Annotated in this window: 101 protein-coding genes (1 of these 101 running past the window's edge); 20 read left to right on the forward strand and 81 right to left on the reverse strand. The window is 55.6% G+C overall.

All coding sequences use genetic code 11. The features are described 5' to 3' along the window. The 4 genes from tssI to C7H08_RS09875 all read right to left on the reverse strand — a co-directional run. A partial coding sequence (gene tssI / locus C7H08_RS09860) for a type VI secretion system tip protein TssI/VgrG (RefSeq protein ID WP_133169828.1) occupies positions 1-800 on the reverse strand: 800 nt, incomplete at its 3' end. Between the two features lie 160 nt (positions 801-960). Beyond that, complete coding sequence (locus C7H08_RS09865; RefSeq protein WP_106671585.1) at positions 961-2,685, reverse strand: sugar phosphorylase; 1,725 nt, start codon at positions 2,683-2,685, stop codon at positions 961-963. After that, positions 2,682-3,905, reverse strand: a complete 1,224-nt coding sequence (locus C7H08_RS09870; RefSeq protein ID WP_106671586.1) for a glycosyltransferase family protein — start codon at positions 3,903-3,905, stop codon at positions 2,682-2,684. Before C7H08_RS09870 ends, C7H08_RS09865 begins: the two co-directional genes overlap by 4 nt. A gap of 13 nt (positions 3,906-3,918) precedes the next feature. Further along, positions 3,919-4,722, reverse strand: a complete 804-nt coding sequence (locus C7H08_RS09875) for an HAD-IIB family hydrolase (RefSeq protein ID WP_106671587.1) — start codon at positions 4,720-4,722, stop codon at positions 3,919-3,921. Positions 4,723-4,830: 108 nt separating this feature from the next. Between C7H08_RS09875 and C7H08_RS09880 the strand changes: the two genes are divergently transcribed. Further along, positions 4,831-6,285 (forward strand): protein adenylyltransferase SelO, encoded by a 1,455-nt coding sequence (locus tag C7H08_RS09880; RefSeq protein ID WP_106671588.1) that lies wholly within the window; start codon positions 4,831-4,833, stop codon positions 6,283-6,285. 130 nt (positions 6,286-6,415) lie between these two features. On the opposite strand, the gene C7H08_RS09885 is transcribed toward C7H08_RS09880, so the two are convergent. Both C7H08_RS09885 and C7H08_RS09890 read right to left on the reverse strand, forming a co-directional pair. After that, positions 6,416-7,744, reverse strand: coding sequence for an AmpG family muropeptide MFS transporter (locus C7H08_RS09885; RefSeq protein ID WP_207768314.1), 1,329 nt, complete (start codon positions 7,742-7,744; stop codon positions 6,416-6,418). Positions 7,745-7,858: 114 nt separating this feature from the next. Beyond that, complete coding sequence (locus C7H08_RS09890) at positions 7,859-8,341, reverse strand: YajQ family cyclic di-GMP-binding protein (protein WP_106671589.1); 483 nt, start codon at positions 8,339-8,341, stop codon at positions 7,859-7,861. 135 nt (positions 8,342-8,476) lie between these two features. On the opposite strand from C7H08_RS09890, the gene C7H08_RS09895 reads away from it, so the two are divergent. Further along, positions 8,477-9,448: a GGDEF domain-containing response regulator gene (locus tag C7H08_RS09895; protein ID WP_106671590.1), complete on the forward strand. Its 972-nt coding sequence runs from the start codon at positions 8,477-8,479 to the stop codon at positions 9,446-9,448. Positions 9,449-9,686: 238 nt separating this feature from the next. On the opposite strand, the gene C7H08_RS09900 is transcribed toward C7H08_RS09895, so the two are convergent. From C7H08_RS09900 to C7H08_RS09925, 6 genes are all read right to left on the reverse strand, one after another. Then, entirely contained in the window at positions 9,687-10,718 is a 1,032-nt protein-coding gene (locus C7H08_RS09900; RefSeq protein ID WP_106671591.1) for an AraC family transcriptional regulator, read from the reverse strand. Positions 10,719-10,868: 150 nt separating this feature from the next. Next, positions 10,869-12,080, reverse strand: a complete 1,212-nt coding sequence (locus C7H08_RS09905) for an argininosuccinate synthase (RefSeq protein WP_106671592.1) — start codon at positions 12,078-12,080, stop codon at positions 10,869-10,871. A 174-nt stretch (positions 12,081-12,254) separates the two neighbouring features. Continuing rightward, on the reverse strand, positions 12,255-12,662 hold the full coding sequence (fliS, locus tag C7H08_RS09910; protein ID WP_106671593.1) for a flagellar export chaperone FliS: 408 nt from the start codon (positions 12,660-12,662) through the stop codon (positions 12,255-12,257). Positions 12,663-12,728: 66 nt separating this feature from the next. Then, positions 12,729-14,699 carry a flagellar filament capping protein FliD gene (fliD, locus tag C7H08_RS09915; RefSeq protein ID WP_106671594.1) on the reverse strand — a complete coding sequence of 657 codons (1,971 nt, stop codon included), beginning with the start codon at positions 14,697-14,699 and terminating at the stop codon, positions 12,729-12,731. 194 nt (positions 14,700-14,893) lie between these two features. Continuing rightward, positions 14,894-15,328: a flagellar protein FlaG gene (locus tag C7H08_RS09920; protein ID WP_106671595.1), complete on the reverse strand. Its 435-nt coding sequence runs from the start codon at positions 15,326-15,328 to the stop codon at positions 14,894-14,896. Between the two features lie 70 nt (positions 15,329-15,398). Continuing rightward, on the reverse strand, positions 15,399-16,922 hold the full coding sequence (locus tag C7H08_RS09925; RefSeq protein WP_106671596.1) for a flagellin N-terminal helical domain-containing protein: 1,524 nt from the start codon (positions 16,920-16,922) through the stop codon (positions 15,399-15,401). A gap of 532 nt (positions 16,923-17,454) precedes the next feature. Here C7H08_RS09925 and C7H08_RS09930 point away from each other — a divergent pair. Continuing rightward, positions 17,455-19,305: a flagellin N-terminal helical domain-containing protein gene (locus tag C7H08_RS09930; protein ID WP_106671597.1), complete on the forward strand. Its 1,851-nt coding sequence runs from the start codon at positions 17,455-17,457 to the stop codon at positions 19,303-19,305. 153 nt (positions 19,306-19,458) lie between these two features. On the opposite strand, the gene C7H08_RS18555 is transcribed toward C7H08_RS09930, so the two are convergent. After that, entirely contained in the window at positions 19,459-19,572 is a 114-nt protein-coding gene (locus tag C7H08_RS18555) for a toxin-antitoxin system HicB family antitoxin (RefSeq protein ID WP_106671598.1), read from the reverse strand. Positions 19,573-19,729: 157 nt separating this feature from the next. Between C7H08_RS18555 and C7H08_RS09940 the strand changes: the two genes are divergently transcribed. Together C7H08_RS09940 and C7H08_RS09945 are read left to right on the forward strand one after the other, a co-directional pair. Then, positions 19,730-20,308 (forward strand): ATPase, encoded by a 579-nt coding sequence (locus tag C7H08_RS09940; protein ID WP_106671599.1) that lies wholly within the window; start codon positions 19,730-19,732, stop codon positions 20,306-20,308. Then, positions 20,305-20,499: a hypothetical protein gene (locus C7H08_RS09945; protein ID WP_207768308.1), complete on the forward strand. Its 195-nt coding sequence runs from the start codon at positions 20,305-20,307 to the stop codon at positions 20,497-20,499. Before C7H08_RS09940 ends, C7H08_RS09945 begins: the two co-directional genes overlap by 4 nt. A gap of 79 nt (positions 20,500-20,578) precedes the next feature. Here C7H08_RS09945 and C7H08_RS09950 read toward each other — a convergent pair whose 3' ends face one another. Both C7H08_RS09950 and C7H08_RS18380 read right to left on the reverse strand, forming a co-directional pair. Then, positions 20,579-21,403, reverse strand: a complete 825-nt coding sequence (locus C7H08_RS09950; protein WP_227663095.1) for a hypothetical protein — start codon at positions 21,401-21,403, stop codon at positions 20,579-20,581. Next, positions 21,393-21,575: a plasmid pRiA4b ORF-3 family protein gene (locus C7H08_RS18380; RefSeq protein ID WP_227663096.1), complete on the reverse strand. Its 183-nt coding sequence runs from the start codon at positions 21,573-21,575 to the stop codon at positions 21,393-21,395. Before C7H08_RS18380 ends, C7H08_RS09950 begins: the two co-directional genes overlap by 11 nt. Positions 21,576-21,713: 138 nt before the next feature. On the opposite strand from C7H08_RS18380, the gene C7H08_RS09955 reads away from it, so the two are divergent. From C7H08_RS09955 to C7H08_RS09965, 3 genes are all read left to right on the forward strand, one after another. Continuing rightward, positions 21,714-21,995: a type II toxin-antitoxin system ParD family antitoxin gene (locus C7H08_RS09955; protein ID WP_106671600.1), complete on the forward strand. Its 282-nt coding sequence runs from the start codon at positions 21,714-21,716 to the stop codon at positions 21,993-21,995. A 5-nt stretch (positions 21,996-22,000) separates the two neighbouring features. Then, the gene (locus C7H08_RS09960; protein ID WP_106671601.1) at positions 22,001-22,339 is read left to right on the forward strand and encodes a type II toxin-antitoxin system RelE/ParE family toxin; all 339 of its coding nucleotides are present in this window, start codon (positions 22,001-22,003) and stop codon (positions 22,337-22,339) included. A 159-nt stretch (positions 22,340-22,498) separates the two neighbouring features. Next, positions 22,499-24,502: a tetratricopeptide repeat protein gene (locus C7H08_RS09965; protein WP_106671602.1), complete on the forward strand. Its 2,004-nt coding sequence runs from the start codon at positions 22,499-22,501 to the stop codon at positions 24,500-24,502. A 60-nt stretch (positions 24,503-24,562) separates the two neighbouring features. Here the strand turns inward: C7H08_RS09965 and sbcB are convergent, their stop codons facing one another. Both sbcB and C7H08_RS09975 read right to left on the reverse strand, forming a co-directional pair. Continuing rightward, entirely contained in the window at positions 24,563-26,011 is a 1,449-nt protein-coding gene (gene sbcB / locus C7H08_RS09970) for an exodeoxyribonuclease I (protein ID WP_106671603.1), read from the reverse strand. Positions 26,012-26,057: 46 nt separating this feature from the next. After that, entirely contained in the window at positions 26,058-26,951 is an 894-nt protein-coding gene (locus C7H08_RS09975; RefSeq protein WP_106671604.1) for a hypothetical protein, read from the reverse strand. Between the two features lie 372 nt (positions 26,952-27,323). On the opposite strand from C7H08_RS09975, the gene C7H08_RS09980 reads away from it, so the two are divergent. Both C7H08_RS09980 and C7H08_RS09985 read left to right on the forward strand, forming a co-directional pair. Beyond that, a complete protein-coding gene (locus C7H08_RS09980; protein ID WP_106671605.1) occupies positions 27,324-28,352 on the forward strand; it encodes a response regulator in 1,029 nt (342 codons plus the stop codon). 2 nt (positions 28,353-28,354) lie between these two features. After that, positions 28,355-29,314 carry a GGDEF domain-containing protein gene (locus C7H08_RS09985; protein ID WP_106671606.1) on the forward strand — a complete coding sequence of 320 codons (960 nt, stop codon included), beginning with the start codon at positions 28,355-28,357 and terminating at the stop codon, positions 29,312-29,314. A 60-nt stretch (positions 29,315-29,374) separates the two neighbouring features. Here C7H08_RS09985 and C7H08_RS09990 read toward each other — a convergent pair whose 3' ends face one another. The 39 genes from C7H08_RS09990 to C7H08_RS10180 form a co-directional block, all read right to left on the reverse strand. After that, positions 29,375-31,453: a metallophosphoesterase gene (locus tag C7H08_RS09990; RefSeq protein ID WP_106671607.1), complete on the reverse strand. Its 2,079-nt coding sequence runs from the start codon at positions 31,451-31,453 to the stop codon at positions 29,375-29,377. Continuing rightward, positions 31,450-33,237, reverse strand: coding sequence for an alkaline phosphatase D family protein (locus tag C7H08_RS09995; protein ID WP_106671608.1), 1,788 nt, complete (start codon positions 33,235-33,237; stop codon positions 31,450-31,452). The genes C7H08_RS09990 and C7H08_RS09995 overlap by 4 nt, the downstream gene beginning before the upstream one ends. Before the next feature lie 161 nt (positions 33,238-33,398). Then, complete coding sequence (locus tag C7H08_RS10000; RefSeq protein WP_165793952.1) at positions 33,399-34,514, reverse strand: Fic family protein; 1,116 nt, start codon at positions 34,512-34,514, stop codon at positions 33,399-33,401. Between the two features lie 115 nt (positions 34,515-34,629). Beyond that, positions 34,630-35,853, reverse strand: coding sequence for a type II toxin-antitoxin system HipA family toxin (locus C7H08_RS10005; RefSeq protein WP_106671610.1), 1,224 nt, complete (start codon positions 35,851-35,853; stop codon positions 34,630-34,632). Further along, positions 35,850-36,107 (reverse strand): helix-turn-helix domain-containing protein, encoded by a 258-nt coding sequence (locus C7H08_RS10010; protein ID WP_106671611.1) that lies wholly within the window; start codon positions 36,105-36,107, stop codon positions 35,850-35,852. The genes C7H08_RS10005 and C7H08_RS10010 overlap by 4 nt, the downstream gene beginning before the upstream one ends. Positions 36,108-36,401: 294 nt before the next feature. Beyond that, positions 36,402-36,770, reverse strand: coding sequence for a histone-like nucleoid-structuring protein, MvaT/MvaU family (locus C7H08_RS10015; protein WP_106671612.1), 369 nt, complete (start codon positions 36,768-36,770; stop codon positions 36,402-36,404). Between the two features lie 216 nt (positions 36,771-36,986). Next, entirely contained in the window at positions 36,987-37,238 is a 252-nt protein-coding gene (locus C7H08_RS10020) for a DUF2442 domain-containing protein (RefSeq protein ID WP_106671613.1), read from the reverse strand. Further along, positions 37,222-37,464: a DUF4160 domain-containing protein gene (locus C7H08_RS10025; protein WP_106671614.1), complete on the reverse strand. Its 243-nt coding sequence runs from the start codon at positions 37,462-37,464 to the stop codon at positions 37,222-37,224. The genes C7H08_RS10020 and C7H08_RS10025 overlap by 17 nt, the downstream gene beginning before the upstream one ends. A gap of 119 nt (positions 37,465-37,583) precedes the next feature. Further along, positions 37,584-38,846 (reverse strand): Vi polysaccharide biosynthesis UDP-N-acetylglucosamine C-6 dehydrogenase TviB, encoded by a 1,263-nt coding sequence (gene tviB, locus C7H08_RS10030; RefSeq protein WP_106671615.1) that lies wholly within the window; start codon positions 38,844-38,846, stop codon positions 37,584-37,586. A gap of 69 nt (positions 38,847-38,915) precedes the next feature. After that, the gene (locus C7H08_RS10035; RefSeq protein ID WP_106671616.1) at positions 38,916-39,620 is read right to left on the reverse strand and encodes a type II toxin-antitoxin system HipA family toxin; all 705 of its coding nucleotides are present in this window, start codon (positions 39,618-39,620) and stop codon (positions 38,916-38,918) included. Positions 39,621-39,623: 3 nt separating this feature from the next. Next, on the reverse strand, positions 39,624-39,896 hold the full coding sequence (locus tag C7H08_RS10040) for a transcriptional regulator (RefSeq protein WP_106671617.1): 273 nt from the start codon (positions 39,894-39,896) through the stop codon (positions 39,624-39,626). An 89-nt stretch (positions 39,897-39,985) separates the two neighbouring features. After that, positions 39,986-41,635: an MBL fold metallo-hydrolase gene (locus C7H08_RS10045; RefSeq protein ID WP_227663097.1), complete on the reverse strand. Its 1,650-nt coding sequence runs from the start codon at positions 41,633-41,635 to the stop codon at positions 39,986-39,988. A 28-nt stretch (positions 41,636-41,663) separates the two neighbouring features. Next, positions 41,664-43,598, reverse strand: coding sequence for a polysaccharide biosynthesis protein (locus C7H08_RS10050; RefSeq protein WP_165793962.1), 1,935 nt, complete (start codon positions 43,596-43,598; stop codon positions 41,664-41,666). 66 nt (positions 43,599-43,664) lie between these two features. Then, a complete protein-coding gene (locus tag C7H08_RS10055) occupies positions 43,665-44,216 on the reverse strand; it encodes a sugar transferase (protein ID WP_106671619.1) in 552 nt (183 codons plus the stop codon). A gap of 30 nt (positions 44,217-44,246) precedes the next feature. Next, positions 44,247-45,215, reverse strand: a complete 969-nt coding sequence (locus C7H08_RS10060; RefSeq protein ID WP_106671620.1) for an NAD-dependent epimerase/dehydratase family protein — start codon at positions 45,213-45,215, stop codon at positions 44,247-44,249. Then, complete coding sequence (locus C7H08_RS10065; RefSeq protein ID WP_207768309.1) at positions 45,212-46,321, reverse strand: glycosyltransferase family 4 protein; 1,110 nt, start codon at positions 46,319-46,321, stop codon at positions 45,212-45,214. Before C7H08_RS10065 ends, C7H08_RS10060 begins: the two co-directional genes overlap by 4 nt. Beyond that, complete coding sequence (locus C7H08_RS10070) at positions 46,318-47,613, reverse strand: O-antigen ligase family protein (RefSeq protein WP_106671621.1); 1,296 nt, start codon at positions 47,611-47,613, stop codon at positions 46,318-46,320. The genes C7H08_RS10065 and C7H08_RS10070 overlap by 4 nt, the downstream gene beginning before the upstream one ends. A 3-nt stretch (positions 47,614-47,616) precedes the next feature. Continuing rightward, positions 47,617-48,774, reverse strand: coding sequence for a glycosyltransferase family 4 protein (locus C7H08_RS10075; RefSeq protein WP_308419928.1), 1,158 nt, complete (start codon positions 48,772-48,774; stop codon positions 47,617-47,619). After that, positions 48,771-50,114 (reverse strand): asparagine synthase-related protein, encoded by a 1,344-nt coding sequence (locus tag C7H08_RS10080; RefSeq protein ID WP_188445139.1) that lies wholly within the window; start codon positions 50,112-50,114, stop codon positions 48,771-48,773. The genes C7H08_RS10075 and C7H08_RS10080 overlap by 4 nt, the downstream gene beginning before the upstream one ends. 187 nt (positions 50,115-50,301) lie before the next feature. Continuing rightward, positions 50,302-51,444 (reverse strand): glycosyltransferase, encoded by a 1,143-nt coding sequence (locus tag C7H08_RS10085; protein ID WP_106671623.1) that lies wholly within the window; start codon positions 51,442-51,444, stop codon positions 50,302-50,304. After that, on the reverse strand, positions 51,441-52,820 hold the full coding sequence (locus tag C7H08_RS10090) for a phenylacetate--CoA ligase family protein (RefSeq protein WP_106671624.1): 1,380 nt from the start codon (positions 52,818-52,820) through the stop codon (positions 51,441-51,443). Before C7H08_RS10090 ends, C7H08_RS10085 begins: the two co-directional genes overlap by 4 nt. Positions 52,821-52,845: 25 nt before the next feature. Beyond that, entirely contained in the window at positions 52,846-54,270 is a 1,425-nt protein-coding gene (locus tag C7H08_RS10095; RefSeq protein ID WP_106671625.1) for an oligosaccharide flippase family protein, read from the reverse strand. Between the two features lie 109 nt (positions 54,271-54,379). Next, complete coding sequence (gene wecA / locus C7H08_RS10100) at positions 54,380-55,441, reverse strand: UDP-N-acetylglucosamine--undecaprenyl-phosphate N-acetylglucosaminephosphotransferase (protein ID WP_227663099.1); 1,062 nt, start codon at positions 55,439-55,441, stop codon at positions 54,380-54,382. Between the two features lie 269 nt (positions 55,442-55,710). Then, a protein-coding gene (locus tag C7H08_RS10105) for an IS3 family transposase (RefSeq protein ID WP_373284837.1) occupies positions 55,711-57,263 on the reverse strand; the annotation gives its coding sequence in 2 pieces (ribosomal slippage) (positions 55,711-56,795 and positions 56,795-57,263; 1,554 coding nt in all). Positions 57,264-57,379: 116 nt separating this feature from the next. Further along, entirely contained in the window at positions 57,380-58,507 is a 1,128-nt protein-coding gene (locus tag C7H08_RS10110) for a glycosyltransferase family 4 protein (RefSeq protein ID WP_308419943.1), read from the reverse strand. 73 nt (positions 58,508-58,580) lie between these two features. After that, positions 58,581-59,777, reverse strand: a complete 1,197-nt coding sequence (locus C7H08_RS10115; protein ID WP_106671629.1) for a hypothetical protein — start codon at positions 59,775-59,777, stop codon at positions 58,581-58,583. Then, a complete protein-coding gene (locus C7H08_RS10120) occupies positions 59,761-60,798 on the reverse strand; it encodes a glycosyltransferase (protein ID WP_106671630.1) in 1,038 nt (345 codons plus the stop codon). The genes C7H08_RS10115 and C7H08_RS10120 overlap by 17 nt, the downstream gene beginning before the upstream one ends. Beyond that, positions 60,791-61,891, reverse strand: a complete 1,101-nt coding sequence (locus C7H08_RS10125) for a polysaccharide pyruvyl transferase family protein (RefSeq protein WP_106671631.1) — start codon at positions 61,889-61,891, stop codon at positions 60,791-60,793. The genes C7H08_RS10120 and C7H08_RS10125 overlap by 8 nt, the downstream gene beginning before the upstream one ends. A gap of 32 nt (positions 61,892-61,923) precedes the next feature. Beyond that, a complete protein-coding gene (locus C7H08_RS10130; protein ID WP_106671632.1) occupies positions 61,924-62,778 on the reverse strand; it encodes a glycosyltransferase family A protein in 855 nt (284 codons plus the stop codon). Further along, on the reverse strand, positions 62,738-63,970 hold the full coding sequence (locus C7H08_RS10135) for an MATE family efflux transporter (RefSeq protein WP_106671633.1): 1,233 nt from the start codon (positions 63,968-63,970) through the stop codon (positions 62,738-62,740). The genes C7H08_RS10130 and C7H08_RS10135 overlap by 41 nt, the downstream gene beginning before the upstream one ends. After that, the gene (locus C7H08_RS10140) at positions 63,967-64,518 is read right to left on the reverse strand and encodes an acyltransferase (protein ID WP_106671634.1); all 552 of its coding nucleotides are present in this window, start codon (positions 64,516-64,518) and stop codon (positions 63,967-63,969) included. The genes C7H08_RS10135 and C7H08_RS10140 overlap by 4 nt, the downstream gene beginning before the upstream one ends. A 406-nt stretch (positions 64,519-64,924) precedes the next feature. Beyond that, positions 64,925-66,040 carry a DegT/DnrJ/EryC1/StrS family aminotransferase gene (locus tag C7H08_RS10145; protein ID WP_106671635.1) on the reverse strand — a complete coding sequence of 372 codons (1,116 nt, stop codon included), beginning with the start codon at positions 66,038-66,040 and terminating at the stop codon, positions 64,925-64,927. Beyond that, positions 66,040-66,501 carry an acyltransferase gene (locus tag C7H08_RS10150; protein ID WP_106671636.1) on the reverse strand — a complete coding sequence of 154 codons (462 nt, stop codon included), beginning with the start codon at positions 66,499-66,501 and terminating at the stop codon, positions 66,040-66,042. The genes C7H08_RS10145 and C7H08_RS10150 overlap by 1 nt, the downstream gene beginning before the upstream one ends. Beyond that, positions 66,498-66,899 carry a sugar 3,4-ketoisomerase gene (locus C7H08_RS10155; protein WP_106671637.1) on the reverse strand — a complete coding sequence of 134 codons (402 nt, stop codon included), beginning with the start codon at positions 66,897-66,899 and terminating at the stop codon, positions 66,498-66,500. The genes C7H08_RS10150 and C7H08_RS10155 overlap by 4 nt, the downstream gene beginning before the upstream one ends. After that, positions 66,896-67,780, reverse strand: coding sequence for a glucose-1-phosphate thymidylyltransferase RfbA (gene rfbA, locus C7H08_RS10160; protein WP_106671638.1), 885 nt, complete (start codon positions 67,778-67,780; stop codon positions 66,896-66,898). Before rfbA ends, C7H08_RS10155 begins: the two co-directional genes overlap by 4 nt. An 80-nt stretch (positions 67,781-67,860) precedes the next feature. Then, positions 67,861-68,934: a dTDP-glucose 4,6-dehydratase gene (gene rfbB, locus C7H08_RS10165; protein WP_106671639.1), complete on the reverse strand. Its 1,074-nt coding sequence runs from the start codon at positions 68,932-68,934 to the stop codon at positions 67,861-67,863. Between the two features lie 146 nt (positions 68,935-69,080). Continuing rightward, on the reverse strand, positions 69,081-70,034 hold the full coding sequence (locus tag C7H08_RS10170) for a Wzz/FepE/Etk N-terminal domain-containing protein (RefSeq protein WP_106671640.1): 954 nt from the start codon (positions 70,032-70,034) through the stop codon (positions 69,081-69,083). Between the two features lie 182 nt (positions 70,035-70,216). After that, positions 70,217-72,709 (reverse strand): SLBB domain-containing protein, encoded by a 2,493-nt coding sequence (locus C7H08_RS10175; RefSeq protein ID WP_106671641.1) that lies wholly within the window; start codon positions 72,707-72,709, stop codon positions 70,217-70,219. A 104-nt stretch (positions 72,710-72,813) separates the two neighbouring features. After that, positions 72,814-74,298 carry a capsule assembly Wzi family protein gene (locus C7H08_RS10180; protein WP_106671642.1) on the reverse strand — a complete coding sequence of 495 codons (1,485 nt, stop codon included), beginning with the start codon at positions 74,296-74,298 and terminating at the stop codon, positions 72,814-72,816. A 720-nt stretch (positions 74,299-75,018) separates the two neighbouring features. Here C7H08_RS10180 and C7H08_RS10185 point away from each other — a divergent pair. From C7H08_RS10185 to C7H08_RS10195, 3 genes are all read left to right on the forward strand, one after another. Next, positions 75,019-75,852 (forward strand): EAL domain-containing protein, encoded by an 834-nt coding sequence (locus C7H08_RS10185; protein ID WP_106671643.1) that lies wholly within the window; start codon positions 75,019-75,021, stop codon positions 75,850-75,852. Positions 75,853-75,963: 111 nt separating this feature from the next. Next, positions 75,964-77,046, forward strand: a complete 1,083-nt coding sequence (locus C7H08_RS10190; protein WP_227663100.1) for a hypothetical protein — start codon at positions 75,964-75,966, stop codon at positions 77,044-77,046. A gap of 51 nt (positions 77,047-77,097) precedes the next feature. After that, entirely contained in the window at positions 77,098-78,105 is a 1,008-nt protein-coding gene (locus C7H08_RS10195) for a putative solute-binding protein (RefSeq protein ID WP_106671644.1), read from the forward strand. Between the two features lie 40 nt (positions 78,106-78,145). On the opposite strand, the gene C7H08_RS10200 is transcribed toward C7H08_RS10195, so the two are convergent. The 16 genes from C7H08_RS10200 to C7H08_RS10275 all read right to left on the reverse strand — a co-directional run bounded on the left by C7H08_RS10200 (position 78,146) and on the right by C7H08_RS10275 (position 93,420). Beyond that, positions 78,146-78,439, reverse strand: a complete 294-nt coding sequence (locus C7H08_RS10200) for a hypothetical protein (RefSeq protein ID WP_106671645.1) — start codon at positions 78,437-78,439, stop codon at positions 78,146-78,148. A gap of 58 nt (positions 78,440-78,497) precedes the next feature. After that, positions 78,498-78,896: a hypothetical protein gene (locus C7H08_RS10205; RefSeq protein WP_106671646.1), complete on the reverse strand. Its 399-nt coding sequence runs from the start codon at positions 78,894-78,896 to the stop codon at positions 78,498-78,500. 14 nt (positions 78,897-78,910) lie between these two features. Continuing rightward, the gene (locus C7H08_RS10210; protein WP_106671647.1) at positions 78,911-79,279 is read right to left on the reverse strand and encodes an STAS domain-containing protein; all 369 of its coding nucleotides are present in this window, start codon (positions 79,277-79,279) and stop codon (positions 78,911-78,913) included. After that, complete coding sequence (locus C7H08_RS10215) at positions 79,270-79,695, reverse strand: ATP-binding protein (RefSeq protein WP_106671648.1); 426 nt, start codon at positions 79,693-79,695, stop codon at positions 79,270-79,272. The genes C7H08_RS10210 and C7H08_RS10215 overlap by 10 nt, the downstream gene beginning before the upstream one ends. Further along, positions 79,637-82,048, reverse strand: coding sequence for a GAF domain-containing SpoIIE family protein phosphatase (locus tag C7H08_RS10220; protein WP_106671649.1), 2,412 nt, complete (start codon positions 82,046-82,048; stop codon positions 79,637-79,639). Before C7H08_RS10220 ends, C7H08_RS10215 begins: the two co-directional genes overlap by 59 nt. 29 nt (positions 82,049-82,077) lie before the next feature. After that, positions 82,078-83,895 (reverse strand): Tad domain-containing protein, encoded by a 1,818-nt coding sequence (locus C7H08_RS10225; protein ID WP_106671650.1) that lies wholly within the window; start codon positions 83,893-83,895, stop codon positions 82,078-82,080. After that, on the reverse strand, positions 83,885-84,763 hold the full coding sequence (locus tag C7H08_RS10230) for a tetratricopeptide repeat protein (RefSeq protein WP_106671651.1): 879 nt from the start codon (positions 84,761-84,763) through the stop codon (positions 83,885-83,887). Before C7H08_RS10230 ends, C7H08_RS10225 begins: the two co-directional genes overlap by 11 nt. A 35-nt stretch (positions 84,764-84,798) precedes the next feature. Further along, positions 84,799-85,671 (reverse strand): type II secretion system F family protein, encoded by an 873-nt coding sequence (locus C7H08_RS10235; protein WP_227663101.1) that lies wholly within the window; start codon positions 85,669-85,671, stop codon positions 84,799-84,801. Continuing rightward, positions 85,664-86,578 (reverse strand): type II secretion system F family protein, encoded by a 915-nt coding sequence (locus C7H08_RS10240; protein WP_106671652.1) that lies wholly within the window; start codon positions 86,576-86,578, stop codon positions 85,664-85,666. Before C7H08_RS10240 ends, C7H08_RS10235 begins: the two co-directional genes overlap by 8 nt. After that, positions 86,575-87,774: a TadA family conjugal transfer-associated ATPase gene (locus tag C7H08_RS10245; protein WP_106671653.1), complete on the reverse strand. Its 1,200-nt coding sequence runs from the start codon at positions 87,772-87,774 to the stop codon at positions 86,575-86,577. The genes C7H08_RS10240 and C7H08_RS10245 overlap by 4 nt, the downstream gene beginning before the upstream one ends. A gap of 11 nt (positions 87,775-87,785) precedes the next feature. Further along, on the reverse strand, positions 87,786-88,958 hold the full coding sequence (locus C7H08_RS10250) for a CpaE/TadZ family protein (protein WP_106671654.1): 1,173 nt from the start codon (positions 88,956-88,958) through the stop codon (positions 87,786-87,788). Between the two features lie 14 nt (positions 88,959-88,972). Further along, on the reverse strand, positions 88,973-90,169 hold the full coding sequence (locus C7H08_RS10255) for a type II and III secretion system protein family protein (protein ID WP_227663102.1): 1,197 nt from the start codon (positions 90,167-90,169) through the stop codon (positions 88,973-88,975). Next, entirely contained in the window at positions 90,159-91,058 is a 900-nt protein-coding gene (cpaB, locus tag C7H08_RS10260) for a Flp pilus assembly protein CpaB (protein ID WP_106671655.1), read from the reverse strand. The genes C7H08_RS10255 and cpaB overlap by 11 nt, the downstream gene beginning before the upstream one ends. A gap of 58 nt (positions 91,059-91,116) precedes the next feature. Continuing rightward, positions 91,117-91,563 carry a TadE/TadG family type IV pilus assembly protein gene (locus tag C7H08_RS10265; protein ID WP_107524645.1) on the reverse strand — a complete coding sequence of 149 codons (447 nt, stop codon included), beginning with the start codon at positions 91,561-91,563 and terminating at the stop codon, positions 91,117-91,119. A 50-nt stretch (positions 91,564-91,613) separates the two neighbouring features. After that, positions 91,614-91,832, reverse strand: a complete 219-nt coding sequence (locus C7H08_RS10270) for a hypothetical protein (RefSeq protein ID WP_106671656.1) — start codon at positions 91,830-91,832, stop codon at positions 91,614-91,616. A 205-nt stretch (positions 91,833-92,037) separates the two neighbouring features. After that, the gene (locus tag C7H08_RS10275; RefSeq protein WP_106671657.1) at positions 92,038-93,420 is read right to left on the reverse strand and encodes a hypothetical protein; all 1,383 of its coding nucleotides are present in this window, start codon (positions 93,418-93,420) and stop codon (positions 92,038-92,040) included. A 173-nt stretch (positions 93,421-93,593) separates the two neighbouring features. Between C7H08_RS10275 and C7H08_RS10280 the strand changes: the two genes are divergently transcribed. The 4 genes from C7H08_RS10280 to C7H08_RS10295 all read left to right on the forward strand — a co-directional run bounded on the left by C7H08_RS10280 (position 93,594) and on the right by C7H08_RS10295 (position 99,334). Further along, complete coding sequence (locus C7H08_RS10280; protein WP_106671658.1) at positions 93,594-94,190, forward strand: hypothetical protein; 597 nt, start codon at positions 93,594-93,596, stop codon at positions 94,188-94,190. Positions 94,191-94,366: 176 nt separating this feature from the next. Then, positions 94,367-95,458: an OmpA family protein gene (locus C7H08_RS10285; RefSeq protein WP_106671659.1), complete on the forward strand. Its 1,092-nt coding sequence runs from the start codon at positions 94,367-94,369 to the stop codon at positions 95,456-95,458. Positions 95,459-95,474: 16 nt separating this feature from the next. After that, positions 95,475-97,556 carry an Ig-like domain-containing domain gene (locus C7H08_RS10290; protein WP_106671660.1) on the forward strand — a complete coding sequence of 694 codons (2,082 nt, stop codon included), beginning with the start codon at positions 95,475-95,477 and terminating at the stop codon, positions 97,554-97,556. Positions 97,557-97,777: 221 nt separating this feature from the next. Further along, the gene (locus C7H08_RS10295) at positions 97,778-99,334 is read left to right on the forward strand and encodes a methyl-accepting chemotaxis protein (protein ID WP_106671661.1); all 1,557 of its coding nucleotides are present in this window, start codon (positions 97,778-97,780) and stop codon (positions 99,332-99,334) included. Between the two features lie 62 nt (positions 99,335-99,396). Here C7H08_RS10295 and C7H08_RS10300 read toward each other — a convergent pair whose 3' ends face one another. The 7 genes from C7H08_RS10300 to cysQ form a co-directional block, all read right to left on the reverse strand. Further along, on the reverse strand, positions 99,397-101,874 hold the full coding sequence (locus C7H08_RS10300; protein WP_106671662.1) for an amidohydrolase family protein: 2,478 nt from the start codon (positions 101,872-101,874) through the stop codon (positions 99,397-99,399). Positions 101,875-101,945: 71 nt separating this feature from the next. Beyond that, positions 101,946-103,310 (reverse strand): DUF1329 domain-containing protein, encoded by a 1,365-nt coding sequence (locus tag C7H08_RS10305; protein ID WP_106671663.1) that lies wholly within the window; start codon positions 103,308-103,310, stop codon positions 101,946-101,948. A 32-nt stretch (positions 103,311-103,342) separates the two neighbouring features. After that, on the reverse strand, positions 103,343-105,247 hold the full coding sequence (locus C7H08_RS10310; RefSeq protein WP_106671664.1) for a DUF1302 domain-containing protein: 1,905 nt from the start codon (positions 105,245-105,247) through the stop codon (positions 103,343-103,345). Positions 105,248-105,350: 103 nt separating this feature from the next. Continuing rightward, entirely contained in the window at positions 105,351-108,464 is a 3,114-nt protein-coding gene (locus C7H08_RS10315) for a hypothetical protein (RefSeq protein ID WP_106671665.1), read from the reverse strand. A gap of 242 nt (positions 108,465-108,706) precedes the next feature. Next, complete coding sequence (locus tag C7H08_RS10320; RefSeq protein ID WP_106671666.1) at positions 108,707-109,984, reverse strand: GGDEF domain-containing protein; 1,278 nt, start codon at positions 109,982-109,984, stop codon at positions 108,707-108,709. Positions 109,985-110,163: 179 nt separating this feature from the next. After that, a complete protein-coding gene (gene rfaH / locus C7H08_RS10325) occupies positions 110,164-110,649 on the reverse strand; it encodes a transcription/translation regulatory transformer protein RfaH (protein ID WP_106671667.1) in 486 nt (161 codons plus the stop codon). Positions 110,650-110,808: 159 nt separating this feature from the next. Further along, entirely contained in the window at positions 110,809-111,576 is a 768-nt protein-coding gene (gene cysQ / locus C7H08_RS10330) for a 3'(2'),5'-bisphosphate nucleotidase CysQ (RefSeq protein WP_106671668.1), read from the reverse strand. Between the two features lie 166 nt (positions 111,577-111,742). Between cysQ and C7H08_RS10335 the strand changes: the two genes are divergently transcribed. After that, positions 111,743-112,393, forward strand: coding sequence for a transposase (locus tag C7H08_RS10335; RefSeq protein WP_227663103.1), 651 nt, complete (start codon positions 111,743-111,745; stop codon positions 112,391-112,393). Positions 112,394-112,454: 61 nt separating this feature from the next. On the opposite strand, the gene C7H08_RS10340 is transcribed toward C7H08_RS10335, so the two are convergent. After that, positions 112,455-113,816, reverse strand: coding sequence for an MBL fold metallo-hydrolase RNA specificity domain-containing protein (locus C7H08_RS10340; RefSeq protein ID WP_106671670.1), 1,362 nt, complete (start codon positions 113,814-113,816; stop codon positions 112,455-112,457). Positions 113,817-113,967: 151 nt separating this feature from the next. Between C7H08_RS10340 and C7H08_RS10345 the strand changes: the two genes are divergently transcribed. Continuing rightward, positions 113,968-114,309 carry a hypothetical protein gene (locus C7H08_RS10345; protein ID WP_106671671.1) on the forward strand — a complete coding sequence of 114 codons (342 nt, stop codon included), beginning with the start codon at positions 113,968-113,970 and terminating at the stop codon, positions 114,307-114,309. Between the two features lie 508 nt (positions 114,310-114,817). Then, a complete protein-coding gene (locus tag C7H08_RS10350; RefSeq protein ID WP_106671672.1) occupies positions 114,818-115,204 on the forward strand; it encodes a glutaredoxin family protein in 387 nt (128 codons plus the stop codon). A 28-nt stretch (positions 115,205-115,232) separates the two neighbouring features. On the opposite strand, the gene C7H08_RS10355 is transcribed toward C7H08_RS10350, so the two are convergent. After that, positions 115,233-115,343 carry the end of a pilin gene (locus C7H08_RS10355; protein ID WP_106671673.1) on the reverse strand. The gene runs 333 nt beyond the window's last position, so only the last 111 of its 444 coding nucleotides appear in the window; its start codon lies off the right edge, out of view — the gene reads right to left on this strand; the stop codon is at positions 115,233-115,235.

Genomic DNA, 115,343 nt, shown 5'->3' on the forward strand with positions numbered 1-115,343 from the left:
TTGTAGCGGCCGGGGTAGTCGTAGTGTTGATAGTCTTCGCGGTGGTTCGGGCTGCCGGCGCTTTGTTCGTGCATCAGGGCGTAGGCGGGGTTTTTGAAGGTGTAGTCCTTCATGGCGACCGAAGCGGCTTTGATGCGTTCTTCGTAGGCGAAGCTGAACACGCAGGCCTGTTTGGTGCTGCCGCCGGCCTGGGTGTTGCAGGGCACCGGGTCCAGTTTCGGGGCGTCGCCGTGGTGGTCGGCGATGATCAGCGCCGGTTGTTCTTCGCCGTCCACGCTGCCGTGCTGGTAGCGGTAGTGCCAGCCTTCTTCGGCGACCAGGCGTTCGATAAATTTCAGGTCGCTTTCCCGGTGCTGGACGCAGTATTCCCGTTCTTCCGGCGGGCGTTTGAAGTCAAACACGGTGTCGATGATGCCGCGCTCTTCCAGCAGGGTGCGCACGATGGCGTCGGTGCTCTGGGTCTGGAAGATGCGGCTGTTGTGCATCAGGCCCAGGCGCCAGGCCGGGGGCTGGATGACCACTTCATAGGCGGTGCGGCGGTGGCCGGTGTTGCCGCGGACGAACTCGTTGACCACGCCGGTGAAGCGGCGCAGGGGCTGGCCGTCCTGCCACACCACCAGATCGACTGGCTGCTCCAGAATGTCGGTGGCCACCACGTCCGGGTCGGTGCTGGCCAGGTGCAAGCGGCCGTGAAACAGGCGGGAAAGGCTTTCGGTCAGCGCGAAGCCGACAACAACGAAATGATCTGAGGGGAATTCGCCTACATGGGCGGTGAACTGCAATCCGCTTGCCTGGGGCATGACTTCGGTCCCTGAAGATTGGTGGTTTGTAACTGACTCATCCTGAGCGGAGCCGATTATAACCACCCCACTTCAGATTACAAACCAACTACTCCGCATTTTTGGGGTCAGACCCCAAGACATTTCGCCCCACCAAATGTCCGGGGGTCTGACCCCAAATTCAGTTGGAGAGCCAGACGCTTTGGTAGGGTTTGAGGGTGAGCACGCCGGCCAGGTCGTCGATGGCCATGCCGGAGATCAGGTCGGTCCACTGGTCGGTGCCGATCAGGTTGATGTCGCTGAGGGCCACTAGCTGCACTTCGTCGCTGATGTTGTGGATGCAGAAGATGGATTGTTCCCGGCGCATGCTCTGGCGCCAGAAGCCGAACAGCTGCAATCCCAGGTGCAGGGTGAACTGGGTGGCGTTGGGGTGGAAGGCGGGTTGGGCGCGGCGCAGGGCGATCAGGCGCTTGAGCTCGTTGAAGGCTTTGCTGTGGTGGCTAAGCGGGTCCGCCAGGGTAGCCTCCAGCGTATCCAGCTGCCACTGGCCGCGGTTGATGGAGCGGAAGCGGCCGGTGTGCTCTACCCGGGCATGGTCGTTTTCGGTGGCCAGCAGGCTGTGAATGTAGAACGCGGGGATGCCTTCCAGCGCCAGCATGATGGTGTGGGCGCACAGGAACCGCTGCAGCTGCCAGTGGTCTGCGCCACCCTCGGCGATGCCTTTGAGGGCATCCCACAAAGCGATGTTCATTTCATAGGGCTGGTCCCGGCCGTCGGCGGTGCGCCGGTAGGAAACCTTGCCGCCGAAGGATTCCAGGGTGTTGATTAAACGCTGCTTCTCGTCCTCATCCAGCAGCCCGTCGGTGGGGCGCAACCCGACGCCGTCATGGGAGGCGATAAAGTTCAGGTAGGTGGTGCCCATCTGTGCCGGCGGCATGCTCATCAGCCAGGTTTTCAGGTGGCGGCAGTTGCCGGTGACCAGGGTGTTGATCAGCAGCGGCGGCAGCGAAAAATTGTAGATGGCATGGGCTTCGTTGGCGTTGCCGAAGTAGGTCAGGTTCTCCCGGTTGGGCACGTTGGTTTCGGTGATCACCACGGCATCCGGCGTGTGATGCTCGATCAGCAAGCGCAGGATCTTGATCAGTTCGTGAGTCTGCTGCAGGTGAATGCAGGGCGTACCCGGTTCTTTCCACAGAAACGCCACCGCATCCAGCCGGAAGATCTTTACCCCGCGCTCCAGGTAATAGTGAATGATGCGGGCAAATTCGATCAGCACTTCCGGGTTGGCGAAGTTCAGGTCTACCTGGTCTTCACTGAACGTGCACCACACGTAGCGCTCGCCGTCATCGGTCTGTACCGGTGTCAGCAATGGTGAGGTTCGGGGTCGAACTACCATGCTTAAATCATCTTTCGGGTTGCCTTCAAAGAAGTAGTCCTTGCCTGGCCCCACCCGCTTGCGAAAATTCTCAAACCAGCGGCTGCGGGCCGACATGTGGTTGATCACCAGGTCCGCCATCAACTTGTAGTCGCGGCCGATGGCTTCGACATCCCCCCAGTCGCCGTGGGACTCGTTCACGGCAAGATAGTCCATCACCGAAAAGCCGTCGTCCGAGCTATAGGGAAAGAACGGCAGTATATGAACGCCGGTGATCGTATCCCGCAGGCAGTCATCCAGAAACCGCTTGAGCGTCACCAGGGGTTTTTCATCCGCCTGCTGCACGGTGTCGGCGTAGGTGATCAGCACAATATCCGATTGGTCCCAATGGTTCTGGTGCGCCGGCGGAGCCCCGGCATCCGGCGCTAGCGCCATGGCGTCCATTAACTTTTCGGCCACAAACGCACAGTCCAGCGCCGGGTACACCATCTCCAGCATGGTCACCAGCTTGCTTTCCAGCGACTGGGTCATGGCTTGAATTCCTCGTTGTCCAGCTCCACCGCCTCCAGCAACTGCTCCCGAATGTCCGGAATGGCGCTGGTCACGCGGTTCCAGCTCGGAATAAACGGCGTATCCATGGGGTTGTCCAGGAAGTGCGCACCGGCGCTCATCACATTCTGGGCAAACAACTCCACGGCTTTCTCCTCTTTATGACGGTCGAAACTCAGCCCATTGATGATCGCATCGTTCTGATAGGTCTCCACAAAATCCAGCGCAATGCGGAAGTAACTCGCCTTGATGGTGCGAAACTTCTCATTGGAGAAGATCTCGCCATTGGTGGCCAGTTTGCGGAACAAGGCCTTGGAGATGTCCACACTCATCTTGGACAAGCCGCGACTGGCATCCTCCGGCGACAGCTCCTGGTGCTTGTGGTCGTACACATCGGCCACATCCACCTGGCACAGCCGGTTGGTGGCGTAGTTGCGCTTCATCTCCGACAGTACGCCGACCTCCAGCCCCCAGTCGCTGGGAATGCGCAAGTCGTTAATCACGTCGGTGCGGAAGGAGAATTCACCCGCCAGCGGGTAACGGTAGCTGTCCAGGTAATCCAGAAAGTCATTGGGGCCACACACTTTTTTCAGGGCCCGGATCAGCGGCGTTACCAACAACCGGCTGACCCGGCCATTCATGTTGCCGTCCGCCACCCGGGCGTAATAGCCTTTGCAGAACATGTAGTTGAAGCCCGGGTTGGCGACCGGGTAGATCAGCCGGGCCAGAAGATCCCGGGAATAGGTCAGAATATCGCAATCGTGCAGCGCCACCGATTTGCTGACGCCGGAGGCCAGCACATAGCCAAAGCAGTACCAGACGTTGCGACCCTTGCCCATTTCCGTCGGTGCCAGGCTCTGCTCTCGCAGCTTCCGATCCAGCGCCTGCAGGCGAGGGCCATCGTTCCACAGTACTTTGAAGGGCTGGGGAAGTTCAGAGAAGTACTCGAGGGCATGGCGATACTGGCCCTCATCGGCGCGGTCCAAGCCGATCACGATTTCATCCAGGTAGGGCACCTTGGTCAGCTCATGGACGATGTTCTTGAGCGCAGGCCCTTCCAGCTCTGAATACAGTGACGGCAACACCAGCGACATCGGCCGGGCTTTGCGAAACCGCATCAGGTCCGCTTCGATGTCTTCCACGGGGCGGCGCACAAGGTTGTGCAGGGTGGTGATAATGCCATTCTGGTAAAAGTCGCCCATGGCGGCTCCTCCTTTACGGGTAGCCGTACTCAAACAACAGATTGAGTACGCATTCATTCCAACCCTCGGGGCCGGGCTTGAGGGAGCGCATGGCGTGCCGCGACGACGGCAACTGAACCTGATCACTGTTCACCCCACGAATCACCACCGGTATGTCTGCGGCTTCCAGCAAACGCTGATCGTTGGGGCTGTCCCCCAGGGCGATGGTCAATAACGGCTCATCGCCATAGAGCTCCTGGTAACGCTTCAGCAAGAACCGGGCCCCCTCGGCTTTATCAAATTCTCCCAGGGCGTGCCAGAAGCGCCCGCCCTGCACCAGACGCAAGCCCTCAAGCTCAAGCGCAGCGCGGAATTGCGCCATTTCCTCATCAGTGCCGTCCCACAACAAAGGGACCGTGGCCAGGCGCTGTTTGGCGCGGGCGGCTTCCGCTACCGTCAACCGGGTCAGCGCCGCCACCTCCGCCGCAGACAGGTCATCAAAGCTCCGAAACCGTGCACCGGATTCTCTTTGCACCAAAAGTGTGCGAACAACCTCATCATAAGAAATGCCAACATGGACCACCTCTTCCTCGGCATTGCCTAAACAGCCGGAAGGAATCACCACCGCCGCACCGTTCTCCGCAATAAACGGCGCCCGCAGGCCCATCATGCTTTGCAGCTCACCGATCTCGGCTGCGGTTTTGCTGGAATTGAAAATCAGCGGAATGCCATTGGCCCCCAACCGCGCCATCGCCGGCTTCGCCGCCCGCCAGCTGTAGCTGTGGTGATCCAGCAAAGTGCCGTCCAGATCCGTAAAAACAATCAAGTGTGGTTGCATTTGCCCATCCCGCTCTGCAATGTAACTGGGGTCAGACCCCAGAACATTTGATGCGGTGAAATGTCTTGGGGTCTGACCCCAAATTAGATTCAAGAACCAGGCCAGACTATGAGCACGAATGCCTTTAAGGTGGAACACCGTTATCTCGAGTTGCCGGATAGCTTTTATTCGCGGGTGACGCCGACGCCTTTATCCCAGCCGACCATGGTGTGTTTTAACCACACACTGGCGGCGCAGCTGGGTTTTCATGTCCAGAACGAGGCGGACTGGGCAAAAGTTGGCGCGGGCCTGGAGTTGCTGGACGGGATGGACCCGGTCGCCATGAAGTACACCGGGCATCAGTTTGGCGTGTACAACCCGGAACTCGGCGATGGCCGGGGGCTGTTACTATGGGAAACGGTGGCGCCGGATGGCACTCGCTGGGATTGGCATCTGAAAGGTGCAGGCACCACGCCCTACTCCCGCTTTGGTGACGGTCGGGCCGTGTTGCGCTCTACCATTCGCGAGTACCTGTGCTCCGAAGCCATGCACGGGCTGGGCATTCCAACCACCCGCGCCCTGTTTATGATCAGCGCAAAAGAGCCGATCCGCCGCGAATCCATCGAAACCGCTGCCGCGCTGATGCGGGTAGCACAAAGCCACATCCGCTTTGGCCACTTTGAGTTTGCTGCCCATCACGAAGGCCCGGAGGCGCTGAAAACCCTGCTGGAGCACGTGATCGCCCTGCACTTCCCGCATCTGATCAGCCTGCCGGAACAGCAACGACACCAGAGATGGTTTGAAGAAGTGGTTGAACGCACCGCCCGGCTGATCGCCGACTGGCAAGCGGTGGGTTTCTGCCACGGGGTGATGAACAGTGACAACATGTCGATCATCGGCGACACCTTCGATTATGGCCCCTTCGCTTTCCTGGACGACTTCGACGCCGGCCACATCTGCAACCACACCGACCAGGGCGGCCGCTACGCCTACAACCGCCAGCCGCAGATCGGTTTCACCAACTGCCAGTACCTGGCTAACGCGCTGGCGCCGATCATGAATGAAGACGACCTGCGCCGAGGCCTGCGCCGGTACGAAGTGGCCTACAACAACCACTTCAAAAACACACTATGCGCCAAACTGGGCCTGGAAGAAAACGAGGAATCCGATCTCAGCCTGATCATGGAAACCTTCAGCCTGCTGCACGAACACCGGGTCGATTACACCCGCTTCTTCCGCGGCATCTCCAACCTGCACCGCCACGGCAACGCGCCCGTGCGCGACCTGTTCACCGACCGCAGCGTGGCCGACGAGTGGCTCGAACGCTATGCCGCCCGCCTGCAAAAAGAAACCCGCGCCCACGACGAGCGCGAATACGCCATGCGCCAGGCCAACCCCAAATACATCCTGCGCAACTACCTGGCCCAGCAAGTCATAATGGAAGCCCAGAACGGCGACTACGCCCCACTGAAAGAACTGTTAACGGTGCTGGAAAACCCCTTCGACGAACAACCCGAGTTCGAACACTACGCCGCCCTGCCCCCAGACTGGGGCAAACACCTCAACATCAGCTGCTCATCCTGAAAGGGGTCAGACCCGCGTGCGTCTTTGGGCCTTAGGGCCGCGCGGGGGTCTGACCCCGTTTCTGAAGTGAACTTGGGGTCAGACCCCAAGACATTTGGTGAGGTGAAATGTCCGGGGGTCAGACCCCAATTTATTTGACCAGGGCGTCTTCGGTGTCTTTGAGCGGGGCGAGGGCGTCCAGTCTGGCGCCGTGTTTCATCATGTAGAGCACCAGCAGCACCGCGGGGATGCCCATCACGGAAGCGATGGCGAAGAACTCTGCGTAGCCAAAGTTGGCGACCACAATGCCGGAGAAGCCGCCCAGAAATTTGCCGGGCAAGGTCATCAGCGAGCTGAACAAGGCGTATTGGGTGGCAGTGAAGGAGGCGCTGGTCATGCTGGATAGCCAGGCAATTAGCGCCACGTTGGCGATACCGCCACTGAGGTTATCCGCACTCACCACCACTGCCAGGGTGGCCACATCGGGCGGGTACTGGGCCAGGAACACAAACAGCAGGTTGGTGGCGGCGGTCAGAATGGCGCCGGCCAGCAGGATTTTGCGCACGCCGTAGCGCACCACGAGCACACCGCCCAGCAACGAGCCAACGATGGTCATGAAGAAGCCAAAGATTTTGGTGACATCCGCCACCTGGGTTTTACTGAAGCCCATAAAATCCAGGTAAAACGGATTGGCCATCACGCCCATGGCGATGTCGGAAATCCGGTACACTGCCACCAGCAGTAAAATGGCAATGGCCATCTCTTTATATCGGAGAAAGAAATCCAGAAACGGCCCGGCAATGGCGGCATAGAACCAGCCGGCAAAGCGGGCAATCCTGGGCGGAAGATGCGTCCGTTTGCTGGCCTCTTCCTCAATTTTATCGGCAATGTCCTGGGCCGCAGCAAAGTGATTCACCCGCGGCTCACGCACGATCAAGACCGTCAGCGCACCCACGCCCACCAGCGCCGCCATCACCTGGTAAGACACCTCCCAGGACCAGTACTCAGCCAGATATAAAGCCCCGGCACCCGCTACCAGCAACGCCAGTCGGTAACCGAAGATATAGGTGGCTGCCAACGCAGCCTGAAGGCGTTCACCGGCAATCTCGATCCGATACGCATCAATCGCCACGTCCTGGGTGGCGGAAGAAAACGCCACCAGCAAGCCGAACAAGGCCAGAGTTTGCGGCGCCACCACCGGGTCTACCGTCGCCATCAGATAAAGGCCGGTGGCGATGCCCGCCTGGGCCAGCAGAATCCAGCTGCGACGTTTACCCAGCAGGCGATCCAGCACCGGCAGTTTCAGCCGGTCCACTATCGGCGCCCAGAACACCTTGATGGAATAAGTGATGCCAAGCCAGCTGAAAAACCCGATGGTCGCGGTTTGCACACCCACATCCGCCAGCCGCGCGTTCAGGGTGGAGAACACCAGCAAAAACGGCAACCCCGCTGAAAAGCCCAGAAACAGCATGGCAATCACTTGCCAGCGGGTGTAAACGTGGAACGACTCCTTTAGCAGGGCGAACCGGGTGCCAGTGATGATAAATTGAGCTCCTTGGTTTGGGGCCAGATGGCTGACCCCTGAATCACACAATCAATCGCGGAAGTTATCAAACTGCAGCGGCAGTTCCAGCTCGGCTTCGCGCAGCATGGCGATGGCTTCCTGCAGGTCATCCCGCTTCTTACCGTTGACCCGCACCTTATCACCCTGAATGCTGGCCTGGACCTTCATTTTCTGGTCCTTGATCATTTTAACGATCTTCTTGGCCATATCGGTTTCGATACCCTGCTTGAGCGCAAAGTGCTGCTTCACCAGCTTGCCGGCCTTGCTCTCGCCGTCCTCGGCCAAGGCGCGGGCATCAATGTTGCGTTTGGCAAAGGCCATTCGCAGCAGATCAATCAGCTGCTCCAGCTGAAACTCCTGCTCGGCGCTCACGGTGATGCGCTTGTCTTCCAGCTCGATGTCTGCCTGCACGTTCTTGAAATCCCACCGGTTGCCCAGATCACGCTTGGCCTGATCCACCGCATTGGTGACTTCGTGCATCTCAATTTCTGAAACAATGTCAAAAGAAGGCATGGTCGTTATTCTCCACAGGCCCCAGAAAGGTATACTGGAGCAACATTTTGATACCTGATGTTCCGAAGCGCCAAAGCATACCAAGAGCGGCGGCGAACCGCATCTGACAATGGACTGGTAACAAGTAGACAAACGATGCCCAATCTGGACCTACCCATCCTCGTCGTAGACGACGCCAAATTCAGCAGTATGGTGGTTGGCCGCACACTGCGAAATGCCGGCTACCGCGACGTACGAATTGCCAACAATGCTTCAGACGCCCTGAAACTGATGGAACAGCGCCAGGTCAGCGTACTGATTGCCGACTGGCTGATGCCCGAAATGGACGGCCTGCAACTGACCGACCGCGTGCGTCAGCAGGATGAGCAAGACAACCACTATACCTACGTGATCCTGCTCACCGCCCGGGAGAGCGTCGAAGCCCTGTCGGAAGCCTTTGACCGGGGCGTGGATGACTTCATCTACAAATCCGACATGACCAAACAGCTGGTCTCCCGTGTCTTTGCCGCAGACCGCATGGCCGACCGCCAAAACACCCTGCTGCGCGCCAACGCCCTGTTGGTGGAGAACAACCGGGAGCTGGAAGCCACCAACATCATCGATCTGGAAACCGGCCTGTGTAACACCAAATACGCCCGCCAGCGCCTGCAGAAAACCCTGCGCCACGCCGAATCCCGCGCCGGCTCGACGGCCTATGTGATGTGTGGTATTCGCAACTGGCAGGATCTCAAGCGCAAACACCCACCCAGCGTGATGAGCGAACTGGCCGTCGGCATCGCCCGCCGCCTGAACACCCTGATCCGCCCCATCGACGCTTTGTGCCGCGTGGGTGACAATCAGTTTGCGATTATTTCCTACTTTCCGACCAGCGACCACTGCACCACCACCGCGTTTCGGCGCATCTATGACGGCATCAACCACAAAGCCCTGAAAACCACCGCCGGCTACATCTCGGTGGAAGCCGGCATGGTGCTGTGCCGGGCCGATGCTCAGGATGGCACACCCTCCATTCAGGATGTAGAGCGCGCTGCCGTACAAGGCCTGGTCGACGCCTACGAAACCCACCGGTTTACCGAAACCAAACCCGAGATACGGGAAGGTGTGTAGAGCTCACAAACTGTAACAACGGGACACAGATCACAAACAGACAGCACGGGCATTAGATCGTATTCTGGAATTGTGGAATCAAGCAGTATCCGCCCATGGCGGAGGAGCCGAGTAGTAACTCCGCCGCTTTATGGGGCTGCCGCCACAGGATTAACGATTGATTCAGGCCTTTCGTCTATTCCGCAAATTCAAAGCCAGCTCGTATGAGCTGGCTTTTTTGTTTGTCTGCTTTACAGGGTCAGACCCCGTTCGGGGCCAGACCCTTACGATAATCCCCGGGCGTCTGCCCCGCTGCCGCCTTGAACTTACGGTGAAAAGACGTGGTTTCGCTGTACCCCAGGCGCAGGGCGATGTCCGGGATGCTCATCTCGGTATTGCGCAGGTAGTCTTCCGCCATCTGCTGGCGCACGTCATCCAGCAGCTTCTGATACGACGCCCCCTCCTGGCTCAGCTTGCGCTGCAGCGTTCGGCTGGTCATGCCCAGCTCTTCGGCAATCAGATCCTGCCGGGTCACACCGCCGGCCAGTTGCTTCTGAATGCCCTGTTTTACCCGAGAGGTTAAATCGGTATCGGTGTCCAACAGCGCCAGTTGCGACAGTGCATGGGCCTCCAAGGTCTTGCGCAATAACGGGTCAGGCTGGCGAAGGCGGGTGGCGAGCAGATCCTTGTGCAGGGTGACGACGTTCTCCGGCGCATCAAACGTAACCGGGCAACCCCAGCGCTCACGATAGGCCGGCTCAAACTCAGGCCCGGGCGAAGACCGCTTCAGTGAGATCCGGATCGGCGAGGCTTCCGCACTGTCCGCCAGCCAGTGGGCGTACTGAATCCAGGAGGCCACCACATTATCCACCACCTGCGGCCACACCACCGGGTCGGTGAAATTACAGGTCCACACCAGAGACACCTCATCGCCCTTCATCTGCAGGCGCGTGATGCCCATATCCCCTACCAGTTTTTCATAAGGCGCAATGCGGGTGACTGCCTCGGCCAGAGTGGCGCAGCTCATGGTGATGTAGCCGAGCACGCTGTAACTGCCAGGCTGCACAAAGTCGCCGCTCTCCAGGCCCAGAATAGGGTTGCCGGTCTGCTCCACCAATAACCGGATAAACGTTTGCAGCTGCTCGCCCTCCAGCCGACCGTCGTCCGTGTCCATAATGCCTGGCGCCAGGCCTGCCTTATCGAACAGCTCAGAGGTGTTGATGCCTTTGGCATCGGCATAACGGACGTATTGGCGCAAGACGGCGACGGAAGCGGTTCCGAGAGGACTCATGGCGACTGCTTTGGTTGTTGGTTCCCAGGGTCTGACCCCCTGGGGTCTGACCCACCTTTGCCGAATCCCACTCGTGGTTCGACTGGGGTGCAACAGACGGGCAAAAGTGGGTCAGTCCCCAAGGGGACAGACCCTGACACCCCCTAAGCCTTAAAGCTTCCGCCCCTTCCCAGCCGCAATCCGTAACCGCAATGCGTTCAGCTTGATAAAGCCTTCCGCGTCTTTCTGATCATACGCACCCTGGTCTTCTTCAAAGGTGGCGATCTTTTCGTCGAACAGGGAGTCGTCAGACTTACGGCCAACCACGTCTACGTTGCCTTTGTAGAGCTTCAGGCGAACCACACCATTCACGTATTCCTGGGTCTGGTCGATCAGCGCCTGCAGGGCTTCACGCTCCGGAGACCACCAGTAACCGTTGTAGATCACTTCGGCATAGCGCGGCATCAGGCTGTCTTTCAGGTGCGCCACTTCGCGGTCCAGAGTGATGGACTCAATGGCACGGTGGGCACGCAGCAACACGGTGCCGCCAGGGGTTTCGTAGCAGCCACGGGACTTCATGCCCACGTAACGGTTCTCTACGATGTCCAAACGGCCAACGCCGTTGTCACCCGCCAGCTTGTTCAGGGTTTCCAGCACCTCGTGGGCCTTCAGCTCCTTGCCATCAACGGCAACCACGTCGCCCTTGCGGTAGGTCAGCTCAACGTAGGTCGGCGTGTCTGGAGCCGCTTCCGGAGACACGCTCCAGCGCCACATCTCTTCCTCGGCTTCCGCCCAGGGGTCTTCCAGATTCATGCCTTCGTAGGAAATGTGCAGCAGGTTGGCATCCATGGAGTACGGGCTCTTGCCCTTCTTCATTTCCACCGGAATGTTGCGCTCTTCACAGTACTGCAGCAGCTTCTCGCGGGAGTTCAGATCCCACTCACGCCAGGGTGCAATCACCTTCACGCCCGGCTTAAGCGCGTAGGCGCCCAGCTCGAAACGGACCTGGTCGTTGCCCTTGCCGGTAGCACCGTGAGAAATGGCATCGGCGCCGGTCTGGTTAGCAATTTCAACCAAACGCTTGGCAATCAGCGGGCGGGCGATGGAGGTACCCAGCAGGTACTCGCCCTCATAGACGGTGTTGGCGCGGAACATCGGGAACACGTAATCGCGCACAAACTCTTCGCGCAGGTCCTCGATGTAGATTTCCTTAACTCCCAGCGCTTTCGCCTTCGTGCGCGCCGGTTCCACTTCCTCGCCCTGGCCGATGTCGGCGGTGAAGGTCACCACCTCACAGTTATAGGTATCCTGCAACCACCGCACAATCACGGAAGTATCCAGGCCACCGGAATAGGCCAGCACCACCTTGTTAATTTCAGACATGCTTTTGCTCCAGACTGAACAGAATGGATGTATTGAAAAGAAGAGCGATATTGTACGGGAGTGCGGGGGGAATGGCTATTGGCGGCTTTGTTGTCACGAACGGAACGGACTAACGCGAGCGAAATGCTCTGTTTCGCTTAGCCCGCGTTGGCCCGTGTCGGCCGTGGCTAATAATCAAACAGCCGCTTGCTGACTCTGGCCGCTGACCACTTCGTCACGAATACTGTCCCAGCCATCCTTCACCGAGCGCAGCAGGGTAAGCACTTCATCCAGCTTGGCTACGTCGTTCTTGGCGCTGGCCTCCAGCAGGGTGCGCTCCATATAGTCATACAGCGCTTCAAGTCGCGCCGCCAGCTCACCGCCTTTGTCGAAATCCAGGAAGGCACGCAGGCCGCCGATGATTTCAATGGCCTTGTTGATCAACTGGGCCTTGCCGGAATAGTCCTTGGCCTGAATCCGTGATTTGGCCATGTTGATGCGTTCGATCGCCCCGTTGTACAGCAGCTGGATCAGCTTATGGGGATCGGCATCGGTGATGCTGGTCTGAGTATTAACGCGCTGATACGCCTGTAAACCGTTCATAAATAACCTCGTGTCACCGTCATCCGGTAGCCATGTGTTGGCGGGCCATACCTTAGTATAGCCGGTTTAATCACTTTGCCGGTTCGGCGCCAGGGCCGCCAGCTGTTGAGTCACATAATCCCGCGTGTTGTTGAGCTGGGAAATCAGGGAATCGGCTGCGCTGAATTGCTTTACCAATCGTTCCTGGTAGCTTTCGATCCGCAAATCCAGCTTGATGCGATCTTCCTGAATACGCTCAAGGTCCCGATTCAGGGAGTTGGTACGAGAACTCAAGGCACCGTTTTCACCCAGAATGCTGGTAATCGCATCCACCGCACGCTCACTCACGCCTTCAATAAACTTGACCGAGCCCCGGTTACCCACGTCTCCGCCAGTAATCCGCACTTGCAAGCCTGCGGCATCGCCGGTGGCACTGTTGGCGAGGAACAACACCTGGCCATCGCCCTGAGCGGCCTGGCCGTTAATCGTGCCCTGAACATCCTGGCCCGCGGTGCCGGTTGCGGTGTTCAGCCCGGTCACATTGCTCAACTCGGTCAGGCTCACATTGGAATCACTGCCAAAACGGTTAGAGGTGAAGGTAAGGCCTTCAGTAGCGTCGTAAGCCACCTGCACCGAGCGGCCCGCGGCACTCAAGGCCGAATTCTCCCGCAGCGCATCCTGAATGGCCGTCGCAAAACCGGCGCCGGAGTAATCGCCGGCGGCAATCGACACCGTCGCCGTCGTTTCACCATCCACCTGGAAGGTAAAACTGCTGTCAGTGCCAACGGTAACCGCGTTGGCATCAGCGCCGTTTGGCATAGCAAAGTTCACACTACCCCGGGCCGCCATCTGGGTAACGTTAATGTCGTAGTTACCTGGCAGGGTGTTGGAGCCAGTGCGAACAAATTCCACTTGAGAGTCTGTGGTTCGGCCCTGCTCAGCAAAAAGCGCCGTCACATCATCTGGATTTTCAAGCAGCTTCTGCTGAAACTTCTGGCTATCAAACTGTAGTTCACCAGTCCGGAAATCTGTACCAATGCCCACGTCGGCCAGGCTGCGCACACCGGCATTTTCCAGCCCTGGAATAATGTCGGTCAGCACACTCTTCAGCTGGTTCTGAATATTACGGACGGTGGAGTCGCCGGTCAGAATGCTGCCTTGGCCGGTTTCGCTGTCGAAAGACGACAACTCACGGACGATGGTTTGCAGTTCGTTGAATTTATCGACAAACGCCTGCACCCGATCCGCCACCGCGCCGGTATCTTGCTCCACCTTCACGGTAGATTTCCCGGTATCCGACAGGTTGAACGTCAGCCCGTCGACCACGTTTTCGACGGTGTTGGTCGAACGGGTAATCTCAACCCCGTTGATCATCATCCGGGCATCGGCCGCGGCAATGGTCTGCTCCATTGCGGGGTTGCCGGCTGGGTCTGCCGGGTCAAACGCAAACCGCGCCAGGCCGGGCGCGGCGGCATCTTCAGTAGCTGTGATTTTCACCGCATTGGCAGTGCCGGTTTCATCAGCCGAGAGCGTCAGCCGGAATCCGTCACCGGTATCAATCACCCCGGCAGACACCCCGGCGTTGGCTTCATTGATGGCATTCGCCAGGCCCTGCAGGGTGTCATTGGAAGAATCAACGGTGATCTCGGTAGTCTTGTCACCCACCTGGAGCGTCATCGTGCCCCGGCCAACACTGGTGGCATCGCGGTCTGCAAAGGCTTCTGTGCTGGCCAGCGCCTGGGGTTCCGCCAGGGCCACTACATCGACACTGTAAGAACCCCGCGCCGCTTTACCAGCATCTACCGACACTTCAACATTGGCGCCGGAAGAGGTGGCTGAGAATGATTTCATCGCATCCGCAGAGCCCAGCTGGCGCATGGGCAAACGCAGCTCAGTGATGCCGCTACGCAGTTTGCCAAAGGCAGAAATCAGCGCTTCGGTACGCTCTGTTTTTTGATCCAGCCGAACTTCCGTGGGCCTGCGTTCCGCAGCCACCAGCTGATCCACAAGATCCGACGTCAAAACGCCAGAGCCAACGCCTAACGATGATATAGCCATAACCAAGCCTCCTCAGGGGGGCGAATGTCTCTACTGTTCAGTTTATCGGCAGCAGGCGGCAAAACTTTGCCTCTTTTCGGGAAATTGCCATACCGATTTGTAACAGCTTGTAAAAGCAAAACACCGCCGGCCCCTTTCGGAGGCGGCGGTGCTGAAATACCGTTGCCAACATGCCCGCAAAAAGCGGCAAGTTTTTACACTTTAATGTTAAACAACGTCAGCGGCTCATCCTGCTGCAATTTTTCTGCCAACCTCAATGCGACTTCGTCTGGCATCTGGCGGATGACTTCCTGGGTTTGCTGATCCACCACCTTCACGATGGTACGGCCCATGTCGTTATCCACTTCAAACTGAAGATCCCGCTGCACGTTCTGCACAAAATCATTCAGCTGACTGACCGCCTCATTCAGCTCCTTTTGCTGCTCTTCACTGCGCGCCTGTAGCTTTTCAGCTTGAGACGGCTGCTGAGCAACCTGGGAAGACTGAACCTGACGGCCAGTGTCAAACGAAGCAGCAAGGTCAGGGGCGTTCCGGCCCTCGGCCTGAGATGACGACATTGCCTTGGCCGGAGCCTGCGCGCCTGCGCGCACCAGCTTCAGGTCCGGGCTGTTCAGGTTAACGTCATTCATAGCGCTACCTCACTATCCTGAAACGGCGTCAGGCCGGAACCCGAAGGTTCCGGCCGTTACCGTTAGCCCCTTACTGCAGGAGGGACAGAACCTGCTGTGGACGGGCATTAGCCTGAGCCAGGACGGAGATACCGGCCTGCTGCAGTACCTGGGATTTAGCCAGGTTGGCAGTTTCTGCCGCGAAGTCAGCGTCCAGGATACGGCTGTTGGAGGCGCTGAGGTTTTCGACAGACGTGCCCAGGTTAGCGATGGTGGACTCGAAGCGGTTTTGGATGGCACCGAGTTCGCCGCGCACTTTGTTTACTGAGTCTAGAGCTGCGTCAACACGCAGAATCGCCTCATTTGCTCCAGCTACCGAGGAAATATCAATTTCCCCTACACCCTCGTTGTTGTTGACCGCCACTGAAGCAACTGAAGAGTCAGCCGCATCAACTCCAAGGATGTCATCCAATGCATCATCCGAAGACTGGAACGTAATCTCATCAGCACCAAACACTTCCACCTCGCCGCGAAGCGCTGCGGGAGTTGTACCATTACCAACCGTTGCTGGAGTATCGCCCTGAACCAAACCCTCAGTTGTACCTGCAAGCGCGGCGCCGTCCACGGTTTGAGAGAGGTTTATTGTTCGGCCGTCGTTGCTCCGCAAGATAAGCTCACCACCCTCCTCCACGGCAGAGACACCTGTGACACCAGACTTGGAATCAATGGCTGCAGCAATATCTGCTGCATTCAGTGTGAGAGCACCATCAACGCCTGCGGTCGCACTGAAAACCACTTCGTCGTTAATCGAGATGTTGTAAACACCATCATTGGCCTGAGCGGCAGTTAAGCTGGCAATTGAGAGGGTCTGCTCATTGCTCGCCGACACCGTAAGACCATCAACACCCGACGCTTTAATTGCCTCGGCTATAGCAAATGCACTATCAGCTTCGTAACCAGAAATGATTTGATTCTGCGAGTCACGTACGGCCTCAGAATCTTGAATAGGCGTGAACGCGTTATCACCAACCTTTACAGAAAGCGTTCTGTTGTCGGCTTCAGATATATTATTTGCGACAGCGAAACTCTGAGACGCAATTGCACCAATCTGGTCGGTTTTAGTACCTTGGCTGAGATCCACGCCAATTGTTTCACCGGCGTTGGCCCCAACCTGGAATCCCTGTTTGCCAAAGCTGCCATCAAGAACCTTCAGCCCGTTGAATGCAGTTTGATTCGAGATTCGGTCGATTTCTTCAAGACGCTGAGTAACTTCATCGTTAAGAGCCTGACGATCCGAGGCGCTGTTTGTTGCGTTGGCAGATTGCACCGACAATTCACGAATTCGTTGAAGGTTGTTGGTGATTTCGTTCAGAGCACCCTCAGCAGTCTGCGCCAAGGAAATGCCATCATTAGCATTTCGCTGGGCAACATTCAGACCGGTAATCTGCGCGCTGAACCGGGTAGAAATCGCCAGACCAGCCGCATCGTCTTTGGCAGAGTTAATGCGCAGACCAGAAGACAAACGCTGCAGAGCCTGATCGTTCATGCTCTGAGACTTACTCAGTTGGTTCTGGGCGTTCAGTGAGGCTACGTTGGTGTTGATACCGAGAGCCATAATACTTCTCCTTCGACAGAGGTCGTCATTTCATGGAAAAGGTCTGGCGCCCATCTTTTGGTTTGGTAGCGCCGCCCTGTTACTCCACTTAACGGCACCCCACCCGGTTGCTTTAGAAAAAAATTCACGGATTTTGTAAAGGAATGTAAAACGTGAACTTTGGGGTCAGACCCCCCCGGACATTTGATGGGGCCAAATGTTCTGGGGTCTGACCCCAGCGAAAACTCAACACCTTGCGCATTTAACACGATACTCCGTCGTCTCACATTTATAATAGGTGCTCTAATTCAACATCAAAACCGGCAAACCCTTTCCCATTCGCCGCGACAACAATCTGGCAACCCATTTCACAGCCCAATCTGGTTCACTCCAAAATAAGTAACCCAAACAGGCCACTACAGCCACTTTCAAAAAACTGGCACACCCTTCGCTTGGTATTCGGCAAAACGGCAATTTAACGAATTTCCGCCGGCAAGGGTTCCCCTCTCATAGGGCACCAGGCTACCGGCACCTCTGAGCAGGGAGAATTGATATGTCTCAGGTCATTAACACCAACATTGCTTCGCTGAACGCTCAGCGTAATCTGAACGCTTCGCAGGGCGATGCCAACGTGGCACTGCAACGGCTGTCTTCTGGCCTACGTATTAACTCTGCCAAAGACGATGCCGCGGGCCTTGCGATTTCCGAAAGGTTCCAGTCTCAGATCGCCGGCCTTAACCAGGCTCAGCGGAATGCCAACGATGGCATCTCTCTGGCGCAAACCGCTGAGGGGGCGATGGATGAAATTACCAACAACCTCCAGCGGATTCGGGAACTGGCGGTTCAGTCGGCGAACGCAACGAACAGCAACTCGGACCGCCAGGCGCTGAACCAGGAAGTTCAGCAGCGGATTGAAGAGATCAACCGTATTGCCAGCCAAACGTCGTTCAACGGCCTGAAGGTTCTTGACGGCACCTTTGCAACGCAGACGTTCCAGGTTGGCGCTAATACCGGTGAAACGATCGCTGTTAGTGGACTGGATTCTCGTGGCAGTCAGTTGGGTGCCACCGTCATCGAGAGCCAAGAATTTGGTGCCACGCCGATTAGTGATTTTGAGGATGGTGAGACCCTAAGCTCGAATATTCCGGCTAATTTTGAGGCTTTTGCATCTCTTACACCGACCCCTGGGCGGGAAATAACTGGACCAATCACAGTTAACGGTGTTGAGCTGCTTGATAATACGCCAGATACATATGTGAGCCTGGAAGCAGTTGCCCAAGCATTGAGAGACGCGATTGACGGACTGACAGACCCTGACGAAATTGCTGCTCTAGACGGTATAACCCTTGAAGTTGACGATAACCGACTCAGCTTTATCAGCTCAAGACAGGAAAGCGTTGAGGCAAATATCGCGTTGACAGCAGCCGCTGTTGATCCGGTTTCCGCCACGCAGTCCGCTACTGTGAACGGGGGAGATTCGCTCACCGCTCTTGCCCTTCCGGACTTCAATTTCGCAACAGGCAACCTGCAGGGTTCAATAACCATCGGCGGTCAGGAGATTGTTCCAGATTTCGAAGGTGTTACTACCCAGGCAGAGTTCGAGACCCGGCTAACGAACGCCCTGTCAGGCACGGGCGTCACCTTTAACTACGATGCCGGTTTGGAAACTCTCACCTTCACCAATGGCAATACCGATCCTATCGATATCTCAGCCACCATCAGCGATGGCGGAGTGCCACCACTGACTTTCGGCCAGACATTAGAGATCGAGGGCCAAACCGGCAAAACCCTGGTTGACCGTTTCAAAGAAGGCGACACCTTCGATTTCCGAATCGATCTCGACGGTGAGCAGCTTGATATCAAAGGCGCAACATCGCTGAACGACGTTGTCAGCCAGGTAAATGCGCTGAGTACCAAAACCGGTATCAGTGCCAACCTGAACGCCAGCAACGATGAGATCATCTTCTCCAAAAACTTCGGTGAAGATTTCGACATAACAATTGAAACCGACCTCAATGGCAACGGCATCTTTGGCGAAGCGAACGATCTGACCACTCAGATCTCCGCTACCGCTGAAGACAACACCCAGTCTGCCAACATGGTCGACATCTCGACTCGTGACGGCGCTGATCTGGCCATGATCACCATCGATTACGCCATCGACAAGATCAACGGCTATCGGGCCGACCTTGGCGCAGTCCAAAACCGCTTCGAATCCACCATCGCCAACCTGAGCACCACCTCAGAAAACCTCTCGGCCTCCAACAGCCGAATCCGCGATGCCGACTTCGCCGCCGAAACCGCCGAACTGGCCCGCACTCAGGTGCTCCAGTCTGCCGGCCTCTCGGTACTGGCCCAGGCCAACGCACGGCCCCAGCAGGTACTGCAGCTGCTGCAAGGCTAAACCAAAACAGAAAACCCAAAACGGCTGGCCTAAACCCCCGGCCGTTTTACTTTGGGGTCAGACCCCAAGACATTTCGCGCCATCAAATGTACGGGGGTCTGACCCCAAAACTCAGCGCCGGCTCTCGTTGAGCACGAATCGCTCAACTGCAAATTACACCGCCTCATTCAGCCCAAGGCCCTCATCTGCGGCTTTCATCGCCAATTTCCTGTGCAACTTACGGCCAATGCGAATATTGAAAGATCCCTTGAATTGGCTTCTGGACACTCACCCCCTCTGTCAGCCTACTATGTGCGGGGGCAGAGCCGTATAAACTGGTAACTAAGGCAACGGCGCTGATTAGCAACAGCGCCAATATGCCAAGCACCACAACCTGGCCTATACTCCTGAATCATTAACCTATCGGCGGATCCGCTCTCTTTTCATGACAACACCAACCTGCTGGATTATTGCCGGCCCCAATGGTTCCGGCAAAACAACGTTTGCCAGGGATTTTCTGCCAAATGTCGCCGGCACATCCCGCTTCATTAATGCAGACCTGATTGCCGCTGGCCTTTCTCCTTTCGCTCCGGAAGAGGAACTGATGGCCGCAAGCCGGATTTTCCTTGGTCAGATTGAACAGTGCATTCGGGCGCGCGCGAGTTTCGGCTTTGAGACAACGCTTGCCGGGCGAACTTACCTGAAGTTGATTCAACGGCTGCAGGCTGAAAACTGGCGCGTTGAGCTCACCTACCTCGCGCTGCCTGATCCCGAACTGTCTCGCCTGCGTGTTGCCGAAAGGGTTTCTCACGGCGGCCACAATATTCCGTTAAAAGATATCGCACGACGATTTCCACGCAGCCTTAGAAATTTATTCAACGAGTTCAGCGTAACGGCTGACCACTCCGTTTGCTTGATGAACAATCAGTCTCCGCCAAAACTTGTGTTTGAAAACCAGGGCGAAAAGCGGATAATTCATAACAATGAACTGTATGAACGACTGCAAGAGGAATCGCAAAAGTGATCACCACCCCCAAACCGTCAGCGATTACCTCCGAAGCGATTCTGGAAAGTCTGTCCAGAGCCGTAGAGCAGGAGCTTGACCGTAAACGCCGCCTGGGACACTACTACGTAACCTCTGAGAATGGAGAAATCGTTTTTCACGGGGAAGACGCGCCTACGACCAAAAGCTCCGAGCCAAAAGCCGCGCGCTAATTTCATTGCAACCTAGCGTCAGACCCCAAGACATTTCGTGCCGTCAAATGTACGGGGGTCTGACCCCGACCTCTCAAATTCACGCCCGAACAAACATCCCCTCAAACAACGCCGTGCGCCGCATCAGTTGTTTGTCCTCTTCCCGAAACTCAGGGTACTCCGGATCCAGTTCGATCAGGCCCAGTATGCGGTACAGGGTGAGCATCCGGGACTTCAGCGCCCAGGCAACCTGCATTTCCTCGCTGATATAGGCCTTGGGCTCGGCGCTCTGGAGTAGTGGCGGAAAGGCTTGCAGAATGTCGCCCAGGTATTCGCGTACCGGCCGCCACTGCTCACCCTTTTCCGCCAGCAACCAGAAACAGAATGGGCCGACGTATTGCACGTCTTCCAGTCCCTCCTGGTAGTCCATCCAGGCCCAATTCAATTGCGACAGAGCCGCTGAAAGCATATCCCGGTAGAGTGTCACCCAGCCCTTTTTCGCAAGGCGAGTTGCCGCCGTCTTTTTCAGCAGCAGGCGACCTTTTTCCTTTTTGGTGAGTCCGGCGATTTCCAGCAGCACCCGGGTAAGGTTTACCGGCAAAACGTCTTGTTCAGAACGAATCGAGCCAATCCGTGCTGGCGACAGCACAACGTTTTCGCCGGCCGCGTCAATCATCGTCCGCACCTCGCGCAGGGGCAGGTTACCTTTGCCTGTCAGGCGAATGCCTTTGTCGCCCATGGCGTCGATTAATGCCTTGGCCATGCGGACCACCGGGGCGGTATCCAGGGTTTCGAGGACGGTTTCTGCGTTAAAAAGCGGCCGGAATACCAAGGGGCAGTTCAGCGGGCTCTGAAGCAGCTCATCCATTTGGTTCGGGCTCAGTCCGTAAAAGTCGCTGGAGGACGGGCCAATCTCACCGGCCATCTTTTGCCTGAAACAAATGAAGGTGCGACGCCTGCCACCCCATCGCGACCTGAATGATTCGGTGCAAATCCTGAAAGCTGGCCTCCGGCGCAATCAGCACCCGCCGCCAGATAGGCGGCTGCGCGCCCATGAGCGAGACTTTAATCTGGTAAACCTTGTTCGGCTTGGGCATACGGGCTCCAGTAATTTGGGGTCAGACCCCAAGACATTTCGTGCCGTCAAATGTACTGGAGTCTGACCCCGGCATTCAACTTGGCATCCTTGCCCCCTCATGGCAATATATGCCAATAGCATCAGCGGAGGTACTATCATGGCGACCAGAAACATCGTTCTTACCGATCACCAGGATCAGCTGGTTGGCGCGCTGGTAAAGGCCGGTCGCTACCAGAATGCCAGCGAGGTACTGCGCGAAGGGCTTCGTCTGGTGGAGGAGAAAGAAGTGCAGCATCAGCGAAAACTTCTGGAGCTTCGGGGTGCGCTGGAAGAAGGCTTAGCGGATGTGGAAGCAGGCCGTACAGCCAGTCTTGGTGTTGGCGAGGACATTACAAACTACCTTACGCGCAGATCCTCAGAGCTGATCCAAAAGGACTAAACCCAATGTCGCCACTATGGACGGTGGAGCTCTCCAGAAAAGCACGCGATGACTTCGACAACATCATTCGTCATACCTTCGAAAACTTCGGACATCATCAGGCCAAGCGGTACAGCGAATTGATTGCCAACTCGCTCCGAGAATTATCAGAGCAAGGCCCCAGTCACTCTCTCGCCAACGACCGGTCCGGGTTAATCGCCGGAATTCAAAGCATACCGATCCAAAGAAGCACATATAAGGCCAGGCACCTGGTTTTCTTCAAGGCCTCTACCGACGAAAAGGTAAGAAAACTCGTTGTTGTGCGTATCCTCCACGAATCCATGGATTTTGGCGAGCATCTTTGAATTGGGGTCAGACCCCAAGACATTTCACCCCATCAAATGTCCGGGGGTCTGACCCCAAAACTGGCACACCTTTCGCAATACCTCTTCCAAAGCACGGCAAAACGTCAAAAAACTGCAGACCTTTGCCGCATCAGACTATGGCTGGTAACGAGGTGTTCCATGCAAGTACAACATCATAACGCTCATCTTCCCCGCTCGGTTCAGGCTCAGGTGGCGCGGTTGGTTTTGCAGGCGAATCTGGCGTACGGGGAGTCCAACAGTAACGGGCTTACCTACGTGCAGCGGCTGAAGGCCCGTAAAGAATGCCGGGAGTATCTGGACCAGGCGCTGACCATGGAGCCGGAGAGCCCCGCCGCCCTTGGCCTGTTAGGCCGGGTGGAGATGGACGACGGCCAGCTGGAGAAAGCCCACTCGCTGTTCAATGCCAGCCTCAACAGCCAGCCCGGGCAGGCGCAGCAGTATTGCAACCTGGGCTACTGGGCGATGAAGAGCGAGCGGCCGGCCCTGGCGGAAGAGTACTTCCTGCGGGCGCTGGAATGCGACCGGCAATCCGCCGCCGCTTTCTGCGGTGTGGCCCATGCCAAGCGCCTGCAGGGGCAATTTGATGTGGCTTACCTGCACTACCGCAAGCTGCTGCAAACCGGATCCCGGTTGGACTCGGTGTATTCCGGCATGCTCAGCTGTGCCCAGCATCTACACATCCACAAAGCCGATGCCGAGCTGGCGCAGGATGCCATCGCCCTGCTTCGGAAAGACGGCCTGCCCCATCAGGAAATCGGCCGTTTTGTCGGTGCCATCGTCCAACAGCAATACGATCTGGATAACCCGAACGCCGAAGTGATGCTGGATGCCGCCGCCGAAGACGAATTGTTGATTCTGGCCTTGCAGAAGACCCTGATGCCGAACGCGGCGGTGGAAGAGCTGGTGGTCATGCTCCGCCGCGCCGTGATGGCGGAAGTGGCCCAAACCGCCAGCCTGCGCGATGAATTGCAGCCACTGTGCCTGGCCATTGCCGAGTACGCGGACCGCACCGGCTACGCCCTGGCGGCGGAAGATGATGAAGAGCGCCTGGCCGCCACCATCAACGACAGCATCGTGGCACAGTTTGCCGTGCGCGAACCCCAGGAAGCCCTGATTGGCTCGCTGATGATCAGCGCCATGTACGGCGCCCTGTTCCATCAGAGCTTTGCCATGCAGCTCGGCCAATGGAACCTGGTGGACTGGCCCCTGGCCATGCAGCCGGTAATGGCCGCCAGCTACTATAACCGCGGCGAAGAAGAAGCCATCAAACAGAATTTTGACGAGAAGGCGGAAGAACTCTGCCTGGCCAAAACCGACGTACCCCAAGCCTGGCCCGCGTGGAGCCAGCTGGCCTATCGCACCGAAACCAGCCTGAAATCGGTGATGGCTCAGGAACTCGGCCTGAACACCCACAACCTGCCCGCCACCCTGCGCATCATCGTGTGCGGCGCCCAGTCCGGCCAGCGCGCCATGGAACTGGCGCAGTACCTGGATGACGTGGAAGTGATCGCGGTCGACGAATCCCTGGCCAACATCGCCAAAGCCACCCGCATGGCGCAGACCCTGAACATGGACAATATCGTGTTCTGGCCCTGGTCTATCGCCCAGCGCTTCGTGGCCGACGGCCATCAGGTGCACTGGGTAGAAGTGGGCCGCCTGCCCTCACCGGCGATGACCGAACTGTCGCTGGCTGCGCTGGTGAACACGGCTTCGGTCGCCGGCGCGGTGGTCCACATGCACACCGGCATGGCCGAACAGACCACCGGCGACAAACAGATCCGCAGTCTGGTGCAGGATCACCAGCTGCAACCCACCCGCACCAGCCTGCGCCAACTGCGCCGCATGGTGCTGGCCAACAAGCACGATGCATCCTGGAATGGCTTGCTGCAGGACGACGACTTCTACAGCCTCGGCGGCTGCCGCGACCGCTGGTTCCGCCCGCAAGATGCCAGTCAGCTGAAAGAACTGCTGGCGCTGGTGCGCAACGAAGTGGAATGGAAACTGGTCAAAGCCCGCGACGAAGACGGCCACAGCCTGGCCACCGGCCCGGTGCAGCGGCAAATTCAGGCCGAAGCCCTGGGCAGTGAAGTGCAAAGCCTGATGGGCCAGAACCTCAGCGTCTACTTCCAACGCCGCCGATAACAGTTGGGGTCAGACCCCAGGACATTTGGTGAGGTGAAATGTCCGGGGGTCTGACCCCAGTTACATATAGGGGATGAGGGATTCGCCGTAGAGGTGGAGGTCTTCTAGGATTTGCTGCTTCTGGGGCGGCAGTTCGGGGTCTGCGGCCAGTCTTTGCAGGTCCAGGCCGTAGGCTTCGAGGGAGCGCCAGCCTTTTTTGGGCTGCATCAGGCGTTGGCTGCGGAAGGTTTCCCAGCGCTCGGATTCTTCCCCGGTGAGGGTATCCGGGTAGTTGCGGGCGCGGTAGCGGAACAGCAGTTCCGGCAGGCGCGGGTCTTCGAAGGTGACGTCCTGCTCGCCCAGAGTTTCCACCGGCTGGCTCAGTAACCGGTTGAGATTTTCCCGGTCGGTTTTGCTGATGAAGCCGCCGGCGTAAAGCTGTTCGTCCGGGTCGGTCAGGTCACTGCCTTCAAACTGCCGGTCGAAGGCTTCGGCGATGCGGGCCGGCAAGTCTGCGGCTTTGCGGAGTTTGGCGAGGTTGGCCCGGAGCACGTCGCCGTTCAGTTCCAGTGCCGCCAGGCGTTCTTCCGAGAGTGATTTCAACATGGTGGCCGGGGCCAGCACCGGGCACTTGTTCAACTGCACGCCTTTCAGGGGAAAGCGGCTTACGCCTTCGCCCAGTGCCGCCTGAGACGTAAACACTCGCTCACGAATCTGCTCAACACTGGCGCCAATCAGCTCGTCCGGGTCTTGCCGCAGGTCGTACACAATCACCAGATTTTTGTTGGTCGGGTGCTCGGCCACCGGCGCCACCAGCGCACAGGCGCCCCGGCTGGCCGGGTATTTGGCGGAGATGTGGAACACCGGCTTCATGGCGGCAGTGTCCAGCATCTGGCGGGCGGAGTGCTTGTCTTTGTTGTTCAGCACAAACTCGAACAGCTTGGGCTGTTTCTCTTTGATCAGCTTGGCCACGGCGATGGTGGCCAACACATCCGACATGGCGTCGTGCGCGCTTTCATGGGCGATGCCGTTGGCCACGGTCAGTTCTTCCAGCTTGAAACTGGGGCTGCCATTTTCCTTGCGCGGCCAGTTGATGCCTTCCGGGCGCAGGGCGAAGGTCAGCCGCACCATATCGATGATGTCCCAGCGGGAATTGCCATTCTGCCATTCACGGGCGTAAGCATCGCGCAGGTTGCGGTACAGGGTGTGGCGGGTCACTTCGTCGTCAAAGCGCAGGCTGTTGTAGCCCACCGCGCAGGTGCCAGGCTGGCTGAAGGCTTCGTTGATCTGGGCGATAAACTCCGCTTCCGGAAAGCCCTCTTCCAGCGCCTTTTGCGGGGTGATACCCGTAATCAGGCAGGCTTCCGGGGACGGCAGATAGTCGTCTGCCGGTTTGCAGTAGATCACCAACGGATCTTCGATCACGTTCAGGTCCGCATCGGTGCGCACCCCCGCAAACTGGGAGGGGCGGTCGTGTACCGGGTCCACGCCGAAGGTTTCGTAATCGTGCCAGTAAAAAGAGCGGATCAAAGGTAGGCTCCTGCCAAAGGGATCAAGAGCAGGAGTCTACCAAAAATCAAAACAACTTCGTCCCCATATCCACCTGATGGGTGCGCAAGCGGTCCACGCCGTCACCGGTCAACTGGCTGAGATCCAGCGTCATGTTGGTGGGCAGGTTAATGAACACGCCCTTACCCACGTTGAGGGTGTTGGTGCCATCCAGGCTTTCCCAGCTGACATCGCCGTCACGCTGGAAACCGATGAAGAAACCGTCGGTGAAGGCCACCTCACCCTCGCCAGCACCCTCATCGCCAATAATGATGGATCTAAGATTGGTCAACGGCGCGCAGTTCACCCCGGAAACACAGGAAACCGGCTCATTGCCCGTAGGCGCAAGACCAATGTGAGATGCCCGGAAGTGGGTGGCCGTTTCGCCCTCCCCCGCAAACAGGGTGGTGTCGTAAACGGTTCCCGAGCCCTCTTCCCGAATCTTGAGCCCGGCAATGTTGCCGCTGAAACTGGTGGTGCTAGATGACACCGAACCGCGAGCCTGCTGAAAGCCCATGCGAAATCCGGCCAGGCCGCCAGCGTCTTCCGCCAGTTCAATGTAAGGCCGCCGGGCTTCGAACGGAATCACTTCACCTTCGTTATAGGTGCGACCATTGAACACGTCACCATCGGCACGGGCGATGTGGCCCAGCGCCAGGTGACTGGCCGTAAAGTCAGCACCGCCATCAATCTGGCCGACCTGGATATTGTCTACGTTCACCCGCGTTTCCACATCCATACCCAGGGTCATCCGGGTAAAGTCATGGTTTTCGCCGGCAATGTTTTCTACCTGCATAAAGGCCTGCCCGGTCACCTCACCCATCGCATTTTCAGAAATGGGCTTGAGATCGGCCTGGGCAACGGGCGAAATACCCAGGCAGAACATGGCAAGGGCAGCGTATCCGTACGCTTGCTTGGTCATAATAAGTGTCTCTGATTGTTTTAGTGAGTCGGCTTCCGACGCCAGACTCCATGCCGCCCGTTTATTATGTTTTTCGGTGCTGGCATGCGGCCACGTTATTCTTTGTAACGTTATGTTTCATTTCGACCGCCAGCAGACTATAGCCGAGCACCTTGCGTACATTGCGTGAGTAACATCACATTCAGCCATTACGCAAACGTCATTTAATGTTCAAGCATGATGGCAATCACAGGTTTACACTGTTCATTAAGCATAAAAGGCCCACGAACGCTGATGACAATCGCATCGGAAACCACTGATGTAGCTCACGTGTACACATCTTTGAGGCCTGATATACTAACCGACTTTACCAACGGTTCCAGATGGCACCCAATGACCACCCACATCCTGATTTGCGACGACTCCGCACTCGCCCGCAAGCAAATGGCCCGGGCCCTGCCGGCCGGCCTGGCGGACGACATCCTGTTCGCCACCAACGGGGAAGAAGCCCTGCAGATTCTGCGTGAGGGCAAGGCTGACCTGCTCTTTCTCGACCTGAACATGCCGGAAATGGACGGCTATGGGGTTCTGGAGCATATCCGCAAAGAAGATCTGCCGGTGCTCACTATCGTGGTGTCTGGTGATATCCAGCCAGAAGCCCGCGAGCGGGTGCGCAAGCTGGGCGCCATCGATTTCATTAAAAAACCGACCGACACCGGTATGGTTACCGATCTGCTTGAAGAGTATGGTTTTTACCGCCCGGGCGAGCTTGAACATGCGGCTTTGCAAGATGCCAGCCTGAAAAGCAAAAACACCAAAGCCCCGGAAATCTCGGTCAGCCTGAACGACTACCTGCAGGAAATCGCCAACGTGGCCATGGGTCGTTCTTCCGATCTTCTCGCCCGCCTGCTCAAAGTGTTCGTCAAACAACCCATCCCGAAAGTCGCCTTTATCGCCAACTCCGAGCTGCACATGGCCATCTCAGCCGCCCAGCGGGAAGACGACTACTCCGCCGTGTGCCAGGGCTTCACCGGCGCCGGCATGGCAGGCGAGGCGCTGCTGCTGTTTGAAGACGCCAGCTTCCAGCAAATGGCGGAACTGCTGCATTACGACGTTCTGGAAGGCGAAGCGGTCAACGTAGAAGTGTTGATGGACATGTCCAGCATCCTGTTCGGTGCCTTCCTCAACGGCATTGGCGACCAACTGGACCTGAAACTGGGCCTGGGCCACCCCACCGTGCTCGGCCAACATCGCCCGATCAATGAACTGCTGGAACACCACAGCCGGCGGGAAGAACAGTTGCTGTGCATTGAAATCAGCTACGCCATCGAAAACCGCGACATCCATTGCGATATGCTGATTCTGTTCACGGAAGACTCCGTGCCCTTTCTCGAAAAACGTCTCGAATACCTGGTGGATTAACCATGGCTTTTCAGAACCCGGAAGCAGACGCCTTTCACTGGCTGGTAGACATGCTGGAATCGGTCGAGGTTGGCCTGGTGGTGCTGGATCTCGATTTCCGTGTGCAGGCGTGGAACGGCTTTATGGAAAATCACAGCGGCATCACCGCCAGCCAGATCCGCGATCAGGTACTGTTTAACGCCTTCCCGGACATCCCCAAAGCCTGGCTGACCCGCAAAGTCGATGCCGTGGCCATGCTCAACACCCGGGCCTTTACCTCGTGGGAGCAGCGCCCTTACCTGTTCCAGTTCCGCAACACCCGGCCGATCACCGGCACCGAAGAATTCATGTTCCAGAACCTCACCATCAGCCCGCTCACCAACACCAACGGTGAAGTCAACAAAGTGTGCCTGCTGATCTACGACGTCACCGAATTCGCCAGCAGCAAACGCGCCCTGGAACGCGCCAATGAAAAACTCGCCAAACTGAGCATGACCGACCGCCTCACCGGCCTGCTCAACCGCGGCACCTGGGAAAACCTGGTCGACGCCGAATTCGAGCGCTACCGCCGCTACGGCCAGGCCACCAGCCTGGTGATGTTCGATATCGACCACTTCAAACCGGTCAACGACACCTACGGCCACCTCGCCGGCGACGAAGTCATCCGCCACACCGCACAGATTACCCGCAGCAGCGTGCGCCAATCCGACAGCGCCGGCCGCTACGGCGGTGAAGAATTCGGCATTATCCTGCCAGAAACCGACGCCGAAAACGCCCGCATCATCTGCGAACGCATCCGCGACGCCATCGAGAAGTCCATCGTCACCACCAGCACCGGGGATGAGATTCAGTACACCGTCAGCATGGGCATCGCCCAACTGAGCGGCGAGCCAGAAAATTATATGCAGTGGATGCAGAAGGCCGATGAGGCGTTGTATCAGGCTAAAGAGACCGGGCGGAATCGGGTGGTGGTGGGGAAATAGGATTGGGGTCAGACCCCCGGACATTTGGTGCGGCCAAATGTCTTGGGGTCTGACCCCACTTTAGAACAGGCGGTCGATCAAACTGGTGATTGCCCCGGTGATTGGGGCCAGCAGTCGACCGAGCAGGCCATCGGCGGTGGTCAACACATGGCGATCGAGCTGCTCGGTCACCTCGCGCATGACGGTCGCCAGGGCATCTGATAAGAAGTTGGTGGGCAAAGTGGCGTTCTGATTGATGGGCTCCGGTGCCTGTTCCAGCAACAGCACCTCCAGAACCAGCGTATTCAGCGCCGAGTTGATGGCTCCGATCAGGGCATCGGATGCAGCAGAACTGTCCAGCGCCGCAACCTGCTCCAGAGTGCCCCCAACACCGCGCAAGGTGGTGGCCAGAAGGCTAGTGACACCGCTTAACACCGGCACCGGCTCCGCTTGCTGATCGGTTGCGTCCAGAATGTTCTCCAGATTGATCACCAACTGGACCACCGGGCCCAACAAAAATGCCGTATCCTGTGACAACCCTTGTCCGGAGTGTTCACCCCCCTCTCCGCCAAAGCCTGCACCGAACGCCTCAAAGGCAGCGCCCAGACGATCAAACGGTGCGGGCAGGCCTGCAGTGTCGATAGCCTGCAGTCGCTCCGCTGCCGCTTGCACCGCAAAGGTTGCCTGGGCCACGTCGTCCGGTGAGCCCGCCTCCGTTACTGACGATGCCGCCGCATCCAGCGTCACCAGCAAGGTATCCAGCCCATTAATCAACTGGGCAACCGCCTGTTGTGTCTCAGCGTTCGGGTTCGACATATTCAACGTGTTCAGACCACTGACCAGCTCCTCCCGGAACAATTCCAGCGGGCCCGTGAAAGCACTGTTAAAGCCCGAGCCGGCGGTCAACGGTACCGGCATCGATACCGGCGACCCAGAAAAATCCTTGCCCCGCGCGATATTCAAGGGTGCCACTTTCTCGAGGCACTGGCTGTGGGCCGGCGTTAACCCGCCACTCCCATTCACCACACCCAACCCCTCAAGCTCGGGGTCGACGGTGTAAACTTCAAAGCACATCTGTGCCGGCTGCCCCGTTACCGGGTTGCTTTCCATGGCGTTAACCCAGAAAAAACCGTAGGTGTCACCAGCCTGGTACATGGCCTGATTACGCTGTTCATCCTGCAAAGAGCGGGTTTTTCCCGCAGCACCGCTGACCACAAAGCGGGTACGGCCACAACTGTCTACCGGCTCCAAAAGCTGAAGATCGTGGTCGTGACCGGTCATGATGAAATCCGCGTAGTCGCACACCCCCTCTTCCAGAAAATCTTTCCACCGCTGGCCAGAGATCACCGGCAGAATGTAAGAGGGAATGAAGTCGTAATTGCCCGCGTTGCCATGCAAACCGTTGGACAGATAGGGATGATGGGCCATGGCGACGTTGAACAATGCCTGAGACGAAATCAGCTCGCTCTGCGCCCACAGCAGCTGGGTCATACCATAGTTTTGCCAGGTAAAGCGGGAGTCGGCATCAGCCACCAGCGACGCTATCGGATTGGAATCCATGGATACCACCGTCAACAGGGGCTTCCCATCCCGCGTTCTGGGCATCAACGCGGTGGGTATCTCCGCGCTGTTGAAGGCATAGTAACGGGCCGGCATTCGCCATCTCGGGCTATTGCCCTCGTAGTGGTAATCCACCTGCACATCGCCCCGGCTGTTGTTCGCGCCGTCGCCGCCGACATACCCGGTATTGTCGTGATTTCCCAGCACCATATAAAACGGCGTGTCTCCCATCGGCTCAAACGGTTTTTCGAACTTATCGATAAACTGAACGTCATCCACCGACGTGGCGCCATCCTCATAAATGTTGTCGCCAAAGCCCAACACAAATTCACAAGGGCCGGTATCGATCGCCTTAAGCGCGCACACCTGCGCCATGGCTTCACCCACCGCGTATTGACCGGCGCTTCCCGAGCCCGAATCCCCCATCGCGATGAACTGAGTGGCCGCCACGGTGGGCGCACCCTCACTATCACTGGGCGTGCTGACATCCGGCTCACCCGTGGAAGGTGGCAGCGAGCTGTCATCTTCTCCGGAACCACCACAGGCAGCCAGAGTGAGCGGTAAAATCACCAGTGCTAACAACTTGAACCGAACGTTCATACCAAAGACTCCATTGACTGAGCGGCCGCGAGCACAGCAGCCAATTTCTGTTGGTGGCGCTCACTTGCCGCGGGCGCCAGCAGGCTGGTTTGGACCGTTCTGGGACGTGACGGGGTCAGGTTATGGGTGATCAGCCGATACCGTTCACCCGGTTGTTTCGCGGCCACCTTCACCAGCTTGCGCTTACCCGCATCAAGCTCACCCTTACGGCTTTCATCTGCGATCGACGCCACATAATGGAACTCTGCCTGAGCGCCAAACCGGTCCACGTCCATCAGAATGAAGCCCCGCGTTTGCAGCTCTGCGTATTTCACATGGGGATTGGTGGTGCGCACCGCCACCGCCGCAAGCTCGGCAAGGCCGGCGGGAAACCCCGGTGACGTCACCGCAGGGCAAACAAATTCAACTGCCAGGGCATTTTGAGCAAACAGATCGCCCACCAGAGACGCCGGGTTACGGTAGATTTCATTGGCCCAGGAGGTATGGATATCGCCGGTAAACACCACCACGTTTTCAACAGCGTTGTCTTCGATGGCATCCAGAATGCGAGTGCGGCTTGCGGTATAGCCGTCCCACTGGTCCATATTCAGCCCCTGCTGGGTAGTGCCGTAGGGCAATTGGTCCGAAATCAGCTCAGGCTGGGGCAACTCGGCCAGGTTCAGTTGCGCGAACATCACCTGCTGACCAATCATCTTCCAGACACTGGTCGACGTTTTCAGGCCGTCGGTGAGCCAATTCATCTGGGTGTCACTGATCAGCCGCCGGTCGGGGTCTGTCCGCTCCGGACCGAAAGGCAGCGACGCCTGAGCATCCCGGCCTTCAATGCGGGTATCCAGCATCCACAAATCCATCAGATCGCCATAACGAAACCGGCGCCACAGGCGCATGCTGTCTTCATCAAAAGCTCTGACGGGCATCCACTCAAAGTAGGCCTTAACGGCATTGGCCTTGCGTGTTTCCCAGTCGCCTTCGGTTTCCGGCTGATGGTTCTCAGCGCCATCTTTAAAGGCGTCGTTGGCAATTTCGTGATCGTCCCAGATGCAGATCATCGGGTACTGCTGGTGCACCGCCTGCAAGTCCGGATCCTGCTTGTACTGACCATGGCGCACCCGGTAATCAGACAGTGAAATGATCTCGTTGGCGGGCGTGTGTACCCGGTTAGGCACGGCTGCCGGGTCATCGTAATTGCCTGGTTCGTATTCATAGAGGTAGTCCCCCAAGTGCAGCACGAAATCCAGATCCCGCTCATCCACCTTCGCCAAGGCGTTGTAGACGGAAAAGTGCCCGTACGGCAGATTGGAACAAGAGACCGTCGCAAAACGAACCCGCCCTACCCGTTGATCAGGCTTTGGAAAGGTTCGGGTACGTCCGACAGGCGACACATTGGGGCCACAGCGAAAGGCATAGTAATACCAGGCATCGCTGGCCAGGCCTGTGGCATCCACCTTCACACAAAAATCGGAGCTTGCGTCTGCGGTTGCCGCAAACAGCTTAGGCTGCGAAAGGTCTGGAGCACGGCTCACCAGCAGCTGCACGGGCAGAGAGGTTTCGGTGGGCAGCTCCGGCGTCACCCTGGTCCAGAGAATCACCCGGTCATCCAACGGGTCTCCGGAGGCAACACCATGTTCAAAGAACCCCACCGGCTCATTACCAGGCTGCCCGTTACGCCCGGGGCCGGGGCCCGGCCCGGCAGGCAACTCCACCGAAGAACCAGAATCACCACACCCCACCAAAGAGAAAGCCGGCAGCGCCAGCGACGATGCGAGGAAAGATCGACGTTTCATTGTTTTCACCCAGAAGCTGTATTCAGACCAGGATTTTATAGAGCGATCGTTGCATTTTTATTGCATAACATATTCTATGCCGCACAATATTACAAAAAAATTTTTGGGGTCAGACCCCCGGACATTTGGTGCAGTCAAATGTCTTGGGGTCTGACCCCAAATTATAGAGTCAGTTGATAGCGGGCGTAGCGCCCCTTGCTTTGGATGGGAGCAAGCACACCTTGCGCGACCAGGTTCTGAAGGTCGCGGGTAGCGGTGGCTTTCGAGCAACGGGCCAGGTTCTGGTACTTCTTTGCGTTAATTCCGCCTTCAAAACCTGGAGCATCGTGCCCGAGCATTTTGCGAATCAGCTTCAACTGTCTGTCGTTCAGATCACGGTTGTTCAGCGAATCCCAGAAGCGGGCTTTTCTAACCACATACTGGATAACCTGGATACTGCCGTCCAAAGCCTCAACAACCCGCTCACCAAACCAGTTCACCCACGGCGTTACATCCAGAGTCTCTTTTGACGCTGTATTCAGTTGCTGGTAGTAAGCTTTCCGATGCTTACTTAAAACCGTCGCCAAACTCATCATCAACGGCTGCTCTAACATCTGAGAAACGGCCACATCGGCAATCGCCCGGCCTACCCTGCCATTACCATCTTCATAAGGATGGATAGTTTCAAACCAGAGATGAGCAATTGCAGCACGGGCCACACCCGGCAACTGTAGTGAATCGTTATTGAACCAATCGAGAAACACCTTCATTTCCGTCGGCACTCGTGCCGATGGTGGAGCCTCGAAGTGAACGGTAGGATTGTGCACGGGGCCAGAAACAATCTGCATAGCATCTGAGTGCGTGCGCCACTGCCCAGCCGTTGTTCGCGCATTCGAAAACGGACTTAAACCAGCTTCAGGGAGAACCAACTTGTTCCAATGGTGCAGCCGCTGCTCCGTTAAAGCTTCACCATAAAGGTCCATCACCTCAAGAATGACTGCCGAGATACCCGCTGCGACCGGGTCATGCACCGCAACCTTCTCATCCGGTTTCAGGAAATGATTCTTGATGGAACTGCGCACATCTTCGTGATTGAGCGCCTCACCCTCGATGGCGCTGGTCTCAATGGCAGCACTCACCAGAAGATCCAGCCTTGCTTCGCTTCCGAGATCCTCCGGAACAACTGCCATCGCTCCCAGAATTCTCTGTGAGGCTGCTTGCGCTTTCTGCGTCCAAAAATCCGCTGCCGCATGATCAAAGCGAAAGTGCGGCCAGTCTTTCAGTTCCCAGGTATGCATTGCGTGAGCCATTGAAATAAGTTTATCGGCTCATATTATGAGATTTATTGAGCCGAAGGAAGCGCTCTATCGGCTCAACAGTTCTTGGGGTCAGACCCCCGGACATTTGATGAGGCTAAATGTCTTGGGGTCTGACCCCAAACGTGATTTCGTGGCCGCTTTCGCGGAAGGTTTGGGACATGGCTGCGCCTACCTGACTGAAGGCACGTGTCTTGGTTGTGTATGAGTCTATCTGGTCAGCAATCTCAGTGAGTTTTTGCGCTAATAACTCAAGATCTGTGCTTACCTCACCCATTGTCAGGCCGCAGGATTGGCGGGCGAAGTTTTTCAAGTAACTCAAAGGCCACCATACTTTCCGGCCAGCCAGGGTAAGCGCGGGCACATCACGCTTCAGGTAGGGAGTGGTCGAAACAATGTCGTAGGTGGGTGCCAACCAGCGTTCTCCAAACGGCTCACAATACAACATGCCAAAGTTCTTCAGATGAGCATCGCCATTGCGCACGGCCCATGAGAGCAGTACAGACCTGAATAGCGAGCGCAGCCCTTCCCGGCGGTGTTGCGGGGAGAGAAATAGCGATAACGTTTTAGCCAGCTTCTCATAACTACCAGTATATTTATCCTCAGGCAGCAATCCTTGCAGAACACAGGCATCTTCGAAACCCAACCACGAACCATCCGGCCGCCGGTCAAAACGAGACATGATGAACAACCGGCCATTATCAGAAAGATAGAAGTCCGGTACCGATAACCCGAACTCCCGGGCCAGACTCATGCAAAAATACTCATTGGCTGCCAATTGCGGGTAGTCATCGCCCCAGGTCTTTACAATGTAGCCCTCAGTGCGAAGCGTCGATTTTTCAGAGATAAAGGCCGGCACCAAAACTTTCGGTTGCACTCCAGAAACACCAGAACGAAGCGCGTACTTGTCTACGAGCTCCTCAAACAACGCGTCGTCTTTGGCAGCCAGCAACCCGCCCAACGATTCGCCCTCGTGCTCATCACCCTCCCCTGAAAAATCGTCAGCCGTAACGACCACTCGACCAACCTGGTGCCGACCCAATGCTGCCAGCACCGTCAAATCCCCGGAGCCGTAGAGCTTGGCGACATGCTTTCTGATGATGTCGCCTAAATAGCCCTCTGGCAGATTCTGGGCAAAGATCGGATGCACACCGTCAAAAGCATAAGACGCCTCACTCACCGGCATGGTCACCGACACCGCTGACCGTTCGGGCACACCTTCCCGATACACAAACACCGATGGCTCCGGCCGTTCCGGCGAAGACAAATCACCCACAACGTCACCGGACACCTCTACCCGTGCCCGGCGAACAGAAGTCATTCCAACCCCCGTTCATTATCTCTCTGAAGGTCTTTTAACGTAGGTAATCCCCCCATAGCACGCACCGAAAACTCCAACCCCAGAACAGCGAGCACCCGTTCCAGCTTGGCATAACCCATTTCCGGAAGGTGCTGATTTTCCAGTTTGGACAGGGTTGTCCGGTCAACGCCCGCCATATCAGACAAAGCCTGCATGGATAAGCCTGCGCGTTTGCGTTCTTTTCTGATATGGGGACCGAGTTCAATAAGGGTCATGTGGATATACTCTACATTTCGACGAATATCTTAGAGATTGTAGCGTATATTCACGATTTAGCGAGGGGGCGCTTCGGAAATGGGCGGGGAACTGAAGTAGATAGCTTTGGAGGCTGGCGCTGACAGAAGGGTGGAGTCTGACCCCGAGGGGTCAGACCCCTTTGTAGCCTGCGAATTTTAAGCCGCACCCAGCTCAGCTACGGGGTCTGTCCCTACGGGACTGACCCCAAACGCACCAACTCAAACCAAGGTGCATAAACCAAATCGGGCCGCTAATTCAGCGGCCCGATTCAATCAATCCTGCTGCCAGCTCTGCACAGCTTCTTTGCCATGCTTCTCACGCCACTCATTCAGAGTTTTGTGATTGCCACCGCGGGTTTTAACCACTTCGCCGGTGTGCGGGTTTGTATAGGTTTTCATCGGGCGCTTGGCGCGGGTGCCTGTTGAGCTATCCGCTTTTGCACCTGAAATAGAAGGATCAATTGCCGTCAGAATCTGCAGGAAATCTTTAGGTGATTTGTCATACTGCTTCATTAAATCACGAACTTTGCTTTCAAATTCCAGCTCGCCTTTAAGGGCCTGGTCTTTTTCAAGCTGTTCAAGCTCTGCGGTAAGCTTTTCCATAAGCTGTTTTTTCTGGTAGTAATCGTTAATCTTTGCCATGGAAATATAACCTTATATTTTGGGTCTTCAATTAAAAATTGAATATGACTGAAAGTCAGGCGCAATAATAATAAACAATTCGCAAATTGGCAAAGTAAATTATTTAAAGTCGATAAACAAAAAAAGCTGACAATGTTGTCAGCTTTTTATTTGGGGTCAGACCCCCGGACATTTCATGCGGCCAAATGCCTTGGGGTCTGACCCCAAGTTTAAATATTAGGCAGCTCTATTACGCTTTGGGTGAGTTTGATCTCCACGGCCAGCAAGCAGTCCTTTTACGCTTATATCTTCGTCCAGGTTATCCCAATGAATGCCGTGAACACTCAACTCAAACTCTTGCAGCTCCTCTTTTGAGGCGCGCAAGAGTCTCGGAAACCAGGCCAGCGGTGCGCCGATGGTTCTGCCATCAGACAGAAGAACCCACAAATTATCCTCATCAAACCAGACTTTCTCAGGCGAAATAGTCATGCCATGCCTCCTCCAAACACTTCCGGTTTTGCTCTGTTACTTCCAACAATACCCGAATTGTACGAGCATCAAAACCGTCATTTCTTGCGAGAGCCACCTCAGGAGTCAGCCAAAACTTGGCTTCTTTCCCGGCAGAGCGCACGTGAATGTGTGCAGGTTCAAACGGCTCCCCTTCATTTGAATAGAAAAAGAACTTGAAACCCTGATATCGAAATACTACGGGCATGAAACTCTCTCCGTCCTTGGAGTGATGGTGATTGGTGATTGGCGCCTACAAAGGGGTCTGACCCGTAGGGTCAGACCCCTTTGTAGGCTGATTGATTTGGAGACCGAACCACGAACTGATTACAACCGCAAATCAGCCTGCCCCAGCGGCAACACGCCTTTCAGATCAAATAACACACCATTACTGTTACCAAACGCCCGCAACTCCTGGGCCGACAACTGAGCGTATTCCCGATGTGGCACGGCCAGCAATACCGCATCGTATTTACCCTTTTCAGGTTCTGGCACCAGAGAAATACCATACTCATGCACGGCTTCTGAATTATCAGCCCAGCAGTCGGTCACATCGACATTACAGCCAAAGTCTTCAAGTTCTTTAACCACATCAATAACACGGGTATTGCGCAAATCCGGGCAATTTTCTTTAAAGGTAAAGCCCATAACTAATACCCGGGATGTGGCAATCGTCTGACCCTTCTTGATCATCGCCTTAACCAGTGCGGCTGCAGCGTAAGGCCCCATGTTGTCATTTACCCGGCGCCCCGCCAGGATAATCTCCGGGTTATAACCAATCGCCTGCGCTTTATGGGTCAGATAATACGGATCCACACCAATACAATGGCCGCCCACCAGGCCAGGCTTGAATGGCAGGAAGTTCCATTTGGTACCGGCGGCGGCCAACACTTCATGGGTATCAATGCCCAGGCGCGCAAATATCATGGACAGCTCATTCATCAGCGCAATATTCAAATCCCGCTGGGTATTCTCAATAACCTTTGCCGCCTCAGCCACTTTAATCGAGCTGGCTTTATGGGTGCCGGCGGTAATGATATCGGCGTACAGGGCGTCCACTTCCTCGGCAATCTCCGGAGTAGAGCCAGACGTCACCTTCATGATCGTCGTCACCCGGTGCTCTTTGTCACCCGGATTGATCCGCTCCGGGCTGTAACCGGCGAAGAAGTCCTGGTTGAACGTCAGGCCAGACACCTTTTCCAGCACCGGCACACACACCTCTTCCGTGGCGCCCGGATACACGGTGGATTCGTAGATCACGATATCGCCCCGCTTGAGCACCTTGCCCACGCTCTCACTGGCCTTCACCAACGGCGTCAGGTCCGGGGTTTTGTATTCATCAATCGGCGTGGGCACCGTCACGATATAAATCTGACAATCGGCGATGCCGTCCAGAGAGTCGGTGAACGACATAAACTTGGATTCCGCCAGCTCATCGGCAGACACCTCACGGGTAAAGTCCACGCCATCCTTAAGCTCGGCAATGCGCTTGCTGTTGATATCAAAACCGACCACCTCGCGCTTCCCGCCAAAGGCCGCTGCCAAAGGCAGACCCACATAGCCAAGACCTACCACTGCAATCTTTTTCATTAATCCTCCCATTTTGGGGTCAGACCCCAAGACATTTTGATCGGTCAAATGTGCGGGGGTCTGACCCCACTATTTGATGTTCTGCTGATAGGCTTGATCAAGCTGCTGCTGGATCAGCCGGGTAGTCTCAGCGCTCACGCCAAGCGCCTTCGCCGTGGCGGAAAAATCGGCCAAGGCATTCAGTACACGATCTATTCCCTGTCTCGCCTGTTCCCAGCTGGCAAAGCCTGCTTCGGCGGCCAACTTTTGCATGGCCTTCAACGGCGGATTCTTGCCAAACCCGGCGTAAGCCGTGCTGTGTTCGCCAAACCGGCCGGGGCTGAAGGTCACGTCATAGAATGGTGCAGGCTGCCAATCACCACCATCGCTTTGCAGAAACGCCCAGTTCTTGCTGTGATCGTCCTGGTTCACCGCGAACAAATTAAACACTGCGCGCAAAAACTGCAGCTGCGCCGCGTTAACGCCACGGCATAACTGGCCACTGGCTTTGATCAAATCCTCATAATCCAGGCTGGGTGCCCGGAAGTCCGCATCCAGCAAACCGCAGGCACTGTGCAAATGAATGCAACCGGGCACATCCTCTGGGCGCCACACCCGGTCAAATCGCTCAACCGCTAACCAGGCCCTGGCACCCGATGCCTCGGGAGCCGGCAGAAGCTGCCAGCGGGGAGGCTGCAATCCCGCGCGTTCTGCCAATGATAAATAAACCGCTTCACACAGCCCTTCTTCATGGCCTAGCGGCAGATTGGCAGAGGTAAACTTAACGAGGGGCAAAACTCACTGGGCAAGCACCTCATCCAGTGAACGGGGCATAGGCTCTTGCTCCGCGCTCGTCAAATCCTGTAACCGATGAAGATCATCCACGCACTGCCACAACAGCAAAAACTGCCGTAATGAAATCTGCCCCGTGGTTTCAAACTTCTTGATGGTGGGTGCCGGCACAGTACTGCGCTCCGCCAGCGCCGCCCGCGACCACTTCAAGGTCTTCCGCCGCTCCTGCACATACGCCGACAAAGCAACCTGTACATCCCGCCCTGAAATTAGATTCACAGAGACACCTTCATATCCAAAAACCTGTTAATTATATCAAATTGGACACAGTAGTATCTATTCATAGTTGGGGTCAGACCCCAAATCTGTTAGTTCGGTATCACCACAGCAGCCTCAGGCAGGCTATCACGCAACTTCCCCTGCAACGCCCGCTTAGCCCCATCATCCCCATGCACAATCCGGATCTCGCTGGGCGGTTGGGGAATGCCTTCCACAAAGCGCAGCAAATCTTCCTGCCCGGCGTGGGCGGAGTAGCCGCCGACGGTGTGTACCTGGGCGCGGATGTCATACCGTTCGCCATCCAGCTCTACCCAGCCACCGCGAGGGCCGTAGGTGAGAATGTCCCGGCCGGGAGTGCCGGCGGCCTGGTAGCCGACGAACAGCACGTCATTACGGGCTTCACCCAGCATCGCTTTCAGATAATTTACCACCCTGCCGCCGGCGCACATACCGGAACCTGCGAGAACCACGCAAGGGCGGTGAGATTTGGCCAGATAATTTACGGCGTTGAGGTGATCTTCGTGGGAATTGATAACGGTGAGCTGTTCGAAGGAAAGCGGGTGGCGGCCAGAGCTGACCACGGCTCGGGCTTCTTCGTCCCAGAAGGGCTTAAGGTCGCGGTAGATTCTGGTGAATTCGGCGGCCAGGGGGGAGTCGACGACGATTTCGAGGTTGCGCCAGGTGAGAGGCTTGCTACGGGGTCCGCTACGGGGTCTGTCCCCTTGGGGACTGACCCCAAACGCACCAAGCCTAGAGTCAGCCGCTGGCAGAAGGGTGGGGTCTGACCCCAAGGGGTCAGACCCCTTTGCAGCCTGCAAAATAGCCTCATCACCAAACTCCGCAATCAGCCCCTCAATCTCATACAACAATTCCTGAGTCCGGCCAATGCTGAACGCCGGGATCAACACCGTGCCGCCGTCTTCCAGCGCGTGCTCCAACACCGCTTTCAAACGATAGCGCCTCGTTTCACGGTCTTCGTGGTTCTTGTCACCGTAGGTGCTTTCAATCACCAAGCGATCTGCCCGCTCGGGCGGCGACGGTTCCGGCAACAGGGGCGAATGCGGTGCGCCCAGATCGCCGCTGAATACGATCCGCTCAGACTCCGCACCAGACACCGCATCACATTCCACATAAGCCGAGCCGAGAATATGCCCAGCCCTCTGTAAGCGAACCTTCAGGCTCGCGCCACCCTCATCAAACACCGAATGCCATTGCCCATAAGGCACCGGCACAATGCGCGAGCGAATCACATCCAGCACCCGGTTGATCAAGCCACGGTTACGGGTGAAGCCGATTTTCAGGGCGTCTTCCAGGATTTCCGGAAGCATGATGGCGGAGGGTTCGGAGCAGATGATGGGGCCGTCGAAGCCGGCGGCGAGCAGGTAGGGAATGCGGCCTACGTGGTCGATGTGCACGTGAGTGACCACCAAAGCGCGGATGTGGCTGATGGGGAATTCGATGGCCAGGTCTTCGGCAGTACTGCGGGTTTTGGCTTCGGTGCCCTGGAACAGGCCGCAGTCTATGAGGATGCCGAGGTTTGGTACGCGCTTGCGACGGGGTCTGCCCCCTTGGGGACTGACCCCAATGGCACGAGCTTGAGCTTGGGTGGAGTCTGGCGCTGGCTTATGGGTGGGGTCTGACCCCAAGGGGTCAGACCCCTTGATAGCCTGCAACAACCGGAGTTCATGGCATGAGCCCGTCACACCATCTACAGCACCATGATGAATAATATCTATCATGCAACAATCCTTGTTCTACCGGAAACAATCAATTAAGGCGAATAACCTTACCACCCGATTCCTCGGCACCCATCCCGTGGCCGCCGCTGCACCAAACCAGGTCAGACATTTCATCGTTCGGCGAATAACCGGTTTTCGCCTCTTTCAGCAGTTCAATCACCAAACCACAGTCAAAAGTCTGGCTCGCCCTGGCGAACTTGCCCAGCAAGTCCTCAACCTGGGTCCACGGCATGGATACTTCTCTCGCCATCATAATACGGGGATGTGACGTTCCCTGAGGGTTGTCACCAATCAACAACTCCTCGTACAACTTCTCACCTGGGCGCAACCCCGTGTAGATAATCTCGATGTCACCATCCGGCTGCTCTTGATCTTTCTCCGCCAACCCCATCAGATGAACCATCTTACGGGCCAGATCGGCGATTTTTACCGGCTCGCCCATATCCAGAACAAACACCTCGCCGCCCTGCCCCATGCTCCCAGCCTGCAACACCAGCTGGCTGGCCTCCGGAATGGTCATGAAGTAACGAATGATATCCGGGTGGGTAACGGTAATCGGGCCACCGTCACGAATTTGGTCGCGGAACAGTGGTACAACAGACCCAGAAGAACCCAGTACATTGCCAAAGCGCACCATCGAGAAAACGGTTTTGCTCTGGCGCTGCGCCAAACCTTGCAGTACCAACTCAGCCATACGCTTGCTGGCACCCATCACATTGGTCGGGCGCACAGCTTTGTCTGTGGAAATCAACACAAAGCGCTCAACACCGGCCGCAATCGCCGCCTCGGCCGTGTGCCAGGTGCCGAACACGTTATTCTGAATGCCTTCAATCACATTATGCTCAACCAAAGGCACATGCTTGTAGGCCGCTGCGTGATAGACGCTTTGAACACCAAACGCCCGCATCACCGCTTCACCCCGGCGGCGATGAGTAACACTGCCTAGCACGGCATGCAGCGATACCTCCAACCCTTCAATCTGATTGATGGACTGCAATTCACGCTCAATGGCATAAAGCGAAAACTCCGATTGCTCAAACAGAACCAAAGCCTTGGGCTTGTGCCTTAAAATCTGACGGCAAAGTTCGGAGCCAATGGAACCGCCCGCACCCGTAACCATCACCGACTTACCAAACAGCTCTTGAGCGACAATGGCGGCATCTGGCCTCACTGGATCACGCCCCAACAAGTCCTCGATTTCCAGGTCACGAATATCGTTGATCCGAGCCTGCCCGGCCACCAGTTCAGACATGGAGGGAACGGTCTGAACGGGAACAGAAAGCCTCTCCAGGACCCGCATTAACGCTTTACGGTTTACCGGCGTCGAGTCCTCAAGAGCAAGTAGAACGCGAGAAGCGCCGAGCTTACGAACTGCTTTTTCAATATGGTCAACAGAATATACGGGCAGATTGCCGATCAGCGACTTATGGTTAGAGTCAACCATCGAAATAAAGCCAATAGGCCTGTATTCGGTGCCCTGCGCCAATGCAGATGCCAACTGCATTCCCTTCATACCGGCGCCAACGATTAGTACGCCGTCTTTGACCTTGTCACCGCGCCACCGAACCACTGCCCGAACCGCAAACCGAGTTCCAGCCACCAAAAGGAAAGCAAACGCACCGTAGATTACAGGTACAGAGCGAGGCACCAGCGTCTGGAACAGAAAACCGAAAACAATGAGTGCCACACTGGAGATAATTACGCCGCCGATAATCGCCAAAAAAGCATGTTCACTCAGGTAACGAATAACTGCACGATACAACCCCAACTTGACGAAGGCGCCAATCGTGACCAATACCGTTGCCATTGATACCCAAAGCTGCTTTTCTGATGGGAGCCAAGCCATGCTTTCAAAACGCAAAGCAAAGGCGCACCACACAGCAAAGGACAGCAACGTAAAATCCGTCAAAACAGATATCAGCCGCTTTATAGGGCGGGGCAAACCCAGTACTTTATTGATCAATGTGGATTTCAAGTCGCTGCCCCTTGCCTTAATTTATGCCGTCCGAAGTCATCACTCCAACAACAATCAATGGCGCACCCTGTCACCGGCACCCTTTCCTGACACCGTCATAAAAATATACCGAAAATAGTCAAAGACACTCAAAGATTTAAGCATCTTTTGATCCATTTCAGCTAGTAGCTCCGGTGTGGACATGTCGATATTGTTGACCTGAGCTAACCCGGTTATACCCGGTCGCACCTCCAGCACTCCCCTCGATTCCCTTTCTCGAATCAGCTCTTCTTGATTAAATAAACATGGACGTGGCCCAACGAGGCTCATTTCACCCTTAAGAACATTCCAAAGCTGTGGCAACTCATCCAGTTTCGTACGCCGAAGAAAACGACCAAAAGGCGTGATGTCAGCAGAATCCGCCATATGGCTTGCGACAGACGCCGTACCTTTCTTCATTGTGCGGAACTTCACCAATATAAATGGTTTCCTGTTTCTGCCAACCCGTTGTTGAGTGAAAATTGGTGAACCGGTGTCAAAAAAACCAATAACAACAAGAATAACCAATACCGGAAAAATCAGTATCAGCCCAAATAACGAAATACAAAAATCGAGAATACGGATCACTCAATTACCCCAACCTTAATGTAAATATAGTCACAACTTACTCTGTTTGGATGTCAGCCGCGCATAAGATCTACCTGAATCAACCAAGGCATCACGCGCGCTTACTTTAGTCTGCCACCCCAAAAGCTCTCGGGCTTTGTTCGAATCCACTTGTAGTGATCCACAAAGCTGATCAACCAGCGCCTGTTTACCAAACAATCGCGCCACCCCCTGTAGCAAAACCAGCGGAAACGGCAGCTGAACAAGGCGTGTGCGCATACCCAGAGCGAGCAAAGCCAACATCTCCGACAGCGAGTAATCCTCTCCATCTGAGACCAAAAACGTCTCGCCGCCCGCATCAGGGTGCCGGGCACAGCAAATCAGGAAGTCGACCAAATTCTCCAAGGCAATCATGCTTCGCTGGTTATCCACTGAACCGAAGGGCAACGGCAACCCTCTCGCTACCAGCCACATCAAACGCTGAAAGTTCCCCGGAGCATCCCCTGCGTATACCAGTGGCGGCCGAACAATCACCAATTCTACTCCCGTCCCAGAGAAGAACCTGCTCAGAGCCTGCTCTGCCTCCCACTTTGAAACCGCATAGTCCGAAACCGGACCGGGGGGCGTTAATTCGTTGAACGGAGATGTTGACGTCTGGTTGCCATTAACCCCTATCGAGCTCACAAAAACGAACCGCTTTACTCCAGCCTTCAACGCAGCTTCGGCCACTCTTAACGAGCCATCTACATTGACACGCCTAAACTCCGTCAAAGGGTCCTCATGGCCATCATTTAATACATGGGCGCGGGCAGCCAAATGTATAACCACGTCCGCTCCATAAAGGCATTCACGCCAATGACTACCCTCAAACAAGTTGCCGGCGGCTCTAGTGGCAAAACCGAGCTCTGTTTTTTCCTCGCGAACCAAACCGATAACGCTATCCACTCCATTCTTGCGCTGTAACGCGCGACCCAACGCCGAGCCAACAAACCCCGAAGCACCTGTAACGACAACTCTCATCCGCGCGCCCCGATCACTTGATGGTAAACCGCAAGGGTTCTGTGCAGCATCCCATCAAAAGTAAATTCAGCTTCAAACCTTTGGCGCCCCGCTTTACCCATGCTCAGGCGAACCGCCGGATCGCTTATTACCTTCCTGAGTGATTCAATCAATTCCGTCTTACTATCCCTCGGAACCAGATAGCCTGTCACACCATGCCCCACGGTCTCACCAACTCCACCAACATCTGAAGCAATCACCGGCAGGCCCGCCCGCATAGCCTCCAAGACCGTAAGCGGCAACCCCTCCCATCGGGAAACAAGCACCAGAGCATCTGCGGCACTTAAACACGCAGGTACATCATCCCTGGACCCAAGGAACATCACACGCCCAGACAAGCCCAACGCCTGGGTAACCTCTTCCACACTCTCAAGGTTTGGGCCATCGCCAATAAACTCCAGAGTCCAATTCAGATCCTCAACACTGGCAAGCGCCTCGATCAGCGCGCGCTGGTTCTTGGGCTCTTCAAATCGCGCCACCATCACCAGCTTAACTGTATCCAGCCCTGGCTCAGGCGACTTATTACTAACAGGCACATCTGGAATACCGTTATGAACCACCACTAATTGATCGCCATCCGCCACTTTCGACTCAATAGCGATATCCCGATCATATTCAGAAACCGTAATGATCCGCGAACTCAACTTGGCCATGGCCCTTTCAATAAACGCGAATAGTTTCCGTTTTTGTTCAGAGACACCCTCTGTAAATGGCCATCCATGGGCGGTGTAAATCGCAGGAATAGATAGACTTCGAGCCGCCAAGCGCCCGAGAATGCCTGCCTTCGCGGAGTGAAGGTGAACAACATCCGGTTTCAATTCCGCCAGCTTTTTACGCAACTCGAAATAACCTTTCAGGTCCACCAACGGCGAAATTTCTCTCACCATGTAGCGCAATGGCAGGCACTCCAAGCCAAATTGCGCAGCGCGATCGACCACTACACCTTGCCCGCCCACCAGGACCATGACTTCGTGCCCAAGCTCTTGCATACCTAAGGCCAAGTCCAGCAGATGAACACTCGCCCCGCCCATTACATCAGAGCGGGTAATAACATAGACAATTCTCAAGCCTTGGTGCCCTCCTCGCTGGTTTGCCTGGCCGCTCCTTCGGTTTTAGTGAACACCAGAGGCAACATCATCAGTAACCACGTCATCTTCCGCCACTCGGCGTTACCGACAAGAAACAGGAGGAACAACATGAACAGCAGCAAACCTATAAACAATCGACTGTCACTCGGAATAGATCGGCAAGAGTACGAAGCTGCGCTCATCATCAACAGCCACAACGCCAACGCAACAATTCCACCCTCAACAAGCAAGCCCAGGTATACACTGTGGGGCGATTGCCGCCCTCCAAGCGCCTCCGCGACGGATGATCCAAAAGCCCCAGCACCAACGCCAAGCCAACGATTCTCTATAAATACATTCCAACCAGCTCCCCAAATATCGGTTCGGCTGCTAAGTGTCCCCGACTCCCTCACAGATACGCCTGATTGCCCTTGACTAACCTCGTTGGCAACAGCACCAGAATGCGCCCCCTCACCCTCTACCGGCTTAGGCTCCCCTTCTATTGCGGAAATCAGCTCGTGGAACGCACCGAGGCCACGCTCCGTGGCGGCCATTGGCGTTAGGCTTATGAGTATTCCGTATGTAAGCCCCCAAAAGGCGACGGTTTTCCAACGAACCCCTCTCGCCAGGCCAGCCAAATAGGCGACCAAAGCGAATAAAGTCAGAATCATAAGCACAAACCCCGTGCGGGAGCCGGTAAGGCTGATGGTGACCAGGCCAGCGGGTATGAGCGCTATCAACAAACCGTATAGCCAAACTGGCATACCATTCTGCCGCAAACCAACCACAGCCATAGGAATACCTACCGCAACCGCAGCCGCCAACGTATTGGGGTTCGTCCCGGGCGCAGAATAGCGCTCATGGTGAGATTCAATACCAAGTAAATACTGGTGAAAGGTGCCGATCACCAAAACCCAGCACCCCAACGAAAAGGCGACCATCATCTGCTTTACCAGAGAGCGATCGGCAATCTGGAAAATCAGAAACGCCATAACGCAAAGCTGGGTATAAGTACTGACACGCGTAAACGATGCCGGGCGGTCTATAGACCAAAACACACTGAGCCCGCTAAAAATAACAAAAGCAAACCCAAAACTGAAAAATATATGCCAATAAACACGCTTGTGAATGGCCATATAAAGAATCAAAGACAGTGCTGACAGCGCCCCGAAAACCTTAGTTAACGTACCCACTCCCGGTATAACAACCATTTCTTCCCATGGAATCGAGAAAACAAAGAGCAGGATTAGAGCTCGAGAGAGAGTACTTATATCAGACGCTTTTATGTGCATTGATCACCTCAAAACAGCTTGCCAAAGTGAATCAAAGCTCGTGATCATGCCCTTTAAAGAAAATCTGTTTTCTATTCGCGTTCGAGCTGCAGCCTTACGCGATCCCCATTCATCCGCGTCCAAGATTTCATTAATGGCCTTCTGCACAGCCGCCGCAAGTTTGTCAGAATTCCCTGGCGGCACTATCCAGCCGGTATCACCCACAATAAGCGATGCGTCACCAACATCGGTTGATACACAGGGGGTACCGCACGCCATTGCCTCTGCAATGACATTGGGAAAAGCCTCACTCAAACTCGACAACACATGAAGATCCAGCGCACTCATCACCACTGGAATATCGGCCCTCCGGCCGGCCAAAATAATCCGTTTCTCAAGACCCGCGTCTTCAATAAACTTCATCAACTTGGAGTTACCAGAGTCCATTCCCTCACCCACGAGTAAACAGCGAAACTCCACACCGCGTTCATCGAGCTGTTCCAAAGCAGAGATCAAATTCCCGTGATCCTTATACGGATCAAAACGAGCTACCATCCCTATCAAGACATCACTTGCGGGTATTTGAAACTCATGCCTTATCACCTCAGCCGAAGATGGTAGCGGTTTAAAGCGAGCCAAATCATACCCGTTGGGTATAACCGTCATCTTGCCTGTGCAATAACCAAGCCTGGCATGAACCTCTGCCGCCTTCTCAGCGCAAACGGCAATCCTCGCAGGTAACCAAGAAGATATTCTCGCACACAGTTTTGCCACCAAGATCGTGGAACGGCTGGATTTTCCGGGTTCCAGATCTGTGTTTCGGATACCCCAAACAATGGACCGAACGCCAGCCAGCCGCCCCAACAATCCGCCCAGAAAGTCTGCATGGTACATCCAGGTTTGAATCACATCCGGGCGAGCTTCGCGTATGAATAGCCACAACCGGAAGAGCCCTTTAACCGTCACTTTGCCTCTGGGCATTCCGGCACAGTACACCTGAACACCGGCTCGCCTAAGCGGTAAGCCATATACCCCCTCGTCCATAAGCGAAATAACGTGATGAGCGTTGGAGTGATCAGCACGGCAAAGTCTTGCCAACACGCCCTCGGCGCCACCGCTATCAAGACTGGTAATTACGTGTAGAACCCTCATTTCCTTATTCTCTTCGGGAAACCCTGTCATTCTCTGAGATAATTTCTTGCGCGAACATAAAGTTGACCATAAACGCCACCACGCAGTGCTGAAATTGAATCTGCCAACGCGTTATCTTCCGCCAGTTGAGATGAGACCGGATAAGCCTCAAGGAATACATACAAAGAAGCCAGCCAAGACATTACTTCATCTAGCGAATTACTTCCCTTCGTCCGAGCTTTCAGCCAAGCATTCATGGAGCGGTCCAACCCCTTTTCATTAAAGATGCCAAGCCCCCGAATAACGTCACTGTTAACCCTAGACTCAATGACACCCCGCAAATCATTACGAAGCCACTCACCATAGGAGTGATATGACTTAGGCAACCGGTCGCCTTCTGCTGACTCGTCAAGATAGCGTGCACCCGTCCTGGCCCACGGAATATCTAACAGACGGCCCGGCAAAATATCCAGAATATGCCCGTACCACTTATCTCCACGCTGCTCGGGAGCCAACTGCCACATCAAGCCGAACACAGAAGGTGCGGTAAACATCTGACACAACGGGATCTCACGGCCAATGTGAAGCATGCACCCCTGCAGCATACGGCGCATGTAATGCATTTCCTGCTCGATCTCACAGTTACGCACCAGAGAATTCTCAGCCCGATAGTGGCCTGAACAGCGAACGTCCCGCAACAACCCAGGCCCTGACATTTTTTTAACGGAGTGCTTCAGAAGGCCGAAGGGGTCAATGTTAGTAGGCAGGATTGGTTTTAAATCTCCTACGCGAACCCCAGAGAACTCGGCTCGCCCTACGCTATCCCCATAGCTGCCCGCCAGAATAACGTCCACGCCACTCAAACCAGAGATGGCAGGCATAGCGTGTAAATGCAAAGGCGACACCTCAGCGCCCGCGCGCCCAGCAACATCAATGTTGTCTCGCAGTGTTTCAACAGAAATAGGGAAATGCTCAAGCGCCCACCCAAACTGATGGGCAATACGTTCCGCATAAACCACATCCCGAGAACCGGCTGCTCCCCAGGTCAATGCCACCACATCAAACCCGCCAGGATTCTGCTCCTGAACCTTGCGCAAAACCCCTGCCACCACGCGACTGTCCATTCCACCACTCAGCAGAATGCCGACAGTGGACGAACCTTCAATGTAACCCTCAAGCTCTGACTGGAGCGTTCCAACAAACTCCTTTACAAACTCATCCTGATCAGGAACTCGATTACGATGCTCAGGTAGCGGCATCAGCTCCCAACCACCATCCCCATTCGGCTTCTCAACCCAAGGTGCTCTTTCAATTCCCGTGACCAGCGTTCGATTCCCGAGTAGATAAGGCAAACCTACCTTGCAGGCAACCGCTATAGGGTCCAACTCCACGGGCTCACCCTGGGCAACCCGGCGATCCAACAGCTCCCCTATGTCTAGTGAACAAAAGTCCGGCGTCCCGGTATCGTAGAATGGGTAAACGGCCCCAAGATGCCCAGCCAGCTTTGTCCACCATCCCTGATAACCTTCCATTACTGCGGGATTCCCGCCAGCAGTTCTTGTCACCTTGCTCATATTATTAACCCACCTCTTGAGAAGGCGACGCATTAACCACGTTTGCGGGATGATTCGGCAAAAGAATATCCAGATAGCCCTTCACTGCTTTATCCACAGAGAAGTCCTGCGCCCTGCACTCAACGTCAGGATGCGAGGAATCCGTCAGGGTTTTCAGTATGGCGGCAGCCATCAGCTCAGCATTACCAATCGGCACTAAACGCCCCCAACGCCCCTGTTCAAGAATTTCCGAAGGGCCATCAGGACAATCGGTAGAGACAACAGGAGCTCCACAGGCCATCGCCTGAATCAATGCTCCCGGCAGCCCCTCCCATGCAGATGACAGAACAAACAAAGAAGCGGCACGCATATAAGGGAAAGGGTTCTCCTTAAAGCCCGCAAGCCTTACATCGTTCTCAATGTCCAGCTCCTTTGCCAGTGCGGAGAGCTCTGCTTCCAATCCGCCCTCACCCAGAATAACAAGCCTGACCGGCATCGCCTTCCGTACCAGGGCAATTGCCTGGATCAGGGTGGCGAAATCCTTCTGCGGTGCCAACCTTCCTGCACCAAGAACAACGGGGATCGTGTTGCCCGTAAACCAATCATCCTTTAGCGCCAAATGGCTTTTCTCGATCAGGGCGTTGTCTACCACCGGGTTGTAAACAGCCGTGACTTGTTCAGGGGACAAGCCAAGGCCCGCCACAAGGTCCTCGGCAACGCCTTGAGACACCGTAATCACATGATCTGCCGACGGATATGCCAAGGCAACGAACCGTTTCATTAACCTTGCCCGTAAGGTGCCGGCATTGGATGCAGAAACCGACAGGTTGGCCCTTTCGCTCACCACCAACCTGAAAGAAATACCAGAAAAGCGGCGCGCAATGATAGCGGCAATGTTTGCGTGAGCAAGCGCGGAGAGCATGGCATCAGGCCTGAATTCCCGGATATACCGCACCAGACCGCGAATACTTAGCAACACGCGTGAGGCGTTAAGATCGATAACGTTTACCGATTTCGATATCTGGTCAAGGTAAGCGCCCTCGGCCTTTGCTAAAACCAGGTCCACCTCGTATCCCAGGGCTGAATAGCTGTTGGCCAGAATAACCATCACCCGCTCAGCTCCGCCACCACTTACAGAGGGTACAAAAATCGCCAAACGCTCCTTCATTCCAGTTCGCTCCAGATATAAATGTGCTTACCACTGGCATTACGGGGTAACGTTGCGGGCGTCTCCACATCAAGGCGTATATCATCTCCAAAAACTGCCTTGATGTTCTTGATCAGAATTGGTCGCTCCTCGGCGAATAATTCCAGGTTTTCAATGGCAAGCCTGACAACCAGATGATCAAGGCTTTTCTGAACCAGTTGATACCGACCAAACGACTCAAACGGCCTGGTTTTCTCTGCATCCTTGAAGTACATCATCGTGCTCAGCGCCGCAGTAGCAAAAGTGCCGTTTATCGTTCTGAGGATACTGTTGACTCGACCAGCTACCTCCTTCATCACAGGCCACGGCCTGCCGCACTCACAAAGTTCCCCAGACCAAGACGCCATATCACCAATCCGATACCTCAAAAGCGGCATAGCCTGATTAGTAAGCAAAGTCACAACCACTTCACCAACTTCACCCTGCTCACACGGGCTTCCGTCTTCCCTCAGTATCTCTACATGATGTGTATATGGATTGATATGCAGCCCGTCCTGCTCTGCGCAGTTACAGGCCACATCACCAACCTCTCGAGAGCCGTATCGATTAAACACCCGAGTTCGGAAAACCCGTTCAATGACTTCCCGCATATGGGGAAACAGCGTTCCAGCAGACGTAACAATCCCGTCTGGCGAGTGGATTGAAAGCCCCTCACGTTCAACCAAGCGAGCCAACTCAAAGGCACTCTCAACGTAAGCCGTGATCTGCGCCGGGCGCACCGTATTAATGACATCCACAAATCCCCGCAGGTCTGCTTCAGACATACGGAATGTATTCAGCGGATACTCATTTCTTAAAAATCGCCCAACTCGCGCTTTCCACGATTCCCTTCCAACCAATAAATCCCGCTCTGACCCCCACAGGATCACCCGCGGCGCACCGCCCGAATATCCCGACCAATCATCAAATAGCGATTTACCCGCCATACCATAATAATGATAGCTGCTGTCTTGAATAAAACGTGCCGGCTCACCAGTGCTGCCACCACTGGTATTGACGTGCCATTGACGGCCATCAAGGTCATCAGAACTGAGATCTTCAAAATGCTCACGTAGCATTTTCTTATCAAGCAACGGCAGGCTTTCGAGTGCAGCGCAAGGGTTTGCTTTTATAGCGGCCGTATTAAAGCCCGCCATCGCAAACTGCTTCTGATAGAGGGGGACATGCGTGTTAGCGTGCAGAAGCATTCGGGCCAATGCGTCAAGATGATCCTGCTGGCTTTGATCAGCGGGCAAATACTGCTTTTTTTGCCACTCCTGATGAAGCTGAATTTGCGGCCCTCTTCCAGTGAGGCGCATCCAGCCCCGGTATAGGCCGACTCTCATCTTAGTATTCACATCATGTCCTTCAAATTAGTCCGATTCAACTACGAAACCTCTTCGACAGCATTACCCGCACACCCGCGACATCCACCAACCAACACGCAAAACCTCCGGCAAACGTTCCAGCCATCAATCCACCCACCGCCCCAGACCAAACCCCGTCAAAGGCGTTTGCGCCCGCCCATGCAAACCCACCGGCAAAGGCACCAACCACCACCGCTCTCCAAAGCATCGGGGTTACACTAGGCATACTGAAAATACGGCACCCAATCACAGCACCGGTGACCAATGCCGTAACAAAGGCCGCGAGTGTAGCCCATGCCGCCCCCAAAATACCAAATGACGGTATGAGCAACAGGTTCAGCCCCACATTAACCACTGCCGCAATGCCCCCTGTTAATACCAACCAATGACTGGCCACTCCCAACTGAAACGCCAGATCAAAATGAAACGCTTTGATGCCGGCAATCGCACCCGCCAAGGCCACCCACGGGAAAATCATCATCGCAGCACTGCGGAACTCTTCGCCGATCACAATCTCAACCACTTGCGGCCCAAGTGCTATCAGGCCAAGACAACCCGCAACCGCCGCTACAAAGATCAATTGCCCATTCTGTTTTAACTGCCCCATCGCGGCTGACTCGCCCCCCCTTTCCAGCGCGTTGACCGCCAATGGGTAGGCTGCCGTATTGATGATAGTCAGCACCAACATCAAGGTTTGGAACACCAGGTCGTAGCCTGCTGCGTATTCACCAACTGCCTGCTCATCCATTATCCAGGCAATGATCAACCGGTCTGAGCCCGAAACCACCCACGACAAAGCAAATGTAATGGTAAGCGGCAAGCCGTATCTCAACTGACTATACAGAACATCTCTGGCGGGCAACCGCAGGGAAAGCCCACGCCAGGCATTAACAGCAAACAAAAGGAGCGCGACAACATGGGCAAGAATAAGGCCTACAATCGGCGCTGATGAGCCCCAACCAATCCAGGCCAAGGCACCCCCCACCAGAATAGACACCAGCGCTTTTGTACCTGATAGCCGACCATACCACCCGGGCTTAACACTGGCCTGTGCAAGCGACAGGCTCAGCTCGAACCACGCCTGCGTCAGCAACAGCATGACCGCCAACAACAACAACTGCCGCCAGATGGGATCTGGCCAGAGTAACGCAAGAACCAGCCCAGCCCCGGTAATCGGTACTGCAACACAGAAAAATAGCGCCAGTATTCCCCCAAGAAACTGATCTGGAGAATGCCGGTTAACCTGATAGAAACGCCCGAGAACCAGCCTTAACCACTGGAACAAAATAACATTGGCTAAACCAACACCAACAACAACAAGCGCGTACCGCCCAAACTCCTCTGGCGCCAACAGGCGTGTAAACACCGCAAGGGCAGCGAAATTGACCAGTCCCGGGAGCCCACGGGCGGTGAAATAGTAAAGTGTATGACGAAGCAGCATAAAACCAGGCGCCCTAAACAAAAAAAGCGCCTTTATTAAGACGCTTTACATGGGGAATACAACTTATCAAGCGGGACTATACCAGAAGTAATTAGTGACAAACGATGCCTCAATGATGACCCACCCGCTTCCGAACCACCACCACCAACCGCCAAACATGATTCAAAGACCAATCATACATAGCAAACAAGCCCACAAACCCTGCAAACATTACCCACTCCGGCACCCCGAACCACTCGCCCAGCAACCCTACCCCGGCGAACAGCAACGCAACCGCCGTAATCATCAAGAGTGCTTCCCGGTCAGAGAAGCCTGCCCGCATGAAAATGTGATGCAGGTGGTCCCGGTCTGGCTTCATCACAGACTGGCCCTTGCGGGCGCGGCGCACCATAATCGCCACCATGTCCATCAGCGGAATGGCGATAATCCACAGCGCCGTCACCGGGCGCATGGCCATGTCGCCAGGCTGGGTGGCGTTCACCAACAACCACACCACTGCAAACCCGATAAACATCGAGCCCGCATCGCCCATGAAGATCCGGCGGCGGAACGGAGGAATGCGCAGGTTAGCCATCATATATGGCACCAGCGCAAACGTAATGCCCAGTGCCAACGTCAGCTCAGCGCCAAAGCCCGACCGCGCGGCGAACAACACAGACAGCGACACCAGCGCCACCTGAGACAAACTCCCCGCCAGGCCATCAATGCCATCCACCATATTAAAGGCGTTAGTCGCGGCAATGACTGCGGCGATCGTCACAAATGGGCCCAGTACCCCAAGTTCTATCGACCCCAAACCCAGCACATTGCCGAATGAACTCAGAGAAATGCCAGAGCCGAACGTCAACACCGCCCCCAACAACACCTGAACGCCCAACCGAAACTTGGCGGACAAGTCGTGGGCATCATCTATCGCACCCATAATCACCAACAACGCGGCACAGGCTAAAAACAACCCATGGGCACTGCCCATCGGCATCCACACCATCCAGGCCAAAGACAAACCCAGAAACGCACTTAGACCACCAACCAGAGGAACTGCGCCTTTATGGTGCTTTCGATGATCAGGGGTGTCCAGCAGTCGCAGCCAACCGGCTATCGGCCGCAAAATACAGAGGGATATAAAAGCAAAGAATCCGGCCATCAAGCCGATCGAACTAGCCGCTTCCATAAGGAGGTCTCAAATAGGTGTGGCGGTACCGTCAAGTAACTACTTCACGATAGCAATGGTGAACAGTTAACATTTTAGAAATTAATGCCGAAGTGTAACAATGCAGGTGCAGGCAGGGTTACCGACGTTTTGGGATTTGACTTTATTTAACCTGCCACCTTTCAAATGAGGGCTACTACAGATTTATTTGATAACGACTCTAGCCTGCTTGTCAAAAGCTTCCTTTTAAGGATCGGTGTTTTTCAAGGTAGTTGGCACTGTTTTTCCGTCTAAGCTGCGTCTTTTTCCACCATCGATTTTTCCGGGTTCAGCGTCGTAGGCCCTACCGGTTCGCAGTTCCTGACCGGACGTGTTCCCCAGCGGCCAGGAGTTCGTTCTCTGGCCTGTTCCAGCACCCGCTGACGTTGTGCCAGGATCGCCACATCCTTACCTTCATGTCGCTCTTCCGGTGTCACGAACCTCAGCTTGCTGTGCTTGTGTTCGGTGTTGTACCAGTTCACGAAGCCATCCACCCAGCGCCGGGCATCCTCCAGGCTCTTAAAGCCCGATGAGGGCCATTCGGGCCGGTATTTCAGGGTCTTGAACAGCGACTCAGCAAACGCATTGTCATTACTAACCCGGGGCCGACTGTAGGAAGGCAGGACGCCCAGCTCTTCGAGCTTAGCCTTCATGGTCTGAGCCTTCATCGGTGCACCATTATCAGAGTGCAGCACCAGAGGTCGGTGGAGACATTTCTCCCGCAGCAGGCAGCGCTGCAATAGTTCGGCGGCATAGTCGCCGCTTTCAGCTTCGTAGACCTCGTACCCTACGATCTTCCGGCTGTATACGTCTTCAAACATATACAGGTAGTAGAAGTGTCCGCGAACGGTGGAGGCACAATAGGTAATGTCCCAACACCAGAGTTCACACGGGCCCTGGGCATGATGCGTTGTTGCTTCTCTTGAGCGCCGGGGAGCCAGACTCTGACCTCGATGGCTCAACTGGTTATGGACTTTCAGGATCCGGTAAAACGACGACTCAGAGGCCAGGTATAACCCCTCGTCCATCAGAGACGGCACGATCTGGGGTGGTGGCAAGCTCTGGTAACGAGCCGAGTTGCAGGTCGACAGAATCCTCTGTTTTTCCTCTTCACTGAGCTTGTTTGCAGGTTCTGGACGAACCGCCTCCGGGCGTTTATCCACCTGCACCGAACCTTCACGGAACCAGCGACGATAGGTGCGCAGGCCAATGCCTGCTTCATCACAGGCCCGGAACAACCGGGCTCCAGCGCCTTTGGCTTCCTGGATCAAATCAATCATTACCCTGCGCTCAGGGACCGGGGGCAATCGTCCCCGTTGTCGTCCTCCCAGAGCGCATCCAGCTTTTTTCGCAGTACCAGTAGCGCGGCCGTTTCAGCCAACGCCTTTTCCTTATGCCGCAGCTCCCGCTCCAGTTTCTTGATCTGTTTCTGGTCGGCCTGACTTTTCTTGCGCAGTTGTTTTTCTCGCTCGGCACTGCGCTGAAAGCCTTGCAGGGACTCTTCTTTCCAACGACGTATCTGCTCCGGGTAAAGACCTTTTTCCCGGCAATACTGGCTGAGTTCTTCTTCCGACAGCGTGGCTGTCTCGATCACAGTGGCAAGCTTGGCTTCTGCTGACCACTGCTCTGATCTGGCTTTGGATCCGGGCACAGGACGACCTTCTTCTCTGGCTTGTGTACGCCAATTATAAAGGGTCTGATCCGAAATGCCTTCAGCTCTGGCCAAAGCCGCAACCGTCATGCTGTGGGGCGGGGACAACTTCGCCAGAACGGCCGCTTTACGTTCATCCGAGTAACGAGGCACTATCAACACCTGAACCGCCCAACTGGTTAAAAATTAAGTAGTGCCAACTATCCTGCCAGAGGGGGGGATCAAGACTCGAAAATTATATATTTTTCTAACATAATTTAATCGAAAAATTAACAATGGGTAATTCCAGTGATGGTAGAAACACTATTTAAATAAGCATCAATAACCAAACGTTCATCAAATCGGCATTCAGCAAGTTCCCGGGATGATTTCCCCATCTCTTGTAAGTCGGAATCTGTAAGTGACAAAACTCGATCAAAGATCGAGAGCAGGCTATCAACTGATCCAGGTGTTACAAAAAATCCGTTCGCTCCTTCAGTAACAACGTTGCGGCAACCTGGCCGATCAGTGGTGATCAAAACCTTCCCGGAGGCAGCTCCCTCCAATAGGACTCGAGGAACACCTTCCGGGTAGTAACTCGGAAGAACAACGCAATCAATTTCCGGCATAATCGAGGCAATATCTTGAACCTGCCCCAAAAAACGAATGATGCCCTTATCAACATATTCATCAATTTCAGCATTTGATACAGCACGGGCTGAGTTATCAGGTACACCGGCCAGCCAGAATTCGACTGACCGGCCAGTAGTACGGTCGACTAATTCAGCTGCTTGGAGATACTCCAATACGCCTTTTTGGCGAATCAACCGACACGCAAGCAGAAAACGAAAAGGCCTCGACGGCCTCGGCAACGTGGGTTGAAATCGACTCAAGTCAACACCGGAACCAGGTAAGATTTCATATGATAAGGACTCTAGAACTCCTAGTTCATAAAAGGCATGTTGATCCTCTTCATTCTGAAAAAAGATCTTTTTAGCCGTTTTATACGAAAACCTCGACAAAAACTTATAAATAATGGCCTTCAGTCCAACCAACTGACTAGCGTTGCCGACACCTGAAACGTTAGGTACACAAGGAACACCAAGAATTTCACAACTCAGTAAAGAATATAGATTAGTTTTAGGATTGAATGAAAAAACAAAATCAGGCTCTAGCTGCTTGAGTCTAAAATAAATCTCAAACAGAGAACGAAGTTCCGAAAAAATACTAGTGCCGACATTATCCAATTCAAACGTCTGAATAGCTACCGTAACGTCACTCAGTAGATCTTCGCCCGAATGACGAGGGCAAAGCACCGAAACATCATGGCCTCGAAAAACAAATTCCTCCAATGTCGATCTTCGGAAATTATTTAAGTACCAACCAGTATTAGCAATAAATACTATTTTAATAACCAGTCTCCGACAAAACTCTCAGTGAAAATTAAGAACCAGAACCATAAATCACATGCACCATAGTGCGTATAAAAATCTAGCTTTCAATAGCGACTTTACGAGTGGAAAAAAAAGCTGGAATCAAAACCAATACAAATATTAGCGACGAGTATATATAGTGACCCTTAAATTCTGCCAGGAATGCCAACGGTATTGAAACGAGTAAGTAATTTTCATGAACAGCACGAGTCCTATTCGAAGAAAAAGTGCGGACCAGAATCGATATAATCGGAAGGTAATAAAGAAAAAATCCAAACACCCCATAGATGAAAATAACTTGAAAGATTCCAGAGTCTGTCTGATGGGACCCCATTGCCATGGATCGAGGAGACCAATGCTCCATTCCATTACCAAAAAATATTTCGAAAGGCTGGTGAGGCAATGCAAAGGTTTTATATAATTGTGTCGTACTTTCGGAAGAAACGGACCCATGCTCTAAATAGTTAAAAACAAACTCAAACGTCCTGATAATAGTAATATCAAATATATCAGCATCCAAGCGCTGATATAAAAAGATCAGAAAAACACTTGACACAGACATCACGAAAAAACTAGAAAATCGTATTTTAGAAAAAATAGCAGGCAAAAGTATTGTAGAAAAAACCAAAAACGAAAGAGCAAAAATAAGCATTCCAGTTCGACCCGTAATAATCGTGGCCGTAGATGACAGAAAGAATAACGGGAACCCTATAAATTTATTAATCTTCCCTATAATCGAAAAGTAAAAAGAGAACATAGCAATGAATCCACAGGAGACACCTGCCGCAGAATAGCCTGGGAATAGCCCTCTTGCTCGATACTCCACTGTGCGTGCCGTGGGATATAACCAATCCTGAATATATCGTATTAAACTTTTAGCACTAAAAAAGTCAAAATACTCAAAATACAAAATCAAAACAGATAAAGCAAGACATACAGTAAGATATTTAAATAGATTTTTTTCGCCCAATTCACAAATAACCAACGGCACAAAAACTATTAAAAAAGCAAATTTTAAAAACCTAAGAAGCCCAAATAAATCACCAAACATGAGAAAAGAAACGGCCGAAAAGATGAAGAGGGGAGGAATGACCCAACATGATTGAGAAAACATCCTGTTCCTAGGAATACTTCTTTTAACGCCAAAAAATAAAACTGCCAAAATAAAGGTGACAATGAAAAACACATCAAAAACACCTATTCTCGGCACCAGCACTAGAGACACAAAGAATGCGATACTAGAAATTACTTTCATTTAACAATTCCGTTAACCTACGTACCGTTGACTCTTTGGAAAATCTAGAAAGTAAGCCTTCAACACTCTTTGGATTTGGCTGCGTCAAGTCGAGGTAAGAATCTAGAACGCAATCAGCGCTATATTTCTCGAAAAAATTTGCTTCACTTCCAGCAATTTCATGAAATATAGGTTGATTAGGACAAACGACTGCACAGCCAGACCTTAATGCTTCTACAACAGTTAACCCAAAAGACTCTACTCGTGAGGTACAAACATAAACCCGAGAATCGGCGAAATACTCCAATGTGTTTCGCACTTCTCCCAAAAACAAAAAATTACCTTTAAATTTATCGCTAACGAATTCTCTATATCGTTCTGTTCCAGCACCGATCACACAAACTTTAGTTCTATTCTGTATAGCACATAACTTAATACAAAACTCCATAAATAGGTCAACATTTTTATTTGGATGAGCCCTACCTACAAACAAAACATCAAATCGTTTTGATTGGCTAACTTCTACCTCTTTTTCTAACTTCAAATAATTGTAAATAACTACGGCATTAGTGGCCGAAAAACCAAACTTAATATGATCGGACTTACAAGTATTACTTACATACACCACTTCATCTGGAATAAGTCGGCTTAACAAGGCACAAAAGAAAAAAGCAAGTAATGTACTTAGTGAGTCTGTTGCCAAATCCAATTTACCATGATGTATAGTCCACACCACTTTCTTTCTGACACCAAACTTAAATAACGTGAAAATAGAAGCATGATACATCCACGAAACTATTACATTATTTTTATTTCGAATAATTTTAACTAAGTTGTAAAAATTCTTAACTCCCGCCCCCCTTATGGCATCTACTCCGAGCTCAGACAACTTACTATTATAAAAATTTTTCTTGATGAGGAAGACCACTAGCGTTCTTGATCTAACATGCTCGCTCTGTAGACTTAAAAAATCAATGAGTGCTTTTTGCGCTCCACCGCTTTCAAGAGACGTAATAATATGAACATACTTATATCTATTCATTTAGCACAACTTCTCTTAGATGATCAAAGTATTCCTTTAGATCCAGCTCAACTCCCATTGGCACAGTAATGAGGTTTTCAACTTTCGTTGTACAATCAAAAAGCAAATCAGCACGTCCTATTTCTGAAAAAAAACCCTCGACTTTCTTATCCCAATTAAAACATCGAGAACTAATATTATTACCTAAAGCAATAATTGCCGAGTGAAGCCGCGTTCCAATGACGCAATCAACGCTAGAATAGAGGGAGCGAAGCTCTTTTACAGATAAGGGGGTAAAAACGTCAACTTTTATGTGACGAATTTTTGCTAGTAGATTGGCAACGATGTCGATGTCCGACTGCCCACCGGTAACCACAACACCTTTTAGCAACCTCCTAGCAGCCAGCTCTGAGATCAATTCAGTTAAATATGAAATATATTCTGAATATGCAATAGAATCAGAGAAGTAGCCATGTGGCTGAGGCCCCATAACATTGACCAGGAAAGCCGGACGATTGCGCTGCGAAGAGAAGGTCGAATTGATACGGCTACCACTTTGGACTAGAGCGAAGTCCGGGATAAAGCGGGCATCCAGACCATATTTCTCCTCAACAACTTTGATGGAAACATGATCTCTGAAATATATAAATCTAGCTCTTTTTAAACAAAACTTAAATATAGCATTTACAAACAACGACCTCTCTCTACGGGTAGAAATGCCACAGAACCCATATGTCGTTCTCGTAAACAAACAAATCATACAAATCATCAAAAGTGATATTGGGAATGACCACGAATTATTTATTAAAAGGGATCCTCCACCAATGATAACTTTGTCCGATTGTTTAATCTTAGATTTGACACCACTGTAACGCCTAACGTTATAGGCTAAAATTCTAAAGAAATTTAGTGCACCATACAGGAGCCTATTACTCTTAATCAATGTTAGGATCTTTCGTTTACCTTCAGCATCCGTTGGCGCGCCGTTTCGGCGTTCGACCCCAAGACTGATACGATCAATTTCCGCGCCGTCTAGCAATGCAAGCAATCCTTCGTGAATTGCCTGGTCTCCCAGATTGCCGTTGGCGCCCTCATTTACAATTAATATTTTCACTTAAAGCGACCAAAAAAAATATTCAAAGAAAATCAAAGGCTCTGCACTCTTAATTTGATATTTTTTACAAATAACAGTGAAAGGTTTCTAATGAGGACCAAGGGGAAAACATAATATTTATGAAATCTACCTGGTGCAACTCTATATGCGTAATGAGCCACATGATTGTAGTATCTGAATGTTGAATAGAACTGAGAACTGAACATCGAATTCGTAATATTTTCTTGGTGACGCCTATACCATGAGTTTACACCATAATTAATTTTCACTTTCCCAACTCTAGCGAGTCTTATCCAGGTTAACCATTCACCATGGTTTTTATAGTCCGTACAGAAACCACCTACACTCTTCAATGTATCTGTATTAAGCAAGATCCCTGTAGAAACAACATAGTTCCAATACATCAATCTGAAATATTTCAATTCCATATTTTTTCTGAATCTTGAAATTTTCTTTCCCCTAACTAATGCGTTTGATGGCTCTAGGCCACGAATATATTTAGCATCACAGAACACCATGGAAGGTCCAGCTGATTCTTCAACGTCCATATTCTTTAGAAAGTAGTGAAACGACTCAACATGCCTCTTTTCAACGACATCATCCTGTCCTAGGATGAAAAAATACTTTGAGTCCACATACTTTAGCGCGTGATTTAAGGAACGCATCAAACCCTGGTTTTTATGGTTCCTTACATATTCAATTCTAGAGTCGTTTACTTGATCCAATAGAGCTTTGAGCTGCCTAGTCTGAACAGCTTCAGAACAATCATCAATGACGAGTATTTTTACATTCGCGTAGGTTTGATCAACTAAAGAGCGAATATTATACTCAAAGTATTTCATCCCATTATAGAATGGCACCACGATCCAAAAATGCGCGTCGCTCACAGATATTCCTTTTCAATAAAATATAAAAACTTATAGCAGCGCTTCCCAGAATCGATACTGCGAAAACCACCGCAACTGAACTGGAACCCATAGGAGCCGCATAGTAGGTAGCAACGAGATTTGCTAAAGCGAATGGGCCCACAATTTTTGGAACTAGTTTCTGTAAATCTAATGCTTGAAACGTTGCAAAGGCAATAAAGTTTATTGATGAGCCCCAGATACAGTAAGAAATTGCTCTGAGTGTACTTTCGGCGCCATCATATTCACTACCGAATATCAGACCGATAACAAATGACGAGTTGAATTGTAGAAACAGAAAAATCGGGAGGTATAGAATGCTGAGCGCAAGTATCAGAAAAATTGCACCTGACATTACATTTTTCCCATGTTTTTCTTTCAAGTAAATTTTTCTTTGGTACTGAAGAAAAACTGGGGAGACGATGGCGAGACCAAGAATAAAAATAGATATTATCTTATATGACGAAACATAATAAGCAATTTCCACTGAGCTTCCATTAAAATACTTCAAAAATAGAACTGGTACATAGTCATATAGCATTGTAAATACTGTCGCTATGAAATATGGCGAGCCGTCCCTGCAGTAGTTTGATATTGAAACATCTCCAAAACCTTCTTTCAGATTGATCAATGCAGCGAAGGCTATTAGTGAGAAAAACAGAGTAATAATAAAATAAAGAATAATAGCGTGCTCTATTTTTATTTCGTATTTAAATATCACAAAGGTTACCGAAAGTCTCAAAACTGAAGACCCGATCAAAAAAAATGAATAGGCGGACAACCTATTTAAGGATCTTAAGTAGGATGTAAAAATACGATCTTTGACAACTTTCAACAGCCCCGCTTCAAAAAGAATCATAAATACATACAGGCCACTAAAGCTCTGATCACTTTTTGTTAGAATTATTAAATATATAGCTATAGATAGAAATGAGAAAACAACAAGTCTAGATTGTAAGTTAGCCCCTGTTCCCAATTGCAGGTGCTTATTTATATAGGTCGCATTCCCAAATAGAGCTATATTACATATAGCCGACGATAAAAAAACGAGGTAAAAATATTCACCAATTGCCTCTGGATTAAATGCGCGCACAAAGACAATAGATGAAACCATCAAAAAAACGTTATAAATAATCCCAACTAATGAATATGCTACCAATAGTCGGTTCGTCATATTTTTTTCAACACTCTCGCCGGATTCCCTGCGGCAATTACATTGCTGGGTATTGACTTCGTCACTACACTTCCCGCACCTATTATGCTATTTTCACCGATTTTAACACCTTTTAATAAAATCACGTTATCGCCTAGAAAAACGTTATCCCCCATTTTAACCGGGCTTGATATTGCTCTCGCTGTTGAACGAGAGATATCTAATGAATGGAAATCTGAATCGTAGATCCTTACATTATTGCCTATTAAACAACGCTTTCCGATCGTTATTTCGGAAGTGGCGATAAATGCAACATTATTCCCGATGCAAGTACCCTGCCCTATAGATATCTTAGCTAGTTTACCTCTTGTTTCGATGTATGACGGCGAAAAAAAGTCGATAGAAGAAGGATTTCCGATCTTCACGTCTGCCTCAATATTAACATTCTCCCATCTCGACCTAATAAGAATGGGTTGCCTCGAAACAGTCAAGTATTTTTTTATTCCAACCCCATCGGATAAGAAATAGAAAGGAAGGAATAAGATATTTAGTACCACCCGCTTAATCATTCATGTTCCAACTATTTTAATTCCGAGATATTGATAAAATTGAATACCATCCGAGTACGTTCACTTTACAATTTCACCGCGTACCGCCGGTTTGATATAGGCCTAGTGCGATTCATTCGCAGGCGCGGACCATTACTCAATCAGGGGTTACAGATTGTAGTCACTAATCTTAGTTGTCGAATGCTCTTGGCATAGCCACAATGTTATCTTTTGCGATAACCTAAGGGTATTTAATGTACAATGACACTACATGGCTATGCAGTAGTTGCTTTTTTGCTTTCCTGGGTAGCTGTACTAGCTAGCTCCTCAGAGACAGCACTTTTCCCACATTAGCGATTGATCTAGTTCGTTTGGCAATGATGGTATTAAAGCAGGTTTTCCAAGATTAATTATGGGCTTATTTGATTTATCGGAAAGAGTTTACCGCTTGAATTACCGCCTCGACATCACTCTTAATCAAGGTTGGCCCTATGGGAAGGCTCAATATTTGCTCGTGTATTAGCTCACTAATTGGGTAACTCTGAACACACCACTCGTGATACGCCTCCTGTTTATGCGGTGGTATCGGGTAATGAATCAGCGTTTTAATCCCTTTCCGCTCTAGATGTTTTCGTAACATTTCACGGTGTTGACAGCGAACGACAAACAGGTGCCACACATGCGTACTTAGAATCTTTTGACGAGTATTGCTCTGCAAGGGAAGGCATATTTCTGTATTTGAAATTCCGTTTAAATAAGCATCTGCCACACTGCGACGGTGTGCTATTTCGTCTTCCAAGTACCTTAGTTTTACCCTCAGCATAGCTGCTTGAATTTCATCCAGGCGACTGTTTATCCCTTGATACAAATTTTGATACTTCTCATGACTACCGTAGTTTGCTAATGCCCTAATAGTTTTCGCTAGTTCTTGATCGTCGGTAGTAACAGCTCCTGCGTCCCCTAACGCGCCGAGGTTTTTACCTGGATAAAAACTGAAACCGGCAGCGTGTCCCCAGCTACCGGCTTTTCGGCTGTCTATGGAAGCTCCGTGCGCCTGAGCAGAATCTTCCAGTACTAGCAGGCCGTGCTCTTCTGCCAATCGCATCAATTCCGGCATGGGGGATATCTGGCCATAGAGATGCACAGCAACAATGGCTTTAGTTCTAGGAGTAATAGCCGAAGCCGCTTTTTCGCTGCACAAATTGAATGACACTTCGTCCGGCTCTACCAATACAGGCTTCAACCGGTTTTCTGTTATCGCCAGTATGCTCGCGATATACGTGTTCGCTGGAACGATCACTTCATCGCCCTCGTTAAGCATACCCATCTCTTTCCAGGCCCTAAGGGTTAGGATAAGCGCATCGAGGCCGTTCGCTACGCCAATACAGTGCTTACTGCCGCAGTATTCGGCGAACTCTTCTTCAAAGGCCCTAACTTCGGTGCCCTGAATGTACCACCCGGAGTCTATGACGCGAGTGGCTGCGTCTGCTAGCTCGTCCCGGTATTGGGCGTTAATTGCCTTTAAATCTAGAAAGGGAACCATTATTCAATATACCTAATGACTTTCGCTGGATTACCTGCTATCACCGCTTTTGCTGGGACATTTTTTGTCACCACAGCTCCTGCACCAATCATCGCGCTCTCTCCAATTTGAATACCTGGAAGAAGGGTTGCATTGGCTCCAATGCTTGCGTTGCGCTTGATGGTCACGCCCAAGAAACGTTTAGGGTATTCTTTGGACCGTGGGTATGGATCGTTCGTTAATGTTACATTCGGGCCAATGAATACATCATCTTCTACTCTTGTGCCATCCCACAATTGGACACCGGATTTTATTGTCACTCTGTCGCCAACCACTACATCGCCCTCAATTAACGTTTGAGCGCATATATTGCAACCTTGACCGATGGTGGCGCCTTTGAGTATGACAACAAACTGCCAGACTTTGGTACCTTCACCTATGGAACATTCGGCTACGTCTGCCAGCGGGTGGATATAGTTCATTGGTTTACCTGCTTCAGGAACTCTTCGTAATCTCGTATGTAATCAGATTCGTCGTAGTGTTCACTTGCAAGAACGAGGAGAACACAGTCTGGGCTAAAGTTGTGCATTTCATGCCAGACCATTGGTTCAATCAAGATGCCTTTTGTAGGTGAGTTCATCACTACTTCTACTTTTGTATTGCCATCATTCAGTAGCATCGTGCATTTTCCTGCAACACAAACTGCCAATTGCTGCAGAACTTTGTGGGCGTGGAACCCACGTGCGACATTTGATTCGCTTCCGTAAATGTAATACACACGCTGGATAGGGAAAGGCGTATTGTTATTTGCTTCAATAGCAACGAGGCTTCCTCGATCATCACCCAATCTTCTGAAATCAAACATTTTGACGAAAGTCATTGTGTCGCATCCCTTATCAGATCTGCAAGATATTCGCCATAACCGTTCTTTTTAAGTTGGTCTGCCTGTGTTTTCATTTGTTCAGCTGTTAACCATTTCTGGTTGAAGGCAATTTCTTCAAGGCAGGCAATTTTGTAACCCTGCCGTTTTTCGATTGTTTCCACAAATTGAGCAGCTTCCAGCAGGCTTTCGTGGGTACCAGTATCCAGCCAAGCGAACCCCCGCCCCAACAATTCCACGCTAAGCTTACTTTGTTCCAGATAGGCGCGGTTTACGCAGGTAATTTCGAGTTCACCCCGATGGCTAGGCTCTATTTTTTTTGCAATATCCACAACACAGTTGTCGTAGAAGTAGAGGCCGGTTACTGCGTAATAGGATTTCGGGTTTTCCGGCTTTTCTTCAATGGACACGGCTTTGAAACTTTCATCAAACTCCACAACCCCGAAACGTTCGGGGTCTTTAACCTGATAGCCGAAGATGGTAGCCCCGCCCTGCTCTTCTGTCTTTCGCACCGCTTCGCGCAGTTTTGGGGTAAAGCCTTGACCGTAGAATATGTTGTCACCCAGTACTAGGCACACGCTGTCATTTCCGATGAAATCTTCACCAATGATAAAGGCCTGCGCAAGGCCATCTGGGCTCGGCTGTACTTCGTACCTGAGACTAATGCCAAACTGTTCGCCGTTACCTAAAGCGCGCTTGAAGCCAGCCTGATCTTCAGGAGTGGTGATGACGAGAATGTCTCGGATGCCCGCCAACATGAGTACCGACAGCGGGTAGTAGATCATGGGTTTGTCGTACACTGGCAGAAGTTGTTTGGAGGTGCCGAGTGTTATGGGGTAGAGGCGGGTGCCGGAGCCGCCTGCCAGGATTATGCCTTTCACTTGCTCTCCTTGGGTAGTGTAGGGTCTGTCTGCGTTGGGACAGCCCCCGTCGATGCTTTGGAGCCTGAGTCAAAAAATACTTAGCTGGTTACGCCCAGGCGTTCTCTTTGGTAACTGCCATCTTGTACTCGTTGGCACCAGTCGAGATTGTTGAGGTACCACTGGACGGTTTTGCGGATGCCGGTTTCGAAGATTTCTTCCGGAGCCCAGCCGAGTTCTTTCTGGATTTTGCTTGCGTCTATGGCGTAGCGCATGTCGTGGCCGGGGCGGTCTTTTACGTTACTGATTAGGTCCCGATAGCTCCGTTCCTGCGGGCGGAGTTCCTGGAGGATGTCGCAGATGGTGTGCACAACTTCGAGGTTCTGTTTTTCGTTGTGGCCGCCGATGTTGTAGGTTTCGCCGGACTTGCCTTTGGTAACGACTTTATAAAGTGCGCGGGCGTGGTCTTCTACATACAGCCAGTCGCGGATTTGGTCGCCTTTGCCATATACGGGGAGCGGCTTGCCGTCCAAGGCGTTTAGGATCATTAACGGGATGAGCTTTTCCGGGAAGTGGTATGGGCCGTAATTGTTGCTGCAGTTGGTTACCATTACTGGCAGGCCGTAGGTACGCTGCCAGGCGCGTACCAAGTGGTCTGAGCTGGCTTTGCTGGCCGAGTATGGGCTGCTTGGGGCGTAGGCCGTTTGTTCGGTAAACAGGTGCTCTTCCGCATGGGCTGTTTCGATTGGGTGCGGGAGGTCGCCGTAGACTTCGTCTGTGCTGATGTGGTGGAAGCGGAAGTTGGCTTTCTTTTCGGCTTCCAGCGCCTGCCAGTATTGGCGCGTGGCTTCCAGCAGGGTGTAAGTGCCTACGATGTTGGTTTCGATGAAGTCTGCCGGGCCGTCTATGGAGCGGTCTACGTGACTTTCTGCGGCCAGGTGCATGATGGCGTCTGGCTGGTGTTGGGCCAGTACGCGGTCTACTTCGGCGCGGTTGCAGATGTCTACTTGTTCGAAGGTGTAGCGGGAGTTATCGCTGACTTCCGCCAGGCTGTCGAGGTTGCCGGCGTAGGTTAGTTTGTCTAGGTTGACCACTTCATCGTTGGTGTTGGTGATGATGTGGCGGATTACGGCGGAGCCTATGAAGCCGGCGCCGCCGGTGACTAGGAGTTTCATTTTGGTGCTGTACTCGGCTTTTGAGATCGTCGCCTGCAGAAGGGTGGGGTCTGACCCTTAGGTCAGACCCCTTTGCAGACTGCTTGGCTTGGAGTTTTTGCTGGTGATTGCCGCTGGCTTTGGATGGGGTCTGACCCCGTTCGGGGTCAGACCCCTTTTGTAGCCTGCTCAGGTTCTACTTTGCCGGAGCGGATGAAGGCTATGAGGAATACGGTGAAAATACCTAGCATTCCTCCGAGCATGGTGGCGACTATGGCTATCAGGGCGCGTTTAGGTTCGCTTTTCTCTTGGGGCGCTACGGCTGGGTCTACGGTTTTGAATACGTATTCACGCTGGGCATTAGCCAGCATTACCGTTCGGGTTTCTTGCTCAATCAGCTGATAGAATACTTGCTGCATGCCGGCAATGTTAGTTTGGCGCAGTTTGTCTTCTAGGTAGGCGATGCTGGCTTCGGCTTCTTGTACATCCTGGGTGCGCATGTGTTCGTTGATGTCTTGCACCAGTTTTTCTACCCAGTCTCTCGCGGCTACCGGGGAGAGGCTTTTGATGCTTACGGTGACCATGCCGGTGTCTTTGTTGTCGCTTACGCCTAACAGGCCACGGAATTCCTTTACCAGATCCCAGTCTGTGGGCTTTAGACTTTCGCCATCTTCATCAATTTGCCACTCGCCGTTTTCCGGGTTGTAAACATCTTGGTCTAGTATCCAGCGCTCGCTGGTCATATTCCAGGCTTTGGCGGCCATGAGGGGGACCGCTAGGTCATGACGGCGTATGAAATCTGTCAGGAAGGCTCGGGATTTCAGGGTTTCTTTGGCCAGTACGGTTTTGTTGGCACCGCCTCCGCCGCCCAAGTTAACGCCGGCTAAGCTGGCCAGGCCACTGAGCTGGCCGCTGATTCGGCTGCCGCCTTCGTTTTGGGCTGGGGCTAGCAGGGCGCTGGCTTGGTAGATGTTGGGCTGGTTTAGGGCGTAGAAGACGCCTGCGGCGGCGAAGACGATCGTAAATAGGATGATGATCCATTTGCCTCGCCATAGGGTGGCGAAGAGTTCTCTTAGGTCTATTTCGTCGTCTGGGTAATGTGTTGTGGTTGGTTCGGCCACGGATATTGTTCCTTGGTTTAGCTTGGGTGCCTGGTGGGTCTGACCGCGTAGGGTCAGACCCTGGCCGTTTGTTTGTTCGGCCGCGATTTTCGTGCCTTTGTCTGGTTTAGTGCCTGATGGGTCTGCCCCCTTTCGGGGTCAGACCCTGGCCGACCGAGGCTGGCCGGCGGCTCGCGTTCGGGTTATAGGCTGTTTACTGCTGCTGCGCCCAGGGCCATTTGGTAGATGATCTGGCTTACGTTGGTCCAGAGTTCCAGTTGGTTCAGGCGGTCTACGTCGATCGGCATGATGATGGTGTCGCCGGGTTCGAGTTGCTGGCTTCTTCCGCCGAACCAGCGGCTGCGCTGGGGTAGGGTTACGGAGCCGTCGGCTTTTACGACGTACACCCGGCTTTCATCTGCCTGGCGGGTGGGGCCACCGGAGCGTTCCAGGTAGTCATCCACGGTCAGGCCAGCCTGGTGCAGGTGGCTGGTGGGGAATTGTACTTCACCGAATACCGAGACGGCCTGGGGGATGATCGGTACGGTCAGGCGGTCGCCGTCTTGCAGGCGGATGGCCTGGTAATTCTCATTATCCAGAATTGCCGCGAGGTCGATGACCATTCTACCTAATGGTCGACTGCTCTGAACTTCTTCGAGTAAACCCTGAACCTGCTGCACACGCTCAGCATTCTGGCCGCCAAAGCCATCACCTTCCAGTTGTACGCCCAGGAGGTCGCCTTGCAGTCGCTCTTCGGCTTCACGCAGGCGTTGGGCCTCCAGTTCCCGGAGTTTGGCTCGGGTGAACACAGAGCCTGTCGGGAAGGCGTTGTTGGTGAGGCCGCCGGCGCGTTGCACTACGTCTTTGAGGGTTTCGCCATCGCGGAAGGTGTACTCGCCTGGATAGCGCACTTCGCCGGCCAGGGTGACGGTGCGGGTGGTGGCGAAGTCCGGGATGGATTTGATCAGGATGGTGTCGCGGCTTTGCAGGTTGAGGTCCGCATTGCCGGCCATGGCGTCGGCCAGGTTGATGTTGAGGATGTTGGTTTGGCCGATGCCGCTGTCATCGGTGGTGTAACGGGCCACTTCGGCCTGGTAGAGAGAAGCGGAATCTTTCAGGCCACCGGCTACAAAGACGGCATCGGCCAGGCTACGGGTAGCCGGCATGGGGTATTCGCCCGGGTAGCGCACGGGGCCGCTGATGCGGATGGTTTGTTGGGGGCTACCGGGTTGGGCCTGGGCTTTCAGGCGCTGGAGTACCGGGGCAAACAGGTTCTCGCGGGTGTAGTTGCCGCCCTGCTCTCCGCTTTGCACTTTGCCGGCGTCGGAGAAGATGAGAATTCTGTCTTTCTCTTCCAGAAGCAGATCATGCTCGCTGCCGGCATTCTGGATGGCGTCTCGAATGCGCAGATTCAGTACGGCGATGGTGTCGGTTTGTTGGTCTGTTCTTACGATGGCCGCGTAGCGCTTGTCTGCGGTGGGCATGAGGTCTGCGTCCAGGCTTTGCAGTATAGAGCTCACGCGCATACCCGGCATCCAGGCAAACTTGCCGGCGCGGGTGGCGGCGCCTTTGATTTCCACATACTGGCCGGTGATGTCTGAGATGGACGGAATGCGGATGCGGTCGCCGGCCTGAACGCGGGCGTTCTGGCCCTGCCGGCCGGTGTAGTCGGCCTCAGCGATGATGCGCAGGAAGTCTTCGTTGGTGCGTTCGATGTTGATGCGCTGGGGGTAGGCTTGCGTGGTCAGGCCGCCTGCCATACGAACGAGTTCCGCCAGGGTGTTGTCGCCTTTGAGCTCGTACAGGGCCGGACGGTAAACCTCACCTTCTATACCGGCGCGTTTGCCCACGGGCGGGATGAAGATGACATCGCCCGGTTGCAGGCGGTTGTCAGCGCTGCTGTCGCCTTTCTGGAGCAGGTCGTACAGGTCCAGGGTGCCGACGAGTTGGCCGTTGCGCTTGTGCTGTACATTACGCAAGGAGCCGTTTTGTTTGATGCCGCCGGAAACGTAGAGGGCGTTGGTGATGGTAGAAAGCGAGCTGACGCTGTAGGAGCCTGGGTTGCGGGCTTCACCCAAGACGAACACTCGCATGCTGCGCAGCTCACCCAGAGTGACGGCGGCATCTACCCCGATGTATTGCTCGGAGACCCGCTTGCGGATTTGCTGGCGGGCTTCATCAAAGCTCAGGCCGGCCACGGTAACTGGGCCGGAATCCGGGAAGCTGATGGTGCCGTCGCGGCTGACGGGCAGCTCCAGATTCTGGTTCTGGTTGCCCCACATTTGTACGCGCAGCACATCGCCGGGGCCCATTGTGTAATCGGAGGGCACGGGAATTTCGGTCACCGGCGCAAAGGTGGTCGGGCTGCCGGCGAAGAGGTCGTAGCCGTAGGGCTTGAGGCCGCCATTTTTGGCGGTTTGTTTGTCTTCCTGCTCTTTTTGTTCACGAGCCCGATCACGTTCTTCATCGGTAATGGTGGCTACTGGCTCTACCACGTTGACCTGTTCCGGGCGCTGGCTGGCGCGTTGGCTGCCGGTGATGTTGTTGAGGTCTACGCCGTATTGGCTGGCCAGGGCTTCTTGCTGGGCGCGGGGGAGCTGTTTGAATTGCTCCAGCTGGGCCGGGCTGATGGATTGGGCCTGGGTGGCTAGGGGGAACAGTAGAGCTAGGGAGATCAGGAGTTTTTGAGCATTCACGGGTTTGGGTCCGGGTTTTCTGGAATTTGGATTCATAAGGTAGCTGGTGCGTAGGGGTCTAACCCCAGGGGGTCAGACCCCTACCTTGGACATTGTGCTTTTGTTTAAAAGCGATAAGTCCAGCTTGCGCCGGCTGACCATTGGTCTTTTTTGCCGCTGATGTATTCGATTTTTTTATCGGTGACCTGGAGCGTCAAATCCAGCCAGCCGGCGAACGCCTGGGTGCCATAACCGAGGTCTAGGATGGCAACGTGCTGGCTGTCGATCGGGGCGGTGTAGAAGACGTTGTCGTTTGTTACCACCGTTCGGTTGCCGCCGTCTTTGTTGAGTTCGGCGTAGCTGGCTTTGGCGGTGAGGTTGCTGCCGTTGTCAAGGAAGTGGTACGCGCCGAGGGTGACGGCTTCTGCGTCGCCGTCAAAGCCGGTAGCCATGTTGCGGCCGTAGTGGCGATAGCCAGAGCGGTATTGAAAGTGCTCGTAGGAAACATTTGGCGCGGCACTGCCAATAACGTCGTCGGCCAAGGTGTTGGTGTATTCAACAAACCATTGCTGTTCGCTATTGAGCAGCTGGCTGGTCCAGTCTCCACCGAACATCCAGGACTTCTTCGCGGGAAAAGCGCCGGCTTCATCTTCACCCATCATTTGAGTGTAGAGACTCATGGATTGCTCGCCGACAGCAAAGCCGTAACGAATGTCGATACTGCCTAACTGATTGCCGGGGTCATTTTCGGGGCCATCCTGGGAGTTATCCCGGCCAATCAGCGCATCCCAGAGTGTTGAGGCATCCTCTGGCCGCCCTTCACCTCCGACCATGAGCGCGCGGGAGAGGCCAATATCCAAACCATCAACAGGCCGAAAGGTGAACCGCATACCGATGAATTTGGCGTCGGGTACGGCGCGGTCACTTTCGTACTGGCCGGCCATCACGGTGAACTGCCAGGGGCCGATCCAGCTTAACCAGGGGGTTTCAAACGCGCGGGTGTCGTTGCGGTTAATCCACACAGACGGTATCGGCCGGGCGTTGTTAGACAGGATCAGGCTGGACTGCCAACCCGGCCCCCACCAGCGGTCGATGGCGCCGGCGCCGAACACCCAATTGCTGGCGGTGGCGGCCAGGTAGGAGCCATCCAGGCGGAATTCTTCGTCGTCATCCGGATTGTTGGTGTAGGCCGGATTGAGGCCCAGCGCCCAGGTGTCGCCTAGCCATTGCAGGTTAAGGCTGGTGCCGGCCTTGGTCAGGTTGTTGTTGGAAAAACCGGTAATGGCGGGAATTTCGGATTGGGCGCTGGCGCTGAACTCACCCCGAAAACCCGGTTTGGCTTGCTCTTCTTTTTCAAAACGCAGGTAGGCGGAGGCCAGGCCGACTGATGGCTGATCAGCTTTGATGCTGGTTTGGTTGCCGGCTTCCAGCGCGCTCCACATCATTGGCCAGGTGGTGACGCTGCGATTCATATGACCGCGGTCTGCCAGCTTCTGTACGGCATAGCGTGCACGCGGATCACCCGGCTCAAGCCAGGGCGCTGCGGCCAGTGAAAAGGTGCTCAGGCACGCTACCGCCCCACCGACCAGGGTCCAGTGTTTTGAGGTCATAGATTCTTAATATTCTGGTGACAAGGAGATAACGGCGAAAACAGGAAGGGCGTTCCCAACGCGATCCTTGTCAGGTTATTTGTGATGAAGTTCAGGTTTGAGGATTCTACGGGATGGGGCGTGTCACGCAAGTGACAATAGATGTGATGGGTCAATTATCAGGGGGTTACGAGTGTAAAGAATTGTTAAAGAATTAGAAGTGCAATTAAGTTGGTCACATTTTGGGCTTTTTTTGTTTGGGGGTTTGCTGGGGTTGGGAGATGGGCGCTGGCAGAGGGGTGGGGTCTGACCCCGAGGGGTCAGACCCCTTTGTAGATTGCGAGTTGGGTGCGGAGCAAAAAAAAGCCCGCGGCAGTGGCGGGCAAGCAGAACAAGCGACTTCAGTCTCGGTCAGGTCGGCAGCGCGCTCTGCGGGGTGCAGGGGGAGTACAACAAGTACAGCGCTTCGAGACTGAGCGAATCAAGCCGCTCGGAGGAGCTCTTTGCGCGGGGCCGATCCCTTTGCTTGATTCGCATTTATTATGCTATACGATGTTTTGCGTTTTTACACCCTGATTGCTAAATTTTTATGGAATAAGATCTTTTTTGTTATTTCTGTATCTTGATTGACCAAATCGCCGGGGCGCCGGGGCGGATTACGCCATGTGCCAGGGCTTGTTACATTCTGTACAGTAAGCATACATATTTTCATCCGATAATTATTTACAAAGGATTGCGATAATGCCGGCACACGCGGTGACAGAAGTTGGTAAAGATGAGCTCGCAGGCCATGTTCGGGATGTGATTCGGTCGGTGGGTTTTGATCTGGCGTTTCAGCCCAAGGTGTCTTTTACCCACGGCCGGCTGGGGGGCGTGGAGGTGTTAGTGCGCTGGCCAGAGGCGGCGGCCGGGTGGCGGTCGCCGGAGCAGTTTGTGCCGTTTGCCGAACGCCATGGTCTGGCGCCCATGCTGGATTTGCACGTGCTTGAGCAAACACTGAAGCTCTGGAATGCCTGGCCTGCCCTCACCCGCCTGTGCTGGAGCCCGTTTCCGGTGTCGGTGAATGTGTCGGCGATGAGTGTTCAGGATGAGAATTTTCTGCGCTCGGTCACCTGGCTGCTGGCGTCGGCACCGCACCCCAAGTTGATGTTCGAGCTCACCGAAACCGCACCGTTTCACGATCCGGATGCGGCCATTCATACCCTGGAGGCGTTGTCTGGCCATGGCATTCAGTTGTCACTGGACGATTTCTGCACCGGCTTCAATTGCCCGGAGCGGCTGCGCACCTTGCCGGTGGCAGAGCTGAAGATTGACCGGGAAGACACCGCCAGGCTAGACACGGTGTGGGGCATTCGCCGGGTGGGCCAGATGATTGAGCAGGCGAAAGCGGCCGGCTTGACGGTAACCGCCGAAGGCATCGAAACCCGGGACCAATGGCAAACCCTGCGCACGCTGGGCTGTGACTATGGCCAGGGCTATTGGTTGTGCCCGCCGCTGCCGGCGAAGGAGGCGGTGGAGTTTGTGGCAAGCTACATGCCCAGCCGTTTGCTCTGCGCCAACAACGAGGAAGAATGAGTGCCAGGTGGATTGATCTTGGCGCTTGAGCTGTCCATAATTGCCCCACAATAATAAAGCATAGAATGGTTTATTCGATTACGCTGACAATGACAAAAAAGAGGCGAGAATATGAACACGTCACGGCTGACCAGATTCTGCCACCGTAGCCTGCACCTGCTGGCTTCACTGGCACCCGGCAAACGCCTGCTGATGGCGGGCGCAGCGCTCACCCTGGTGGGCTGCTCCGCCAATCCGGTGTACACCACCACCGGCATAGTATTGACCAACTACGCGGAGGCGGAAGCCACTCCTTACGTACTGGAGATGAACGATCCGGAGATGGCCTGCACCCTGGGCTTGTCTCTGGACCCCTTGGTGTACTCGTTTTCCCGGGTGATGTCCGCGCCAGACGGCATCGGCGCTCTGCTGATGCTGTTGGCGGCGAACTGCACCGAGTACAAGGCCATGGAGGCCGAGCTTACCTACTTGCGGGCCAACCACGAAGGCCATGTAAACGCCGCCAGAGACGCCCGGGAGCAGGTCAAACGGCTGAACGCGGAGGTTGCCACGCGCCGGCTGCTGGCGTTTGAGCGGGCCATGAGTGCTTACGACTTTGATGCCGGCGCAGAGCCGCTGGAATGCCCGTTTCTGTTCAATGAGCAAGACGAGCTGACTTTTCTGATGGGGCTGGTTACCGGTTTGCAGGCCATCGTGAACGACGCCAACTCCGGGGCCATGGCGGGCATTCCGCGCAACATTGCGCCCCAGGCCGAGCGCGCGGTGCGCTGCATTGATAACGAGCAGTGGGGCGGTGTGCCGAGTGCAGTTCGCGCGCTGGTGTGGCTGCTGCTGCCGGATACCCGCCCGCCCATGTCGCCAGACCCCTGGCAGGTGCTGGAACACAACCGGGAGCTGGGATTTGACCGTGGCTTTCGGGTAGCCAGTGCGCTGGAGGTAGTGGCCGCTGAGACCTTCGGCCGGCCGGATGTGCTGGCCGCCGCGCTTGAAGCTGCGGCCGAGGCCGAGGGCTCAATGAAGGTGTCGTCTGCCTACCGCCTGCTGGATGGCGTTGCCCGGCGGGTGCTGATGCACGCCTCGGATAAGCACTGGGCCGCCAACTACGGCTACCGTACGCCGTCTAACTCGTTTGGCAGCCTGTCGCCGGTGTCGCGCCGGTCAACAGAGGTAATGGATCTGGACGGCCTGCTGTAACGCCGTTCAGCTGACTGAAAACAATGACAAGCCATAACCGGAGTGAACCTTATGCGAAAATTTCTTGGCGCGGTGGCGCTGACCTGTGCCGCACCGCTGGCCTCGGCCAATAGCCTGTCTGTGTGTGTATTTGATGTGATCGGCGCCAACGGCGACGTGTTCAACGTGATGAAGGATTACGCCCTGGAGATGAGGTCGTTAGGGGTGAATCTCCAGCTCAAGCCTTACACCGATGAAGGCGTGGCGGTGGGCGATTTCAACGCCGGGCAATGTGACGCGGTGGCCGCCACGGATTTGAGAACCCGGCCGTTCAACAAGTTTACCGGCTCGATCAGTGCGGTGGGCGCCCTGCCCTCCTACGACAACCTGGAAACCCTGCTGGCAACCCTGTCTCAGCCCAGGGCGGCCGATCTGATGAAGAGTGATGGCTACGAAGTACTGGGCATTTTCCCGATTGGCGCCGGTTACCTGTTCGTGAACGACCGCTCCATCAACACCGCCGGGGCGCTGGCTGGCAAGCGCATGGCCACACTGGATTACCAGCGAGACGCCATTCACATGGTGAATTATGTGAAGGCCACGGTGGTGCCCTCAGACATCACCAACTTCGCCGGCAAGTTCAATAACGGTTCGGTGGATACCGCCTACGCGCCCGCCTTCGCTTATGAGGCACTGGAGCTGTACAAAGGCATTGAACCAAAAGGTGGCGTGGTGGACTACCCGCTGGCCCAGCTGACGGTGCAGGTGATTGCCCGGGACGGCATTATTGACGGTGACACCGCCCAGAAAGCGCGGGAAGCGGCCTGGGACATGTACCCGCAGGTGATGAACCTGATCATCAATCAGGAAGCCGCGATTCCGGATGACAAATGGATCCGGATTCCCCAGCAGGACATCGTGGGTTATCAGGAAATGTTCCGGGAGAACCGCCTGGAAATGCGCGACGGCACGAACAATGCACCGTCGGTGTATGACCCACGCATGCTGACCCTGATGGCCAACATTCGGTGCGCCAGCAATCCCGGCGCGGCGGAGTGTACGGCCGATAACCGGGAGTAACCGGGCCAGGCCCCCCTGCCCGTTTAACGGCGCGGGGGCTTCAGTCGGTGTTCGAGGTGGCTTTGCTGCCCAGCGTTTTATGGCTGGTTGAACCTGCTTTCTGATCGCGTTTATTCAGTTGTTCTGCACTCAGATCCGAGACCGCAAGCGAGCCTTCGCACAGATCCCGCACCTGCTGGCGCAGCTCGGGCGGCATGTGGCGTTCGCTTGACCCTGCGCCGGCCTCACCTGAACGTGCCCGGAGTTCCTGCCCATTGAGCAGATACACGGAGCCACCGTTGGCGGTGATGTCCCGCACGGCGTTTAGGTAGGCTGTTTGGTATTCCTGGCGCATGATCGCCTCCCGATAATATTTTGTCTGTCGATGTTCGCGTTATCAGACTCAGATAATATTAGCTTACTTTGGCAAGTTCGCTAACCATTGTCACATAATCATCATAATACTTTACAGGTGTTATCCACTCTCTGCGTACAAGACCTTGGTCTGACACTACGTCGTCGCGCAGGCAAGAGATCAGAATATAGCCAAATTTCTGGTAGAAGGTCCTGATTTCATGGGCCTGGCCGGCATCGTCAGAGGAGCCCCAGTCGGCGTAAATCACGTATTCTTCACCGTCCAGATCAAACGCCACCATCTGGGGCGACTGTTTGCCGAAAGATTCATGCAGAAACACGGCGTCTTTCGGTGCCCCGCCGGAGTGCGGCAGGCCGTACAGAAACCAGATTACGTTGGCGACTTCACCGTTCTGGTCTCGTTGAATTGCAACTGTTCCGTCAAGAACAACAGCCATGATGCCTCCTGAATTTACAACTCTTCACGCCGTTGGATGGCTGCCAGGTATTCGTCCATTTCCGTCTGGTTGGCAAATACGGTGAGATCCGGCATGAGCTTTACAATTTCAAATACTTTTCTGACGCCTGCGCTCATCTGGCTGACGCTGACCTGCCCTTTGCGGGCTTTCATGAGCTTGAGGGTTTTGAAGATTACCCGCAGCCCGGCCGAGCTGATGAAGCTAACGCCGGCCATATTGAACGCCACCACTCGGGTAGTGGGGCCGATGGCGTCAGACAACCGTTCATCCAGTTGGGGCGCGGTGTCGCTGTCGAGCGACCCTTGCAACTCAAGGCTGAGAGCCTCGTCTGAGGTGTATTGCTCAGTAATCGTCAGTGGCATGTATCGTCTTCCCTGGAGCTTTTGGTATCGAGTGTTACCGTGAGTTTGTTGACACCGTCCCGGTAACAATAGTTCATCGCATCGCTCAGCTGCGCCACGATGGCAAGCCCCAGCCCACCGATAGGCCGGGACTCCAGTGGCTGTTCACTCACTGGCTCGGCCTTGGTCGGGTCAAAGTAAGGGCCGGCGTATTCGAACTCCAGCTGCATAATGCCATCATTACACACTATCTCAAGATGCCACTGACACCTGTCAAGTTTTGTTGCCACGTGCTCCCGGATGTTGGAGTGGAACTCGTCGATGATGGTGTAGCATTCGTTGACCCTGTCGTTATTCAGGCACTGGGCGCCGTAGTGATCACGAATTTTTTGCAGGATGCTTGCTACTGTCTCGTTGGACTGGATGGATAGTGCCATGGCGTTGTATCGTCAGTAGTGTTATGTCATCGGATTGAGGGGCGCTCCCGGCGAAAGACAACAGCTGCTCACGCATATAGGTGAGCAGGCCTTCACCTTGGTTTGCCGCCCGGTAGCCCAGGTTGAGCAAACGCTCCTCGCCAAATTCCTGCCCGTTCTGGTCAAACGCTTCGGTTACGCCGTCGCTGTACAGGGTGATGCTTTGGTCTGGCTGAAGCCTGGCATTCTCCACCGCGTAGTCTACATCTTCATACACGCCGAACGGCGCCGAAGGGTTCCCTGGCCAGAATCTGGGCGGTGCTTTGTGATCGACAAACATGGGCGCACTGTGGCCCGCGTTCAGCCATTGGATCTCGCCCGTCTTCAGCTCCAGCACCCCCATCACCATGGTGACAAACATGCAGGCGTCGTTGGAGCGGCACAGCTCGTTGTTGAGGGCACGGGAGATGCCGACCAGGTCGCCGTCCATGGATCTGGCCAGGTAATTGAGCAGGCTGACGGTTCTGGCCATGAACAGCGCCGCCGGGGCGCCTTTGTCTGAGACATCGCCGACGGCAATCAGCAGCTTGCCACTGGGCAGCCGGATCAGCTCGTACAGATCGCCACCCACGGCCCGGGCCGGTTGCAGCCAGGCTTCGAGGGTCCAGTTGCGGTATCGTTCCCGGAAGTGCCCGGCGCCTGGCACCATCGACATCTGGATAGAGCGGGCCACCGACAACTCCACTTCCAGCTTTTTGCGCTCGCGCTGCTCGGTTGCCATGTCGCTGGCCAGAGAACGCACCAGGCGGCGGTTTAACAGCACGGTGCGCATCATCGAGCCGATTACCAGCAGATGATCAATGGTGGCCTGGGCGATGTACATGTATTTCGACTGGGCCGCCAGAAACCCGATGAAGCTGTCGTCGTGCTGGCCATCACTGAGCGGCGCCAGCAGGATGGGCTTGGCTTCTTCGGTCAGCCTTACACGCGGATACAGGGCATCCTGGGGGGTGAAGTAGTCGGCACTGCCGGCGGTGAGCGCTTCGGTTATTACCGGCTCTGGAACCGCCTCCGGTGCCACCAGCGAGGCCTCCGGCTGGCCCTGCGCCCGGGTGTTGTCTTGCAGCGACACCAGGCAGGAGAAGCTCTGGTCGTCGCCGTCGCGCTCCCAGAGCGCCAGCGCTCCCAGCTCGTAATGGGACACAATCCGGTGCAACAGGTAACGGAGGTTGGGTTCGAAGTCCTCGCCACTGGGCAGGTTGACCAGATCAACCCCCAGTTGCCGGATAAACCGCTCGCTGGCGGCGGAGGCTTCGAGGGCTTTGCGCCATTGTTTTCGTTCGATGGCCAGGCCGGTGAGCGAGACGATGGAGGCCAGGTCTTCCACCTGCTGTGCGCTCGGGTTCGTGGGTTGGCGACTGAACACGGTGATCACGCCGAGCAGTTCATCCTTCTGGCTGATCACGGGCTCAGACCAGGAGGCACAGAGGCCCAGCGCATCCACCACGGTGGTGAAGCCCTGCCAGCGGTGGTCATCCTTGATGGATTCACACACGGTCGGGTTCCGGGTGTAGGCGGCGGTGCCAATGGAGGTGCTGCCGTAACGGGCCGGAATGGCGGGCAGCGCGTCTTTGAATTCCTTGGCCAGGCCACTGCTGCCAAGGGGCGTCAGGTTGTCTTTTTGCTGGTCGTAACGGGTGATCAGGCAGCGGGTGTCGCGCAGCCTGATTTCGGCCAGTTTGCACAGGCTGTCGGCCAGGGTTTCCAGCGGCGCACTGCTGCTGATGCCGGTCAGAATGCGACTTCTCAGGCTGTCTGCGGCCCGGGTTATTTTGTAGGCGTGGATGTTGTTGGCGCTCAGAGTGCGGGCCAGGCGACCCTCGAATACCGTGTTGCTAAGGTAGCAGTCCATCCACACACCTTGCTGATCGGCCCCGCTGAACAGCCACTCCTGGCGCATAAACCCGGAGGCCTTGAGCATGCCGGCCCAGTGCTCGAAGTCCAGCAGCGAATAGGGCGAGGGCTGCCAGGCGTCAGGCCGCATAAGCACGGTGTCTGAGAGTTGCTCAACGGTGTCGCAGCCAAACAGTTCCAGAGCATGGCGGTTGGCAAACAGCAGCGTGAGGGTACTGCGATCAAACACCAGGATAACGGCAGAGCCTTGATCGAGCATGGCGCGGGTGTCTGACAGCGACGACCGCAGCCGGCGCTGGGCATCGTCATTTGCTTTCACCAACTGTTGTTCACGCGCCCGCATACGCCGGCGGGCGCGCCAGTGCAGCAGGATGGCGGCCAGCAAGGCCAGCGCCAGCACGGCCACCAGCAGCAGCTCCGGTTGCAGCAATTGCGCCGGCAAGGCGTTCCCCTCAAACATACCGGGGGCTCTTTGGTGGTTCGGGTTGCTTACTCAAAGACGACATTCTCAACTAATTGGGAACCGGTTTGTTCGGCGCCGAGCACGCGCACGTGCATGCCGCCGAGGTCTGCGCCCAGGGCGGAGAGCAGCGGTGCAAGCACGTTGCCCAGGGTTTGTTCAGCCACCAGCTCAAGCAAAGCGGTCAGGGGCGAAACCAGGCCGGCCAGCACGGCATCGATATCACTGGTGCTGCCACCGGAGTTGCAATTCAGGAGCGACAGGTTGTGCAGGTTGATGTCTGCATTGTCGACCCCGCTGCCCGCCACCATTTCCTGGATTTCACACTGCCCGCCAGGGCAATACAGATTATAGCTCTGAAGTTGCTCAACCGTTGGCGCTGAGCTCACCTCAACGTCGAGATCCGCCGCCACGCACACGTCCACATTGACGATGTTGAGCAGGTCTCGCAGCCTCAGGATAGAGGCATGGATGCTGTCGGGCACAATCTGGCCGGTGGCGCCATCAATGGAGCCCGTTTCGATGTTACTGACGTTGGTTTGCAACAACAAATCAAACTGCGTGCGGTTGTCGGAACCCGCTGCACAATTGGCCCCGACCAGCCCGGCTCGGCCGCCGCCAACCTGAACGCCGAGCGGAATCCGGATGCTGTCCAGCACATCCACTTTGACCAGTCCCAATGACAAGGTAGAAACCAGATCACCGATAACACCCGTTGCAAGCTGCAGGTCTGCCGAGGCATCGACACTGACATCTGCCGCACGCAAGGTGGTCAGCCATTGATCGTTGCTGTCCTTGCGAGCCGGCCCGATCACGATTTTGGGTGGTTCATCTACCAACAGCTTCAGGGTGAGGTCTATATCGCCCAGTAAGTCGTTGCTCCCGACCAGGTCACTCAGCACGGTAGACTGGCTGGTGTCCAGGGTGAGCGACAACAGCCCTGCCCCGGACTGGTTAAGCGCACGAACACTGTTCAGAATCACGCTGACCGCGAAGTCGTAGACCGGGATATTGGCATCGGTAGAGCCCGGTGGCTCGCCCAGTACGTCGAAAACCGCTGAGGCATTCAGGCCAGACAAACCAACCGCAGAGCTCAGATCGTCCACCAACCGGCCCGCAGGCGAAGCCGTTCCGCCCGCCAGGATGGCCACCGAACTCAGTACATCAAGCAGGGGCTCGTCTACCAGATCGGTTAGCCGGTCAACGCCCAGGCCAGCCAACAGATCGCCGAGGCTGACCAGCGTGTTCTCAAGGCTTTGCAGATCGGTGGCGTTCAGTGAGTAACCCGGCACGCCGATCAGTTCACCAACCAGGCTGCCCAGCAGCCCGCCTTCGACATTGGCGGTTGAACCCGCCGCACTCAGCGTGGCATAGACTTCTTTGCGGGCTACTGCGTCGGCTGAAATGGTGATGGGCGGGAACACGGACGTCGGCAGCAGAAAAGACACCGGTTCTTCGCGGGTGTAGCGCACCATAACGGCATTGGTCTGGGCCATTTGGGTGGTGGCGTCGCGGCTGGAGAAACGCATCGGGGTGTTGGCCGCGGCGCCCGGGCGCAGGACACCGGGAACGATGTCCAGGGCCTCGGGGTCGCCGTCAAAGCCGGCGGCTTCGGCGGCCAGTAAGGTGCGTTGCAGCATTTTGTTCCAGCCGGGGTCGATGCCGCCGCAGGCCTGGGCCTCGTCGGCGGCGGCGGTTGAGGCGGAATTGACGATGGACTGCATTTCAGACTGAAGCAGCAGCAACCTGGCGCCGTCGATCATCAGGGTGCCGAAGATGAACACCAGCGCCAGCAGCAGCGGCGTGGCAAAGATGAGCGCGCCGCGCTGGCTGGCTTTAGTCTTCACGGGAAGACTCCCCAATCCGCTGAGGTATGGGCTGCCGGAATGAATCAGACAGTCGTTCCAGCGTATTCACCATTACCGGCTCACTCAGTTCACCGCCTTTGGCCGGGCGCTGGGCCTGGTCGTCGAGGATTTTTGTGGCCCCGGCTGGCGGTGGCGGGTTAAACGACAGCCCGGCCAACTGGTTCGCCTGCCGGATACCGGCGACAATCTGGTCATCGGTCAGGTCGACCTGTTGCTGCAATTGCTGAATCGCCGCGTTGCCGCCGTTCAGGTAATAGGCCGCGATCAGGTTTTGCCGCGTAGACGCCCTGCCCCGGGACAGCTCATAGGCGGTGCGCAACTCGAAGGCGGCCCGGTCGTAGCGGCCGGTCTGCATCAGTACGTAACCGAGATCGTTGCGGATATCGCCGTTGGCGGGAGCCTTGTCTTTGGCTTCAGACAACAGCGCCAGCGCTTGTATGCTGTTGCCCTGTTTCACCTTGACCACCCCCAGGCCATGCAATGCCTGGTACGAGCCGCATTCGTTGACGATTTCCTGAAACACCTGTTCGGAGTCATCCAGCTGGTCCACCTGCCCCAGCAGCTGGGCCCAGCGCAACCAGTGCGCCTGGGTACCAAAAGACAGCGCCTCCAGCTGGGCCAGCGCGGCGTAGTACTGCCGGTCTTCCATGGCGGCGTCGATGGCGTCCAGCTCTACCCGGTGTTCTGGCTGAACCACCTCCGAGCAGTTGATCAGGTAGACCGGGTCTTGCTGCGGCTGGTCTTTGGTCGCCAGCGATGAACACCCGGCCAGCACCAGCCCGAGCCCGACAACGCTCAGCTTTGAGGCGGCGCGCTGCCATTGTTGTGATTTGCTAAGTGCCCACATGGTCAGAAGGTATCCTTTGTCATGGCGGTGATCGGTTAACGCTGAAACGCATCAAGAATCGACAGCACCGCAGGGCCGCCAATCAACATGAACAGAGACGGCAGCATGAAGATCATCATGATGACGGTCATCCTGGCGCCGATTTTGTTGGTGTCTTCTTTGAGTTTGCTGCGTTCTTCGTGCTGGGCTTCTTCGACGATCTGATCCAGCCCGGTGGCTACTTTCGAGCCCAGGGTACCGGCCTGTTTCATCAGGGCGACGTAGCTGCGCAACACCGTCAGGTTGCGGTTCCGGCCCAGCTCTTCCAGGGCCACGGTGCGGTCGGCGCCGCTTTCCATTACCCGGTTGAAGCGGTCGATTCGCTGGATCAGCCGGGGCATGAGTTCCCGGGCCTGGTGTGAGATCAGTTTCAGGCAACGTTCGGGGCTCAAGCCGGCTTCCATCAACATTCTGGTCATGTTGCACAGCTCGATGGCTTCACGGTTCTGCAGTTTTTCCGCGTCGCCGCCGGCGCTGCGGATAAACCGCCGGGGCAGGTAGAACCCCGCCAGCAGCACCAGGCTGGCCATGACAAAGTCCATCGACCGGAACGCGAGCACCGCCACCACAAATGGCACCACCCAGCACCAGAGCAGATAATGCCGGCGAGCCTGAATGGGGGTTTTGCCGGTGGCGTCCAGGGGGGCTTCCAGCTCCCGGAAGTCGGAGGCAAACAGTTTGCGGTCGATCAGCCAGAACAGAAACTCGCTGAGGGCGGAATCGTGGCTGTCGCCGTCCATCACCACTCGCTGGCGGCTCAGGCGGGCGTGTACCCGCGCGCGCAGGGCCCAGCGGGGGGCGTAATAAAACGCCAATACCACCGACGCCAGGGCCAGAACCGCCGCAATCATCAAACTGATTTCAGCCACGCCCCACCCCCCTGATCAGGTTCCAGATCATCAGAATGCCCAGCAGCTGCAGGCCGCCGGAGATCATCAGCAAGGTGTGGCCGATGTCAGACTGCAGCAGTTTTTCAGAGAACTGTTCATTCACCACCACCATGTAAACCGCCAGCCCCGGCGGCATGATGGCAAAGGTAACGGCGGTAAACCGGGTTTCGGCGGTGGCGGCCATAAATTCCCGGCGCAACTCCTGCTGGGACCGAATGGCTTTGGCGACTTCGAACAACACGGGTTTGACCGATGAGCCAAACCGGGTGGAGGTGCGCAGGGCAATGGCCACCTGGGTAAACGCCGGCATCTGGTAGAAGCTGGCGAAGGCATCCAGCACCAGGGTGTAATCCCGGCCCTGGCTAACGGCGTTTTTCAGGCGGAACACCATGGGGTCAAACACCGGGGAGGCATCGGCGAAGGCGGTGACAATGCTTTGCTCCACAGACCGGCCAACCGAAATGGAGCGCAGCATGCCGTCCAGAATGCCGGGCAATTCCTCGAATATCTGCCGGCGCTGGCGCTCGAACTTCACTCGCCAGGTGGTTACCGAGACGGTGACCACAAAGAAAATCGCGACGGCGGCTTCGACCGGCCCGCGGAAAACCAGAACCGCCAGCAACACCGCCACCACCACCGCGACGATGAGCATGAAGCGGGTACCGCTGAGGTGAAAACCCGCCCGTAACAACACGTTTTCCAGCGGCCCGAGATCGATCACCGATGTTTTTTTCTCAACCGGCACTTCGGCAGACAGGCGGTTGGCGGTGCGCCGTTTCAGATCCCCGGCTACCTGCACCCGCCCCAGCACCAGCTGGAGCATGATCACAATCAAGGCCCCAAGCCCTGCCAGCAGGCACGCCAGCCAGATCAGCTGGGTGCTCACGGAGCCACCTCGAGTTCTTCCGGCGGCAGCCAGTCCAGTTCACTGGAGCGGTAGAGAATGTCCATGTGATAGGGGTCGGCTTTGGTGGGGCTGAGGGCCACCACTTCGCTGACCATACGGCGGCCATTGGGCAGGCGGGTAAGCTGTACCACGGCGTCCAGCGATGAGCCGATCAGCCGGGCAATGGCGCGTTCGCCGGCATCGTAACCGTTCACCGCCAGCAGCGTTTCAATACGAATCAGCGCGTCTTTGGCGGAGTTGGAGTGGATGGTGCTCATGGAGCCTTCGTGGCCGGTGTTCATGGCCTGCAACAGTTCAATGATTTCGCCGGAGCGGACTTCGCCAACAATGACTCGGTCTGGGCGCATCCGCAGGGCGTTCACGATCAGATCGCGGGCGGTGACGCGGCCGGTGCCTTCGGTGTTGGCGGGGCGGGTTTCCAGCCGGACGATGTGAGGATGGTTCAGCTGCAGCTCGGCAGAGTCTTCAATGGTGACGATGCGTTCGTCTTTTGGAATGAACTCGCTGAGCAGGTTGAGAATGGTGGTTTTACCGGTGCCGGTGCCGCCGCTGATCAGCAGGTTGCGGCGGGTTTCGACGATGTCCGAGAGCAAATCCAGACATTCCCGGGTCATGGAGCCGAGGTTGACCAGTTCGTTCGCGGTCAGGTGTTTGTTGGTGAACTTGCGGATCGACATGGACGGGCCATCCAGCGCAATCGGCGGAATGATGGCGTTAACCCGGGAGCCGTCCGGCAGGCGGGCATCCACCATCGGGCTGCTTTCATCCAGGCGCCGGCCGAGGGGCGCCAGTACCCGGCGGATGATGCGCAGCACGTGATCGTCATCGATAAACCGGACCTGCACTTTCTGCAGCACCCCGGCAACCTCCACAAAAATATTGCGGGCGCCGTTGATCAGGATGTCGTTGATCTGGTCATCTGCCAGCAGCGGCTCCAGCGGCCCGAAGCCGACCACTTCGTCGACCATTTCCCGCACCAGCATGGTCTGGTCGGCGGTGGCCAGGGGAACCCGGTGGGTAGAGACGTAATGGTCCACCGACGACTGGATAAACCGGTGCAGCTGTTGCCGGTCGACGCGCTCTACCTCGATGCCTTCTTCATCCAGGCGCTCAATCACATAGCTGTGAACGTTTTTCTTGAGGTTCTGGTAATCGTCGTCAACACGGGTAGCCATAAATTGCTCTCTCAGCCTGCGACGCGTTTAAGGGAAAACGTTCGGGGCTCTTCGCCGGTGGCGTAATGCTTGCGCACGAAGCCTCCCAGGTTGCGGTGGTAGCCGCTTTTATGCAGCAGGTTCGATATCGGCACGCCGGCGTTAATGGCATCCAGCCGGTAGCGCCATTCCAGCGGCAAGGTCAGGTCGCAGCGCTGGTTGATGGTTTTTTCGATGTCGGCCAGTGACAGGCTGGCGCGCTTTTCATAGCCGTCGACCACCACCAGTACCGGGCATTCGTCCGCGAGCCACTCGCGCATGTCTTTGAGCAAAGATTCGGTGGCCTGCACCTGGTCTACCGCCGGGTGAATCACATTGATCACCCGGCTGAGACTGGCGCCGATGGCCTTCAGCCAGGCCTGGGTGTGGGCCGAATCGACCCGGATAACCAGGTGATCAAACAGGCCCGCCAGCTGGGTGATGGCGATGTACAGATCCGCCGCCGAGTCTCCGTGCAGCAGGTCCGCGCCGACCTGGCCAGACAACAGGCGCAGGCCCGGCTGGTATTCCTCAAGCGCGGTTTCGATAAACGAGCGGTCGATGCTGTCGCCCTGGGTGATCAACTCATCCATGGTCAACCGGCTGAGGTTGTCGAAGTAGAAGGTTCGATTGGGCTCGGAACTGGTGTCCAGAGCCAGCAGCGTTTTGCCGGCGTGGAACTCGTTCAGTTCAGCGACAAAGTTCTGACTGAAAAACCGGGCATCCACCACCGGCGACGCCGAGGTGACCAGCGTGATCATGCCCCGGCTCACTCGGGCACTGTTGACGGTAACGGCGGCACTGTCTGCTACCCGGCGAACGCGTTCCAGGGCGGTGTCTGAGTCTACGCCGGTGATCAGGCAGTCGCGGGCGCCAGCCCGCATGATGTTGAGCAGAAGGTCTTGCGACAGGCGGTGGGCAACCCCCACCAGTTGGGCGCCCACGCAGGCTTTCTGGATGGCGGCGAAGACTTTCAGGGCGCGGTTGGCGTCTTTGTCGTCTATGGCCACAATAACCACCGGCGTGCCGGTGGCCTGCACCAGGCGGCTGACCCGGGAAAGGTCGGTAGAGCTGACGCATTCCAGGTGCCACTCAGCGCCCAGTGCGCGCTCGAGCCAGACCCGGGCGCCTACGTCGTCTGCTACACAGATTATGGTTTCACTCATCGGTGCCTTTCCTTTTACCAGCTCAGTCCGCTTTCGATTGGTTCGCCCGCCTTGCGGGCGTTGACGACCATGTCCAGCCAGCCGGTGCTGCTGTACTCGTATTCTTTACCAAAGTTGCGGACCTCGGCCGGCAGCTTTTGTTGAGGGCTCACCAGCCGGGGTGTGACCACCATGATCAGCTCTTTGTCTTCAGAGGCGACCCGGTCTGACCGGAAGAAGGCGCCCAGTATGGGCAGGTTGCCCAGCCCCGGTACCCGATCACTGCGGTTGGTGGTCGACCGGCTGACCAGCCCACTGATGATGAAGCTTTCTCCGGAGGCCATAGACACCATGGTTTCCGTGCGGCGAATGCGCAGGCCGGGAACCGACACGCCGCCGGTCGACACGCCCGAGGAGAAATCCAGCTCGCTGACTTCCGGGGCCACTTTCAGAATAATCTGATCTTCACTGATCACGGTGGGGGTCAGCGCCAGGCTGACACCAAACTCTTTGAAGGTGATCTGGACATCGCCGTCTCGGGAAGACACCGGAATGGGGAATTCACCGCCGGAGAGAAAGGTGGCGGTCTGGCCACTCAGGCTGACCAGCGAGGGCTCCGCCAGGGTGTAGGCAAAGCCGCCGGATTCCAGTGCGTTGATGATGCTCAGGGAACTGGAGCCAAAACTGAACAGGTTGAAGCCCTCGGCACCCAGGCCGGCCGCCGCTGCATCCGCCGGCCCGAAACCGCGCGCTCCGCTGCCCGGAGGCGCGATGGTGACGCTGGAACTGCCACCGTTGAACAGCCGGGAGTAATACACACCCAGGGTGTTCAGCTCAGACCGGTTGACTTCCACCACGCGAATGTCGGTTTGCACTTGCATGGGCAAGGGGCTTTTGGCGCCCAGCAGGTCTGATACTCGGAAGTTGCTCTGGTGCGGTGCGCCCTCGCCTTTCAGCCAGGCCCGGACAATCGCCGACCCCTGGGCTTCAGCGGTCACCAGCACTTCCCGGTTGCCGGTGGCGGTCACCGACACCACATCCGGGTTGGACACGGAGATTTTCTCCAGCGGCTTCATAAAGCTCAGTACGTGCTGCTCACCGGGCGCGATCGACACGCGATCGGTATCCGCCAGGGCCGGGGCCGCGAGCAGGCACATCAGCAGGGCAAGCCAGCTTTTCGGTGGCGGCACGGAACGACGGCCCCAGTGAATAGAGCTGTGATCAGCGAACATAGACGCTCCTTGAGCCGGAACCTTCGTAAATTTTGACCTCTTGCGCAGGCTTTCTGGCCGGGGCTTTTCTCTGCTGAGGGGCCGGCGCGGGTTTGGCACGAGCGACCGGGCGAATGTCTGCCATAAGCGTGACCTGCTGATCATCCGCCGGAGGTGTTTGCGCCGCGCCGGCCTCAAGCGCAACGGCCGGGCTATCTTCGGGTTTCGACGCAACAAAATTCAGGCGGGCTTCGGCAGCCGCCAGCACCAGGCGCGCAACGTCTTTCTCAGGTACGGACAGAACCATGGTTTGGTTGCGGCGCTGATTGTCATCGCCACTGTCGCTGCCCGGCTCCAGCGTTCCCCTGACCGCCAGCACCTCGACATTTCGCAGGAGCCGCGCGGTACCGGCATCGGCACTACCGGCGCCTCGGAAGGTGCCGTAGATGTCGACGTGATCTCCAGGCTGAATCATGCCGCCAATACTGGACAGTGACGTCAGCTCGACCGCCATGGCCCGCACACCGTCGCGAAGCGACAGTTGCAGTGGTGTACCGCCACTGATCAGATCTTGCGACAACAGCATGCCGGCCCGCAGGGGGCGGCTGATGGTGTCACCAAAAGGGGCATCGCCCGCCGGTATGCTGCTGGCCAACTCCACAGGCAGCTCGAATTCCTGAACGTGCTCGGCTTCAAGCGTGGTGCCCGCGTCCAGATCAACCACGGCCACCAGATATCGGTACACCGGTGCCTGGTCTTCCGGCGATGGAGTGGACTGGGCATCTGGGTGTTCCGCCGCCGGCTTGGGCGACACGGCACTTGGCGCCTGCATCAGGCCGTAAACCGCCAGGCCAATGGCCAATAAGGCCAGAACCAGAGACGGCACTGCGTAAATGAATTTTGTCCTCATGTAACCTGTCCTTAGAGCTGGCAGTGTGGGCTTGCTGTGCCGGGCACCGGTGATGAGATCAGAAGGCGATAGATGAGCGTGCCGTCAGTTGGCGGGGCATGGGTGGAAAGGCGCCAATACCCGGAAACCGGACCTGGGGCAGGAAGGAGGATTCGCCGGCGTCTGCCACCAGCATGCATTCCAGCAGTTGCACGCCGCCGGTACCGCCGTGATCAACCTGTTTGCACTCCCGGATGGACAGGTGGTCCGCCGAGGCCGCGGGCAGCCGGGCACTGAGCGCCGCCAACACCTCGCCGCTGTAAGCAATGGCACTCTCGGAGAAGGCTCCGTGTTCCCGGCGATCCAGTGAGAACACGGAGGCGGCCGCCCGATCGACCGCCACCTGCATCTGGTACTTATTATAAAACAGTACACCGTATCCCGCCGCTCCGTAGACGATCGCTACGATCATCGGGAAGATCATCAGGAATTCCAGGGCGACGACGCCTCGATTCTTTTTTATCATAATTATGACAACCGGGTGTGGGGATTTCTGGGCCTGGCATAAGAAACGCTTTACCCGCCCGCGCCGTCCGGCGTTACCTGCGCCTCTCCCATCAGTGATTCGAATACGCCGACGATCATGCCGCCAATGGTATCCCCCTGAGTAATAACAACGCCCAGGATGATAACAATAACCGCTCCCAGCATAAGATATTCCAGCGAGGATGCACCTTTCTGCCGGGAACCCGGGAAGGATTTCGACAATGTGCTTTTGATTTCGGAAATGGTCATAAAAAACTCTCCAGTCATGCAAATAAATTCTTTATTTTTCTTGGTCTGGGTGATCCCGCCCCAAACGGATGCGTACAGTATTACTGGGTCGATCCGATGATCATTCCCATTGTCACAATTTCATCGTAGCTGCAATATCCGGACAGGACATCGTTATAACTGAAAAACTTTGTAAAGTTATTTGCCTGAATTCATACTTTTGTTGTTATCTGTGCCAACGGCCATCCCGCCAGAACTGATTGAGGTCCAGACCCCGCGCTATCACTTCTTCTTCTACGCACTCCCGGAGCACCCGGTACGCGGGCTCGCCCTTCTGTTTCTGCTGCCAGAAAATGGTGGCAAGGCGCCGTGCGAAAAACGGACAGGCGGCGCCTGGCTCGGCAAACTCGTAGCTCATTACCCGGGACGCCCCGAACAACGGCGCCAGCTGGCTCAGCTTGAAGTCTGGACCTTCCTGCTGGATGGCTTCGTAGATATCACGCCCAGACGCCGGGGCTGGCATGAACAAGCCGATGTCTTCCGGATAGCGGAACAGGTAACGCAGCAGGATAGAGGTGGGGGCATCAATGCGCTGATCAGCCCGCTGGCGAAAGCGGTAAAAGGCCTTGATCTGGATGCCCAGAACCCAGTAAGACTCGGCACTGGTGAGCCCGAAGCTCTCTCTGAACAAAGAAAACGGACTGTCATTCCGGCCCAGAATCGGGCGCGTGGCCCGGCTGTAGGCGGCCATTTTCTGATCAGACACGGCCGCGGTGTTGGTCCACTTACCTTTCTCTATGGCCAGCTCCGGGCTGACATCCCGTGACGCGGCTTCGTCTTCCAGCACTTGCAGATAGTGCTGATCAAACCACTCACGGAAACGACGGTTGACTGCGGTCTCAAACTCAAACAACTGGTCGTCATTCATCCAGTCCGTTAATGAGTCCCGCTCCCGCAGCAAGGCCCAGCCCGTGGTGTTCGCCAGTGCCCGATGCACTTCGGCGGGCACCTGTGACTGCTTACCCACCAATGTTTGCAGCACACCGGCAAAGGCCTGGGCGTATTTGGTAACCACCAGCAACTGCAGCCGGGTAACGGGCAGCCCCGCACCCTGGGCGCCGTCCGCACCCTCAGCCAACATTTTATAGGAGGATATATAGGAGCGGCCAAACAGCGGAGCAAACCCGGCTTTGTTGGGCGCCCGGCCCTCGTCTGAGCCGCCGGAACCGGGCATGAAAGGCTGTAGCAGCGAAAACACCTCCGGATGCGACGGGCGCAGCGGTATCGGCACCCAGTCCGGATGCTTCAGCAACAGCCGGACCAGAATGGCCTGATTTGGCCGCACGCCTGGCAGCTCTGCCACCACGTCATCTTCGCCGTCGACCAGGTCCAGGGTTTCGTCTGCGACAATGCCCCGGCCCACCGTTTCGATGGTGCTTTTTGCCCTTTTCAGCTGACTTAACCGGTTAAGCGGGACGTTCATTAACATGGCCAGATCAAGATCCCGGATTTCACCACCGCCGAGGTAGCTTTCCAGTACTGCTTTGAAGCTCAACAGGGATTGACCATTGATCGGTTTTGATGGGTGAGTGAGTTCGCTTCTAGCCATGTTTCTTGTTTATCCTTGCAGACTCTTTAGTATTATCCTTACTGATTCACAAACAGTAGGCTTTCATTTTTCTATCATAATTTTCGATGTTACCATACGAAGCTGAACAGCCGACTCGGCACCTGACAACAACTTGCTGTTATCACGCTGGTTCTCCGGAGTAGCCAATTACTGTGTCTGCCATAGGTACCAAAACATTCTTTTTCTTTGAGGGCGAACAGCAGCCCGAGGAGTATACGGTCAGCAAGCCTGACTATTTCCAGGGCGCGGATTTTCAGCTTCCGCGCAAGGGCATTACCCTTTTGTACGGCAATAAGGGGCCTGGCAGCCTGATTGGTGCCGCTGTCCGTGAAAGTGCCAGCTCCGGCCTCGGCGTTTGCTTTGCCGACATTAAAGTAGACATCGGCGAGTGGGACAGCAACAAACATAAATTGTCGACCTTCAACTCTTGCCGTTTCCTTAACCTGCCGTCGCGGGCTAACCGGGAAGTGCTCGACGACGTTAACCGGCACTGGAACCAGTGGCTGGACAACGAGTGCGCGCCCCGTGAAGATTTCCCACGCAAACCGTCTAACCGCATGGATCTGCTTGATAGACTGGTCGAACAGGAGCCCTACCGGGAACTGAACGCCATAGCCTACGACGCCGTCACCCGCTTCGGCACCGCCAAGTTTGTCACCATCTATAACCTTGACGCCATTCTGACGGACCAGATCACGGTTATTCCCCCTCAGACCAACCTTCGTTTCAGCCTTCCTGATCACACCTGAGCCCTCCGCGGTTAACGACTCCCTCACAATATTCTCTTCATTTTAGACACCCGGGCTCCGCCGGGAGTCCCGATGATCATTCTTTTGCCGAATGTAAAAGTTTGTAATCTTTTGTTTGAATATCGCATAATACAATTTATACTGGTTTTGAGTATTAATTACAAGGAGACGAACTCATGCAACAACGCATTCTGGCTCTTGCTGCACTGTGTGGCGCCGCGCTGATTCCGGGCATGGCGGTAAGCGCCGAGAACTTCCCGATCAGCTACACCTCGGTAGGCGTGGAGGGAAGCTACGTTGACTCTGGCAACTCCCGCAATAAATCGGCAGTGCAAGACAACCTGGACAATTATCTGGAAGGTGGCCTTAACCTTACCCACCAATTCAATCCAAACGTCAGTCTGTTTACTCAGGCCAGCTACGCCGAGCCAGAAACCCGGGTGAATAATGTCGATGTGGACCTCTGGCGCTTTTCACTCGGCGGCCGTGTGCACCCGGGCAAATTCCGGTTGGGCGGGTGGCGCCCGTTCGGGGGTGGCGGTTACAGCTACACCAACCTGGATATCGACGGTGGCGGCAGCAAGAACGAAGACAGCCTTTACCTGGAAGGCGGCCTGCAACGGATGATGGCCCCACGGTTCCTGTTTGAAGCCGGCGTGCGTGCGCGCACCGAATTGGAAGACGGCTATGTAGACGGCCAGTACTTCGCCGGTGTGCACTATCTATTCAACCGAAAATTCCCGGCGGCCCCCCGTTCAGACATTGCGATCAAGGCTAAGGCTGCGGTTGCACCGCCCAAGGATTCAGACGGTGACGGTGTCATCGACGAACTGGACAAGTGCCCCAACACGCCACAGGGCGCCCTGGTTGATGCCGACGGCTGCGCCAAGGAGCTGACCCGGGAAATTCGCGAAACGCTGTATGTGGAATTCGAGCATGACAAGACAGCCGTCCGCACGGAGTTCTTCCCGGAAATCGAAAAACTGGCCGAGGTAATGAGGCAGTACCCTTCCTCCACCATTCTGCTTGAAGGCCATACCGACAGCACCGGCCCCGCCAGCTACAACCAGCGGTTGTCGAAAAGCCGGGCCGATGCGGTGATGAAAGTGCTGATCGACGAGTTCGGCATTATGTCTGCCCGCATCACCACCACCGGCATGGGTGAATCCCAACCGGTTGCCTCGAACAGCAGCCCGGAAGGGCGTGCCCAAAACCGCCGCGTGGAGGCCATTGTCTCCGGCGAGCACACCGAAATCATGAAGAAGTAAAGCACAGGACGCGACCATGACTATTTCAAAACGCTCATTGGCTGTACTTGGTATTGTTTCATCCCTGGCCCTTGCCGGCTGCGGTGGCAGTGATGGCCCGGGTGACCCACGGGTTACCGTTCCTGAGGACCCTACCCGGGCCCAGACCGAGCAGGCACAGTTCTGCGAATCGACCAGCACCACCTTCGCGGTGACCGAGTTTGTGCCCACCGACCGCACCACCGGCGTTGCCGTGAACAGCAATGTACGGATTACCTTTAACGCCAATCTTGACCCTGCCAGCGTGGACGGGAACGTTCGTCTGCTGGCCGGGGTCAACCAGGTTGCACTCGAAGACGGCAGCCCTCGGGTGGTCGGCAAATCCCTGGTGCTGAACCCTTTGGGAGACCTGAACGGCAACACCGAGCACACCATTGAGGCGTTGTCCGGCTTGCGCGCGGATTGCGCAGATGCCGGTACTAGCAAATCGCTGGCGGCAAAAAAATCTGCCGACTTCACCACCGGAGACACCGTTGAGCAAGACACCACGGGCCCGGTGGTGGTGGCTTCCAGCCCGCAAAGCGGCGAAACCATGGCCTCTGAGGAAACTCGCGTTTTTGTGGAGTTCGATGAACCGGTCGACCCTACCTCGGTGGACGAGAACACCTTTGTAATTGAAGAGCTGGATGATAACGGCAACCTGGTGGGTAAGGTGTCTGGCACCACCAATGTGGTTGGCAACTCGGTTGAGTTTACCCCTGATCAGGGTTTGGCCGGCCAAACCTACTACCGGGTAACCACCCACAGCGGCATTACCGACCTTGCGGGCAACGGCATGGACACGTCGGATTCGTTCGTGTTCCGCACCGGTGGTCTGGTTCTTGCCCTCAACGACGGTGTGATCAGCGAAATTCCGTTACTGGGTGCAGCCCTCAATGAACTCGGTGGCACCCTGCTGGAACCATTGGCTTTCGGTGATTCTGAGGATGGCCTGAACAGCCTGGATAACGCCCTGATTCTGAAATTACCGCTGATTGATGGGCTGTCTGATGCGCTGAATGGCGCCTCAAGCCTCGGCGGCATGCCCACCAACACTGTGGACGACATTGATTTTCTCAGCTTCCTGACCGGCGTGGTTGCCGTCTGCGACCCGAAATCCGTGAATAACGGTGAACCCGGCGTTGACTGCACCCTGGCGCTGGATCTCGGCCTGGGGCACAGCCAGATCACAGCCCTGGCCGATGCCTTTACCGGCGGCAATCCGGAACAGGTACCAGACCTGCTGCTGGGGCTGATCGAGGGCTTGGCCTCCGGCGATATGAGCACCGTACCGCCAGAGCTGGCAGACCTGTTTGAAGAGAATGACCGGGGCCTGTTGCAACTGCGACTGGTGGACGATAACGGGCTGCCACTGCCGGCCCCGCTGGAAGATGGCCTGCTGACGGTATTGGATGCCGTTTCACAAATCCCGGTACTGGGTGAACTGACCAACCAGCACGACACCAAAGCACTGGCCGACATTGGCCTGCTGCAGGGCTCTCTGGCCCGGGTTGACCTGGGTGGATTGGCTTCAATCACCGTGCTGGACGGCTTTGAAACCTTTGTTGGCCCCAATGGCGTGCTGAATCTGGGCGGCGCACTGTTCGATACCCTACTGGAACTCTTCCCTGAGGATGGTGGTAGTGGCGGCATGCCCAACCCGGAAGACCTGCCGCTGATTGGTGAATTGATCGGCCTGCTGGATGCCGGTGGTTTCCCGGAAGGCGGTGAGTTTGGCCTTGCGGATACCTTTATCGAAGGGCTGCAAAACCTGTTCGAGATGGACACGCCGTTTGAACCGAGCGATCTGCCGCTGCTGGGCGAGATCCTCACTCTGCTGGACCCGGCGAACTTCGGCGAAGGTGATTTGCCCTTGATCGGCGACCTGATCGCGCAGCTGATGGCCCTTGGTGATAACCAGGGTGACCTGGAAAGCTTGCCCCTGATTGGAGACCTGATCGAACTGTTCTCCAACCCGGAAGAGGCCATCAACACACTGACAGCGCTGTTCGACCCAGCCAACCTGACCGAACTGCCCAAAACCCTCACAGGCCTGATCGGCGGCCTCTTCAACCTCTAACCCGACCTTCGGGATCTTTGGGGTCAGACCCCCGGACATTTGGCACCGTCAAATGTCTTGGGGTCTGACCCCATTCTTTATTTTTGAGCGAAACACCCAATTTCTTTCTATAACTGTACTTGAACACTTGCTTACAATTTGCTTATGGAGAAGTCGGGAACCGCGCCGATATGATCTAACGAGATTACCAAATAACAATAATTGCGCTTCAGGGAGTTTTTATGCGACAAAACCTGCCCGTTACCAACAACGAGCGCACCTTCTCGCCAAATCAAAAGCTGATTTCTTCCACCGATCTGAAAGGCAAGATCCAGCACTGCAACAAGGCGTTTGTCGATATCAGCGGTTTCAACCGTGAGGAGCTGATTGGCCAGCCCCACAACATTGTTCGTCACCCAGACATGCCACCCGAGGCTTACGACGAGATGTGGGGGTGTCTGAAAGCCGGCAAGCCCTGGATGGGGCTGGTTAAAAACCGGTGCAAGAACGGCGATTTTTACTGGGTAAGTGCCTACGTGACGCCAGTGACAGAGAACGGGGATATTATCGGGTACGAGTCGGTTCGCTCCTGCCCTGCCCGGGAGGATGTTGCTCGAGCCGAAAAGCTGTATGCAGGCATTCGGGCTGGCAATCACCGGAGCAAGCTTCAGTCTCTCACGCCTTCTATCCACCATGCTCTTGTCGGATTTGGCCTTGTGGCCGCCGCGCTCTTGTATGGCGCCGGACAGGTTGACGGGGCCGCGGGGCTGTTGGCGGTCGCGTTTGTGGGGCGGCATGTATCGGCGTCCATGTCTCGCACGAAGCTCATCAACTCAGTCATGGAGCAGATGGGCAAAACCTTTAGCAGTGACCTGGCCGCGCAGAGTTATACCGATCACGGACTAGGCCTGGGCAGGCTGAAAGTGGCGGTGATGGCGCAGAAAGCGCACCTGGATGCCGTACTGACCCGGCTGGAAGATTCTTCCGCTGCGGTCAGGTTGCACACCACCCGGGACCTTGAGATTGCCTACGACACCCAGCAAACCATGCAGAAGCAGCAACAGGAAACCGAACAAGTCGCTGCCGCAATCCATGAGATGTCGGTGACCATCGGCGAAGTATCACAAAATGTGCAGTTGACCGCCGACAAGGCAGACAGCGCCCGCCAGGCGTCTGACCGGGGTGTCGCCACGATCAGTTCTACCGGGGTAGCGATTGAGAACCTGAAGCAGACGGTTCACAACATTGGCCAATCGGTTAACGACCTTGCCCAGCAAACCCACCGGATTGCCTCCGCCGCGAAGATCATTGAAGACATTGCCGAGCAGACCAACCTGCTAGCCCTGAACGCGGCCATTGAGGCAGCGCGGGCTGGTGAGCATGGCCGGGGCTTTGCGGTGGTGGCAGATGAAGTGCGCAATCTGGCCCGCAGAACCCGGGAATCCACCGAAGAAATTCACGGCGTGGTTTCCGAGCTGGTTGGCAAGTCTGAGCAATCGGTTCAGGTGGCTGAAACCGGCGTAATAGCCGCAGATAACGGCCTGGAGAAAATGCTGGAAGCACAGGCCAGTTTGTCTGAAATCGCCGAGTCTGTCGCGACCATCGCCGAGATGGCCCTGCAAATGGCCACGGCAGTGGAGGAACAGGCTCAGGTATCCGATCAGGTCAACGAGCAGGTGGAACGCATCTCAACCATGGCCGAACAGAATCTGGTCAAAGGTGAGGAATCCACCCAAAGCGTGCGCGAGATGGGCGACATCGCCAAAGACCTGCACGAGCTGGTCGTCCGCTTCAAATAAAAGTTGGGGTCAGACCCCAGGACATTTGATGGAGCGAAATGTCCGGGGGTCTGACCCCAATTTCATAGAGGGGCGTTTTCGATGCGTTCCCACATGCGGAGGTAGGCTTCGGCCGAGGTGAAGAGTTGGTTGACGGCGTCGTCGATCAGCCCTTGTGGGCGGTCGGAGTGGAGCATCATGTCGGCGATCTGGTCCGGGTAGAGGCCGTAGTGGGCGACGCCGCGGCCGTCGTAGAGGCCGAATTCACGGTCGCCAGTGGTTTGTTTGTGGAACACCACGCGGCCGTCTATTGAGGTAAACGGGTAGAGCCTGGCGTCGTCTTCTGCGCTGCCGGGGTTGTTGGCGAGCTGTGCGATACCGTTTACGTCGGAGGCGAAGCCGGCACCGCCGAAGGGCCCGACTTTCTGGTCATCCGGGCGGGGGCGATTGCCATCCCGGACCAGTTTGTCGACCCAGTTCTCACGGACGCCACCGAAGGAGGCGGTGATGCCACCCTGGGCGGCGATGCGGTCGCGCAGGGCTTCGGTGCCGCCCCAGCCGCCGTGGCTGTTGATGACCGGGTAATCCAGCTTTTCGGTGATGTCGAGGATGCGAGCGGCGGCCTTGCGGCTGATGTGGTCGGTTTCGATCATCATCTTGCGGCGCACCAGTTCCTGGATCAGGAAGTCGCCCAGGTCGGTCAGGCCCCGTCGGTTACACAGGTGTTCGGTGCCCTGGCGTGGGTCCAGCGCGGCCATTTCTTCCGGAGTCTGCGGGAAGCGGTCGCCCAGGTAATCGAGCTGAAACAACAGCTGATCAAGGATACCGAAAGGCTGCATCTGGGCATTCTGGTCGGTTTCGTCGCCCACAAATTCGGTGCCTTCCGGGCATTCCTCAAATTCGATGGGATGGCCAGTTTCCAGCAGGTTGCCGGCATAGAGCACAGGGCCAATGCCGACACCGGAGGTTAGATCCGGCAAGTGACCACCAAACGCATTGTCGAACTTGTGCACCGGGAACATGTTGCGAACGCCCAGCTGGTAGAGCTGGTCCAGACGCTCGACGATGTCTTGTGCGGTGCATTCGGCAACGCCCATGAACTCGCCGCAGCGCATGACTTTCGACATTTCGATGCCGAGAATCACGGCCATCTTGCCGTCGCCAATCACTTCTCTGGCCTGTGCCGGGCTGGTGACGATCTGGAACCACCCCTCACCCGGCCCGCCGTGTTGGGCGTCGATGTAGTTCTGCATCTCATACATGCGCTGGATTTGCAGCAGGATGGCTTCCATGGGGTCGCAATCGTTCTGCTTCTGGGGGTTGATTGCGCAAAGCACTTCGTTGTGCACCAGGTGATTCACCAGGATTTTCATGCCGGAGTAATGCGCCCGCTCCAGCCAGCGGTAATAGCTTTGATGGTGTTGCAGGGAGTTGTAACGGGGCCAGTCGTTGAAGGTGGGCCAGCCCTGGGTGTCGTGGGGGCCGCTGCCACTGGTAACCAGCTCCACAAACCCGGTGGTGCCCCAGGGGCCGTGGGCCACTTCGCAGTTTTCCAACGCGTGGGTAACGCCGAATTTGTGAAACGGTGCGCCGTAGTTAACGCGGCCGCCGATGAATTCATAGGCAGAAATGTGGGAGTGAGCATCCGCGTACCCGAAGATATCGTCGTTCTTGATGCCTTTGATATTTTTGAAGCGGTCGACCTCTTTCAGATACACCGCTGGGCCGCGCTTGTCGGCCACTTCCAGGCTGAGGTCGGCTTCCGGATAATCCGCACAGCCCCGGGCTTCAACAAAGGTGAAGGCGTTACCTTCGGCCCGCAGGGATGGCGATGCCAGCGTCAAGCCTTCGTCTGAGGTGCCCAGCATCAGGCCGGTGATGGCGGAGGTGAGCGTATACTCACTGTTTTGCAGTTTGTTGACCTTCCACACCGCCAGATCATTCGGGGCGTTTACGGTGGCAAGCCGGGGGCGCACGTCTGCGTTGGCCAGCTGATCGCCGGCGAATTCCAGGCTTTCACCCAGCTCCCGGAGAAGGCCACCGAGAGGTGCAATCGGGTCCAGCACCAGGTTGGTGGTGTCGCCCAGGCCGGCCACCAGATAGCTCAGCTCGCCAATGAACATGCCAGTGGTATCCAGAAATTCGCCACCGGGATCACTGATCCCCAGCAGTTCGAACTGACCGGCTTGGCCCGCTTCGCGCTGGTAATCGGACATCAGCAGATAGGCGCCAAGCTCGGTTGGCCGCAGGTAGAACCGGGCGGCCTGAGCGGAGTCAGTGGTTACTCCGTAGGACTGGCCTGCCCCTTGTGAAATATAACGGCCATCGGCCTGAAGGTTATAGCAGCCATTGGCCAGGGCAAAACGGGTATTGGCGTAGGCGTAGGTTCCCGGGCTTTGGCCGGGCGGTGACGACTGGCCTGGGTTGGCCGGCGCGGGGCGTTGTTCGGCGTGTTGCTGGGGCGATGAGTCGTTGCTGTCACCACCACAACCCGACAACACCAGAAGAGAACCTGCACAAACCAACGAAGCCAGCAGGCGCTGGCGAACTGATGTGACCACGGGATGTCTCCTAAAGGAGGGTCGCCCGCCCCGAACGGGGCGGGCAGGAATTACTCTAGTGAGTGCTGATGTTACCGAACACCGGCACGGCGCAGCGCGGCAGGGGTAAAGTCGTTGGACCGAGCCGACACACCGAAGGTGTAGGGATCGCTTTCTTCGTTGGTCAGGCCCATGACCAGGTAGCGACCCGACATCAGGTCGTACAGGGTTTCCGCCGCGTAGGACGGCACATTGATGTCGTAACCCTGGATATGGTGCGCCTCAGCCACACGCCACAGGTCGCCACGGCCATCGTAGTGATCCACCACGGAGATCTGCCAGGAATCTTCATCCACGAAGAAGTCCCGCTGGCCATAAATATGACGCTCGCCGTCTTTCAAGGTGGCGCGTACATGCCAGACCCGGTGCAGCTCGTATCGGGTATGCTCCGGGTTGATGTGGCCCGGCATGATGATGTCTTTGTAGCTCAGGTCCCGGGCCGACAGGCGATAGGAGTTGTAGGGAATGTACATTTCCTTTTTGCCGACCAGTTCCCAGTCGTAGCGGTCTGGTGCACCGTTGTAGAGGTCCAGGTTGTCGGACGTACGCTGACCATCCGCTGCGGTACCCGGGCCGTCATAGGCCACCTGGGGTGCACGGCGCACGCGGCGCTGGCCGGAGTTGTACAACCAGGCCCGGCGGCCTTCTTTCACCTGGTCCAGTGTTTCGTGCACCAGCAGCACGTTACCGGCCAGGCGGGACGGAGCTGTGATCACCTGCTTGAAGTAGAACAGCACGTTGTCGTCCATGCCCGGTTTGTAGTCTGCCAGTTCAACACGGTCGGTCAGGTGTTCGGTAAATTTGACCGGGCTGAAATCACCGTTGCCCTGGGGCGTTACCTGGGCCACGTTACGAATGATGGAACCACCTCGATAACGGGTGATGTGGTTGAAGATAACCTCCACACCCTTTTGCGGGATCGGGAAAGGCACCCCTTTTTCGTAGTTCTGCAAACCGTTACCGTCTGCGGTGAGCGATACGGTGGTGGCGTTCTCTTTGGCCTGGTTCAGAAACGCCTCAGGATAGGTGGTCGTCCGGCGGGTTTCATAGACCGGAATGTAGAAAGAACTGTAGGTATTGATCGTCGCCACTTGTCCGGGAGACAGCTTGTCGGCGTGTTCATCCACGTTGCTCTGGTCAATAACGAACTTGATTTCATCATCGGCGAAAGGGTCTGGGTATATACCCTGCTGGGGCTGATTGACGCCAGGATTCAGCAAGCCGCCATCCCAGGCGGGAATCGCGCCACCGTTGCCGGCTCTTTCGGCGCCGATGGGGGTCAGTTCGTTACCCAGCTTTGCTGCCTCGGCCGCAGACACCGCCGCCATCGCCGGCGAGGCCCCGAACAGCGAGAGCGCAATGGCGCCGGCAATCAGGTGTTTTTTATGGGTTCTCATAGTCAGGACTCCTGTTTTTGTCGTCGTCATAATCAGAATGCGTAGGAAATGCTGGCGGCGATGAAATCGCGGTCAGAGATTTCGTTGTATTTGCCACCAAAGAAATGGGTGTAGCTGATCGAGCCGGAATAGCGGTTCTGGTAATTGGCATCCAGCCCGAAACTCACGGATTTGTTGCCTTCCTTGAAGTTGCCGCCGGGGTCTGGCGCGTAGCCTTTCACATCGTGGGTAAAGAACAGCTTGGGCATCAGGTTGATGCCGGCGAAGGCGTTGGAATAATCCAGCGCGAACAGAGCCCGATAGCCCCAGGAGAAGGATGTGGTGATGCCGCCACTGCCACAGTTGGTGGGATTGATGTTCAGGCGGGTGGTCTCATCGCCCGGGCCTTCGCGGCACAGGTCACCGGTGAAGGATTCACCGTCCAGGGGCACCGGGCCGACGCCGAACAACCCGGAGCGGCCATAGCGGGCTTCACTTTTGTCCGGCAGGTTGTGGACGTAAGTGGCGCCTACTTCGCCAATGGCGATAAAGCGATCTGCTCCGAACACACGATCGATAAAGTGAATAAAGGTGGCCTGGGCCTGGGAGACATCGTAGCGATCGAAGCCATCCACAGGTTTGCCGGCATAGTTGAGGCCCGGATCGCTGGCCTGAACACGTTGCTCCAGCTTACTGACCACCTGGCCATCGGGGCCTCGCTGCTGTATCCCGCCATAGATCAGTTCAAACGTGTTCCACTGAATGGGCTGGTTGGGACGGAAGCTGTATTCGGCGCCAAACGAGGTACCGGTCGGGAGCGTGGTGTTGATGCTGACCCCATACAGCTCGATGCCTTTGGGGTAATCGATGTAGTAGCTCGGAAAGCGTGAGAACGGCAGATCAGGATCATTGATCTGGTTCATTTCCGGCGCTTCCGGGTTGGCAACAATACCGCTGATAAACGGCAAACGGCTGTGGTAACGCAGGTAGTAGAACCCAAGTTCTGAATCTATCGCTGGCACATACCAGCGCAGCGCAACCCCGAACTGGTCTTTATCGCCGGGCTCTACATCACCCTCTCGAGGTGCAAAAAAGCCTTCTTCCAATGCCTGAGCATCCGGCACCTGACCGGCCAGAAGAACCGGGCCACACCCATCCGAGGCAACGTCAGCCGTCGAGAAGTAAGTACCACAATCATCTACCTTGAACGGCTCCCACTCCAGCTGGAGGTAGGCTTCCAAAGTGAGCTCAGGGGTGAGGCCTACAGAGGTGTACACCATGTTGACCGGCAGCAGTACGTCTTTCAATTCCGCACCCGGGGTTCTGAATGCACCGGCATCGATCGGGTTGATAGAGTTGATGCCCCCGAGGATAAAGGTGCTTTCGCCCCAGCTGACAACCTGGCGGCCAACCCGCGCCGAGATTGGCGTATTGCCGGCGTACCAGTCGGTAAAGATATAGGCGTCGAGCAGGTCGGCACCGGCCGCGTTGTCTTTTGCCTCAGGATTAAGCTCCCGGCGTTGGTCAACGGGGTCAACCGCACGCTTGTTATCTTTGAGTTCGAAGTCGTAGTAATAGGTTCCGCGAACCAGCGTACCAATCCTGGTCAGGTAGTCACTGTTGGGACGGTAGTCGAGGAATAGCTCAGAACGGCCCCGCAGTATCTGGGAGTAAGGATCACCTTTTTTAAAGTTCAGGTTGCCATCATCGAAGTTGTTGGAGGAGGCGCCGGTGTCGCTGAAGGCAAATTCCGGCCCCAGATTGCCCTGGGAGATCAGGTCTGGGTCCTGATCTGAAACCCGCACGGCAATGCCGGCTGTCAGCGTGGTGCTGAACGATGCATCAATACCGTAAAAGTTGAAATCGATAGCTGCGGCGGGCGAGGCAATCAATGCGGAGATTGCGGCCGCCAGGCCCGAATTCCTGGTTTTGAATATGCTGTATTTTGTTGTTGTCATGTTACTGCTCCAGTGTCTGGGTCACCCCGGCAGCCTGTTAGCCGGGGTGACTTTTAGCCGGTTTGGAAAAAGAGGTTTGTTCGATTGCATGTGGCGCTCGCGATCAGAGCCCGATCAAGCCACCAAGGAAACCGCCAAGACCGCTATCCAGCAGTCCGCCACCGTCTTCTTCGCTTTCCTCTGTCGCTGAAGGATCCCGGCCGGCGTCGGTCTGATCATCACAGGCGGCATCTCCCGGGGCGCTACCGACACCTTGCACAACACAGGTGTTGGTTACCCCAACCGTGAACGACGCCCCAGAGACGGTTTTGCTACGGAACAGCGCAACCATCTGGCCGGCCATTTCGTCAAACACCGCGCTGGAACTGAAGGGGTCGGCGGCTTTCTGGCCAGCGGAAACCGGGTTGCCATGGGAGCCTTCCAGATAGCGGGTGATCACCGGGCGATTACCGTCGTTCTGGTCGCTGCCGGTATCAACCGCGCCCATGAAACGCGCCAGCGGATCGGTTCCAGCCAGCGGAGCAGGCTGGCTGCTGATCTGGAAGCCTGCGTCTGTAACCAGCTCCAGAGGCCCCTGGTCGTAGAGTTCGGCGTCTGCGGCATTCGGGATAGTGCCATCCGAGGGCCGATCGGCGTCGCCTTCCAGACCAACAATGGAGGTAAGCAAGGTCGCACTGTTGTCCGATTTCTCAAACAACGGTGCGAAGGCGACCGGATCGGTGGAGTCCAGAAGTGCCTGGAACACGTTGAAATAGATGTTCAGTTCGGTTCTGCCCTGAGCCAACAGGCCTTCAGAGGCCGCATCAAGAGTCGGCAGCAGCACCGGCGCTACCGTCTCGCGGGAGTTCTCCGCCAGCCGGCTGAACTGGCCACCGGTATTGAACAACACCGACGCCAGAACGGGGTTCAGGTCTGGATTGTCCTGGGCGGCCAGGTTGTTGATGACCGGAAAGGGTACGCCCCCCATACCACTCAGAGAATGGCTGATGAAATACACCCTATCGGTATTCATGTTCAGGCCGTCATCACACTCACTGCAGCTATTAATGGCTTGCTCAATGGCGGGTAACAGAGCATTCACCTGCAGCAGATCAAGTGCGCTCTGGCGCATGTTGTCACGGGTGTTGGCGAAGTTGGTGAAGTTCAGGAACAGGCTGCCGGATTCCGGATTCTCTACCTGATCACCCGGTATGGCCTGCATGTCTGGGCCAGCGGTAAAGCCGAAGTGGCGCTCAGTGGCGTCGGCAGAAGCGCCCGGCTGTTGGCTGATATCAACCATGCCGCCGTTGGCGCTGGTTGCCGCCTCGCCAAAGGCACCGTTCAGGGGCAGGTCGATGCCCACGGTGATAAAACAGTCGGCGTTGTTGGTCGGTGTCGCGTTGTCTGACAGGCACAACAACCCCGCGGCGGTGGCCATTGGGAGAATGGCTGAGCGATCCTGTGTCGCTGCGTGCTGGTAGATTATCACTGGGTAGCCATCGGCCGGGCCCGTACCGAACAGCGGGTTCGAATCCGGTGCCGTGACGACGATGGGGACTTTTGTATCACCCTGCTTTTGGGCAAACGGGAACCGATAGCTGACTCGGTCTGAGGCTGCCTGCGGCAGATCCGGATTGTCGCTGAAGTCCGCAGGCAACCAGGAGCCACTTTGAAGCGGGGAACCATCTGTGCCCTCAGGCAACGGCTGATAGTACGGCAAGCTGATTTCGCCCTCATACACCCGCACGTTGACCCGTACATCCGTGATCAACAGATCAATCGCCACTTGCTCCAGGGCCGGATTGACCTCGCCCCCGTCTTTCTGGCTAAAGAAACGGACCGGCGAAGGTTCGCCAGATTCCGGATTGTGTGCACGTGGAAGATCGGCAACCTGGGCAACCTGGTCGGCCAGCTCGGCAGCCCTGCCCGAAACATCAACTACTTCCTCGACGGCTTGGGCCGCCGTGGCCTGCAGGGTAAATGCCAGCTGCCGATCGTCTCTCTCGGACATCACCAAATCGGTGTAGCGCAGCTGAATGCCGTTGTCATTGGCGTCGGTCAGAATGGTGGCCAGCTCATCGTTGAACAGGCGATAAGTCTGGTCTGTCAGCAGTTCAAACAGGCGCTGGTTGATCTGCTGATCCTGGTCGGAAAACGCCTCAAGCGTTTGATTGCTGAAGTTCAGAGCACCCGAGACCACCTGATCCAAAACCTGTTGTTTCTGGTCAATCAACAGCTTCTGCCGGAACCAGGCTGCCGGCGCGGCGTTCGCCAACAGCACATCTTCCACGGCCGTGGTGGTGAAGCTGATGGCAAAGGTGATGTCGTCGTAGGAGGATACTTCCGCCGAATTACCGCCCTGCTCCCGTTTAAAGTTGAAGAAATCGTTGGTCCAGTTGCGAGCCGGCGCCATCACATCGCGAAACGATTGCAGTGCCGGGTTACTGATCACGAAGTCCGGGTTGGAGGCCGTTTCAAAGCGGTTTTCTTTAACCAGCGGCTTGCCATCCTTATCAACAATCTTGTTGCCAATCGCTACCGCGTATTTGGTTTTCGGCTTCAACGGCTGGATGGGCAGCAGTCGTATGGCGTTGTTCTGGGAACCTCCGGCAGCCTCGGCCGGGCCGTTGGCGTCGACGGTAATGATTTCAACCCGGAAGCGTTCTTCCAACAAGCCTTGATAGATGGCTTCCGCCCCGGCGGTGTCGCCCTCGGCTTCCAGGCGTTTGGCCAGGCGGTATTGGTCCGCCGCGACCAGGCCGCCCACTTCACGGGGTTGCTGGAACACGCTGTCGCCCGACGGAAACTCGATTTCCAGAACGTAGATATTCTGGTCCGGATTGGGGACCACCTCGCCGTCAATTTCTACGAAATTCCGGGCATCCAGTGTCTGGTTCGGGTCCAGGCTGTCGCTGATCTTGATGTCGAATGGCGCAAGGATGGAGTTGCCGTCGACAAACCCCAGCCCGGTGGTGACCGGGTTAGCCGGATCGGTGCCATTGAGCATGGTGCCGTCCCGTTCGGGGTTGAGGAAAAACAACGGGTCGCTGGGCAGCGGGAAGGCCGTGTCGAGCGGGCGAAAGATCGGCCGCGTGCCCTCGGCGATGATATTCGGGTTGTCTATCTCGTAAACCGGGTTGGCGTTTTTGTTCGTTTTCCCGCCGCTTTCGAGGCACCCGGTCAGGGCGGTGCTCGCGGCCAGGACGGTGATGAGTGCTCTGCTTTGATTACCAGTCATCGTTACCATCTCCCAAAACTTATTTTTGTATTTTTGGCAGAGCCAGCTGCATAGCGCCCTGCCTTATCTTCAATAATATCGCATAATATATTGTATTCCAACTTTTATGGCCGAAAATGACGGAATTAACGGCACACCAAACATCTAATAGGGTATGTTATGCCGTACTTTCAAAAGTTTAGCGCTTGATACAGGGGCAGAATTTGCCGGCATTCGAAGGGCGGGTTAGCGGCGTTACGTGGTCAGCAGGCGCCTGGGTGAGCAAATATGCGGTTACGACCGGCCTCTTTTGCCTTGTACAAGGCATCGTCGGCACGTTTCACGAGGGTTTGCGAGGTGTCCCGGCCGACAAACTCCGAAACACCCGCACTGATGGTTACGGATTGGGCAAAATCAAACCGGGCCGACTCCACCGCCTTGCGAACGTTTTCCGCCACAACCATGGCGCTCTCAGCCCCGGTTTCCGAAAGAATAATCAGGAACTCTTCGCCTCCCCACCGGCCAATGACATCCGTGGCGCGGATAGCATTGGCCGCAAGCCTGGCCACTTCCTGCAACACCAGATCGCCCACATCGTGGCCGTAGGTATCGTTGAAGGATTTGAAATGATCGATGTCGAACAGGATCACCGACAGCGGGTTACGGTAGCGCTGCGACCGCCCGATCTCTTTGATCAGAGACTCCTCGGCATGGCCCCGGTTGTTGATGCCGGTTAGCCGGTCGGTTCTGGCCTGGCTGAGCAATCCGGAAAGGTAGCTGTGGCGTTCAACGATGATCGAGATCACAAACAGGTAGTTTGCGATCCGGTCGTCATCCGGCAAGGGAATTCCCTCATGGAAGCGCAGGAGATCGAAGGTGCCCAGGACATCGCCGTCGATTTTCTTGATCGGATACGAATGCCAGACCTGCACGCCGGTGGGCAAATCGTGTGCCTGGCGCTTATCTGCGGATTTATCAGCGGTGCCTGCCGACACCTGAACATCCTCGCCCAGCAGCGCGGCAGTGGCGTGGGGTAGGGTTCCGTGCAGGAGTTTTACTTCATGGAGGTGTGTCGATAATGGCTCATTCACCCCCCGGTGCCAGGCAAGCTTGAGCACATTTCGGTTCTGATCAAGCACCGACACGCTGTAGGCAACCCACAACGCGGAGCCGGCATCGGCCTGTAAAAGCTCAAACGCTTTTGCCAGCCCTTTGAGCAGATCACCCTCGTTGAGAATCGATTTTATAATGCGGGTTTCCTGCTCGGCGAGCTCCCGTGAGATGGCACGCACGGCGCTGTTGCTGTGATCAACCAGTGCGGCACGCCGCGGCAGGCGTTCAATGGCGGTGGACAGCTCATCACAATCGCTGCTGAGCTCCGAAAGCCGGGCACTGAGCCGCTTCAACTGGCGGTTTGACGCCAGCTCCAGTTTGTTGATATCGGATTTCAGCCTGGCGATAACCACGGCCATCCCGGCCAGAAGCACCAAAGCCAACAGCCCGATCAACACACTGAAAGGCTGATCCAGATATTCGGTCAAGCGACATCACCATCCTTTGATCACGACAGCCTTCCGGGCACCCGTCCCAAAAAGTTGTCCGGCAACATATCCTCAAACCATGCTGCCTTTAGCGCCACCTCTTGTTCAGTATGGTTTATGTAATGTTAGAAAACGAAGTGTGAAAATGAGGAGTAGTGCACAGGATAGGGGTGGCTGGTTTAACGGTCGGCCCTGACCGACGACAGCGCCACTTTGACGGTTTGTTGCCGCTGCATGAAGCTGACCAGCACAATGGCGCGCTCCTCGCCATCGTAGGCCTGAAAGATCGCACTCAGCCCCTTGAACGGGCCGTCGTCCAGCTCAACCGGTTCACCGGGCTTGATACCGCCCTGCTCTGCCACTTTATCCATGCTCGCCCTGATGTGGTCGATTACCTCATCTGCAATCGCCGCCGGCTTGTTGGCAAAGCTGACCACCCGCATCACACCACGGGTCGAGCGCAGCTTGCCCCACATGGGGTCGGTTTGGGTCAGGTTGATGAAGATGTAGCCAGGAAACAGCGCCTCCAGTTTCCTGGTGCGCTTACCGGCCTTGATCTTCTCCACCTCGATTTTCGGGTAGAAGCAGGCAATCTCCTGATTCTGCAAATGCTGAACCGCGCGATCACCTTGCGCGGGCTTGTGTTGAAGTGCGTACCAGGTCATGAAAGATCCATCTTTGCCAATTTGGGGTCAGACCCCAGAACATTTGGTGAGGCGAAATGTCTTGGGGTCTGACCCCAAATTCAAAACTCGACGGCTACAAAGGGGTCTGACCCCCTGGGGTCAGACCCACCCATCTGCCAGCGACCATCTGCCGGCCGCCTAAAAGTACCAGTTACCCGCGGCAATAAAAAACGGATTTAACACATCTTCCTTGCCGTACGTTAGTGGTTCGCCGTCTAGGGTCTGCACCTTGCCACCCGCAGCCAGGAGCACGGCGTGGGCGGCGGCGGTGTCCCACTCACAGGTAGGGCCCATGCGGGGGTAGATGTCGGCGTGACCTTCAGCGATGCGGCATAGTTTCAGGGAGCTGCCGGCCTGAACCATTTCATGGGGGCCGAGGGTGTCGATGAAGGCGCGGGTTTCGTCATTCAGATGATTTTTACTGGCCACTACACGCAGGCTTTCCCGAGGCTCCGCCACACGGATGCGGTGGGTGCGGCCGGTACGATCGCGCATGTGGGCGCCCTCACCTTTGATGCCCCAGAAGGCTTCTTTCAACGCCGGCGCGGTGACCACGCCCAGTACCGGCTCTCCGTCTTCAATCATGGCGATGTTGACGGTGAACTCGCCAGTGCGCTGGGTGAAATCCTTGGTGCCGTCGATGGGGTCGATCAACCAGAACCGGCGCCAGTGTTTGCGCTCCTCCCAGGAGGCTTGCGCGCCCTCCTCCGAAAGGATCGGAATATCCCGGCTGATGCGGCGCAAGCCTTTGACGATGATGTCGTGGCTGGCCATGTCAGCTGCGGTGATCGGGGACTGGTCTTCTTTGTAGTTCACTTTGAAATCAGACTGGTAGATGTGCAGCACTTTCTCGCTGGCCTCATCCGCCAACCTGATGATATCTGGGAGTATAGAACTGTAATACATAGTCGCATCCTGCTCGGCCGATTCTGCGGTAATAGTAACAAACTTTGGGGTCAGACCCCCGGACATTTGGTCGGGCGAAATGTCTTGGGGTCTGACCCCAACTTGAATTTTTTGATCGGCTGAGGCAGATTACTCGGCTCAAAAATAACGTCACAAGGAATGTGAGATGCCCCGCCGACTACGGATTTGTCCGGCCGGGATGCCCCAGCATGTGATTCAGCGGGGTAATAACCGGCAGGTTTGTTTTCAGGATTTGGCCGATCGCGCCACCTATGCCATGTTTCTTTCGCGCTACCTGCGCAAGTTTGAGGTGGATATTCACGCCTGGGTGCTGATGGACAATCACACGCACCTGCTGATTACGCCTCACTCTGACACGTCTCTCTCTGACTTCATGAAGGCCGTGGGTCAGCACTATGCCCAGTATTACAACTATAAACATGACCGATCCGGCACGCTCTGGGAGGGGCGGTTCAAGTCTTGCCTGGTGGATACGGAGCAGTATTTTTTGCAGTGCCAGCGCTACATCGAGTTGAACCCGGTAAAGGCGGGAATGGTGGATTACGCCGGGGATTATCAATGGTCCAGTTACAACTGCCATGCTTATGGCATGCGCTCCAAACTGCATACACCGCACGATTGTTACCTGAGTTTTCAGCCAGATCCGGCTAGGCGCTTTGTTAGCTATCGCTCGTTTGTCGCGAGCCCCGCGCCTGAGGGCATGGATGATCAGATTCGTTATGCGGCGATTTCGGGGAAGGCGCTGGGGTCTGAGGAGTTTCAGGAGCAGATGATAGCTAGATTCGGACAAAGTTGATTTGGGGTCAGACCCCAGGACATTTGATGGTGCGAAATGTCCGGGGGGTCTGACCCCAATTTCAGATTTCGACTTCCTGGAAGAGTTCTGGCACTTCGGCGTCCCAGCCGAATTTTTCGGTGATGCGTTTGCGCATGGTGTCGCTGGCGAGCACTTCGCCGTGGGTGACGTAGACTTTTTCGGGCTTGAGATTGCCCTGTTCCAGCCAGGCGAGGATTTCGTTGTAGTCGCCGTGGGCGCTCATGGAGTGCATGTTGTGGACATCGGCTTTTACCGGCCAGTACTCGCCGTGGATCTTGACGGATTCGGCACCGTTAACCAGGGCATCACCCCGGGTACCCGGGGCCTGGAAGCCGGCGAAGACCACGCTGTTGCGCGGGTTCGGCAACAGGGTTTTCAGGTGGTGCAACACCCGGCCGCCGGAAGCCATGCCACTGGCAGAGACGATCACGCAGGGGTAGCGCACGGCGTCCAGCTCGATGGACTCATCCACCGTGCGCACGAACTGGGTTTTGTCATCAATCAGCTCGCACTGAGCGTGATTCAGCTTGTGCTCTTTGTGGTGCTTGATGAAGATCTCAGTGGCTTTGATCGCCATGGGACTGTTCAGGAACACCGGCAGCTTGGGGATTCTGCCCTGCCCCATGAGCTTATGAATCACGTACAGCAGCATCTGCGCCCGGCCAACGGCGAACGCGGGCATCAGGGTGATGCCGCCACGGCCGGCGGTTTTGGTGATGATGTCGGCCAGCTCGGTTTCCGGGTCGGTTTCGCTGTGGAGGCGGTCGCCGTAGGTGGATTCGCACACCAGGACATCGGCGTGCTGCAGCGGCTCCGGCGGGCGCATGATCATGTCGTTTTGCCTGCCTACATCGCCGGTGAATACCACGGTGCGGTCTGCACCTTTGTGATGCACATGCACACAGGATGAACCGAGAATGTGCCCCGCCGGCGTGAAGCTGACTTCAAAGCCTGGTACCGGCTCGAAGGTTTCGTGGTAATGCAGGGATTCGAAGTGCTTCAGTGCTTCCCGGGCGTCTTTAACGGTAAACAGGGGCTCCGGTTTCTCGTGCTTGGAGAACTTTTTGCGGAAGGCGTATTTGGCGTCTTCTTCCTGCAGAAAGCCGGCATCTGGCAGCAGCACCTTGCACAGTTCATGGGTGGCCTTGGTGCAGTAGATTTTGCCTTTGAAGCCGTTCTTTACCAGCGCCGGCAAATAGCCGGAATGGTCGATGTGGGCATGGGTGAGCACCACCGCGTTGATGCTGGAAGGGTCTACCGGAAACGTCGCCCAGTTCCGCCGCCGCAGGGTTTTCACCCCCTGATACATACCGCAATCCACCAGTAAACGGTGATTGTCATCAGATAGCAGGTAACGGGAACCGGTCACAGTGCCTGTGCCACCGAGAAAGCGAAGTTTCATAGACGTGTAATCCTTGTCTGGCGAATGATGGTCTCAGCTTAGCGTAAAAATGTAACGGGGTCAGACCCCAAGACATTTGAGAGGGCGAAATGTCCGGGGGTCTGACCCCAAATTCGTTATACTGCGCGAAATTTCAGTGGCGGGCTCGCTTATGACCTTTAAAAGCACCTTTTATTCAACACTTGCCGTGGCGTTTATACTGGCCATGGTGCTGATGGTTCAACTGCATCGCTATGGCATCGCTGTGGATGTGGCGCGCCTTGAAAGCCTGCAGGCGTGGGCCGGGGACGACCCGGAGCGTCAGGCGCAGATGGATCGGTATTTCGAGCGGTGTATTTCGAACCATCGCGACGTGGATGACAAGCGCCGGGCGGAGCATATTCGCTCTTTGTATCAGTGTGCTGAGGAGTATGGATCACCCGCCATTGCCGAGCGGGTGCGGGAAGCGCCGGCCAAGGTCAGCGTACCTGTGCCTTTGCGGTGGGTTTGGTAGGGTGTTATGGGGCTGCCCAAAATTCTGGCAGAGGAATTATCCAATTATGACGCGTTAGCTGCACTACGGCTCGGCGCTGGCGATGTACACAGCCTACTCAGCACCCGTTTTCGCAGAAACGAGGGATTGGACGCTGACGGTCGAAACCGGACCAGTTTGGTTTTCCCGCAACGATGTTCAGATTCCCAACGACAGCACGGGGGATCGCTTTGATCCCCTGAAACTGACAGGCCAGGTAGCCGACCCATATTTACGGGTGCACCTGGCTTACCAGCTATCTGAAAAACATTCCGTCAGCCTGCTTTACGCCCCTGGGCGCACTATGGCGTGCTGGGATTAAGCTATCGCTTTTGAGGGCCGCAGCTGGAAAGTTAACTTTGGGGTCAGACCCCAGAACATTTGGCCGGGTGAAATGTCTTGGGGTCTGACCCCAAATTTTCAGCCGTGGTATCCTTGCCGCCCTGTTTTTTGCAGACCCGCTCCTTTCTAAACAGCTTAGGTTTTTATTATGCGAACGATTATCCGTGCTTTTTTCCGCCTGCTGCGGCTGGTTCTGACCCCCTTTATGCTGCTTTCGGAGAAACTCAGCACGCCCAAAGCGATCAGCCGCCCACCCGAGCAGCAAGCTGCTGTCGATGAAGCAACCGCCAAGCTGGCGCTCTATCAGTTCCGCGCCTGCCCGTTCTGCATCAAAGTGCGCAAGGAAATGGCCCGGCTGGGGCTGAATATCGAGCTGCGTGATGCGCAACACGACCCGAAACACCGCGAGGCGCTGCTGGCTGGAGGCGGCAACGTTAAAGTGCCCTGCCTGCTGATCACCAATGACCAGGGTGAAGAGCAATGGATGTATGAGACTGATGAGATCAAGGGTTGGTTGAATCAGCAGTTTGGTTGAGCGGCCCTTTTCGAGCCAGTCGTTCTGATCAAAGAATAGTACAATTGCCAGGGTTGTAACTGGCTTGCCAGTTTGCTGCGGCTGATCTGTCTATCACGCAAGACCAGGTACCGGCGGCCGTGCGCTCGTGGCGGATGAT

The sequence above is a fragment of the Marinobacter halophilus genome, assembly GCF_003007685.1.
Classification (GTDB): domain Bacteria; phylum Pseudomonadota; class Gammaproteobacteria; order Pseudomonadales; family Oleiphilaceae; genus Marinobacter; species Marinobacter halophilus.

Coding starts and splice junctions, on each gene's coding strand:
- C7H08_RS09865 (WP_106671585.1), bottom strand. CDS start 2,685: ATGACCCAGTCGCTGGAAAGCAAGCTGGTGACCATGCTGGAGATGGTG.
- C7H08_RS09870 (WP_106671586.1), bottom strand. CDS start 3,905: ATGGGCGACTTTTACCAGAATGGCATTATCACCACCCTGCACAACCTT.
- C7H08_RS09875 (WP_106671587.1), bottom strand. CDS start 4,722: ATGCAACCACACTTGATTGTTTTTACGGATCTGGACGGCACTTTGCTG.
- C7H08_RS09880 (WP_106671588.1), top strand. CDS start 4,831: ATGAGCACGAATGCCTTTAAGGTGGAACACCGTTATCTCGAGTTGCCG.
- C7H08_RS09890 (WP_106671589.1), bottom strand. CDS start 8,341: ATGCCTTCTTTTGACATTGTTTCAGAAATTGAGATGCACGAAGTCACC.
- C7H08_RS09895 (WP_106671590.1), top strand. CDS start 8,477: ATGCCCAATCTGGACCTACCCATCCTCGTCGTAGACGACGCCAAATTC.
- C7H08_RS09900 (WP_106671591.1), bottom strand. CDS start 10,718: ATGAGTCCTCTCGGAACCGCTTCCGTCGCCGTCTTGCGCCAATACGTC.
- C7H08_RS09905 (WP_106671592.1), bottom strand. CDS start 12,080: ATGTCTGAAATTAACAAGGTGGTGCTGGCCTATTCCGGTGGCCTGGAT.
- fliS (WP_106671593.1), bottom strand. CDS start 12,662: ATGAACGGTTTACAGGCGTATCAGCGCGTTAATACTCAGACCAGCATC.
- fliD (WP_106671594.1), bottom strand. CDS start 14,699: ATGGCTATATCATCGTTAGGCGTTGGCTCTGGCGTTTTGACGTCGGAT.
- C7H08_RS09920 (WP_106671595.1), bottom strand. CDS start 15,328: ATGAATGACGTTAACCTGAACAGCCCGGACCTGAAGCTGGTGCGCGCA.
- C7H08_RS09925 (WP_106671596.1), bottom strand. CDS start 16,922: ATGGCTCTCGGTATCAACACCAACGTAGCCTCACTGAACGCCCAGAAC.
- C7H08_RS09930 (WP_106671597.1), top strand. CDS start 17,455: ATGTCTCAGGTCATTAACACCAACATTGCTTCGCTGAACGCTCAGCGT.
- C7H08_RS09940 (WP_106671599.1), top strand. CDS start 19,730: ATGACAACACCAACCTGCTGGATTATTGCCGGCCCCAATGGTTCCGGC.
- C7H08_RS09950 (WP_227663095.1), bottom strand. CDS start 21,403: ATGGCCGGTGAGATTGGCCCGTCCTCCAGCGACTTTTACGGACTGAGC.
- C7H08_RS18380 (WP_227663096.1), bottom strand. CDS start 21,575: ATGCCCAAGCCGAACAAGGTTTACCAGATTAAAGTCTCGCTCATGGGC.
- C7H08_RS09955 (WP_106671600.1), top strand. CDS start 21,714: ATGGCGACCAGAAACATCGTTCTTACCGATCACCAGGATCAGCTGGTT.
- C7H08_RS09960 (WP_106671601.1), top strand. CDS start 22,001: ATGTCGCCACTATGGACGGTGGAGCTCTCCAGAAAAGCACGCGATGAC.
- C7H08_RS09965 (WP_106671602.1), top strand. CDS start 22,499: ATGCAAGTACAACATCATAACGCTCATCTTCCCCGCTCGGTTCAGGCT.
- C7H08_RS09975 (WP_106671604.1), bottom strand. CDS start 26,951: ATGACCAAGCAAGCGTACGGATACGCTGCCCTTGCCATGTTCTGCCTG.
- C7H08_RS09980 (WP_106671605.1), top strand. CDS start 27,324: ATGACCACCCACATCCTGATTTGCGACGACTCCGCACTCGCCCGCAAG.
- C7H08_RS09985 (WP_106671606.1), top strand. CDS start 28,355: ATGGCTTTTCAGAACCCGGAAGCAGACGCCTTTCACTGGCTGGTAGAC.
- C7H08_RS09990 (WP_106671607.1), bottom strand. CDS start 31,453: ATGAACGTTCGGTTCAAGTTGTTAGCACTGGTGATTTTACCGCTCACT.
- C7H08_RS09995 (WP_106671608.1), bottom strand. CDS start 33,237: ATGAAACGTCGATCTTTCCTCGCATCGTCGCTGGCGCTGCCGGCTTTC.
- C7H08_RS10000 (WP_165793952.1), bottom strand. CDS start 34,514: ATGCATACCTGGGAACTGAAAGACTGGCCGCACTTTCGCTTTGATCAT.
- C7H08_RS10005 (WP_106671610.1), bottom strand. CDS start 35,853: ATGACTTCTGTTCGCCGGGCACGGGTAGAGGTGTCCGGTGACGTTGTG.
- C7H08_RS10010 (WP_106671611.1), bottom strand. CDS start 36,107: ATGACCCTTATTGAACTCGGTCCCCATATCAGAAAAGAACGCAAACGC.
- C7H08_RS10015 (WP_106671612.1), bottom strand. CDS start 36,770: ATGGCAAAGATTAACGATTACTACCAGAAAAAACAGCTTATGGAAAAG.
- C7H08_RS10020 (WP_106671613.1), bottom strand. CDS start 37,238: ATGACTATTTCGCCTGAGAAAGTCTGGTTTGATGAGGATAATTTGTGG.
- C7H08_RS10025 (WP_106671614.1), bottom strand. CDS start 37,464: ATGCCCGTAGTATTTCGATATCAGGGTTTCAAGTTCTTTTTCTATTCA.
- tviB (WP_106671615.1), bottom strand. CDS start 38,846: ATGAAAAAGATTGCAGTGGTAGGTCTTGGCTATGTGGGTCTGCCTTTG.
- C7H08_RS10045 (WP_227663097.1), bottom strand. CDS start 41,635: ATGATAGATATTATTCATCATGGTGCTGTAGATGGTGTGACGGGCTCA.
- C7H08_RS10060 (WP_106671620.1), bottom strand. CDS start 45,215: ATGAGAGTTGTCGTTACAGGTGCTTCGGGGTTTGTTGGCTCGGCGTTG.
- C7H08_RS10070 (WP_106671621.1), bottom strand. CDS start 47,613: ATGCACATAAAAGCGTCTGATATAAGTACTCTCTCTCGAGCTCTAATC.
- C7H08_RS10075 (WP_308419928.1), bottom strand. CDS start 48,774: ATGACAGGGTTTCCCGAAGAGAATAAGGAAATGAGGGTTCTACACGTA.
- C7H08_RS10085 (WP_106671623.1), bottom strand. CDS start 51,444: ATGAAGGAGCGTTTGGCGATTTTTGTACCCTCTGTAAGTGGTGGCGGA.
- C7H08_RS10095 (WP_106671625.1), bottom strand. CDS start 54,270: ATGCTGCTTCGTCATACACTTTACTATTTCACCGCCCGTGGGCTCCCG.
- wecA (WP_227663099.1), bottom strand. CDS start 55,441: ATGGAAGCGGCTAGTTCGATCGGCTTGATGGCCGGATTCTTTGCTTTT.
- C7H08_RS10115 (WP_106671629.1), bottom strand. CDS start 59,777: ATGAAAGTAATTTCTAGTATCGCATTCTTTGTGTCTCTAGTGCTGGTG.
- C7H08_RS10120 (WP_106671630.1), bottom strand. CDS start 60,798: ATGAATAGATATAAGTATGTTCATATTATTACGTCTCTTGAAAGCGGT.
- C7H08_RS10135 (WP_106671633.1), bottom strand. CDS start 63,970: ATGACGAACCGACTATTGGTAGCATATTCATTAGTTGGGATTATTTAT.
- C7H08_RS10140 (WP_106671634.1), bottom strand. CDS start 64,518: ATGATTAAGCGGGTGGTACTAAATATCTTATTCCTTCCTTTCTATTTC.
- C7H08_RS10145 (WP_106671635.1), bottom strand. CDS start 66,040: ATGGTTCCCTTTCTAGATTTAAAGGCAATTAACGCCCAATACCGGGAC.
- C7H08_RS10150 (WP_106671636.1), bottom strand. CDS start 66,501: ATGAACTATATCCACCCGCTGGCAGACGTAGCCGAATGTTCCATAGGT.
- C7H08_RS10155 (WP_106671637.1), bottom strand. CDS start 66,899: ATGACTTTCGTCAAAATGTTTGATTTCAGAAGATTGGGTGATGATCGA.
- rfbB (WP_106671639.1), bottom strand. CDS start 68,934: ATGAAACTCCTAGTCACCGGCGGCGCCGGCTTCATAGGCTCCGCCGTA.
- C7H08_RS10180 (WP_106671642.1), bottom strand. CDS start 74,298: ATGACCTCAAAACACTGGACCCTGGTCGGTGGGGCGGTAGCGTGCCTG.
- C7H08_RS10185 (WP_106671643.1), top strand. CDS start 75,019: ATGCCGGCACACGCGGTGACAGAAGTTGGTAAAGATGAGCTCGCAGGC.
- C7H08_RS10190 (WP_227663100.1), top strand. CDS start 75,964: ATGAACACGTCACGGCTGACCAGATTCTGCCACCGTAGCCTGCACCTG.
- C7H08_RS10195 (WP_106671644.1), top strand. CDS start 77,098: ATGCGAAAATTTCTTGGCGCGGTGGCGCTGACCTGTGCCGCACCGCTG.
- C7H08_RS10200 (WP_106671645.1), bottom strand. CDS start 78,439: ATGCGCCAGGAATACCAAACAGCCTACCTAAACGCCGTGCGGGACATC.
- C7H08_RS10205 (WP_106671646.1), bottom strand. CDS start 78,896: ATGGCTGTTGTTCTTGACGGAACAGTTGCAATTCAACGAGACCAGAAC.
- C7H08_RS10210 (WP_106671647.1), bottom strand. CDS start 79,279: ATGCCACTGACGATTACTGAGCAATACACCTCAGACGAGGCTCTCAGC.
- C7H08_RS10215 (WP_106671648.1), bottom strand. CDS start 79,695: ATGGCACTATCCATCCAGTCCAACGAGACAGTAGCAAGCATCCTGCAA.
- C7H08_RS10220 (WP_106671649.1), bottom strand. CDS start 82,048: ATGTTTGAGGGGAACGCCTTGCCGGCGCAATTGCTGCAACCGGAGCTG.
- C7H08_RS10230 (WP_106671651.1), bottom strand. CDS start 84,763: ATGTGGGCACTTAGCAAATCACAACAATGGCAGCGCGCCGCCTCAAAG.
- C7H08_RS10245 (WP_106671653.1), bottom strand. CDS start 87,774: ATGGCTACCCGTGTTGACGACGATTACCAGAACCTCAAGAAAAACGTT.
- C7H08_RS10250 (WP_106671654.1), bottom strand. CDS start 88,958: ATGAGTGAAACCATAATCTGTGTAGCAGACGACGTAGGCGCCCGGGTC.
- C7H08_RS10255 (WP_227663102.1), bottom strand. CDS start 90,169: ATGTTCGCTGATCACAGCTCTATTCACTGGGGCCGTCGTTCCGTGCCG.
- cpaB (WP_106671655.1), bottom strand. CDS start 91,058: ATGAGGACAAAATTCATTTACGCAGTGCCGTCTCTGGTTCTGGCCTTA.
- C7H08_RS10265 (WP_107524645.1), bottom strand. CDS start 91,563: ATGATAAAAAAGAATCGAGGCGTCGTCGCCCTGGAATTCCTGATGATC.
- C7H08_RS10270 (WP_106671656.1), bottom strand. CDS start 91,832: ATGACCATTTCCGAAATCAAAAGCACATTGTCGAAATCCTTCCCGGGT.
- C7H08_RS10275 (WP_106671657.1), bottom strand. CDS start 93,420: ATGGCTAGAAGCGAACTCACTCACCCATCAAAACCGATCAATGGTCAA.
- C7H08_RS10285 (WP_106671659.1), top strand. CDS start 94,367: ATGCAACAACGCATTCTGGCTCTTGCTGCACTGTGTGGCGCCGCGCTG.
- C7H08_RS10290 (WP_106671660.1), top strand. CDS start 95,475: ATGACTATTTCAAAACGCTCATTGGCTGTACTTGGTATTGTTTCATCC.
- C7H08_RS10295 (WP_106671661.1), top strand. CDS start 97,778: ATGCGACAAAACCTGCCCGTTACCAACAACGAGCGCACCTTCTCGCCA.
- C7H08_RS10305 (WP_106671663.1), bottom strand. CDS start 103,310: ATGAGAACCCATAAAAAACACCTGATTGCCGGCGCCATTGCGCTCTCG.
- C7H08_RS10310 (WP_106671664.1), bottom strand. CDS start 105,247: ATGACAACAACAAAATACAGCATATTCAAAACCAGGAATTCGGGCCTG.
- C7H08_RS10315 (WP_106671665.1), bottom strand. CDS start 108,464: ATGACTGGTAATCAAAGCAGAGCACTCATCACCGTCCTGGCCGCGAGC.
- rfaH (WP_106671667.1), bottom strand. CDS start 110,649: ATGACCTGGTACGCACTTCAACACAAGCCCGCGCAAGGTGATCGCGCG.
- cysQ (WP_106671668.1), bottom strand. CDS start 111,576: ATGTATTACAGTTCTATACTCCCAGATATCATCAGGTTGGCGGATGAG.
- C7H08_RS10335 (WP_227663103.1), top strand. CDS start 111,743: ATGCCCCGCCGACTACGGATTTGTCCGGCCGGGATGCCCCAGCATGTG.
- C7H08_RS10340 (WP_106671670.1), bottom strand. CDS start 113,816: ATGAAACTTCGCTTTCTCGGTGGCACAGGCACTGTGACCGGTTCCCGT.
- C7H08_RS10345 (WP_106671671.1), top strand. CDS start 113,968: ATGACCTTTAAAAGCACCTTTTATTCAACACTTGCCGTGGCGTTTATA.
- C7H08_RS10350 (WP_106671672.1), top strand. CDS start 114,818: ATGCGAACGATTATCCGTGCTTTTTTCCGCCTGCTGCGGCTGGTTCTG.